This is a genomic window from Plantactinospora mayteni (assembly GCF_016862935.1).
In the GTDB taxonomy this organism is placed as follows: domain Bacteria; phylum Actinomycetota; class Actinomycetes; order Mycobacteriales; family Micromonosporaceae; genus Plantactinospora; species Plantactinospora mayteni.
Genome location: NZ_BONX01000023.1, coordinates 229,634 through 344,976, shown reverse-complemented (window position 1 = coordinate 344,976; position 115,343 = coordinate 229,634). Strand labels below are relative to the sequence as shown.

The following is a 115,343-nucleotide window of genomic DNA, read 5'->3' as shown; positions in this document are numbered from 1 at the left end:
AAGTGGCTGCGAAACCTGACGCTCCCTGCCAAACTTCAGTCCTCGGCGGTGCGCAAGGTGCTCAAGACGAAGTGGCTGGACGAGGCTGACTTTACCCGGAGTTACGACCACAGCAACATCGTGCTGATGCGGCTTGAGCTCGTGGCCGACGAGCTCATTGGAGCCGACCTTGACCGCTTGCTGGATTTACCGACAAAAGACTCGTACGGCAACGACCAGTCGGCAGGTATGCGGCAGTTCTTAACGTTTCTTCGGAGAAAGTATCCGGACACGATTTCGCAGAAGGCGAAGGACTGGCTCGCGAAGGAGCAGCCCTGACGAGTGCCGTCCGAGCTTGAACGGATAGGTCTCCGAGTCAAAATTCGGCCCCTGCTCTGCTTGTGCTCTATGACTTACGGTGAAGTCTCAACGTTAGAGCGCGCTGATCGGAGCAGCGACGCCTGAATAAGACGGCCTTATCGCCGTCCCAGTACGACAATCCGCTCCGAAGCGCGGCTGCCGACGCCACGGCCATGGAGTAGCGACCTTCGCGCTTGGACGCTGCGGGCGCCCTTCTCATCTAATAGGTTCTGTCAGCCTGCTGGTGCAGGATGGCTCCGGTAGCGGCTGGTGGGTCAGCACTCTTCTCATCTGACCCTTGCGAGGTCTTGCGGCAGACCGTGCGCCCGCTGGTCGTGAGGAGACGTGACAGCTGATGGGATGACGTGCCCCGGCTCGTGGCGGTGAGCACTTGACTATTAGATCGCTGGTGTCTCCTCCGCGCTGCTGACCGCTAATGTCCACAGGGGAGCCGAGGATGATCTGGGTAGGAGATGACTGGGCCGAGGACCATCACGACATCGAGATCCTGGGCGAGGACGGCCGGCGGCTGGCCAAGGCGAGGCTGCCGGAGGGTCTGGAAGGCATGCAGCGGCTTCACACGCTGATCGCCGAGCACATGCCGGCCGGGTGGGCGGACCTCGACCCGGGCGAGGCTGCCGGCAGGGTGTGGTTCGGGATCGAGACCGATCGCGGCACGTGGGTACAGGCGCTGCTCGCGGCGGGATACCGGGTCTATGCGATCAACCCGATGTCAGTTGCCCGCTACCGTGAACGCCATTCGACGTCCGGAGCGAAGTCCGACGCCGGTGACGCGCACGTCCTGGCGGAGATCGTGCGGCTGGATCACGCTCATCACCGGCGAGCCGCCGCTGACAGTCCGGCTGCGGAGGCGGTGAAGCTGATCGCCCGCGCGCACCAGAGCCTGATCTGGGACCGGACCCGTCAGGTGCTGCGGCTGCGGTCCGCGCTGCGGGAGTTCTTCCCGGCCGCGCTGGACGCGTTCGACGATCTGACCTCCGGTGAGGCCCTGGAACTGCTGGATAAGGCACCTGACCCGGTCAAAGCCGCGCGGCTGACCCGCACCGCGATCATCGCGGCGCTGCGCCGGGCCGGACGACGGGACCTTGAGGGCAGAGCGGCCGCGATCGGGCAGGCTCTACGCACTGACCAGTTGCGTCAGCCCGGCCCGGTCCAGAACGCCTACGCGGCGATCGTCTCCACCCAGGTCCAACTGATCAACATCCTCAACATTGAGATCGCGGAGTTGGGTGAGGTGATGGCCGAACATTTTGGCCGGCACCGGGACGCGCACCGCTACCTCAGCCTGCCCGGTCTCGGTCCCGTCCTCAGCGCCCGCCTGCTCGGTGAGTTCGGCGACGCTCGCGACCGCTACACGGACGCTCGAGCTCGCCGCAACTACGCCGGGACCTCACCGATCACCCGCGCGTCCGGAAGCCGCCGGGTCGTCCTCGCCCGCTATGCCCGCAACCGTCGCCTCGGCGACGCCGTCCACCAATGGGCATTCTGTGCCATGCGCGCCTCACCCGGAGCCCGCGCCTACTACCAGCAACTACGCGACCGCGGCACCGGCCACCAAGCCGCCCTCCGCCAACTGTCCAACAGACTCGTCGGCATCCTCCACGGTTGCCTCAAGACCGCCACCAACTACGACGAGACCACCGCATGGCCCGAAACCCAACCCACCACTTGACAACAAACATCATGGGATGTCTGCCGCGATCTGCGGGTAACCGTAAACTTGTATATCGTGAGCCAGTCATAATCACGTTGAGTAACTGGTTGGCGACGGGATCATCGTTTTATGGGCCAGTTGTGCCGACCTGGCTGATCGGCTACTTCTATCGCAATCGAACGTACCTTTCCTGGCCGGCAAGTTGCTGCTCCGACAGATCTTCGTTTGCGATGAGTTTGAACAGGCTTTGGGCATTCGCTGCTGACACGGCTCGTGATCTCCCTGCTGGCCGTGCCAGCCCTGAATCACGCTTTGCTGCCGTACGTGCTGCCTGTGGCTGGGGCAGTGGGCCGGCGTGGCCTTAATTCGGGGGAGCGCGCCGGTGATTCGTACCGGGGCCGCCCGTCCACATGTAGTGGTCGAGAGATGGTGAGACCGTCTGCGAGTTGCTGGTATCCGGCTGCGGACGTGAACCAGTGCGGAACGGATCACGCTAGCATTACGCCAACGTGGTCGGTGGACCACTGTTCGAAGAAGTCGAGGCCGGCGGCACTGCTGCCGCTTTTCGGCACCGTTGCGCTGCTGACTACTTGCGTTCGGCCACGAATACGCCGACGCCCTCAAGCGTCTCGGTTAGTCCGGTCGCCCGAAGGATCATCATGGCCTTGCCGACCACGGTGTCCGAGACGCCGTACTCCTTGCAGAGCTGTGACCGGCTGGGCAGCTTCGTGCCCGGCGGCCACTCTCCTGACTCGATCTTCTGACGTAGCTCGTCTGCGAGCACCTGGTACTGCTGCTTGGGCATACACACTCCCCGGATGGCATGCCCATTCGATCACGGATCCACCTCCAACCTCAACCGGTTGTACCTAATCCTTGACCTACAACCGCTACCGATTGTAGGTTCGTCGCGACGCCTCCGGATGGCACTTGGGGTGTCACCTCCCGGCCGGACGGTCAGCTTGTACGGGTTGTCCGTCCCGGCTGCTGAGTCACGCCCTGCTGCCGTACGTGTTGCTCGTGCGTGCGGCGGTGGGGCGGGGTGGCCCCGGTCTGGGGTAGGGCAAGCCGAAGGTTCCGGCCGGGGCCACCTGTCCACGTCCTGTTCTCCGAGAGGCTGGTGAAAGGTTGTGCGTGCTCTGCTCCGGCGGGAGGGGCGAGAGGGGCAGTCGCTGCGGCGGCTCGGCTCGGCGTACCGGTCGGCGACGTACCGGCCGTTGTTGCCGTCGCAGGTGCGGCTGCGCCGGTTCACCCCGGTCGGCTTCGGTCGGCGGGGAGTCGATCCGGACGAGGTGACCGAGTTCCTGGAGCAGGTCGCCGGTGACCTGGCCAGGGCGTACGCCGAATTGGCCGGCGTCCGGGAGCAGAACGCCCGGATCAAGGACGCGTTGCGGCGGTGGCAGGCCCGGCAGGCGCCGACGGCGCACGAGTTGGCGAGGCGCTGATGGCCGGCCCTCCGATAGTGCAGTGCCGATCGTGTGACGGCCTCTCCTTCACCCTCGACCCGTGCCGCTGCACCTATGGCGGCAACCGCCTACTGATCGACGAAAGCATCGGCGACAGCGACGCGGATCGGCGGCCAGCGGGGGAGGCGTACCAGGACTGCCTGGAGTGTCAGGGGGTCGGCACGGTCGGTCGGCCCTGCCACGACTGCGGGCAGACCGGGCGGCGCCGCGCCCAACTCGTACTCACCATGGCGAATCTGGACACCGGGGCGGTGGCCTCGGCGAACGTCGTACCCGGGGTGGTGGAACCGGCGCCGTGGCCGGACGACGGCGGTGGGAGCTGGTATCTGCCGCTCGCCCCGCTGCTCCGCGACCTGGCCGCCGCCGTCGGTGTCGGCGCCGGCTCGTGGACGGATGTTCGCCAGCCCGGTGATCCGGACGGGCCGCTCGTCCTCCTGCCCCGCGCCTGGCGGCCGGAGCACTCGGCGTCGGTCCGGGAGGTGTTGGAGGCCGAGGCCATCGCCGGGGAGAGCAGCGACGCGTGGCGGCTCTATCTCGGCCGGGCCGCGGTCGCGCCGCCCCGGGAGGCGGCGGCCGAGCTGGGCCGGCTCTGCCGGCTGGCCGATCTGCTCTGCCTGGACCTGGTGGTCGAGGCCCGCCGCCTGATCGCCACCGACGGGCTGACCTGGGCGATCCGCTTCGAGGTGCCGGGCGGCCCGGTGCCGTCCGAGGCCCGGGGCTACGCCGACGACCTGACCACCGCGATCAGCACCACGACAACCCTCGACGCCTGCGACGGCCTGGAGGAGCGCGGCCTGACCGTCCCCGCCCACCACCTCACCATCGGGCAGCCACCACCCGACCCACCCACGATCGACCTGGACCAGCTCGAACGGCGGATCCTCGCCGACTGTCTCGACCTCGCCACCGGCGACCCGACCGCCGGGGCGCAGGCGATCTGGCGGGACGGCCGCTGGTGGCACACCAGCCTGCGTACCGCCGGGACCACGGAAACCCTCACCGAGTGGTCGACCGGGCAGATCTACAGCCGGCGTGCGACGAAGCTGCGCCGGGGATGGCAGCCGCCGGCACCGTCGTGGCAGGACTCGCCCATCCCGTACGTCGACTGCCCCGACTGCGACCCGCACAGCCGACTCCGACGCTGCGACTGTCGACTCGGCACCGACCGCGCCGACCCCGACTGCCCGAAGTGTGCCGGCTCCGGCCGTAGCCCGTCACTGCTGCGCTGCTACACCTGCCGGGGCAGCCGCCGACTCCACTCCGAGGCGGCCATCACGATCACCGACCTCGCCGGCCGGGTCGTACACCTCCGCTGGCACGGCGACGCGTCCGGCTGGCGTACCGGTGAATTCGCCTGGCAGGACGACCCCGCCGGCCACCAGGCCGATCGTGCCGGAGCCGGCGACGGCCGGGCCGGGCCGGCGGGGGATGAGACCTGGCGGACCGGCAATCAGGTGCGGGCACCGCACGTGGCAACCCACCCCGGCGGCAAGCCGCTGCACCAGCTTCCCGACCAGTTCCGGCTCGCCGGCTGGGCCGACCACTTCGGGGTACGCCCGGAGGACCTGGTCGAACTCGACGGCGGCGGCGACCTCGACCACAGTCTCCGGGACGGCACCGTAACCCTGCACCGGCCCGACGCCGACCCGCTGACCGAGTACCTGCGTTGGGCCGCCCGGGGCCGACCCGGCGGCCGGCTCTTCGTGCTGGCCCGCCGACCCGACGTGCCACCCCTGGCCGACCTGGTCCGGCTCGTCCTCGGGCTGCGCCTGACGGTCACGATCACCCTCGTCGACCACATCCGCAATGCCGGCGACCTCCGCCTTCTCCAGGGCGAGAGCAGGGACGTCACCGTCAACACACCCCGCCAGCTCCCCGCCCCGGCCGACCCGCCCACCCGATCCACTCCGGAAGCCGCGATCACGCACTGCCTCGAATATCTCGAACTCGCCATCGCCGGCAACGTCCCCGCCAACCCCGACAAGCAGATCCCGGTACCGCAGACCCCGACCCCGATCGCGGTCGACGACCCCGTATCCCTACTCCGCCGGCTCGCCCGCCACCACCCCGGGCAACCCGTCGCCGTCCATTACGACGGCGTCACCTGCCGGGTGTGGCTCCGCGAGCGTTCCGACGTACGCCAGCTCGCCACCGCACCCACCCTTCCCGCCGCCATCGGCGCCCTCGGCCTCTGACCGAACGCCTCCGCCGCCATCCGGATGCAACATCGCCGTACGCGCGGCGCTAGACGGGTGGCGGCCCCGGGGCCTGTAACGCCTACCGGGGTGGTCTGGGCGCCGCTTTGGGTCAGGTTCTCCGACGTCATGCAGGCTGAGGAGCGTGGCCAGACCTGATCAATAAATTGACTGCTATCGTTTGGCTCGGCATGGCGGGAGGGATCGGGGATGCTGAGTCCCGATGGAATCCATGGCTGACGATCGGATCGTCCGGAGCGCGCCGAGCATTCCGGACGAGGGACAGCCGTTCGTCCTACGTCGCAGGGCGCTCGTGTGGGTGCTGGCGCTTCAACCCGTCGTGTGGCTGGGTGTCCTGTCGCCACTGTGCATCGCCGCCATCAACCCCTCGGGGGTGCCGTGGACGCTGCTGGTGCTGGTCCTGCCCTTTCTGATCGTGGTGCTCTTCGCGATGGTCCGCGTCGTGTCCAGGGTGACCGGGGTCTGGCTCGCCGCCGACCCGGGCGGGGTCTGGGTGCGGGCCCGCAGTCGCAGCGGTACGGATGCCTTCGCGCTCCGGGTGCCGTGGAACCACATCGAGTCGATCTTCGCGATCCAGACCAGTCGTGTGGGTATCTCCGGCGGCCCCTGGACCCTGGTGGTCCGGGTCAAGGACCTGCCGGCCACGCTGCGCCCGCCCGATGGGCGGGAGGTCAGGCGCTGGACGTTCACGGTGAGCATGTGGCTGTCGAACTACTCGGCCCGCGAAGCAGTCGACGTGCTCGCCCGGCTCGCCTCGGAGCGGGCCCCGATCGGATGAGCAGGCGCCCGGGGGCGTCGCCCGGTCAGGTGTTGAAGGTGCGGATCAGGTCCAGAAAGTACCGGAGCCGATGCACGTCGGTTGGCTTGACCGGGTCCGGATTGAAGTGCATCACCTTGTTGCGGATGTGCCGTATTTGGTCGAGTCGCTTGATGAAGACGATCCGGTCGAGGGGCCACCCGAGGATCTGCCAGCACTCAGGGTCGCTTATGACGGACTGGTACTGGCCCATGGTCATGTGGTCGAATGATTTCAGGTTCTTACCCGCACAGGCCTGCTGGGCTGTCTCCAGGTCGAAGGTGTTCTGGATCAGGCGGCGCAACTCCTGGTCGATCTCGCCGATCAACAGGAACGGTGCGGCTGTCTCGTCGTACTTCTGTACAACATCCGCTGCCGTGATGATCCCGGTGATCTTGCCATCAAAATCCCGGACGAAGACGAACTCCTCCCGCCGCAGGTCGGCTATCGCATCGAGCAGGCGCACGTCGTAGTCGAACACCTTGGCGGGCGTGATCATCGTGCTCAGGGATGCATCCCGGTCGGCATGCTGGGCCTGTGCGATCGACTTCCAGCTCACCGCGCCGTACAGCTCGTCCGGTGCCGCGAGCACGGCGAGCTGGGAGAAGTCGTTCAGCAGCATGATGGTGATGACCTCCTGCAAGGAGGCCGAGGGTGAGACGGAGACCAGCGGTTCGTCATTGGAAAGGAGGTTGCCTAGGGTCACTCCGATGTCGGCCGAAGCCTCGTCGGTCAGCTCTGCCTGGAGCGTGCTTGAGTCATGACCGACGGGCACACCGCTGCGGCTCTCGTCACCCGGAGCCGGCAGGGGCACCAGCGTGACAGTGCGGTCGAGAGTGACCGCGCGGAAGTCCGGCACGGTGACAAGACCATGATTGGCCAGGTCAGCATCGATCTGCTGGCTCGTGTCGCGGTCCCGCTCCTCGAAGCCCCAGAGCCGGATGAGTTCCCGTACGGTCAGGCTCATCGGATCGCCGACCTCGGCCCGCCGGGAAGCCTCGTTCAGCATGTCGAACCGCCGGCGTACAGCCTCCCGAACGACCGCATCTTCAGGTTCGTCCGTGCCTGATGGCTCGTCGGCGACGGCTTGCAGCAGTAACCGCCGTAGCTCGTGCAGGAACGGCCCGTCCGTATCGAGGCGCCAGGCGTACCACCCGTGAACGTTTCGGCCGGAGTTGACTGCTTTGGCGGCTCCGGACGGCGTATTGAACTCACGACCGTCGGCGAGCTTGATCCGTCCCCGCTTGGTGATCACGGCCTCGTGCGCGAGGTCTGAATATGGAGGTCGATAGGATATGACCTGCTCCGGATCCAGCATGCCGGCGTCGAGCAGGTCCCAGACCCGGACCCTCCGGCCGTTGATCAAGGGGTGCCTGCGGCGGGGCGGCTCATGTGTCACTTCAGTCTGCTCCAGGGGTGAGCGTCCGACCGAGGTCGATGGGCGGAAGTGCGAGCGTTGATCGAAACGCACGGTGATCCTGGTGAGCGAGCCCATCCAATGTCTAGGCTTCGGTCACCTTTTTGACGAAGGCCAACCAACTGGCGCTCTTGGCGAACCAGGGCGGTGCCAGCAGTTTGAGGGCTACGATCTTCTCCGCGATCAGGGCGCTGTCGGCCTCAGCGTACGTCCTGAGGGTGGCGGGCTTCGACCCGGCCGGGAGCAGCGCCTTCTTCAGTTCCTCCTTGGAGTTGCGAATCCTGCCGAGATCACGCCCGGCGTACTCCGTCGGCATCCGCCACGAGGGGCGTACCGCCTTGAGGGCCTTGGGAAAGAGGAACCACCAGGTCTCGGTCTCCCAGGCCGGCACGACGGCGTGGACCGGCCAGGGGAGATCCGAATAGCACTCCTCGATCTTCGTGATCAGGCGCTCGTGCGCGGGCTCGACGGCGTCGGCGTCCTCGTGCATGAAGACGCATCGGATCGGTTTCCGCGCATGGACGGCGCGAAGCAGAGCGCCGTCGCGTTGGGCCTTGCTCGGCAGCCGCTCTGGAGGAACGTTCTTGACCAATGCCATTGGTTTGCGGAGGGTTTGGATGCCGGTCCCGAGGTCGGGGCGGAGCGCCGCAACGAGGATCTTGATTGCTTGACGGTCGTTGTCGTCTTCACCCAGGATCACCACTGCGCGCGGAGGGGCGCCGCGTTTGCCCGTCATTCAGGGCAGCCCCCCAACGCGCCGGTGAACCAGAGCTCGCCGAGCCCGATCTCCCCGTGCAGTTCCGCTTCCATCCGTCGGACGACCTCGGGCTCGATCGCCGGTATCCGGGAAGCAGCCTCCTCGTCACGCTCGCAGACGATCAACTCGCTAGATCTCAGCCGGTTGACCAGGGCCGGCGAGTGGGTGGCGATCAGGAACTGCGTACGCTCCGAGGCCTCCCGCAGCAGCTCCACCAGCCGGTCCAGGACGTGCGGATGTAATCCGTGATCGATTTCCTCGATGCAGGTCAGGCGTGGCGGCGCTGGGTCGTACAGCAGGGCGAGCAGGGCCAGCGCGCGAATCGATCCGTACGAGGCCTCCTGAAGAGTTGTCGATCCAGGTAGACCTTCCTCGAGCAGGTTGAGTACGGTACCTTCGCCCGCGCCGCCGATCGTCTCGAAACCCAGATCTGCGAGCCCTGGAATGAACCGCCGGGCGTCCCGGACCAGGGCCCTGAAGCGTTCGGGGTGAGCATCCGCCATGTAGGCCAGGAAGGACGCCAGATTCGTCCCGTCGTTGTCCAGGCGTTGGCTCAACCGCTGGGTGGCCGGTCGACGGGCCGCGGCAACGTCGACATCGAAGACCCGGAAACTGGCGAACAGGTCCGCCAGTGCCTCCACCTGCTCGCCGCCATCCTCCGGACTCAGCTTCGGGAGTGTCGCCAACCCGAGGGACCCTTCACGCAGACTCGCGGTGCTCTCCTTGCCGCCGACATTGAAGGTGATCTCGCTTCCCTTGACCTCGATTCTTCGTCCCGGGCCGGCAGTGCGCTTGAACATGAACGCCTCCGAGCGGCGGAGGTAGAATCTGTCCCGTAGGGGCTCTCGTAAGCCTGGGTTCCGAGGGTTCCGCTTGGTGCGGAGCTTGCCCAGCGAGAATTCCAGCGAGTAGTTATCCGTCGTGCGTGTATTGCTGTTCTTGGTGACTGCTGCCTCGACCTCAACAGATATGGCGTTCCCAGGCTTCGTCCCCCGGAACAGGATTCGCTCGAAGCCGCCGCGACGGTCGAGTGCCGGACCGAGATCATCCCTGATCGCGTCCCCCAGGAACGCGATCACGTCCAGGAGGTTGGACTTCCCGGCGCCGTTCGGACCCACCAGTACGTTTAGCGCGGCGAGGCGTACTTCCACGGCGCGGAGGCTCCGAAAGTTGCTTACCTTGAGCCTGAGCAGGTACGGCGGACGCTTGACAGCCACGACGGGAGCCTACTGGGTCAGTCGTTCCCGTGGCGGCAGGTCCGCTGCGAAGGTATCGAGTGCCTGCCCGGAGTCTGGATTGCGTCACACCTTCGGCAGCCCGCATCCCACCGTTCGGCCGTCCACCGTAGACGGAATCATGACAGAATGATCTAGAGATAGACGAGTAGCATGCCTGCGGTGAGTTGCTCATGAAGCCGACGATCGCCGCCGACACCCTTCGCAGGACGCTCACCCAGTACCTCACCACCACCTTCGGACTGACCGACGAGCCGGTCAGGCAGGGGCTGGAGGCGTTCCTCACCCACCCCGAGCAGGGCATCTTCCGAGGGCCGTACCTGCGGATCCGCACCCCGTTCCGGCCGGCCACCGCCAACTGGCGGTCCGCACTGGAGTGGGCGCCGGCCGGCTTCACGCCGTACCTGCACCAGGCGAGGGCGTTCCGTCGACTGTCCACACTGGGCAAGGACGCCGAGCCGACCCTGATCACCACCGGCACCGGTTCCGGCAAGACCGAGGCGTTCCTGATCCCGTTGCTCGACCACTGCCAGCGGGTCCGGCGGCAGCGCGGCCCCGGCATCAAGGCGATCCTGCTCTATCCGATGAACGCGCTCGCCACCGACCAGACCAAGCGGCTCAACGACCTGCTGGTCGAGCATGCCGAGCTGCACCAGGTCACCGCCGGCCTCTACATCGGCGACGTCGCCGCCGTCGAGTACCCCCGGGTGCTCACCAAGCGCTCCGAGATGCGGCGTACTCCGCCGGACATCCTGATCACCAACTACAAGATGCTCGACCTGCTGCTGCAACGCGCCGACGACCTGCCGCTCTGGGAGGGCGCCGAGCCGGCGTACGTCGTACTGGACGAGTTCCACACCTACGACGGTGCCCAGGGCACGGACGTCGCGATCCTGCTGCGGCGGCTCGCCGCCGCGCTCGGCCGGTCGACCCCGGAGCGTCCGCTCGGGCCGATCTGCCCGGTGGCCACCTCCGCGACCCTCGGCTCCGGCGGCGCCCGGGACGGCCGGGCGGCGATCCGGGAGGTCGCCGAACAGGTCTTCGGAGTGCCCTTCGCACCGGAGTCGCTGATCGGTGAGGACCGCTACGAGCCGGCCGAGTTCCTCGCCGAGCAGGATTTCGACCTGCCACTGCCCGACCCCGAGGAGATCGCCGCGCTCGACGAGCGCGCCTCCGACCGGCTCACCGACCGGGTGGCCGAACTCCTGCTGGGGAAGGCGCCGGCCGATCGGGCGCAGCTCGGCGCGCTGCTGCGCCGGCACCCGCTGACCAAGGCGGTGCTCGACTCGCTCGGCACCGAGCCGCGTACCTTCGCCGAGGTCATCGAGGTGCTGCCGCGCAAGAATGCCACCGGTTGGGGCAGCGCGATGAAGACCCGGCCCGAGGTCACCGCGCAGGCGCTCGCCCGGTTCGTCGGGCTGTTGGCCCGGGCCGAGAATCCGGACGCCCCGGGCCGCCCGCTGCTCAACATCGAGACCCACCTCTGGGTACGCGCGGTCTCCCGGCTGCTGCGCGGCGTCGGCCCGGAAACCACCTTCGGCTGGTACGGGGAGCCGGAGCGCGACGCCGATCCGTTCGCCCCGGAGGTCGACCAGGTGGTGGCGGACACCCGCTACCGGCGACTTCCCGCAATCTACTGCCGGCACTGCGGGCGCTCCGGCTGGGCAGCGTTCTCACCTGAGAAGGACCCGCAGGAGCTGGAGGTCGATCCGGACCGTATCTACCGGGGCTCGGTCGGTCGGGACAAGCGCCGGGTCCGGGCGTTCATCGCCGCCACCGCCGACGAGATCCAGCACCGCGACCGGGGCCTGCTGGTGCTGGAGTACGGCCGCCGGGTCCGGCCGTTCGACCCGGCCCAGGACCGCGCCGGACGGCTCGGCGACGAGTCGGTCGTCGTCCTCGGCGACCTGCTCGGGCTGGACGCCGCCGAGAAGGACCGCTGCCCCTCCTGCGAACTCGACCACGGGATCCGCTACCTCGGCGCCGGCCTGGCCACCCTCGCCTCCGTGGCGATCACCCAACTCTTCACCGGCGGAGAACTGGCCGGCGCCGAACGCAAGACGTTGCTCTTCAACGACTCGGTGCAGGACGCCGCGCACCGGGCCGGGTTCGTCGCCAACCGGTCGTACGCGTTCTCACTGCGCTCGCTGCTGGCCAGCCAACTCCGTCCCGGCCAGCCCGTCGGGCTGGACGAGTTGATCGTGGACATGGTCGGCGCGGCCGTCGAGCCGGAGATCCTCTGCACCGTTGTCCCGCCCGACCTGCACGACCAGCCGGGCGTCGACGGCCTGCTGGCCGGGGACAACCTCCGGGACCGGAAGGCGTGGACGCTGGTCGCCGAGCGGCTCGCCTTCGCCGCCGTCCTGGAGACCGGGCTGCGCGCCCGGCAGGGCCGAACCCTGGAGTTGACCCGTACCGTCGCGGTCGAGGTGCTGCTCGACGACCCGGCCGGGGCGGCGGCGGTGTGCCGGGACGTACACCTGACCGGGCCTGCCGTGGACGGCGGCCCGCTGCCGGACGACGCCCGCTACCTCGCCTTCCTGCGGGGTCTGCTGGAGCGGCTGCGCATCCGGGGGGCGGTCTATCACGAGTGGCTGGTGCCCTACCTGCGGCGTGGCGGCACCCGCTGGCAGATCTGGGGTGGTCGCCCGGAGGGGATGCCGGCGTTTCCGCGCGGGCTCTCCGGACCCGCGTTCCTGCTCGCCACCCCGAAATCCCGCTCGGAGTTCGACGCGGTCACCGCCAAGGGGAACTGGTACCAGGACTGGACCAGCCGGTGCCTCGGCCTGGATCCGGCGGTCGCCACCGGATATCTTGCCCGGCTGCTGCCGGCGCTGGCCGCCGCCGGCATCGTCGCGGCGCGGGACACCGAGGACGGCAACCGGGTGTACGGGCTGCTGCCCGGCCACCTCCGGGTGACGCTCCTGGACGACACCTCTGCGGTGCTGGCCGGGGTCGGCTGCGACACCTGCCACTGGCAGCAGACCGAGCATCCGGACCGGGTGGCCGACTGGGTCGGGCAGCCGTGCCGGCAGTACCGCTGCGGCGGGCGGCTGCGGCCCGCGCCGGACGACACCGCGCCGGACGACTACTACCGGCGGCTCTACCTGGAGAGTCCGGTGTTCCGGGTCGTCACGGGCGAACACACCGGCATGCTCACCCGAGGACAGCGGGAGACCGTCGAGGAGCACTTCCGGACCGGTGACCGGTACACCGACCCGAACGTGCTCTCCTGCACCCCGACGCTGGAAATGGGGATTGACATCGGGGCGCTGTCCGCAGTGGTGCTGGCGTCGCTGCCGACCGGGCCGGCGAACTACGTCCAGCGGGCCGGCCGGGCCGGCCGGAAGAGTGGCAACGCACTGGTGCTGACCCTGGTCGGGCGCTCAGACCGCGACCGCTACTACCTCACCGAGCCGCGCAACATGATCGCCGGCCAGATCGTGCCGCCCGGCTGCTTCCTCTCCGCCGTGGAGATCCTGCGCCGGCAGTACCTGGCACACCTGATCGACCTGGCCGCCCGGGGGCGGCTGCCCGGCGTACTGCCGTTGCCCCGACGCGCGCACCTGCTCTTCGGCGCCACCGGCTGGCTGGCCACGCTGGCCGAGGCCGGGCAGCGCGACGGCGCCCGGCTGGTCGAGGGATTCCTCCGACTGTTCGGCGACAAGGTCTCGGACGTCGCCGCCGAGCAGCTCCGGCACTTCGCCGACGCCGGGCTGACCGACCGGGTGAAGCGGGCTGACGCGGCCTGGGAGGACCGGCGGGGCGACCTGCAACGGCGGCTGGCCGGCATCGACGCCGTCGCCGGCACTTTGGTGAAGAGCGACCCGGACCACGCCCGCGAGCTGAAGATGCTCAAGTCGGAGGCGCGCGAGGTGCGCAAGCTGCTGCACCGGATCGCCGGCGCCGCCGCGCACGGCACGCTGGTCGAGTTCGGTCTGCTGCCGAACTACGCCCTGATCGACAACCGGACGCTGCTGGACGCCACCCTCACCTGGGAAGAGAAGATGCCGGACGGCAGCCGGCGGTTCCACACCGAGCTGCGCGAGTACGACCGCCCGGCCCGGCAGGCACTGGTCGAGATCGCCCCCGGCAACACGTACTACGTGCGCGGCTACAAGCACGAGATCTCCGGTCTGGACCTCGGCCCGGCGAACCGGCCGGCGTACGAGCGCTGGCGGATCTGTGCCCGGTGCGGCTACACCCGTACCCACCTCGCCCAGGAGGACACCAGCCCCTGTCCGCGCTGCGGCGACGAGGGCCTCGCCGACCAGAGCCGGCTGTTCAACGTGCTGCAACCGACCCGGGTGCTCACCCGGGACCGCCGCGATGATGCCCGGATCCGGGACGACAGCGATGACCGGGACCGCCGCTTCTACGTCACGCCCATCACCGTCGATGTCGACCCTGGGCTTATCGACTCGTCGTGGCGGCACACCGGGGACACCTTCGGGGTCGACTACACCCGCCATGCGTCCATTCGCCACTACAACCTGGGCGCCCAGCGCTACGACCGGGCCAGTGAATCCTTCGCCGGGGACGAGGTGCGGGTCAACCCGTTCCACACCTGCGACTCCTGTGGCGGCACGACCGTCGACGGGCAGCCGACGGTGAGTCAGGAGATCGCCGCGCACCTCGCCGGCTCGGCGGTGGCGAAGGAGGCCGAGCACCACCGGCCCTGGTGTCCGCACCGCCGGTCGCCGGGGACGGCGAACCACGTACCGCTGGTCCTGGCCCACGAACTGCGGACCGAGGCGCTGCGCATCCTGATCCCGGCGGTCACCGCGTTGGTGGAGGAGCGTGTCGTCTCGTTCGCCGCCGCTGTGCGACTCGGCATCGCGGCGGAGTACGGCGGGGACCCGGCCCATCTGCGGGTGCTCCGCGGGACCATGCCCGACGCGCAGAGTGGCGCGACCCGCAACTACGTGGTCGTGTACGACACGCAGCCGCAGGGCACCGGCTACCTGCATCGGCTCGCCGACCCGGAGCAGTTCCGGCAGATCCTCGTCCGGGCCCGCCAGATCATCGGCAACTGTGTCTGCCGGCACGAGGGGAGGGCCGCCTGCCACCGTTGCCTGCTCCGGTACGCGCGGGACAGCGAGTTCAACCTGATGAGCCGGGACGAGGCGCTGGGGATGCTGAGCCGGTTGCTGGACACCTGGGCGGTGCGGTCGGGCACCCGCAGCACCGACGAGATCTCGCTGATCCACCAGGTGGAGAGCGAGCTGGAGATGCGGTTCCTCAACAAGCTGCTGGCCTGGGCTGGCGAGCGGGGCTCCGGGGTACGCGTCGAGCGGCGGACCGACCACGACGGCGCGCGGATCGCAGACCTCCGGTTCACCGCCCCGAACGGTGTGGACGTCACACACTGGCAGATGAAGCTCCAGAACACGATTCGGGGCACCCGCCCCGACGTGCACTTCCGCCGGCTCGACGCGCCCTCGCCGGAGATCGCGGTCTACCTCGACGGGTTCAAGTACCACGCGTCGCCGCAGTACAACCGGCTCGCCGACGACGCCGAGAAGCGCAACCGGTTGCGGGCACACGACTTCCACGTCTTCGGCATCACCTGGGACGATGTCGACGGTTGGCGGGGCGGGACGGGCGGGGCGGAGGCGGCCTGGGAGCCGTACGGCGGGCTGGCCAAGCAACGCGCCCGTGACCTGTACCGGCAGTCCGTACCGGACGCCGACCCCGCCGATCTGGAACGGTACCTCTGGACCAACCCGGTCGAGTTGTTGCTGCGGTTCCTGGCCGAGCCCGACCCGCAGCGGTGGCGACGCCGTGCCGAGGCGGCCCTGGCCGGCCTGCTGGTCCAGGCGACGGAGAAGCCGAGCATTGCCGACTCGGCCGGTATCGGAGAGCGGATCATGGCTTCGCTGCGGGGCGAGGCCCTGCCGCCGGCCCGGCCGGGCCGGATCACCCTGGTCCGGTCGGCCGACGCCGCGGACTGCCCGGTGACCATCGTGGTGGACGGTCGAGGCGCGGAGCGGATCTGGTCGGCGTTGACGGTGGTGGACGACCGGCCGGAGACGGTCAACGCCGCTACCGACGACGGGCGCGAGCAGCACCGGCGTCGCTGGATGGGCTGGCTGGCCTGGGCCAACATCATCCAGTTCCTGAGCAGCGGTGGTGGCGACGGCGCTCAGCTCGCCTGGACCGCGCTGGACGACTTCGACCCTGCCTCGATGGCGGTGACCGAGGGAACCGGTCTGCGGCTCACCCAGCGGCCGATACCGGTCGACGCCGAGACCGCCGCGTGGCTCGGGCTCTCGCCGGAGACGACGCCGCCGGACGACGACGTCACCAGTACCGATTCGCCCTGGGGGGAGGTGCTGCACTACCTCAATCGGGACGAGTCCGGCCTGGAATCGCTGGTGCAGGCGCTGATCCGCCGCGACCTGCCGGTGCCGGTCGTCGGCTACGAACTCGGGGACCAGGGCTGGCAGGCCGAGCTGGCCTGGCCGGAGGAACGGGTCGCGGTCGTGCTCTCCGGTGCCGCCGAGGACCCGGAGGTGCAGGACCGGGACGGTGCGTATGCCGGTGCGGGTTGGCACGTCCGGACCGCGCGGGAGTGGTCGGCGGACGAGTTGATCGACCGGCTCGGCACGAGAAGTGGGGGAGGGCGTCAGTGATGGCCAAGGCCGCGACGTTGCGGATGCTGGACCGGGCCGACAAGGAGGTCATGAAGCTCTCCCGGGCGGAGATCGGAGCCGTCTACGAGTTCATGCACAAGTTCCGGCACAACCCGAGCAATCCGGGACTGCGGCTGAAGCAGCTTTCCGGCAGTTCCCGGCTCTGGTCCGCGCGGATTAACCAGGACCACCGGGCACTACTGCTGCACATCGCCGAGCAGGACTACCTGCTCGTCGCGATCCGGCACCGCAAGGACGTCTACGAGAACCTGGACCGGTACTCGTACCGGATCAACCGGGTGACCGGCGGCATCGAGGTGATCAACCTGGAGCCGGTGGGGGACAGCATCGTCGGTCGGGTGGTCTCGCCGGACTCGTCGGTGGCCGTGCCGGAGGTCGCTCCGGCGGTCGACCTGCCCGCCCCCGGCCGGGAGGGCGAAGCCTCGTATGACGGTGAACCCGGCGACTCGGCGGCGGTGGCGGCACCGCTGTTCGAGAGATTCACGGACACGCAACTGGTCGAGCTGGGAGTCGCCGAACCGCTACTGCCGCAGATCCGCGACCTGACGAGCGAGACCGGGCTGCTGGAGTTGGCCGAGCGGGCTCCCCAGCTCACCACCGACGTGTTGCTGTCGCTGTACGACGGCAGGTCGTACGACCACGTGCGCACCCACATCACCGAGCCGGTACGGGCGGAGGAGGTGGTCGACCCCGACGACTACCGGCGGGCGGTGGAGCGGCCGGCCACGCAGGTCTCGTCCGACGACGAGGCGTTGCAGGCGATGCTCGCCGAGTCGTTCGACCGCTGGCAGATCTTCCTTCATCCGACCCAACGCCGACTGGTCGAGAAGCGGTACAAGGGGCCCACGCGGGTGGGTGGTGGTCCGGGGACCGGCAAGACGATCGTGGCGTTGCACCGGGTCGCCTACCTGGTCCGGAAGCTACCGCCTGGGGTGGACAAGCCAGTCCTGCTGACCACCTTCAATCGAAATCTCGCGGCGGACCTACGGACGCGACTGATCGCCCTCGGCGGGCAGGATCTGGTGTCTCGGGTGGACATCGTGAACATCGACCGGCTGGCCAGCCGGGTCGTCGCCGAGGCGAAGGCGGGAACGGACAAGCGGATCGTCGACGACAACGCGGTTCCCGATCTCTGGCAGCAGTACCTGCTGGAAACTGGGGAATCCGGTTGGCACGCGGAGTTCCTGGCCGCCGAGTGGACCCAGGTGATCCTCGGCCAGGTGCTCGGCTCCCGGACCGACTACTTCAACGCGCGGCGTCCTGGTCGAGGTCGCTCGCTCAGCCGGGCCGAACGTGACCAGATCTGGCGGCTCACCGAGCGATTCACCAAGTGGCTCGACGACCAGGGCAGATGGACCTGGCGGCAGGTGGCTGAACGGGCGGCCCGGTTGGAGATGGACCGGGCCGAGCGCAGTGCGGGCCTGCCGCCGGAGGACTCGGGCGGCTTCCTGCGGCACCGATACCGGCACATCGTCGTGGACGAGGCGCAGGACCTTAGCGCCGCGCACTGGAAGATGCTGCGTGCGATGGTTGCCGCCGGCCCGGATGATCTGTTCCTGACGGGTGACACGCACCAGCGGATCTACGACAACCATGTGACATTGAGCAGCCTGGGCATCAACATCCGGGGCCGGTCCGCCCGGTTGACCCTGAGTTATCGGACTACCCGCCAGATCCTCGCCGCAGCCTTGGAGATTATGAGCGGCGAGACGTATGACGACCTCGACGGCGGTGCGGAGGATCTCGCCGGCTACCGGTCACTGCTGCGTGGTGGCTTGCCGACCTTCCAGAGCGCGGCATCCTGGCACCAGGAACGTGAGCTGATCATTGCTCAGTTGACGGCCTGGGGAAGGCCGGCAAACGGTTCGGTGGCCGTTGCCGTACCAACGCGGGAGTTGGCGGCGGAGGTCGCGGACCGGCTGGAAGCCGACGGCATCCCGGCAGTCGAGATCGGTCCGGACGGGCCGAAGCGTCCGGACGGTGTGCATGTTGGCACCATGCATCGGTTCAAGGGGCTCGAATACCAGCGAGTCATCATCGCCGGCGCCAGCGACGGACTTGTTCCCCGGCAGGTGATCGGACGCCACCGTGAAACCGATCCCCGGCGCTACCAGAGGGAACGGCAGCGGGACCGTTCCTTGCTCTTCGTCGCAGCCACCCGAGCCCGAGACGAGCTGGCTGTCACCTGGCATGGCACGCCCAGCCCATTCCTCACTAGTCGGTTGGTGCAGCCACATCTGATCGAATAGCGGTTCACCCTGTTCGTCTTCAGGCAAAGTCCTTGCCGAGTAAAAGTGATAAATCGTCACTATAGGGAATTCCAATGACCTAGCGCTACAATTCTGACGGACAGCGACGTTCCCCCTCCACAGCCCGACCAGCGCACCCGGAATCGGACGCGAGCCGGCCCGGCAACCAATCCCTCTGCCGTCATCGCGGCCGGCGGAGCCGGAGGAGACACCATGTCGCCCACCTCGATCGGCCTGGCCGGCACACCGACCCGACTCCGCTCCTGGATACACGGAAGCCTGCGCTACGACCTACCGGCCTCGCTCGTCGTCTTCCTGGTCGCGGTCCCGCTGTCGCTGGGCATCGCCGCCGCCTCCAACGCCCCGGTGGCCGCCGGACTGATCGCGGCCGTGGTCGGCGGGGTCGTCGCCGGCCTGCTCGGCGGGTCACCGCTCCAGGTCACCGGCCCGGCGGCCGGGCTGACCGTGGTCGTCGCCGAGTTGGTGAGCCGGTACGGCTGGGCGGCCACCTGTGCGATCACCGTCGCGGCCGGGCTGTTGCAGGTCGGCTTCGGGTTGTGCCGGATCGCCCGTACCGCGCTCGCCCTCTCGCCCGCGATCGTGCACGGGATGCTCGCCGGGATCGGGGTCACGATCGTGCTCGGGCAACTGCACGTGCTGCTCGGTGGCGAACCCGGCAGCACACCGATGCGCAATCTTCTCGACCTGCCCGCCCAACTGGCGACCCGGCACGACCACGCCGCGCTGATCGGACTCACCGTGATCGGGCTGCTGGTCCTCTGGCCCCGGCTACCGAGACCGGTCCGCCGGATACCCGGCCCGCTCGTCGCCGTCACCCTGGCCACCCTCGCCGCCGTGGTCTGGAACGACGTCGACCTGGCCCGGGTGGAGATGCCGGGATCACTGCTGGCCGCCGTACACCTGCCGGTGCTGCCCGACCGGGACTGGTTGGCGGTCGCCGCAGCGGTACTGACCGTGGCCGTGATCGCCAGCGTCGAGAGCCTGCTCTCGGCCACCGCCGTCGACCGGCTGGCCGCCGACCGGGCCAGCCCGGACGTGCCCGGCCAGGGTGGGCCACCCGGTCAACCCGGACCCCATGGGTACGGCCCGAGCAGGCCGAGCAACCTGGACCGGGAGATGATCGGCCAGGGAGTGGCGAACAGCGTCTCCGGGCTGCTCGGCGGGCTGCCCGTCACCGGCGTCATCGTGCGCAGCTCCACCAACGTCAACGCGGGGGCCCGGACCCGGGGCTCCGCCGTGCTGCACGGGGTGTGGGTACTGCTCTTCGCGGTCCTGCTGGTCGTACTCGTCGAGCGGATCCCGATGGCCGCGCTGGCCGGGCTCCTCGTCGTGGTGGGCCTGCAACTGGTGAAGATCTCCGACATCCGGCGGGTACGCCGGCACCGCGAACTGACCGTCTACGTCGTCACCGCCCTCGGCGTGGTGGTCTTCAACCTGCTGGAGGGGGTACTGATCGGGCTCGTCCTGGCGGTCGTGCTGATCCTCCGCCGGGTGGTCTGGGCCAAGGTGCACGCCGAGCGGGTACGCGCCGGTCCGACGGGCCGCGAGCACTGGTCCGTACACGTCGAGGGAACGCTCAGCTTTCTCGCCGTCCCACGGCTCTCCGTCGTCCTCGGGCGGGTGCCGCCGGGCAGCACCGTCGACCTGGAACTCGTCACCGACTTCCTGGACCACGCGGCCTTCGACCACCTCGACGGGTGGGTACGCCAGCACGAGACCACCGGCGGGCGGGTACACCTCGACGAGGTCGGCCCGGCGGCGCTGCGCGGCGATCATCCCCGGCCGCCCCGGCGGATCCACGCCCTGGTGCCGCCGCGCTGGTTCTCGCCGTGGTCGAGTTGGCAGGCCCGGCACCCGGGGCACCCCGACGGGGCCGGTGACCCGAACCGCGCCGACCAGTCCGAGGCGGTGCATGCCGCGCTCCGACCACTGCACGTCGGGGTACGCGAATACCATCGCCGCTCGGCCGCCCGGCTGCGGCCGTTCCTCACCGGACTCGATGGCCGGCACGAGCCGTACAGCTTCTTCCTGACCTGTGCCGATGCGCGGATCGTGCCGAACGTGATCACCAGCAGCGGGCCGGGTGACCTCTTCACGGTGCGCAACATCGGCAACCTCATCCCCACCGACCATGTCGCGGAGTCCTCGGTCGCGGCTGCCCTCTCGTACGCCGTCGAGGTGCTCTGTGTGCCCGCGCTGCTGGTCTGCGGGCACTCCGGATGCGGGGCGATGCAGGGGCTGCTCGGCGGGCGCGGCGAGGAGGAGAGCCACGTCGGCCGGTGGCTGCGCTGGGGACGGCCGAGCCTGGATACGTGGCGGGCCGGGCACCCGGTCGGGCTGGCCGCTGCCGGGGACGGTCGTACCGAGGTCGACCAGTTGGCGATGGTCAACGTCGCCCGGCAGGTCGGGGTACTCCGGGAGTTCCTCGCCGCCCGGGACGTCGACGCGGCGAAGGTGTCGGTGCAGGGCATGTTCTTCGACATCCAGACCGGCCTGCTGCTGGTCCTCGACGAGCGGCGTCAGCGGTTCACCTCCCCACCGGACCAGGAACTGGAAATCACCGGCGCCGGATTCGTACGCCCGTAGTTCGGACGTAGTTCGGAGGTCCGTCGGAAGGACCGGATCGACGCTCCCTCCAGGCTGGAGGCGCGGCAATGTAACCCTTCGGCCACGACACGGCAAGGAGTTCCCGTCCGACCGTTCACCGGGCACCGTGGAGTGTGCCGGATAGTGGCGCAGGCAACTCCCAGCCGTCATTCAGGTTCATTCCCGCGCGGCGTACCTTCACGATTTGTGAAGAACATTCAACGACAGTCGACCATCTCCCGACGCTCGCTCCTGGCCGCCGGTGGACTGACCGCCGTCGGTGCCGTCGGCCTCGCCGGCCCGGCCGCCGCGCAGCCGTCCGGCGACGCACCCGCCGACAATCCGCGGGCAGCACTCGCCCGCCTGCTCGACGGCAACCGGCGCTTCGTCCAGGGCCGGGGCCGGCATCCGCACCAGTCTCCCCGGTACATCCACGACCTCGCCGCCGGGCAGGACCCGTTCGCGATCGTCGTCGGCTGCGCCGACTCGCGGGTACCTCCGGAGGTGCTCTTCGACCAGGGCCTCGGTGACCTGTTCGACAACCGGGTCGCCGGCAACATCGTCGACACCATCATGCTGGGCAGCATCGAGTACGCCGTGGAGCACTTCGCCCCGCCGGTGCTGGTGGTCCTCGGCCACGAGCGCTGCGGTGCGGTCTCCGCCGCCGTGGAGACGATCGAGAGCGGCGGACACGCCCCCGGCGCGATCAACGCCATCGTCGAGGCGCTGCGCCCGGTGGTGGAGCCGCTGCTCGGTACCCCCGGTGACGTGGTGGAGGCGGCGGTCCGGGCCAACGTACTGGCCCAGGCGCGGCACCTCGCCGAGGCCAGCGAAATCATCGCCGAGAAGGTGCACGCCGGTGAGCTGGCGATCGTCGGCGCCCGCTACGACCTGGACAACGGCCGGGTCACGCTGGTCGACTAAAACGTGTACCGGTCGACGGATCGGGGCTGCGATCCTGACGACGTGGCTCCGATCCGTACCGCCCTTCTCGTGGGGCTCTTCTCGGCCAAGGTCCGCGACCACCAGGACCAGTTCGACGCCCTCGAAGCCCGGCTCGGCGTGCTCGGCGTCCGGGTCTGTGGGCGCTTCGTCCAGCGCCGGGGAGTCTCCGACGGCGGGGTACGGCTGCTGACGGCGCCACTGTCCCGTCGGTTCCTGATCCGGGCCGGAAAGCTGGCGCAGGTCGCCGAGGCGTGTGAGACCGACGACGTCGACGCGGTGGTGTTCGTCAACGACCTGACCGGATACCAGCGCGGTTGCCTGTCGGTCCGGCTCGGGCGCCCGGTGCTCACCCGGGTCGATGTGACGCGGTCGGGGTCGTCCCTGGTCGTGCCCGCCCGCCGGCACCGTCGCCCGCGCCGCCGCCGCTAGCGCTGGCGACGGCAGCGAGGCCGACTAGCGATCCGGGCCGTTGGCCCGGGACCAGAGCGGGACCCAGCCGCCGTCGGCCAGCCAGGACGAGGGCAGCACCAGCCCGTGCGTGGCGACCCGGTCCCAGAACCCGTCGGGTACGGCACCCAGCTCGATCGCGTCGGGCCAGCCGGACTGCCAGTTCTCGTCCCGGAGCGACGACTGTGGAAAGCCCGGCACCCGCACCCGGCGACGTGGCGCCACAGCGGTGACGTCCGCAGTGGACGGTCGGGCGTCGGGGCGACCGGTGGGCAGGCCACCCCAGGAGGTCACCGCCAGCGCGGCACTCCGGAGCAGCCCGGGGTGCGGCCGAGCCCGTACCGCCTCGGCCAGTTCGGCGGCGTCCTGCCGGAGCAGCGTACCCAGGGCGGCGCGCAGCCGCAGCGCGACCAGGTCGGCGGTACGGGCGACGGCGACCTGCCCGACCCGGGCCAGCGGCCGGAGCGAGCCGGGCAGCGGCGCGTCCACCAGTAGTGGAGCCAGCCGGTCCACTGTGGGCGGTGCCGGGGTGCCGGGGCGGGACGGCGGCAGGGTGCCCACCGCACGGGCCAGTGGGCGGTACCCGCTCGCCTGCCACAGCGCGACCAGACCGGGCCCGGCCGGGTCGGCCAGGGTGAGCCGGCAGGCCCGGGCGACGGCGGCGGGGGTGGCGCGGCGCAGTGCGGTGAGTGCGTCGTGCGGGTCGGACGCCGGTGTCGCCGGTGCGCCGGCCAACCGGGTCGCGAGGACTGCCAGCAGCTCGGCCGCCCGTACGGCTTCCGGCTCGGCGACCGTCGCCGCCGCCAGCTCGTCGAGGCGGTGGCCGAGGTCACGCAGCACCCGTACGGCGGGTCGGGGCCGGGTGGCCCGGGCTGGCTGGCCGGGTCCGGTCTCGTCGTACGGGGCCGCCCGGCGCGGCTCCGGGATTGCCGGCTCGGGCAGGGCGAGGGCACGCAGCCACCTGCCGGTCTGGCGCAGCAGCGTCGGATCGGGATCCTCGTTGAACCGGGCCCGGATCTCTTCGAGCCGCCAGCCGCGCGCGCTCGGCCGCAGCTCGGCGTTGACCAGGATGCGGCCGTCCGGTGCGCGGAGGGCGATCAGCGCACTCCGGCCCGGGGTCGCGTCCTCGACGTAGTGCGGGCTGGCGATGCAGTTGCCCATGTAGTGCGACCAGTCCGCCAACTGCCGGGCCGTCCGGGCCAGTTCGATCCGGGCGTCGGTGCCGGGCAGCACCGTACCGTCGAAGTGCTCGACCGGGGTCGGCACGGCGAAGGCACCGGTCAGCGCGGAAGCGATGGCGGCGTTGTCGACCAGCCCGGCGACGAGTTCCGGCCAGCTCCAGCAGCGGGGCGGGACCGTGGCACCGAGGTTCACCAACTGCGCGGCGCCGGCCACGGCGAGCGGGATCGACTGCGATCGGGGCACCAGGGGCTCGTCCGGCGGCGCCGGATCGGTGTCGGCGGTCGGGCCCTCCAGGTGCGGGGAGAGTACCGCCTGCGGGTGGCCGTTGAGCTGGGCGAGCGCGTCGGCGAGTTCGGCGTACCAGAGCAGGTCGCCGATCGTCTCGACCTCGGCCACCGGGCGCTGCGGTGCGGCGCGCAGCCGCTCGGCCAGCGGCGGGAGGGGTGGCTCCGTGCTCAGGATCGGCTGGTGGTCCCAGCGCTCCGTGCGGTCCGGCGACAGGTAGCCCACCCGGTCCCGCCAGTCGGACAGCGGCCTGCCGGCCCAACCGGCGAGCTGCTCCCGCAGTGAGAGAGAGTCCTCGGGGAAGAACGAATCGACGAGTTTTTCGGCGGCGTCCAGCACCATCCGGCCGTAGTCGCGGGCCCGGGCCAACCGCTGTCGGAGGTAGCTCGCCGCCCGGGAGTCGAGCGGCTCGCCGGGCCGGCTGCGGGCGAGGATGTCCCGCAGGTACGAGCCGGGGCGGGCCGGCAGCCCAGTGAGGCCGGCCGTCCGGCGGGCCGACAGCGACGCCTCGGGCCGGGGCCATCCGTCGACGGCCGCCTCGATCTCGTGCCGGTGCTTGGCCAGGGCGGCGTCGAGGCCACGGTCGACGGCGGTGGCCGCGAGCCGGGCCAGCACCGTCGCCGCCAGCGCGTCCCGGAGCACCCGGTCCGCCCTGGTCAGCCAGTATCCGGCCGACGGCCGCCACAGGGCGGCTTGCAGCACCGTCGGCTCGGGGCCCAACTCCCGGCGCAGCCGCAGCGTCAGCTCGTCCTCCTCGTACCGCCGGTAGCGCGCGGTCAGGTCGGCGGTGCGGTCCTGTCGCCCCTGCGAGGCGCGCAGCCGCTCCCGCCGCAGTCGGGTCGCGCCGTCGGCGCAGACCTGCTGCCACAGGTCGGTCAGCAGGGCGAGGCGGCGCGGCCGGGGCACCTCCCGGAGTACTCGGGTGAGCTGCCCGCCCACCACTGACGGCAGCCTGCCCGGGAACGGGTCGATCCCGTCCGGCGCCCGCAGCTCCAACACCCGGACGAGCTGTTCCGGCCCGAGTACGTCGCTCGCGGCGACCGCGAAGCGCAGCACCGGCCACCGACCGTCGTCGAGTACGGCCTGCGCGGCGGCGCCGAGCGGCTTCGTCGCGTCCGGGCCGAACAGCGCGACGAGTACCGCCCGGCGGTCGCCGAGCCGTCCGGCCAGCCCCGGCACCATCAGGGCGGCGAGCACGGCGTCCCGTCGGTCACCGGCGGCACCCTCGACCCTGGCAGAGCGAAATCCGTACCCGAGGTCGACGCCGGCTCCGGCGGCCAGCGGACCACCGGAGGCGACCAGCCGGGCGAGTTCCGCGATCGCCTGCTCGGCGGCCTCCGGGCTGGCCGGGCGGGGGCCGAGCACGACCGGGCTGCCCGGGACCAGTTCCGCGCCCGGCTCGACGGCCCGGCCTCGTGGGCCGGGGGCCCAGATCCGTCGCTCCGGTCCGGGCACCACCCCGCCCGACAGCCGCAACGTCACGCATCCATGATGCTGCCGCTGTCCAACGCATTTGCCAGGCCGGATTCCGAGGTGCCGATGCCGACCTGACGGCTGCCCGGCGCTCCACCTGCCGGCCCGGCCGACAGCCGCCCCCGCCGAGCCGCCGGCCGGCCCGACGGCTGCCCGGCGTCCAGGTCGACTGGCGGCTCGTCCCGGCTCGCCCCGGAGGCGACCGGGCGGGCGGGGCGGTGTCGGGCATAACATGCGGTGGTGCCGCTGATCATGTCGTACTTCCCGCAGGTCGGGCCCACTCCGGTCGGCCACAGGCCCGGCGGTGCCGGATGCTGAGCGGGGGCGTCGTCACCGCGTACGCGGGCGGGGCCCTGGACCGTGCGGGTGGGCTGCGGCGGGATCCCGACGGGTTGCGCCGGCTGTTCGCCAGTGACCGGGCCGAGGTGGTACCGCTCTGGCGGGACCGCTGCCTGGTGAGGCGGGACGCGGTGTCACGGTTGACCGATGGCGGTCAGCACCGGCTACCGACCGACCTCGGTGACCCGGTCTTCCTCGGCCTCGACGGCGACCGGCCGATCTTCGCCGTCGACCTGAGCGGCGTACCGGAGCACGAGGCGCTCAGCGCGGTCGGTGCCGACCGGGCCGTGGACGTACGCCGGCTGGTGCAGCGGCTCGACCCGGCCGAGGCGGCGGTGCTGGCGTACGCCCGGGGGCTCTGCTATTGGCACCGTAACCAGCGCTTCTGCGGCGCGTGTGGCGAGCCTGCCCGGTCGGTCGAGGGCGGTGCGGCCCGCAGGTGCACCGGGTGCGAGCAGCTCCTCTTCCCCCGGATCAGCCCGGCGGTGATCATGTTGGTGGAGTTGCCCGGCCCGCCGGCCCGCTGCCTGCTGGCCCGGCACGCCGGTGCGGGCGAGGACTCGTTCGCGCTGCTGGCCGGCTTCCTGGAGGTCGGCGAGAGTCTGGAGGACGCGGTACGGCGGGAGGTGGCCGAGGAGGCCGGTATCGCCGTCGACTCGGTGCACTACTTCGCCTCCCAGCCGTGGCCGTTCCCGGCCGGCCTGATGGTGGGCTTCTTCGCCACGGCCGGGGACGAGGTGACCACTGTGGACGGCGAGGAGCTGCTGGAGACCCGGTGGTTCAGCCGGGCGGACCTGCGGGACCGACGGGCGGTACGCGGCCGGCTCGGCAACCCGGACTCGATCGACCGGCTGCTGCTGGAAGCCTGGCTCGACGCCGACCCGGATCACCCGTAGCCCCGGATCACTCGTAGCCCCGGTGCCGGGGGTGTCCCCGCCCCGCGGGGTCGCGCGGGGCGGGGACGACGAGCAGGGTCAGCCCAGCCGTGCCGGTGCGGAGTCCAGCCCGCCCCGGACGCTGACCGCCCGTACCGTGACCGACTCGGCCCCGGCCTTGGTGACCCGCAGCGTCACCCGCTGCTTCTTCCCGCCGTCCAGGAAGAACTGCGGAGCCTCGCCGACCAGCCGCGCGCCCTGCACCTCGACGGTGTCCGGAGCCACGATCTTGACTTCCTTCGCCTGCTCCAGCGCGGTGGGAATCCGGCCGGTGTTGGTGACGGTGGCGGTGATCTCGTGCGTCGCGCCGTCGCTCTGCCCGTCCCGGAGCTTGCGTACGCCGACCTGCGAGAGCGCCACCTGCGGCAGCGACTCGGTCAGATAGATGTTGAACCGGGCCTGGTTCGCCGCCCACTGCCCGATCAGGTCCGGCGACGGGTTCTGCGCCCAGAACTTCGGGTTGATCCCGCCGACCTCGACCTCGCCGTGCTTCGGGTGCTGGATCTTCGTCCACGGCAGGAAGCAGTTGGTCCGCCGGTTCTCGACGCACCACCGCGACCGCTCCCAGTCGGCGAACCGCTCGTCCTTGTCGTAGTCGACGAAGTCGCCGCCGTTCCAGATCTCGTCGCCGTACCAGACCGCGCCGTACTGGAAGTAGCCGAAGTCCGGGCCGTGCCCGAAGAGCGCCTCCGGGTCGCCGCCGTTGCGGGTGGCGTAGTCGATGTAGACGCTGCCGGAGTACCGGTAGCCGGTGAAGCCGACGCCGGCCCGGTCGAAGTGCTCGTAGAGCTTGCGGTCGCCGGTGTACATGCACTCGACCGGGTCGCAGGTCGACGGGCCGCGCAGGTGCATCGGCACCCGGGTGTCCATGCTGTTCACCGCGCCGATGTTGGTGTGCGACATCAGCCAGGTGTAGACGTGCCGGGTCTCCGGCTCCGACAGCGGGTACTCGCCGGCTCCGGTCTGGGTGAGGTTCCGGCCGGTCTCGTCGTAGCCGGGCATGACGTGCCAGTTGTACGGGTAGTTCCGGTGCAGGTCGAGGCCGCCGACGCCGTCCTCGTTGTCCCGGCCGTCGCCGTCGTTGTCGATGCCCTCGGAGTACATCAGGTAGTCGCCGTTGCCGGCCCCGACGCTGCGCATCACCACCCTGGCCGGATCGCGGTCGTCGACCACGTGGGTGCCCTTGCCGGCGCCCACGTACTGCCGCATCTGGCTCAGGTAGCCGTCGCCGTTGAGGTCCTCGCCGGGGTCCTCGTCGAGCCTGCCGTCCCCGTCGTTGTCGGTCGGCCGGACCGACGACCGGTTGGTCTGCGCGGTGTAGAGGTAGAGGTTGTGCCCGTCCGGGTTGTTCACCGGCCGGATGTAGACGGTCTTCTCGGCGAGGATCCGGTCCACCTGCCGGTCCTTGCCGGCCCGGCTGATCAGGTGGTGTGCCAGCCAGAGCGAACTCTCGGCCGAGGAGATCTCGCCGGAGTGCCGGTTGCCCTCGAAGTACGCGGCCGGCTTGTCGGTGTCGGCACCTGTCGACTTGTCGGTGATGGTGAGCTGGTAGATCGGCTCACCGCCGAAGCTCTCGCCGACGATGTAGAGGTCGACGATGTCCGGCCGCTCGTGCGCCCACTTCTTCAACCACCACTGGATCTCGATCCCGGTGTGGAAGTGGTCGAAGTCAAGCTGGCCCGGCTGCTTCGGCTGCACCTGCGGATACCGTACGACGTCGAAGGTGCTCTCCCCGTCCCGCTCCCCGGCGATGGTGATGGTCGGGGTGGTCGGGGTGACGCTGCCGGGGAACGGCCCCGGGTCCGCGGCCGGCTGCAACCCGATCGTGTACGTCGGTGCCGCCGAGAGTTCGGCGTCGTCGAGCGCGACCGGATCGCCGGTCCCCCACAGGGGCGTACTGGCCAGCACGAGGGCGCCCGCCAGCAGGGTCACCAGCTTCGAGGTCGGCCGGCGGAAGGTTCGGGGTACGGGCGGCGGGGTCGGCTCGCCGGCAGCGGAGTGGTCGGGGGAGGGTCGGGTGATCTCGGAGCCCACGGTAGTTCTCCTGTCGTCACTTCGGTGACGGCCCTGCCGGGTCGGCAGGGATAGTCACTTCCCGTGTCGGGGGCGCCACCCAACGTGTACTCACTGGTGATCATGCTAATCGAGACGTCTGCCGGTGTAAATATCCCGTGCTGGTGGTGGGCTCGACGGCCCCGGGCCGCGTCGCACCGTACGACCGTGGAACTGCTCGGCCGGCTCCGGCGTCGGCCCGCTGGGCGGGTCGGCGGGCGGAGGGTCGGCGCTCGGTCGGGGTCAGCGGGCATGATGGGCGGATGTGTCGCGCCGGCCGATCCGGAGCCGGCGACGTACGACCCAGGAGACAGGAAGACATGGCCACTACTGCCGACACGACCATCGCCGCCCTCCGCTCGGGCCACGACGAACTCGCGGCGCTGGTCCGCGACCTCGGCCCGACCGACCTGACCCGGCCGTCCGGGGCCAGCGAGTGGCAGGTGTCGCAGGTGCTCAGCCATCTCGGCAGCGGCGCCGAGATCAACGAGGCCACCCTCGACGTGGCGCTGCGCGAGGGCCCCGCGCTGGACGCGGACTTCAACAAGCAGGTCTGGGCGCGGTGGGACGCGATGACCCCGATCGAACACGCCGAGGGCTTCCTCGACGCCAACCGGCGGCTCGTCGAGCGGTACGAGTCGCTGGACGCGACCACCCGGGAGAGCGTACGGATCGACCTCGGTTTCCTGCCCGAGCCGGTCGACCTCGGGACCGCCGCCGGGATGCGGCTCAGCGAGTTCGCCCTGCACGAGTGGGACGTGGAGGTCGCCTTCAACCGGTACGCGACGGTGGCGCCGGAGGCGGTGCCGCTGCTGCTCGACCGGCTCGACGGCCTGCTCGGCTGGATCGGCCGGCCGGACGCGGTCGCCGACCGGCCGGTGGAACTGGCGCTGCGGCTGAGTGACCCGGACCGGTCCCTGGGGCTGCGGCTGGCCGACCGGGTCGAGCTGGCGGAGCTGCCGGAGCAGCCCGCCGGCGAGATCACCGGGCCGGCCGAGGCGTTCCTGCGGTTGGCCGCCGGCCGGCTGGCGCCCGAAAACACGCCCGAGACGATGACCGTGACCGGCCCGCTCAGCCTCGACGACCTGCGCCAGGTCTTCCCCGGCTACTGACCGGCCCGGCCCGGCCCGTCGGCCCGGTCGATCGGATCGGCTCGGCACGGCCCGGTCAGCCTGGTCAGCCCGGCTCGCCCGGTCGGCTGGGTCAGCCCGGCTCGGCCCGGTCGGCCTGGTCGATCGGGTCGGTCCGGGTGGGCGACCGGCCGGCGTGCATCTGGAGCTGGTCTGCGGCAGCAGGGTCCTCAGTCGAGGCCCCGCCGCCCGGGTGCCCAGAACGGCTTGACCACGATCTGGCGCCGGGACCAGCCCCGGTCCCGGACCAGATGGTCCCGGACGGCCTGGCAGGTGCGGGCCTCGCCGGCCAGGTAGCCGCTGCCCGGCTCGCCGGGCAGGTCGAGGGCGCGTACCGCCTGGAGCAGGGTCCTGCCGTCGGCCGGGTCGGCGTCGCCCCGATACACCCAGGGCAGTTGCCGGTCGGCGGGCAGTGGCACCTCTCCGCCGGGGCGGTCGGTGACCAGCACCCCGTACGCCGGAATCCGCGTGGGCAGCGCCCGCAGCATGGCGGCGAAGGCGACGGCGGCGGTCTCGTCACCGACGAACAGGTGGTACGCCGACTCGCGCAGGGTCAGCCGGCCCTCGGGACGGGACAGGCTGATCGACTGGCCCGGCCGGGCGGTACGCGACCAGGCCGCGCCCGGCCCGTCGCCGTGGTCGAGTACGCCTAGGTCGAGGCTGCCCCGGTCACGGTCCAGTCCCCAGACCGAGTAGCTGCGCCGGGCGTCTCCGGGGCGGCGCAGCCAGTCGCGCGGCGGCGTGACGTTCACGCGTACATGCTGGCCGGGGAGCCAGGGGATGGTCCGGAGCCGGTCGCCGGTGACGCGCAGCCGGCGCATCCGGTGGGTCACCGCCTCGATCTCCTCGACGGTGCCGGACAGGAAGAGCAGATCCGCGGGGCTTCTCATCTCGATCCTCTCGGGGCGACCCGGGAGCGGGACGGTGGTGGCGTCGGGACGGATGGCGTGGGTGAAGCGTTGCCCACGACCTATGGTCCGACCGACCGTCGGTCGGTAAGTGTGGTCCAAACCTACCGACCGCTGGTCGGTTGTCAAGGCCGGCACTAGGCTCCGGCGCTATGAGCGGTACCAGAGCGACAGCACGGCGGCCCCGCGCGGCCCGGGCGCCGGCCGAACGACCAGCCCAGATCCTGGACGCGGCGGCCCGGGTACTGCTCCGGGACGGGGTCGACGCGACCATCGACGGTATCGCCGCCGAGGCCGGCCTCGGCAAGGGCACCGTCTACGAGTACTTCGGTTCCAAGGCCCAGGTCTTCACCGCGTTGCGGAACCGCTGCAACGAGCAGATCCTGGCCGCCGGTGCCGCAGCGGTCTCGGTCGGGCCGGACGCGTCGACCCTCGATCGGGTACGCCGGTTCGTGGCCGGGATGTTCGAGTTCGGGGTGGCCAACGCCGCGCTGGTCGCGTTGCTGTTCCACGAGGCCGGCATCGAGGAGCGCGACGAACTCGGGCCGATCCGGGCCAGCCTGCTGGACCTGGTCGAGCAGGGTGTGCGCGGCGGTGAACTGGCGGTCGAGGATCCCGCCTTCACGGTCGAGTTCCTGCTGCACGGGCTGCACGGGGTGATGGAGAGCGCCCTCGCGGACGGCGCGTCGGCCGGCCCGCTGCTCGACCGGGTGGACGGGGTGCTCGTCGCGCTGCTCAACCCGGTCCGCGTGCGGAACTGACCGTCGCCCCGTCCGCGGCCCCAGGTCCGCCGGCGACCCCGGACCGTCGACCCGACAGGTGCTTGACAGTGGCCGTCAAGTACTTGACACTAAACGTCAAGTGAGGAGGGTGCCATGCCGCCGACCCATGACGAACTCGTCGCGCAACTGCTCCGGACGATGGATGTCCGGCTGCTCGATCCACTGGAGATCCTGCTCGACGGGGACGACGTGGTCGACGCGCTGCGTACGGTGGTGCGGATTCGAGCCGAGACCTGGGCGTCCCGGCTGATCGACGGTGACGACCGGGAGGCGGTCGGCACCGCGGTGCGGATCGTCTCGACGCTCTATCCCGGGGACGGCCCGTTCGAGCCCCCGCTCGACTGGTGGCGCAGCCCGCTGGGCCAGGTCATCGCGCACCGGGTCGGGCACCCCACCGCCGAGTCGGTGACGTACGCGGTGGCCGGGGCGATGCTCGGGATCACCCGGCAGGGGGTTCACGACCTGGTCAACCGGGGCAAGCTGGTCCGTCATCCGGAAGGTGGTGTGCTGCCCTCCTCCGTCCGTGACCGACTACTGGAGGAAGGACGGCCCCGCCGTGCCTGACGTACCCCACTGCTCCGAGATATCTGTCGACTCCGGCACCCTGCCGATCGTCGCCCGGGACTTCGGCGGCTCCGGCGCCCCGATCCGGAGTTGACCGAGGAGTTGCGGCTGGCCATGGAGTCGCTGGACCTGACGCCGGTCTACCGGGAGGTCCGCTGCCCGCTGCTGCTGGTGCTAGCCACAGTGGACATGCCCGAGCAGCGCCCCTTCCACGACCTGTACGCCGCACACCGGCGTCGGGTCCTGGAGCGGCTGGCGACCGTTCGGGACAACCCGTGGCTGGAGGTACGCGAACTCGACGGCGCCAGCCACGCCATGGTGGCCGAGGGCCCGCGCCAACTGGCCGACCTGATCACGGAGTTCCTGTCCGAGTAGGACCCACACCTCTGACGGGCGAGCGCGGGTCACCCGTCGACGGGTGACCCGCGCCCGCCGTCGCGCTCACTCGGGGACGCGCCGGTAGGCGCCGTCGCTGGCCGAGGTCGCCATCGAGGCGTACGCGCGCAGCGCGGCGGAGACCGGCCGCTCCCGGTCCACCGGCGTGTACGGCCGCTCCCGCTTCTCCTGCGCGATCCGGCGCGCCTCCAGCACCTCGGGAGCCACCGCCAGCTCGATCTTCCGGGCCGGGATGTCGATGACGATCTCGTCGCCGGACTCGACCAGCGCGATCAGCCCACCGCCGGCCGCCTCCGGGGAGACGTGCCCGATGGAGAGCCCGGAGGTGCCGCCGGAGAACCGGCCGTCGGTGATCAGCGCGCACTCCCGGCCCAGGCCGCGTCCCTTGAGGAACGAGGTGGGATAGAGCATCTCCTGCATCCCCGGCCCGCCCTTCGGGCCCTCGTAGCGGATCACCACCACGTCACCGGCGACGACCCGCTTGCCGAGGATCGCGTCGACCGCGGCCTCCTGCGACTCGTAGACCTTGGCCGGGCCCCGGAAGGTGAGGCACTCGGCCGGTACGCCGGCGGTCTTCACCACCGCGCCGTCCGGGGCGAGGTTGCCGTGCAGGATCGCCAGCCCACCGTCGGCGCTGTAGGCGTGTGCCCGGTCCCGGATGCAGCCCTCGGCCGCATCGGTGTCCAGTTTGGACCAGCGGTTGGCGGTGGAGAACGGCTCGGTGGTGCGTACCCCGCCGGGGGCGGCGTGGAACAGCTCGATCGCCTCCTGGCTGGCCTTGCCGCTCCGGATGTCCCAGTCGGCCAGCCACCCGTCCAGGTCGGCCGAGTGCACCGCGTGTACGTCCCGACGCAGCAGCCCGGCCCGGTCCAGCTCGCCGAGGATCGCCGGGATGCCACCGGCCCGGTGCACGTCCTCCATGTGGTATTTCGGCGAGTTCGGGGCGACCTTGGCCAGGCAGGGCACCTGGCGGGAGATCTCGTCGATGTCGGCGACGCCGAAGTCCAGCTCCGCCTCGCGGGCGGCGGCCAGCAGGTGCAGCACGGTGTTGGTGGAGCCGCCCATCGCCACGTCCAGGGCGACCGCGTTCTCGAACGCGGCCCGGGAGGCGATGGCCCGGGGCAGCACCGAGGCGTCGTCGTCGGCGTACCAGCGGTTGGCGATCTCCACGACGAGCCGGCCGGCCCGCTCGAAGAGGTCCTTGCGGGCGGCGTGGGTGGCCAGCACCGACCCGTTGCCGGGCAGCGCGAGGCCGATCGCCTCGGTGAGGCAGTTCATCGAGTTGGCGGTGAACATGCCGGAGCAGGAGCCGCAGGTCGGGCAGGCGGAGCGCTCGATCGCGCCGAGCTGCTCGTCGGTGACGGCGTCGTTGGACGAGGCGATCATCGCGTCGATCAGGTCGATCTTGTCGTGCACGATGCCCTCGATCGCCACCGTCTTGCCGGCCTCCATCGGGCCGCCGGAGACGAAGACGGTCGGGATGTTCAGCCGGAGCGCGGCGAGCAGCATCCCGGGGGTGATCTTGTCGCAGTTCGAGATGCAGACCAGCGCGTCCGCGCAGTGCGCCTGCACCATGTATTCGACCGCGTCGGCGATCAGCTCCCGGCTGGGCAGCGAGTAGAGCATCCCACCGTGCCCCATCGCGATGCCGTCGTCGACCGCGATGGTGTTGAACTCCCGGCCGACGCCGCCCGCCTCGGCCACCGCCTCGGCGACCAGGCCGCCGAGGTCCTTGAGGTGGACGTGCCCGGGTACGAACTGGGTGAAGCTGTTCGCGATGGCGACGATCGGCTTGCCGAAGTCGTCGTCGGTCATCCCGGTGGCCCGCCACAGCGCGCGGGCGCCGGCCATCGTCCGGCCGTGCGTGGAGGTCTTCGACCGCAGGTCAGGCATTCGACCAGTGTGGCACTCCCGGCGGCGGTCCGCCGCGCTCGCGGTCCGCCGGGTCCAGCCAGCGGGATGCCGGCCGGGCCGACCCGGGCCCACCAGCACAGCAGCGAGAACGCCGGAGAACGCGGGGTGAACGCCGGCTCTCCGACCTGGTGATCCCGGCGATGCCCGAATGGGCGGTCTGTGCCTCTGATCGAGGAACCGGCGCGGGCTCCCCCATGGAGTGCGGTCGATCCGGCAGAGTGAACCCGTGCAACTCGCCTCCGGTGTGCCGGCCCTCGCGGTGACCACCGGCCTCGCCTCCTGCTGCGGGCCGGTCATGTTGGCGCTGTCGGCGCAGCGGCACGTCGGCGCGCGCCGGTTCGGGCACTGGCTGCTCGCGATCGGTGGCGGGCTGGCCGCGGCCAGCGCCGGCCTGGGCCTGGTCGCGCTCGTTACGATGGCCGCCCAATGGGACCACGAGCAGGCCCAGCGGACCGGGCTCGCCACCCTGATCGCGGCCGGGATGGCGGTCGGCGGGGCGCTGCTCTGCGCCGGACTGCTCCGGTTGCCCGGCGCCGCCGAGACCCCCGCCGCCGCGCTCCGGCTGGTGCTGGACGGGCTGGTGATCGGGGCGGCGCTCTGGTTCGTCGGCTGGGTGCTGCTCGCCGAGCCGACCCGGCTGCTCGGTGACCTCACCCCGAGCGGCTGCCTGGCCATCCTGCTGGCCAGCGGCACGGCGGCGGTGGCGGTCGGGCTGACCTTCATCGTCGGCGCCCGGTCCCGGGCGCCCCGGCGCGGGGTGCTGCTGGCCGGCACCGGCGTGAACGTGGTGACCGGGGCCGGGCTGGCCATCTCCGCCGGGATCTGCCAGGACGGCCCGGTGGTCGCGCTGGTCGGGGCGGTGCTGCTGCCGTTCGGCCTGCTGATGGTCGCGCTGGCCGGCCGGGCACCCGACCCGGCCGGCGGGCCGGACGGCGACGTCATCCGGCGCGGCACCTACGCCGTGCTGCCGATGGTGGCGATGGCCGTCTCCGCCGTCTACCACATGCTGGTCGGTGGCAACTTCACGATCTTCGCGGTGGTGGCCGGCATCGTCGAGGGGTTCGGCCTGGTCGCCCGGCAATACCTGGCGCTGGCCGACGTACGGGCCTATGCCGGGCGGCTCGCCGAGCGGGAGGCGCACTTCCGGGAACTGGCGCACACCGATCCGCTGACCGGGCTGGCCAACCGCCGAGGGCTGCTCCGGGCGGTGCAGCAGCAGGCCGACTCGGAGACGCCCTGGGTGCTGCTCGGGCTCGACCTGGACGGCTTCAAGAACGTCAACGACATGCGGGGGCACGACGTCGGCGACGCGGTGCTGATCGAGGTGGGCCGGCGGCTGAAGACCAACCTGCGCCCCGGCGACCTGGCCGCGCGGCTCGGCGGTGACGAGTTCGCCGTACTCATGCGGGCCCGGCCCGCCGAGGCGCAGCGGATCGCCGAGCGGCTGCTCGGGGTGGTCGGCTCGGCGTACCAGCACGAGGCCGGGGCGGTCTTCCTGTCGGTCAGCATCGGGGTGGCGGACAGCGCCGACGCCACCGACGTGGAGACCCTGCTGCGCAACGCCGACCTGGCCCTGCGGTACGCCAAGCAGCGCGGCAAGAACCGCGTCGAGCGGTACGACGTGGCCTACGACAACCTGCTGCGCCGGCGTACCACGCTGGAGCACGAGCTGCGCGGGGCGATCGAGCGGGACGAGCTGCACCTCGCCTTCCAGCCGGTGGTGGCGGTCCCGTCGGTCCGGCCGGTCGGCGCGGAGGCGCTGCTCCGCTGGCACCACCCCGAGCTGGGCAACGTCGGCCCGGACGAGTTCATCCCGCTCGCCGAGGAGTGCGGGATGATCGCCAAGCTCGGCGCCTGGGTGCTGCACCGGGCCTGCCACCAGCTCTCCCTCTGGCTCGCCGCCGGGCACGACGTCTGGGTCTCGGTCAACGTCTCGCCCCGGGAACTGCACGCCCCGGAGTACGTCCTCCAGGTCACCGAGGCGCTGCGCGCGCACCGGGTACCACCGCAGCGGCTGGTGCTGGAGGTGACCGAGCACGCCGTGGCGACCGACCTGGACGAGCTGATCCGCCGACTCCGGGCGCTCCGGCTGACCGGGGTACGCATCGCGCTGGACGACTTCGGCGCCGGATACTCCTCACTCGGCCAGCTCCGCCGGCTGCCGATCGACATCCTCAAGATCGATCACAGCCTGGTCGCCGGCCCGGAGCCGATCCGGCCACCGGACGGCCGGGCCTTCGCCCCGATGGTCGACGTGGTGATGCGGCTCGGCCACCAGCTCGGGCTGGAGGTGATCGCCGAGGGGGTGACCAACCCGACGGAACTCGCCGCCGTGGTCGAGGCCGGCTGCCGGTTCGGGCAGGGCCAGCTCTTCGGCTGGGGGGTGCCGGCCGAGCACCTGGAGGCGATGCTGGAGGCGGCCAGCCCGCCCGAGGGGAGCGGGTCGGAGTCCCGCCCGCAGGGTGACCGGGGCAGGTCCACCTCCCGGACGGCCGGCAACAGTCGGAGCGCTCCCCGGCAGCGCAGGCCCAGCGACGGGCCGGCGGACCCGAAAACCGACGGTGCCCAAAATGCGGGATCAGTTGACTCATCGCGTGAGATGCGTCAGGCTTAGCCACATGTCTGCGACCAGGTCTTTCCGAGTACTTATCTGAGCGCACTCTCGACTCCCGAGAGTGCGCAGGCCCCGTGCATCAGCACGAGGGCCGTTTTTATTGGCCACGTAACCCGCGTTGGCAGGGCGGTCACCCCGTTGGCGTACCGGTCCCTGCCGGTTCGTGCGGATCGGCCCCCGCCCGAGGGGACTGCCCCGGCCGAGGCGGGCCGCCCGCACCGCCCCGTACACCTCGAAAAGATCACTGCTCCGAGCCGAAGGCCTGAATAGCCATGACGAGACCCACACCCGAGACCCTGGCCAACAGCGCGCGTCGCCACCGGTCCGCCGCTGCCGAGGGGAGCAACGACCCCTCCGACCAGTTCCCCCGCCGGCTCCGCCCGGGTGCCCAGCCGGCCGGTGACCAGTCCGGTCCGCTCGCCGAGTCGGGCCGGGGGGCCGGGACAGCGCAGGTGGTAGCACCGGTCCAGGTCTCCGGGGCCGGTTCGCTGGTGAAGTCGCTGGAGGCGCTCGGGGTCGAGGTCGCGTTCGGCATCCCGGGCGGGGCGATCCTGCCGGCGTACGACCCGCTCTACGACTCGTCGGTACGGCACATCCTGGTCCGGCACGAGCAGGGCGCCGGGCACGCCGCCACCGGGTACGCCCAGGCCACCGGCCGGGTCGGGGTCTGCGTCGCCACCTCCGGGCCGGGGGCGACGAACCTGGTCACGCCGATCGCGGACGCGTACATGGACTCGGTGCCGATGGTGGCGATCACCGGTCAGGTGGCCCGGCCGGCGATCGGCACGGACGCCTTCCAGGAGGCGGACATCCAGGGCATCACCCTGCCGATCACCAAGCACAACTACCTGATCCAGACCGCCGAGGAGATCCCGCGGATCCTGGCCGAGGCGTTCCACCTGGCCGCCACCGGCCGGCCCGGCCCGGTGCTGGTCGACATCCCCAAGGACGTCCTCCAGGCGCAGACCACCTTCTCCTGGCCACCCACCCTGGACCTGCCGGGCTACCGGCCCACCCTGCACCCGCACGGCAAGCAGATCCGCGAGGCGGCCCGGCTGATGACCACGGCCCGCCGCCCGGTGCTCTACGTCGGCGGCGGTGTGCTGAAGGCCGGCGCCACGGAGGGGCTGCGCAAGCTGGCCGAAATGACCGGCATCCCGGTGGTGACCACGCTGATGGCCCGGGGCGCCTTCCCGGACTCGCACCGGCAGCACCTGGGCATGCCGGGCATGCACGGTACGGTCGCCGCCGTCTACGGGTTGCAGAAGTCCGACCTGATCGTGGCGCTGGGGGCCAGGTTCGACGACCGGGTGACCGGCAAGCTGGACTCGTTCGCCCCGGGCGCCGCGATCGTGCACGCCGACATCGACCCGGCGGAGATCGGCAAGAACCGGGCCGCCGACGTGCCGATCGTCGGCGACGCGAAATACGTGATCGACGAGCTGATCGAGGCGGTCCGGGCCGCCACGGCCGGCCAGACCGCGCCGGTGGACCGGACCGACTGGTGGGCGCAGCTCGACGACCTGCGCGACCGCTACCCGCTCGGCTACGACGAGCCGACCGACGGCACCCTGGCCCCGCAGTACGTGATCGAGCGGCTGGGCGCGATCGCCGGCCCGGAGGCGATCTACGTGGCCGGGGTCGGCCAGCACCAGATGTGGGCGGCGCAGTTCGTCTCGTACGAGAAGCCGTACACCTGGCTCAACTCCGGTGGCCTGGGCACGATGGGCTACGCGGTGCCGGCGGCGATGGGCGCCAAGGTCGGCAAGCCGGACAGCACGGTCTGGGGCATCGACGGCGACGGCTGTTTCCAGATGACCAACCAGGAGCTGGCGACCTGCGCCCTGGAGGGGATCCCGGTCAAGATCGCGGTGATCAACAACGGCAATCTGGGCATGGTCCGGCAGTGGCAGACGCTCTTCTACGGCGAGCGCTACTCCAACACCGAGCTGGGTACCCACAAGCACCGCATCCCGGATTTCGTCAAGCTGGCCGAGGCGCTGGGCTGCGTCGGGCTGCGCTGCGAGAGCAAGGCCGACGTGGACAAGACCATCAAGGCCGCGATGGAGATCAACGACGCGCCGGTGGTGGTCGACTTCGTGGTCGGCAAGGACGCCATGGTCTGGCCGATGGTGGCCGCTGGCACCAGCAACGACGAGATCATGTTCGCCCGTGGGGTCCGCCCCGCCTTCGACGACGACGAGCTGTGAGGCCGGAAGATGAGCAAGCACACGCTGTCCGTGCTGGTGGAGAACAAGCCCGGTGTCCTGGCCCGGGTGAGCGGGCTCTTCTCCCGCCGGAGCTTCAACATCGACTCGCTGGCGGTCGGTGAGACGGAGAACCCGGACGTCTCCCGGATCACCATCGTGGTCAACGCCGAGACCTCGCCGCTGGAGCAGGTCACCAAGCAGCTCAACAAGCTGGTCAACGTACTCAAGATCGTCGAGCTGGATCCGGGCGTCTCGGTGGCCCGGGAGCTGGTCCTGGTCAAGGTCCGGGCCGACCGCTCGCAGCGGGCCCAGGTGCTGGAGACGGTGAACCTGTTCCGGGCCAGGGTGGTGGACGTCGCGCCGGACACCCTCACGATCGAGGCGACCGGCACCGCTGACAAGCTGGACGCGCTGCTGCGCGATCTCGAACCGTTCGGAATCAAGGAAATGGTGCAGTCGGGCCTGGTGGCGATCGGGCGGGGCTCCCGGTCGATCACCACCGGTTCGGCGCTGCGGGCCGCCTGAGCACGGCGGATCCGCATAACGATTGGCAACGGCGGGCCCGGCCGGGTCGCGCCGCAGGAGAGGAAAGTCATGACCGCTGAGGTGTTCTACGACGACGACGCCGACCTGGGGCTCATCCAGAGCAAGAAGGTCGCGGTGCTCGGGTACGGCAGCCAGGGCCACGCCCACGCGCTGTCGCTGCGCGACTCGGGCGTCGACGTGGTGATCGGTCTGCCGGAGGGCTCGAAGAGCCGGGCCAAGGCACAGGAGCAGGGCCTTCGGGTGCTGACCCCGGCCGAGGCGTCGGCCGAGGCCGACGTGATCATGGTGTTGGCGCCGGACACCGCGCAGCGGTCGCTCTACGCCGAGGCCATCGCGCCGCACCTGACCGCGGGCAAGGCGCTGTTCTTCGGTCACGGCCTGAACATCCGGTACGGCTTCGTCACCCCGCCGGCCGACGTCGACGTGGCGATGGTCGCCCCGAAGGGCCCGGGTCACCTGGTCCGCCGGCAGTACGTCGACGGCAAGGGCGTGCCCTGCCTGGTCGCGGTGGAGCAGGACGCCACCGGTACCGCCTTCCCGCTCGCGCTGGCGTACACCAAGGCGATCGGCGGCACCCGGGCCGGTGCGATCCGCACCACGTTCAAGGAGGAGACCGAGACCGACCTCTTCGGCGAGCAGGCGGTGCTCTGCGGCGGCGCCTCCGCGCTGGTGCAGACCGGTTTCGAGGTGCTCACCGAGGCCGGGTACGCGCCCGAGGTGGCCTACTTCGAGTGCCTGCACGAGCTGAAGCTGATCGTCGACCTGATGTACGAGGGCGGCATCGCCCGGATGCGCTACAGCGTCTCCGACACCGCCGAGTACGGCGACTACTCCCGGGGCCCGCGGGTGGTCGACGCCCGGGTCAAGGACGAGATGCGGAAGATCCTCTCCGAGATCCAGTCCGGCGAGTTCGCCCGGGAGTGGATCGCCGAGGACGACGCGGGTCGGCCGAACTTCACCAAGTGGCGGGCCGAGGGCGCGGCGCACCCGATCGAGGAGACCGGCAAGAAGCTGCGCGGGATGATGAGCTGGGTCGACCGACCGATCACCGAGACCGCCTGACGCGGTGCCTCCCCGGGCCGGGAGCATGCCGGTCCGGGGCGGCCCCGGCAGAGGGCTGGAGATCCGTCTCGTTACCGGATCTTCCCCCGATGAGTTACCGGATGATTGCCATTCGACGTCCAATCGCCACCTCGACCGTTGTCGTCAGGAAATGGTCGGCGGTTACGCGCGGTGAATGCGTCCGCTCGGGTACTGTCGCCGCATGCGTCTGGAGCAATCGCACCGCACCGAGCGTTTCGGCGCCGTCCGTATCCACGAACTCCAGCGTGTCATACAGCTGGACTCGGGAGACGCCACGGGAACCACCGGCGAGGGGATCGTCTCGCAGGCGGCGATGCGCGCCATCGAACGGCAGATGGTCATCGTCATTCCCTGTATGAACGAGACACGCAGAGTAATCGAAGGCGTGCTCTCGGGGATTCCGCACGATTGTTTGATCGTGCTGGTCTCGAACAGCGCCCGACAGCCGGTCGATCGCTACGAGATGGAAGCGCAGACCCTGGAGCAGTACTGCCGGGCGACCGAACGGCCGGCGATCATGGTGCACCAGCGGGACCCGGGGCTGGCCGCCGCCGTCAAGGCCGCCGGCATGCCCGAGTTGATCGACGACGACGGGCTGGTCCGGGCCGGCAAGGGCGAGGCGATGCTGATCGGCATGGCGGTCGCCGCGCTGACCGGCCGGAAGTACCTCGGCTATATCGACGCTGACAACTACGTGCCGGGTGCCGTGCACGAGTACGTCAAGGTGTACGCCGCCGGCCTGCACCTGGCGGCCAATCCGTACGCCATGGTCCGGATCTCCTGGCACTCGAAGCCGAAACTGCGGGACGGCCGGCTCTTCTTCAGCCGGCGCGGCCGGAGTTCCGAGATCACCAACGAGTTCCTGAACCGGCTGGTGGCCGAGTATTCCGGGTTCGGCACCGAGGTGATCGCCACCGGCAATGCCGGCGAACACGCGCTCAGCCTCGACCTCGGGCTGCGGATGCGGCTGGCCGGTGGCTTCGCGGTGGAGCCGTTCGAGTTCGTGGAGCTGTTCGAACAGTTCGGCGGGCTGCTCGACACCGCGCACCCCGAGGTGATGGCGAGTTCCGTTCCGGTACTCCAGATCGAGACCCGTAACCCGCACTTCCACGACAACAAGGGCGAGGACCACGTGCAGGGCATGCGGATGCAGGCGCTGAACGTGCTCTACCACTCGCCGGTCGCGCTGCCCCCGGTCCGGCAGGCGATCCTCGACTTCATGGTCGCCCAGCAGGCGCTCGCGCCCGGCGAGGAGCCGCCCCGGGAGCGGATCTACCCGCCGGTCGGTTCGCTCGACCTGGACCTGCTGCGCGACGTACTGGAGAGCGAGGCGGGGACCTTCCGCCAGCTCGGTACCCGGTCGCTGGTGACCCCGCTCCGGCCCCGCCCCGCAGCACTGCCCGAACCCGAGGTCTTCACCTCGGCCTGAGCCGTCGACGCGCCGGTCCGACCCCGGGCCGCCCGGCCGTGACCAGCGGGCCGCGCGGTCGTGGCCGCGATTCCGTCGACCAGCGGTTCCGGGCTGGCCGCGCGGTCGTGACCAGCGATTCCGCCGAATGATCCACGGGCCGGCCGCCCGGGCCGGCGACCCGGCGGAACGCGCCCGGCGGTGCGCCTTGTGAGGGCACTCACGCGGTTCTGCCCCGCACCGTGTGCAGCAGGGCGCCTACGATCGGCAGACAGGTGCGTCCGCACCGTAGGGAAGCACCCGAATGGCGGAAGCGCGGGACGCAGTGCGGCGCCCACGTGGCCGCTGACCTCGCCCGGACGACATATACGAGGACCAATGACTCCCGTCGTACTGATCGCTGAAGAGCTCGCTCCCGCCGCAATCGACGTGCTCGCGCACGACTTCGACGTACGCCACGTCGACGGCACCGACCGCCCGGCCCTGCTGGCCGCGCTCGCCGAGGCCGATGCGGTCATCGTACGCAGCGCCACCCAGGTCGACGCCGAGGCGATCGCCGCGGCGCCCCGGCTCAAGGTGGTGGCCCGGGCGGGCGTCGGGCTGGACAACGTCGAGGTGCCGGCCGCGACGGCCCGGGGCGTGATGGTGGTCAACGCGCCGACCTCCAACATCGTCTCCGCCGCCGAGCAGGCGGTCGCGCTGCTGCTGGCCGTCGCCCGGAACACCGCGAGCGCCAGCGCCGCGCTGAAGGCGGGGGAGTGGAAGCGGTCCAAGTACACCGGCGTGGAGATCCAGGGCAAGACCGTCGGCGTGGTCGGGCTCGGCCGGATCGGGGTGCTCTTCGCGCAGCGCATCGCGGCCTTCGGCACCCGGCTGATCGCGTACGACCCCTACGTCCAGCCGGCCCGGGCGGCGCAGCTCGGCGTACGCCTGGTCGGGCTGGAGGAGCTGCTCCGGGAGAGCGACTTCATCTCGATCCACCTGCCGAAGACCCCGGAGACGGTCGGCCTGATCGGTGAGAAGGAACTCACCCTGGTCAAGCCGGGTGTCCGGATCGTCAACGCGGCCCGGGGCGGCCTGATCGACGAGCAGGCGCTGGCCGACGCGATCGCCGAGGGCCGGGTCGGTGGCGCCGGCATCGACGTGTACTCGAAGGAGCCCTGCACCGCCTCGCCGCTGTTCGCCTTCGACAACGTGGTCGCCACCCCGCACCTGGGCGCCTCCACTGCCGAGGCGCAGGACAAGGCGGGCCTCGCGGTGGCCCGCAGCGTCAAGCTCGCCCTCCAGGGCGAGTTCGTGCCGGACGCGGTGAACGTGCAGGCCGGCGGCGTCGTCGCCGAGGACGTCCGGCCGCTGCTGCCGCTGGCCGAGAAGCTGGGCAAGGTCTTCACCGCGGTGGCCGGCGGGGTCGCCGCCAGCGTCACCGTCGAGGTACGCGGCGAGATCGTCGCCAACGACGTCTCGGTGCTGAAGCTGGCCGCCACCAAGGGCCTGTTCACCTCGGTCGTCGAGGAGCAGGTGAGCTACGTCAACGCGCCGCTGCTCGCCGCCGACCGGGGCGTGACGATGGCCCTGACCACGCACGCGGAGACCATCGACCACCCGAACCTGGTCACCGTACGCGGCGCGCTGCCGGACGGCCGGACCGTGTCGGTCTCCGGCACCGCCGTGCACACCGGCACCAGGGACGTGCTCAAGCTGACCGAAGTGGACGGCTTCGACCTGGAGCTCGGCGCGGACGGCATCCTGCTCTTCTTCCGCTACGTCGACCGGCCCGGCGTGGTCGGCAGCATCGGGTCGATCCTCGGCGAGGCGGGCGTCAACATCGCGGCGATGCAGGTGGCCCGGCGGGAGGCCGGTGGCGAGGCGCTGATGACCCTGACGGTGGACTCGGCGACCGCGGCGGAGCTGCTCAGCTCGGCGGCCGACTCGATCGGCGCGGTCGCGGCGAGCGCCGCCGACCTGCGCGACGAGGAGGCGTGACCGGGGCCTGACCCGGGGCCCGGTCGGGGCGAGTCGGTACCGGCCGCCCCGCCCGGGTCAGCCGCTCACCGGGGTCGGCGGCGGATAGACCGAGCCGTCCTGCGGGTCGAGCAGCATCAGGCCGTGCTGCGCGGCCAACCGTTCGATGTCGAGCAGCACCTGGTCCGGACAGGACTCGTCGAGGTTCATCTCGACGTGGTCCACGGAGACGTGCAGCGGGGTCACCGCCCACGGCGTGCCCGGCCCCGGCCGATCCGGATAGCCGGCGGTGATGGCCCGGTAGAACGCCGAGATCCGCGGTTCCGGACGCCCACCGACATGCACACCCTGCCGGCACCGGCGGTGCGCCGCGCGTACGTCCTCGGCGGCGGCGCCGGGCCCGAGCGCCCAAACGATCAGATCGAAGCTCACACCGGGCTCCCGTACCCCAAGAGTGTTGACAGATCAGAACTCACGGGGGTACAGGGTGCCACTGAGTTGGTGACCTTTTCTCGGATAGCCCGCCGACACGCGGAACGGGCAACTCTTGCGGGGACTCGCGTCAGGTCGATAGCGTATTGACGCGGATACCCGGCGAGTTCCTAGGCGTGGACTCGTCTTCGGGTGATGAGGCGTCGCGCCGGCCGGGTAGCCAGCACCCCCGTGTGCGCGAGCCACGCGCACTCGTCGCTGATCGGCCCCCGCGATCGTTGCCGAGATCGCGGGGGCCGATCGCGTGCCCGGCCGTTCCACCGTCGCTCCACAAGGGCACTCGCGACTCCACGAACTGCTCGCGGCGGTCAGCGGGCGGTGGCGAAGAGGGCCCGGTAGCCGTCCCGGGTGGGGAACCAGTCCAGACCGGAGCGGCCGGCGGCGTACAGGGCGGTGGCGTACCCGTCGGCGACCGCGAGGTCCGGGCCGGTGACGGTCGCCGCGACCAATTTGTCGGCCGGCTGCCCGGTGTGCGGGTCGATCACGTGGCCGCGCCGGCCGGCGACGCCGGAGGTGCCGATCGCGCCGGAGGTCATCTCCAGCATCGTCGGCTGCCGGTCGCCCTGGGTCGGGTGGTGTACCGCGACCCGCCAGGGGCCGCCGTGCGGCGCGTGGCCGCGTACCACCAGGTCGGCGCCGCTGACCACGGCGTAGTCCTCGATGCCGGCGGCGCGCAGCCGGGCGGCGGCCCGCTCCACCGCCCAGCCGACCAGCAGGCCGCCCGGGTCGAAGCCGCCGGGCACCGCCCAGGCGTCGAACCAGCCGTCCGTGGCGGCCCGCATCGCGGCGCACCGGGCGACGATGTCGGCCAGCGGCGGGTACGCGTCCGCGGAGATCTCGCCCCGGCGCAGCCGGGAGACCAGGCTGGCCGGCCGGGCCGGGCTGTAGGTGAGGTCGATCGCCCGCAGTTCGGCGACGGCGTCCCGCAGCGCGTCGCCGACCCCGCGCCAGCCGACCGCGCCCATCCCGTTCAGCACCAGGGTGTATTCGGCGATCGAGGTCTGCACCGTGTGCCGGGCGACCACCCGGTCGGTCAGGGTCGCGCCCGGCCGGACGTTGCGCCAGCCGGCGCCCAACCGCAGGTCCGGCCGTCCCCGGCCTACGGCGGGCGCCGGCGGCAGGCTCCGGCTACGCTGTCCCCGACCCCGGCCGCCTCCCGGGATTCGCATGTTCGCCCCCTGGATCCGCACGTTCGCCCCCTGGATCCGCGTCGTGCCCGCCAGCCCGGCGGGCTGTGCTCCAGCCCTGAGCCGTTCCTCGCGCTAGCCCTCTGAGCCGTTCTTCGCGCTCACCATAGGAAGCGAAGATGGCTAGAGCATGAGTGCTGGCTGAGAAGCTCCTGTGCAGTTGACTTTCCAGATATTGGGAGTGCCGTACCGGGACCCGGGACGGTCCCTTAACGTTCCCTAGACACGACGGAGGCAGAGGAGCTGGGACGTGGCGGTGGCGCGGATCGCGGTGGTGGCTGGCGACGGCATCGGGCCGGAGGTTGTCGGGCAGGCCCGCAAGGTGCTCGACGCCGTACTGCCCGGGGTCGAGGCCACCGAATATGATCTTGGAGCCGCCCGCTACCACCGGACCGGCGAGGTGCTGCCCGACTCCGTACTCGCCGAGCTGGCCGAACACGACGCGATCCTGCTCGGCGCGGTCGGCGACCCCACCGTGCCGCCCGGCGTGCTGGAGCGCGGCCTGCTGCTCAAGCTCCGCTTCGACTTCGACCAGTACGTCAACCTCCGGCCGTCCCGGCTCTGGCCGGGTACCACCGGCCCGCTGGCCAGCGTCAAGCCGAACGAGATCGACCTGGTGGTCGTCCGGGAGGGCACCGAGGGCCTCTACGCCGGGGCCGGCGGTGCGCTGCACCGGGACACCCCGGCCGAGGTCGCCACCGAGGAGAGCCTGAACACCCGGCACGGTGTCGAGCGGGTGATCCGGGACGCGTTCGCCCGGGCGGGGCGCCGCGAGCGCCGCAAGGTCACCCTGGTGCACAAGACCAACGTGCTGACCCACGCCGGCTCGCTCTGGGCCCGGGCCTTCGCCGCGGTGGCCGCCGAGCATCCGGACATCGAGACCGAATACCAGCACGTCGACGCCGCCGCGATGTTCCTGGTCACCCAGCCGCAGCGCTATGACGTGGTGGTCACCGACAACCTCTTCGGGGACATCCTGACCGATATCGCCGCCGCGGTCACCGGCGGGATCGGGCTGGCCGCCAGCGGCAGCATCAACCCCGAGCGGGCGTACCCGTCGATGTTCGAGCCGGTGCACGGCTCGGCGCCGGACATCGCCGGCCAGGGTGTCGCCGACCCGGCCGCCGCGGTGCTCTCCACCGCGCTGCTCCTCGACCACCTGGGCCACCCCGACGCGGCCCGCCGAGTAACCGAGGCGGTCGCCGCCGAGCTCTCCTCCCGGGGCGCGGGCTCGCCGCGGCGTACCGCCGACATCGGGGACCGGCTCGCCGCCCACGCGGCCTCCTGAGCTGCCCGTCCCGCCCGACCCTTCCCGTCCGGGAGCCCGGCCAGGCCGCCGGATCTGGGCGAAGGCGCGGGTGGTGCGGCTCGCCGGTCGCCCGCAGGGTCGAGGTTGAACGACCGTTCGGGTAAGTTTCAGGCACAACTCCCATGTTCCGGTCCGCCCGTGCCCGGGCACCGGTCCACTCTCTGGAGGTCAGCATCATGAGCGGTGGTGACAAGCTCGACTTCGAGATCCGTCCGAATCCTCGGCCGGTAGCCGCCGCCGAGCGCGCGGCGCTGATGGCCAACCCGGGGTTCGGTCGGGTCTTCACCGACCACATGGTCACGATCCGGTACGCCGAGACCAAGGGCTGGTACGACGCCCGGGTGGAGGCCCGGGCGCCGATCCCGATGGACCCGGCCAGCGCGGTGCTGCACTACGCCCAGGAGATCTTCGAGGGGCTGAAGGCGTACTCGGCGGCGGACGGCTCGGTGACGATGTTCCGGCCGGACGCCAACGCCGCCCGGTTCGCCGAGTCGGCCCGCCGGATGGCGATGCCCGAACTGCCCGAGGCGGCGTTCCTGGACTCGCTGCGGCACCTGGTCCAGATCGACCGGGAGTGGTTGCCGACCTCCGACGAGGGCAGCCTCTACCTGCGGCCGTTCATGTTCGCCAACGAGGTCTTCCTCGGGGTGCGCCCGTCCAACGAATACCTCTACATGGTGATCGCCTCGCCGGTCGGCTCGTACTTCGCCCGGGGCGTGCAGCCGGTGAACGTCTGGGTCTCGCCCACCTACACCCGGGCCGCGCCCGGCGGCACCGGCGAGGCGAAGTTCGGCGGCAACTACGCCGCCTCGCTGGTCGCCCAGGCCGAGGCGATCGAGCACGGCTGTGACCAGGTGGTCTTCCTCGACGCCGTGCAGCGCCGGTACGTCGACGAACTCGGCGGCATGAACATCTTCTTCGTCTACGACGACGGCACCCTGGTCACCCCGCCGCTCGGCGGCACGATCCTGCGCGGCATCACCCGGGACGCGTTGATCACGCTGGTCCGGCAGTCCGGTGGCACCGTGCAGGAGCGCCCGGTGGCGTTCGACGAGTGGCGGGCCGACGCGGCCAGCGGCCGGCTGCGCGAGGTCTTCGCCTGCGGCACGGCGGCGGTGATCACCCCGATCGGCCAGGTGCGCTACCCCGACGGCGAGTTCCCGATCGCCGACGGCAACCCCGGCGAGGTCACCACGCGACTACGCCAGACCCTGGTCGACCTCCAGCGAGCCCGCACCGAGGACCGCAACAACTGGATCCACCGAATCGACTGACGCCCCGCCGGGAGTCCCGATCGACTGACGCCCCGCCGGGAGTCCGCCGGGACAAGATCGTGCTGTTTCCTCGAAGGAGTGGCTCCGTCGGGCGCCGGAAGGCACTACTTCGGGGAAACAGCAGCGGATGGCGCGGCTCAGCCCAGCAGGTGGGTGCGGAGGGCGTCGATGTGGGACGGGGTCAGGCCGGCGTTGGCGAGGTAGTTCGGGATCGAGCCGTGTCGGGCGCGTAGTTCGGCCAGGAAGAGGGTCATCGCCTCGGCCGGCGAGGCCAGGAACGGCGCCGGCAGTGGTGGCTCGTCCGGCATGGTGCTGGCCAGCCACGCGCTGAACCGGGCCGAGGCGGCGGTGCTCCGGGCGTAGTCGTCGGCGATGTCGGAGTCGGCGACACCGAGCAGCGACAGGGTCAGCGCGCAGACCACGCCGGTCCGGTCCTTGCCGGCAACGCAGTGCACCAGCACCGGAGCCGCCTCGGCGTCGGCGATCACCTCGATCGCCGCCACCAGACCGGCCGAGCCGGTGGTGGCGAGGTCGTGGTAGCGGTCGGCCAGCCAGCGGGGCAGCCCGAGTTCCTCGGAGTACGCCGACTCCTCCCAGAGGGGGTGCTCGGGATGGATGTGCTGGTAGACCAGGCCGTCGTAGGCGGGTACCCGGCCGTGCCGGTGTACTTCGGCGGGCCGGCGCAGGTCGACCACGGTGCGGATGCCGAGCGCCGCGAACGCCTCCCGGTCGATGCCGTCGACCCGGTGCGGTGAGTCCGACCGGTACAGCCGCTCCCGGCGGACCGGCCGGCCGTCGAGCCCCGGGACGCCGCCGACGTCCCGGAAGTTGAAGAGGGTTTCGAAGGCCGCTGTACCCGTCGAGGTTCCGTCCACCTGACCACCGTAGTGCCTGGGTCGGACCGCCCCGCACGTGGTTTTCCGGTGCGCGAAGCCGGTGACGCCGAGCGGGTCGAGCCCCGGACACGCCGCTGGCCGACGGGGCGAAAGCCCCACCGGCCAGTCGACTGCGGGTCGCGCGTCACATGGCGCGGCCCGGCGGAATCGTCCAGCCCGACGAGCCGAGCCGTACGTCCCGCCGTATTGACATCCTCCGCCGGCATGAATAGCGGGGATTCCCTCCGCGCTGCGCGCGGAACGCGCAACGCCCGGGTGGGTTCCTGCTTCACTGCGGTCCGCCGGAGGTTGCCCCGGTCTTACGTCCGCTCCACAGGCGTTTTACGTCTCCGCAAGCCCTGCGGCGACGGTGGCGCGTCGGGCTCCGGCTTGGCTATCGCCGGAGCCCGACGCGGCGTTACCAGGACACCTACCCAGGGCGGTCGATGCGTACACCCGGGAAGCTGCTGGTCGAGCCGTTCGGTCCCGCGATGTGGATTTTTCCTCCCACATCCTTGGCGGCGTGGCAGAGTACGGTCCGTGACCTGCTCCGCACTCATTATTGGCAACTAGCGCGCCGGCATCCTCCCCGCCGAGCGCGCAGACCTCCCGCATCCGCGGGGGGTCATTTTGTTTGTCGGGCCAGGAAGGTATCGGAGCAGGGGCTGCGCCCTTCTCGAAGGAGATCAGATCAGATGACGTACCAGGTGTTCGACACGACGCTGCGCGATGGTGCGCAGCGCGAGGGGATCAGCTACTCGGTCGTCGACAAGCTGGCCGTGGCCCGGCTGCTCGACGAACTCGGCGTCGGATTCATCGAGGGCGGCTGGCCGGGGGCGATGCCGAAGGACACCGAGTTCTTCCGCCGGGCCCGGACGGAACTGGACCTGAAGCACGCCGTACTGGTCGCCTTCGGCGCCACCCGCAAGGCCGGGGTGGCCGTCGACGCCGACCCACAGTTGCGCGCGCTGCTGGACGCCGAGACCCCGGCGGTCTGCCTGGTCGCGAAGTCGGACATCCGGCACGTGGAGCGGGCGCTGCGTACCACCGCCGCCGAGAACCTGGCGATGGTCCGGGACAGCGTGGCCCACCTCGTCGCGCAGGGGCGGCGGGCCTTCCTGGACTGCGAGCACTTCTTCGACGGCTTCCGGCACGACCCGGCGTACACCTCTTCGGTGGTGCAGACCGCGCTCGAAGCCGGCGCCGAGGTCGTGGTGATGTGCGACACCAACGGCGGGATGCTGCCCTCCCAGGTGACCGCGGCGATCGGCGAGCTGACCGAGCGGCTCGGGATCTCGCCGGCCCGGCTCGGTATCCACACCCAGAACGACACCGGCTGCGCGGTGGCGAACACCATCGCCGCCGTCGAGGCCGGGGTACGCCATTTCCAGGGCACCGCCAACGGCTACGGCGAACGGCCGGGCAACGCCGACCTCTTCGCGGTGGTCGGCAACCTGCAACTCAAACTCGGGCTACCGGTCCTACCGGACGGGTGCCTGGAGCAGATGGTGCGCGTCTCGCACGCCATCGCGGAGATCGCCAACATCGCCCCCGACACCCACCAGGCATACGTCGGGGCCGCCGCCTTCGCCCACAAGGCGGGGCTGCACGCGAGTGCGATCAAGGTGGATCCGCTGCTCTACAACCACGTGGACCCCACCGTGGTGGGGAACGACATGCGGATCCTGGTGACGGAGATGGCCGGCCGGGCCAGCATCGAGCTGAAGAGCCGTGAACTCGGTCTGGACCTGGCCGACCATCCCGACGCCGCGGCGCGGGTCACCAAGCGGGTCAAGGAACTGGAGGCCGGCGGCTGGTCGTTCGAGGCCGCCGACGCCTCGTTCGAGCTGCTGGTCCGCGCCGAGTTGCCCGGGATGAGCGCGCCCCGGCCGTTCTCGCTGGAGTCGTACCGGGTGCAGGTCGAGCACCGCGAGGACGGCGCGGTGGTCTCCGAGGCGACGGTGAAGCTCCGGGTACGCGGCGAGCGGGTGATCGCCACCGCCGAGGGGAACGGGCCGATCAACGCCCTCGACGAGGCGCTGCGGGTGGCGCTGCTGCGGCACTATCCGGAGCTGCGCGGGTTCGAGCTGGCCGACTACAAGGTACGGATCCTGGAGGGCAGTCACGGCACCGGTGCGATCACCCGGGTACTGGTGGAGACGGCCGACAGCGACGGCCGGGACTGGACCACTGTGGGCGTACACCCGAACGTGGTGGAGGCGAGCTGGCACGCGCTGGTCGACGCGCTGACGTATGGAGTGGCGCGTACCGCCGCCGAGGTCTGAGCGCACTGGGCGACATGAGTGCCGGGCGGATCGCCAGATCGGCGGCGACCTGAACATCGCCTGCCGTTCTGGAATCCGTCGGGGGACTTCCCGCCGGTCAGACGACCGGCTGGCCGTTGTCGAAATAGACGTTGGTGGGGCGGCTCCAGAGGACCCCGGGATGGGTCCAGCCGGAGACGACGCCGTACCGGTAGTCGCGGCCGTACTTGTTGTTGCGGAACACGAGGTTGGAGCCGACCAGGTTCGGGCTGATTCCGATCGAATAGTTTCCGCCGTCGCAGTAGTTGTCCTGGTAGGTGAGGTTGGTCAGCGACGGGGCGGTTTCCGAACCGATGGTGAGACAGGAGTTGAACGGATCCTTGGTGACGGGATTGTAGGGCTGGAGGGTGTTGTGCTGGACGAGGATGTTGTTGCCGCCGGTGCTCTGTAGGGTGTCGTTGTGCGACGCGCCGACCCGGGCCAGGTCGTGTATGTAGGAGTTGAGAATCCGGGTGTTGGTGCTCAACCGCGGGCCGTCGATCGTGTTGTAGACATTCCCCCGGTTGAGGGTGTAGTCGCTACAGCAGATCGAGGCCGAATTCATCCCCATGCCGTTGATCTCGACATCCTGGATCAGCAGTTTGCTGGTGCCGGGCAGCGTTCGGATCGAATAGGTGGTGCTGTTGCAGGTGATCCTGGATCGGAGGATCTGCACGTTGGCCGCGGCCACGGTGACGCAGCCGACGATGTTGAGCCCGCTGACCACCTGCCCGGCGGTACGGAGGTTGAGTGAGCCGGAGTCGCGCAGGGTGGTGCCGGCCGGCACGCCGGTGGTCGCCGCGCTCGGCCAGTAGGTGATCGGGGTGGGCGGGGCGGCGGGGGCGTGCTGCTCGTCGACTCGTCCCCGGCCAGCGGGGTCGGGGGCGAGCCCCACGGCCAGTACCAGGTAGCCGCTCGCGGCGAAGACGGTCAAGGCGAGGCCGACGACCCCGAGGAGCAGGACCTGTCGGTGTGGATGGTGCCCCGGCCGGCCGGGGTCCGGTGGTTCGACCGAGTGTGCGGTGCTGGTATCGATCACGGCTCCCCCACGGGCGTGTCACACACCGGGATGGGTCGGTACTCGCGCGTACCGAGGGCCCAGCGCTGGTCTTCGTTTCGTATGCCTGGTCGTCTGTTCCCAACGCCCGCCGTCACCTGACGATGACGAGGGTGACCGGAGCATCGCTGGTCCGGCCGTCCTGGCTGATCCGGTAGACGAACCGGTCGGTCGCGTTGGACGAGCCATCCGGGGTGTAGGTGATGCTCCGGTCAGGGTTGACCTCGACCGCGCCCGCGGCGGGCGGGCTCACGATGTCCACCGTCGCCCGCGTGCTGATCTGGTCGTTGGCCAGCGCCGCGATCCGGGTGGACCCCTGAACACTGACCGTCATCTGATCCGGTACCGCCAGCGGCGAGGCGGCGAACGTACCGTCGCCGAGGGACAGGAAGGTGGTGATCGGGGTGGTCCGTTGGTAGTAGGCGATCACGTCCGGCATGCCGTCGGTGTTGGCGTCCAGGACGTGGACGGTCCGGCTCTGCGAGCCGTCGTCCCCGCCGAGTAGCTGGACGACGGTGCCGTCGTCGAGCACGACGGCCACCCCCTGGGAAGGCTGGCCGGTGCAGCCGTCGCGGTAGGCGATGGCCAGGTCCGTCGCGCCGTTTCGGTCGAAGTCGGCCAAGCCGTACTGGAGTGAGCGGGCGCAGTAGCGCACCGGGCCGGGGACGAGGGTGCCGGTGCCGGTGTTGAGATAGCTGGCGAAGCCTTGCCCCTGATCGGTCCACCCGTAGACGTCGAGCAGCCCGTCGGCGTTGAAGTCCGCCCGCCCCAGCGCGTTCGGCTTGGCGAGTCCGTCGAGTTGGACCGACATCCGAAAGTCCCGGAGTACGACCAGGTCGGGCGCGTTCCGGCCGTTGAGGCCGCCGTACCGGCCCACCACCAGTTCGGCCCGGCCGTCCCGGTCGAGGTCGACCGCCACGCCCAGGTCCGGGCAGCCGCCACCGTTGGGAAGGGCGTACTCGTGTGGCACCGCCGCCCCGTAGCCGCTGCCGGCCCGGCCCGACTCCACCAGCACCACGCATCGATCCGAGGGGTCGGTACGCAGCCTCGCCCGGTCGAGCAGTCCGTCGCCGTCCAGGTCCCCGAGGATCGGATCGCCCGGTCCTCCCGCGTAGGCCGGACGGGCCAGCCCGCCGACCGAGGCCATCAGCAGCGCCACGATCGCGGCGGCGAGGCGACTGTTCCGCATGGCGTTCTCCCGGTGTCGGGTCGGCTGGTCAGCCGACGAGTGTCAGGCTGACGGCAGCGTTGCTGGTCCGGCCCTCGTCGGTGATCCGGTAGACGAATCGGTCGGTGTGACCGTGCACGGGGTTGGGCGTGTAGTTGATGACGCCGTTGGTGGTTACCTTGACGGTGCCGTATCGCGGCGGGGTCCAGATGGTGACTTTTGCCCGGGTGGTGGCGTAGTCGTTGGCCAGCACCCGCAGGCCGGTGGTCTTCACGCCGCTCACCGGGTAGGTGTCCCGAATGGCGACCGGTGCGCGGACGAAGGTGCCGTTGCCGACGCCGATGAAGGTGGTGACCTGACCGCCGATCTGCGCATATGTGGTCACGTCCGGTATGCCGTCGCCGTTGGCATCGATGACCTCGAGGTTCCAGCTCTCGACGCCCGCCACGTCACCCTGGAGGTCGACCTGGGTGCCGTCGTCGAGTACCACCACGACGCCGCTGAAGTACGTGCCGCAACCCTCGATGTAGGCGATGGCGACATCCATCGCACCGTTGCGGTTGAAGTCGGCGAGTCTGTATTGAAGTGGGCCGGAGCAGTACTTCACCGGGCCGGGCACCAGCTTGCCGGTGCCGGTGTTGAGGTAGGTGGCGAAGCCCTCCCCCTGGTCGGTCCACTCGTAGACATCCGGTCGTCCGTCTCCGTTGAAGTCCGCCCGGCCGATGAAGCTCGGCTGGAAGATGGCCTCGAACCCGTCCGTCACCGTGTAGTTCCGCAGCAGCAGCAGGTCGAAGTCGACGCCGGGTGGACGGCCGGCGAACCACCCCACCACCAGGTCGGTTTCCGGCGCATCGAACATGTCGACCGCGACGCCCAGGTCCGGGCAGGGCGAATCAGACGGCAGCACCAGATAGGTGTGACGGGTCGGCGGCAGGAGACCGCCGCCGGGCGCACCCAGCCGGACCAGGACGACGCAGTCGGTCGATCCGCCCTGGCTCGCGTCGAGTTCGGCCATGTCCGGCCGGCCGTCGAGGTTGAGGTCGGCGACGATCGGTTCGTTCGGTCCACCGGCGACGGCCGGCGCCGGGTCACTCCCCACGATGGCGCCCACGGCGAGCGATCCGGTCATGACGACGATCGCCAAACGGCTGCTCCGCATGCTGCTCACTCCCTCGATCGGGCTAGTCGGTCCAATGCAGATAGACGACCGCGCTGCTTCGTTTGGGGCCCTCGGCGACCTGGTAGGTGAACCGGTCGGTCGTGCCGTGGCTGGCACGTGGCCGGTAGACCACCTGGCGACCGGTGGTGACCTGTGTGGTGCCGTACCGGGGAGGGGTGGTGACGGTGACGGCGGCCTGGCTGGTGACGTAGTCGTTGCCCAGTACGGTGATCGACACCGCCTTGGTGCCGGTGAGGGGGACGCTGTCGCTGTTTGCCCGGGGCGACTCGACGAACCGGCCGGTGCCGGTGTTGATGAAGAAGTCCACCTCGCCGGTCAGGCGCGACACGGTCCGGATGTCGTCGAACCGGTCGCCGTTGGCGTTGACCACAGCCGTGGTCCAGGTCTCCAGCCCGACCGGGTCGGCCTGGAGATCCTGTCGGGCGCCCCCGTCCAGCACCACGTTCACGCCACTGGCGTCGGTGGCCGACAGACACCGCTGGATGTAGGAACTCACCAGGTCGGACGCGCCGTTGCGGTCGAGATCCGGGAGCTGGAAGGTGAGCGGCCCGGCGCACCAGGCGACCGGACCCGGGGTGAGGGTGCCGTTGCCCAGGTTCAGGTACGTCTCGATGCCCTGACCCTGGTCGGTGACCGAGTAGACGTCCTGCCGCCCGTCGCCGTTGAAGTCGGCGGTACCCAGGAAGTACGGGGCGAAGACCGCCTCGGACAGACCGAACGCCGGCTGGAACTGGTTGTTCAGCACCATCAAGTTGAAACCGCTCACCGGCGGTGGGCCCGGATACCAGGCCACCACGAGTTCCTGCCGCCGGTCTGAGTCGAGGTCGACGGCGACTCCGAGATCCGGGCAGCGGGCGCCGATGCCGGTGCCGCCGGGACGGAGGTAGACCGATGCCACCGGCGGTCGGAATCCTCCCGACGCCATGCCGTACTCGACGATCACCGCGCACAGGCCCGGCTGCACCACTCCGAGGGTGATCCGGTCGGTGCGGCCGTCGCCGTTCACGTCGCCGGAGATCTGCTCGTCCCGGCCGGCGGCCCAGGCCAGGGTGGGAACCAGTACTCCCACCCCGATGATCGCTACCACCAACGTCAGCACCGCCAGGACGGCGGTTCCTCTACGCCACATCTCGCCTCCCGGCACGTCCCGGTGCGTCGGCTCGCCCGGCTCAACCGGGGAACCGGATGTTGACCCGGGCGCTGCTTCGCTTGCCCTCTTCGGTGAGTTGGTAGGTGAACTGGTCGGTCCGGCCGTGGTGTGGGTTGGGCCGGTAGACGATCCGCCGGTCGGAGAGCACCTGGACGGTGCCGTACCGGGGCTGGCCGGTGACGGTGACGGTGGCGTACCGGCTGGCGAGGTCGTTGGCCAGTACCTCGATCGCCAGCGCCTTGGTGCTGGTCAGCTGGACGAGGTCGGTGTTCGCGTCGGGCGCTCGGGTCAGGAAGAACTCTCCGCCCTCGCCCGTGTTGATGAAGTAGCTGACCTCGGCGGTGCTCTGGTTGACGGTCCGTACGTCGGGAAACCGGTCGCCGTCGGCGTTGACCACCCGGGCGGTCCAGGCGGTCCGCCCGGTCGGGTCGAGTTCGAGTTGCGCGGTGCTGCCGTCCGCACGGATCCGGACCACCCCGCTGCTGCCGTCGGCACAGGCGTCGGTGTACGCCACCAGGGCACCTTCGACGCCGTCGCGTTCCCAGTCGGTGACCTGCACGTTCGGGACGTCGACCGTGCAGAACCGGATCGGCCCGGCCACCACGACGCCGTTCTGGACGATGTAGCTGACGAGCCCGCCGGGTCCGACCGAGTAGGGCGTGGGCGGCTGACCGGGGGCGAACACCGCCGCGCCGATGAAGGTGGGATGGAGGATCGGCGACGCGTAGGTGGCGATGGGCTGGAAGGCCGGCGGATCCAGCACGATCCGGTTGTAGGAGAGCGTGGGCGGGGCACCCTGGCTCCAGGCGACCCACAGCTCGTCGAGACCGTCGAGGTTGACGTCGACGGCCACCCCGAGGTCCGGGCAGACTCCGACGTCGCCGTCCGGCCGGAGATAGACGAAGGCGAGCGGGGGCTCGAAGACACCGGGCGACCGGGCAAACTCGACGATCGTGGAGCAGCGGTCGGGGGCGACGCCGCCGAGGGTGGCTCGGTCGGTGAGCCCGTCCCCGTTGTAGTCGCCGAGGACCGTCTCCCCGGGCGTGCCGGCTTCGGCGGGTACGCCCGTGCCGAGCGCGGCGACGGTGATGATCGCGACGATCGTGGCGAGACGCTTGGTCCACATAGCACACCTTGCTCCGGTTTCGGCTAGCGCGTCCGGGCCAGCACCTGATTGCTGACGCTAGACCCGATTAGTGGGGATCAATTCCACAATGACCGTGATCCGACACCCGAGCTGCACCGCTGTTACCGCAGGTCAGGGCACATGCGCCGCTACCCGCCACCCGGTCGGTCGGCCAGCCGACTGCCGCCGTCGACGGGTCCACCGAGCCTGCTTATGTCGGCCATGTCCGGTAGATGGTCATCGAGGCGGAAAGTCAGGAGGTAGCCATGTCCAGATCGATACGTCGTGGAGTGATCTACCTGCTGGCGGGGGTACTCGCCGTCGCCGGGGTGGGAGGGATCGCCCCGGCGCGGGCGGCCCTGCCGCCGGGCTTCACCGACCAGGTGGTCTTCGCCGGCCTGACCGAGCCGACCAAGGTGGCCTTCTCCCCGGACGGTCGCGTGTTCGTCGCCGAGAAGAGCGGCTTCGTGAAGGTGTTCGACAGTCTCGCCGACTCCACCCCGACCGTCTTCGCCGACCTGCGTCGGCAGGTGTTCGACTACTCCGACCTGGGTCTGGTCGGGCTGGCGTTGCCGCCCGGCTTCCCGACCCGCAATCCCTGGGTGTACGTCAGCTACACCTACGACGCCCCGATCGGCGGTACGGCCCCGACGTACGACGATCGCTGCTCGACATCGGACCGTTGTCTGGTCAGCGCTCGGGTGTCCCGGCTCGTGATCAGCAACCGGCAGCTCGTGGAGCGGGTGCTGCTGAACGACTGGTGCCAGCAGAGCGACACCCATTCCATCGGCGACATCGCGTTCGCCTCGGACGGCGCGCTGTTGGTGGCCGGCGGGGACGGCGCATCCGGCGACGTCGTCGACTACGGCCAGCTCGGCAACCCGACCAACCCGTGTGGTGACCCACCCGCCCCGGTCGGCGGAGCGATGACCCCGCCGACGGCCGAGGGCGGAGCGTTGCGTGCCCAGGACGTCCGCACCCCCGCCGACCCGACCGGCCTGTCCGGCACCCTGGTCCGGGTGCACGAGACCACCGGCAAAGCGCCCGCGGACAACCCCCTGGTCGCCAGCCCCGACCTCAACACCCGGCGGATCGTCGCGTACGGGCTGCGCAACCCCTTCCGGTTCGTCTTCCGGCCCGGTACCGGCGAGGTCTGGCTCGGCGACGTCGGCTTCCGTACCTGGGAGGAGATCGACCGGTTGGTCAACCCGCTCGCCTCGCCGGTGCCCAACTACGGCTGGCCGTGCTACGAGGGCGCCGGCCAGCAGCCCAACTACCGGGCCGCCCGGCTCGACCTCTGCCAGACCCTGTACGCCGCGCCCGCCGGCTCCGTCACCGCCCCGTACTACGCCTACCAGCACAGTCAGGCCGTAATACCCGGGGACGGCTGCCACATCCCGGACGGAGCGACAACCGGTCTGGCCTTCTACCCGGCCGCCGGCGGCTACCCGGCCAGGTACCGGCGCGCGCTGTTCTTCGCCGACTACGAACGAGGATGCGTCTGGGCGATGCGAGCCGGCGCCAACGGCTTACCGAACCCGGCGACGATCGACCTGATCACCGCCGACGCGGGCGGGCCGGTCGATCTCGCCCTCGGCCCGGGAAACGAGATCTACTACGTGAACCTGGCCGGCGGCACGGTACGCCGACTGCACTTCGGCTGACACCCGCCTGCCCCGAAGGAGGCAAATGTGAGAGGCGAATGGAGAACGCATTTCTAGTTCGCGTTCCCGTCTGCTTGCCGGGGCAGTTTTGTGGACGTGTGGGTAGGCCGGGACAGGGGTGAAACCGCTATTGACCTGCCGCTTTGCCGAATGCTATGTTCGCTCGTGGTTGTTGAGTGGACACTCTGAGTAGCATCGGCTGGTGAATGCGGGGCGACGATCGGCGCCGGTCGGGCGTTCAACCAGCGAATCATGCGTGCGTCAAGGACTGACGCAGCCCTCGTTCGTCCGGTGACTCGCCGTCGGAGGTGCCCGTGGTAATTGTCGGGCGGCCAATTTCGGTCACGAATCGGGACGAGCGGAATCGGGACGGTGCGGGGGCGTACCCGGAACAGCAGGTCGACAGTTCGGACCATCTCCATCGTCGGAGAGACCATCACCATCCTGGGTAGAAAGAAAGAGATGACGTCATGGCCAGAATTCTTGGACGTAAGGCGATCCTGCTAGTCGTCGGAGCACTCGCGTTGACCCTCGTCGGTGGCGGTATCGCCGTCGCTGGCCCGAGCCACCGCACCGACCCCGACGCGGTCCAGATCAACGGCAAGGTGGTCCAGCAGCCGCCGGTCACCCAGGCCGACATCGACCTGGCCAAGGCCGCGCTGCTGAAGGGCGACGCGAGCGTCCAGGCGTCGAGCGCGCAACTCTTCGCCGTGGTCAGCGCCAACGGCGGCCTGATCCGGGGTAGCCAGGCGGTCTCGGCGACCTCGCTGGGCCTCGGCCTCTACCAGGTGGTCTTCAGCGTGCCGGTGGCCACGGGGGCGTTCGTCGGCGCGATCGGGTTGACCGGCAGCGTCGGCACCTCGCCGTCCGGCCTCATCTCGGTGGTCGGCCGGACCAACCTGGCCCAGGGCGTCTTCGTGCAGACCTGGAACGCGGCCAATGTGCCGGCCAACCGGAGCTTCCACCTGTCGGTGTTCCTGCCCTGACCCCCCGGTGCCCGCCGGCCTCCGTGTCCCCCCGAACGGACACGGAGGCCGGCGGCGACCTGGTGGGGTGCCGGCCGGACGGCCACCAACCGGCGCCGTGCCACCGGGCGATGTAGCGGAGCGACGGTCGGCGCCGGTGAACCAGGCAACCGGCGAGGAGCGGCCCCGGCGCGATATCGCCGACGGAGTCGAACCCCCCGGCGCCGCCGTCCCGGTCAGCGCGCCGGCAGGGTCAGTTCGGCGAGTACCGGGCGGTGGTCGGAGCCGGGCAGCCGGAACACCGCCACCCGGTCGACCGCGATCCGCCGGTCCACCAGCACGTGGTCGATGGTCACCGGCGGGATCGGGTCGCCGTCGTACGGGCCCCAGGTGCCGGTGAGCCCCGCCCCGACCGAGTCGGCGGCGTCGGCGTACCCGGTGTCGAGCAGGTCGCGCAGCGGGGCGTGGTCGAGGGTGGCGTTGAAGTCCCCGGCCAGGATCCGCAGCGGCCCGTCCGGAGTGGCCGGTGGCTGGGCCCGCAGGTCCGCGCGCCAGGCCGCCAGCCAGGAGAGCGTGGCGGGCGCCATCGGATGCGCCGACTCCAGCAGCACCGCCGGACCGTCCGGGGGCTGGACCGTGGCGTACGCCTGGGAGAAGCCGCCGCCGTTGCGCCGGGTACCGGTCTCCCGGAGCGGATGACGGGAGTACAGCGCCGAGCCGGTCGTGCCGACCTCGGGATTGACCTGCCGGTACGGCAGCAGCCCGGCCAGGCCCAGCCGGTCCAGCGCCGCCTCGGCCGCCGGGGTGAACTCCTGCGCGGCGAGCACGTCGACCCGCTCGGTCCGGACCAGCGCGACGAGCGCTTCCGGCTCGGCAGCCCCGGCGAGCAGATTGGCGGTGAGTACCCGCAGCGACGTCCCGTCGGCGGACGGCTGACCGTCCGGCAGCGCCCGGGGCGCGACCAGCGCGACCAGCACGAGCACGGCGACGGCCGCGGCGCCCGCCGGCCACCAGCGCCGGGCGGCCAGGGCCAGCCCGAGCGGGAGCAGCACCCAGGCCAGCAGGTACGGCGTGAACGCCACAAGTTGCACCAGCGGGCCCCGCTCCAGCCCGGCGACCCGTACCGCCAGCAGGGCGAGCACGGGCAGAACCAGGAGCCAGCAGAGTCCGGTCAGCAGCGGCCGGCGCGTCCGGGTCGGGGCGGCCGGTGGCTCGGCTGACGGCTCCGGGTCGAGATCGACATCCACATCCACACCGGCACGCTATCCGTCGGGTGTGCGCAGCCGGTGAAGAACGTGTGCGGGGGTGCCGGATCTAGTGCGGGCCGGGCCAGGTGTTGGTCAGCACCCCGGTCAGCGCGTCGTACTGGTAGACGGTGGTCCGGTGCGGCCGGGTCGACTGCTGGTCCTTCACCTGGGCGACCAGTACGCCGATCTTGACATGGTCCCGGCTGACCACCGAGCGCCACGGTACGCCGTCCCGGGCGACGTCGACCTGGTGCGAGAAGTTCCCGTCCGGGGCGGTGATCGAGTAGCGCGGCCCGGCCGGCGGGTCGATGTCCAGCCCGCCGTCGGCCCGGATGGTGAGGGTGACGACCAGGTTGTTGTCGAGGTCGTGGATCTGTGCCGGGTCACCGGCGTAGAAGCGGCTGCGGCCCTGACCCTGGATGTCCATCCCGTTGTAGAAGGTCTTGCCCTCGGCGTCGACCCAGAAGTGCGGCACGTGCGCCCGGGGCGCACCGTAGGTGAGGCCGGGGTAGTAGGCGAGGTGCCAGTGCGGCGGGTTGTCCGGGTGCAGCGCGTTGTTGGTCTCGAAGCCCATCAGCGAGAAGAAGTGGCCCTTGCGCTTCGCCTCGGTGACCAGCCCGGAGTCCTGGAGCACCGCCTCGCTGGCGACCAGATAGTTGATCACCGAGGCGGCCTGCGTCGCCGGCCAGGCGACGCTGGTCCACGGCCCGGCGACCCGGTCCGGGTCGTTGTGCTCGATCCGCCAGTGCAGCCCGCTGGAGGTGGATGGGCTGAGCATGCTCCAGACCTGCACGGTCGCCTGGTTGGCGTCCACCGACGACCAGGTCACCGGCAGGGTGAAGCTGATCCGGTAGGGCGCACCGGCGTGCCGGCCGATCGCCAGCCGGGTGTCGGAGGCGACCACCGAGCCGACCCAGGTACCCGGCCAGTCGACGGTGACCGTCACCGCCTCGCTGCGCGGCCCTCGGACGAAGGAGTAGTACTCGGCCCGGCTGGCCACCTGGGTCGCGGCGCCGGGGACGAGTTCGTAGCCGACGGGCAGGGTGATCTGCGGTGTGCCCGGTTCGCCGGGGATCGCCTTGACCAGCCGGAATCCCGCAAAGCTCGGCGGGGGAACCGGATCGGGTGCCGCCGCCGCGGGTGCCGCGAAGGCCAGCACCGAGGCCGCCGCCAGCAGTATCGCTCCGCACCGTCGCAACACCACAGTGCCTCCCCGTTTCGTCCCGTCCCGGCTCCGCTGACGGGTTTGTGTGCCGTCGATTTTATTGGTACGTCGAAGGTTTCGAGCGCCCCGAGTGGTGCGTGTGACGGAACTTGTCGTGACACTGCGGTGACCGGGGGTTTGCCGCCGGTGAGGTCGGGAAGCCCGCACCGTGACGGACATGTCAGACACCGTGGCCACCCGCCCCAGGCCGGTCGAGACGGCTTCCGCCGGCCCCGAGCTGGAGCAGGCCCTCTTCGAGGTCAAGCGGGTGATCGTCGGGCAGGACAGGTTGGTGGAGCGGCTCTTCACCGCGTTGCTGGCCGACGGGCACTGCCTGTTGGAGGGCGTACCGGGGGTGGCGAAGACGCTCGCCGCGCAGACCCTGGCCACCACGGTCGGTGGGGCGTTCTCGCGGATCCAGTTCACTCCGGACCTGGTGCCGTCGGACATCGTGGGTACCCGGATCTACCGGGCGTCGGCGGAGAGTTTCGACGTGGAGCTGGGTCCGGTGATGGCGAACCTGGTGTTGGCCGACGAGATCAACCGGGCGCCGGCGAAGGTGCAGTCGGCGTTGCTGGAGGCGATGGCCGAGCGGCAGGTGTCGATCGGTGGCCGGAGTTATCCGGTGCCGGAGCCGTTCCTGGTGCTGGCGACCCAGAACCCGATCGAGTCGGAGGGGGTCTACCAGCTACCGGAGGCGCAACGGGACCGCTTCCTGCTGAAGATCCTCGTCGACTATCCCACCGACGTCGACGAACTGGCCATCCTCTACCGGATGAGCGCGGAGCGGCCGACCGCGCGGGCGGTACTCGATCCGGAGCGGTTGCGCGTACTCCAGGACCGGGCCTCCCGGGTCTTCGTGCACCACGCGCTCGCCGAGTACGTCGTACGGCTGATCCTGGCCACCCGGGATCCGGCCCGGTTCGGGGTACCGGAGGTGGCACCGCTGCTCACGTACGGGGCGAGTCCGCGGGCCACCCTGGGGCTGGTCGCCGCCGCCCGGGCCCAGGCCCTGTTGCGCGGCCGGGACTACGTGCTCCCCGACGACGTACGCGAACTCGCCGCCGACGTGATCGCGCACCGGCTGGTGCTGTCCTTCGACGCGATCGCCGACGGGGTACCGGCCGAATCGGTGGTACGCCGGCTCGTCGAGGCGGTCCCGCCGCCCCGGATCGCGCCGACCCGTGAGGAACAGCGGCGCGGCCTGGCGGTCGCGTGAACCGGGTCAGCCGGATCGGTCGGGCCGGCCGCACGGGCCGGGACGGTCGCACGGGGCGGGACGCCCGGACCGGCCCGGACGACATGCGGCGGGACAGTGCCGATCCCACCCTGGGTCAGCTCGCCCCCGAGCACCGGCTGCGCCGGTTGGAACTTCTGGTCACCCGCCGGCTCGACGGGCTGCTGCATGGCCAGCACCTCGGCCTGCTCCCCGGGCCCGGCAGCGAGTTCAGCGGCGCCCGGGAATACCGGCCCGGGGAGGACGAGGTACGCCGGATGGACTGGGCGGTGACCGCCCGGACCACCCTGCCGCACGTCCGGGAGGTCGACGCCGACCGGGAACTGACCACCTGGCTGCTGGTCGACTCCACCCCCAGCATGCACTTCGGCACCGCCGAGCTGGACAAGCGGGAACTCGCGGTGGCCGCCACGGCGGCGGTCGGCTTCCTCACCGCCGGGGTCGGCAACCGGCTCGGCGTACACCTGCTCGACAGCGCCGGGATCCGCCGCTTTCCGGCCCGGACCGGTCGGACCCACCTGTTGGGCCTGCTCAACATGCTGCTCGCGGCGCCCCGGCGGGACACCTCCGGCAGCGCCCCGTCGCTCGCCGACGCGGTGACCACGCTGCACCGGGCCGCTGCCGGCCGGGGCCTGGCGGTGCTGGTCTCCGACTTCCTCGACGGGCTGCCCGAGACCGAGGACGGCACGCCGGCCTGGGAGCAGGCGGTCCGCCGGCTCGGCGTACGCCACCAGGTGCTGGCGGTCGAGGTGGTCGACCCGCGTGAACTGGAGCTGCCGGACGTCGGACTGGTCACGCTGGTGGACCCGGAGACGGGCCGGCGGCGCGAGGTGTCCACAGCGGACCGCCGGCTCCGGGAGCGGTACGCCGCCGCAGCGGCCGGCCAGCGTGAACTGGTCCGGCAGGCGCTGCGCCGGGCGGGTGCCGCGCACCTGTCGCTGCGTACCGACCGGGACTGGGTCGCGGACATCGTCCGACACGTACACACCCAGCGGCGGCTGGCCGGGGCGACCCGGCCGCCCGTCTCGGCGGTACGGGGAGGCGCGGCATGACCTGGCAGTCACCGGAGCGGCTGTTGCTGCTGCTCGGCGTACTCGGGCTCGGCATCTGGTACGTCTTTCTGCAACGCCGCCGCAGCCGGTACGCCGTCCGGTTCACCAACCTGCGGCTGCTGGACCGGGTCGCGCCGGACCGGCCGACCTGGCGCCGGCACGTGCCGGCCGGGTTGTTCCTGGCCATGCTGGCGCTGCTGGTCGTCGGCTTCGCCCGGCCCGAGGCGGAGGTCAGGGTGCCCCGGGAGCGGGCCACCGTGATGCTCGCGGTGGACGTCTCGACCTCGATGCTGGCCACCGACGTCGAACCGGACCGGCTGGCGGCGGCGAAGTCGGCGGCGCACCGGTTCGCCGAGACGCTCCCCGACGAGTTCAACGTCGGGCTGGTCGCCTTCGCCGGCAGCGCGGCGGTACTCGTGCCACCCGGCACCGACCGGTCGGCGCTGCACTCCGGAATCCGGCGGCTCGCCGAGGGCAGTACCGGGGTGCAGGGCACCGCCATCGGGGAGGCGATCGGCACCTCGCTGGAGGCGATCAAGACCTTCGACGCCCAGGCCGCGAAGAACCCGCCGCCGGCCCGGATCGTGCTGCTCTCCGACGGGGCGAACACCTCCGGCCGCGATCCGATGGCCGCCGCCGACGAGGCGGTGCAGGTGGGGGTACCGGTGCACACCATCTCGTTCGGCACCGCCGCCGGCTACGTCGCCCGGGGCGGCCGGCCGATAAGGGTACCGGTGGACGGGCAGACCCTGCGGGCGGTCGCCGAGCAGACCAAGGGCGGCTACCACGAGGCGGGTACCAGTGCCGAGCTGCGTGCCGTGTACGAGGACATCGGGACATCGGTCGGCTACCGCACGGAGAAGCAGGACATCTCGGCCCGGTTCATCGGCATCGGGCTGCTGTTCGCCCTGGCGGCGGCGGGGGGCTCGATGGCCTGGTTCTCCCGGCTGCCGTAGGTCCGTGCCGGACCGGCTCGCCCAGCCGTGCCGGCCCGGTACACCCGCTGCCCTGATCGGACGATGGACTGACGAGGAGTGAGCTATGGCAACGCAGACCGGGCTCGGCGAACCCCGCGGCCCATGGTTCATCTCACCCGACCTCGAACCGGACGGGCGCGGGGTTCCGGGCGTACCCGGTGAGGTGCTGGCGGCCGACCGGGCGACCCGGCGGCGTCGGGCGCTGCTCGCCGCGCTGGCGGTGGTCGCGCTCTCCATCGGCTCCGGCGGCCTGGCCGGCGGCTACGTGGCCAGCCAGGAGACCTCGACCGAGCGGGGCAAGGCGGCGCAGGCCGCGGTCCCGGCCGACCTGGTGGCCGCCGCCGCGCAGGTGGTGCCCGGCGTCGTCTCGGTGATGGTGGCCGGGGGCGGCAAGTCGGCCAGCGGCTCCGGGTTCGCCATCGACGACCTCCAGCACATCGTCACCAACGACCACATCGTGGCCCGGGGCGGCGGCGGGGAGCCCGGCGGCGCGGTGATGGTGGAGACCTCGGACGGCCGGCAGTTCCCGGCCCGGCTCGTCGGCCGGGACTCCAGCAGCGACATCGCGGTGCTCCGGGTGCCGCCGTCGGCCGGGCTGACGGCGCTGCCGCTGGCCAAGCCCGGCGCCACCCGGGTCGGTGAGCCGGTGCTCGCGGTCGGCTCGCCGCTGGGGCTCGCCGGCACGGTGACCGCCGGCATCGTCAGCGCGCTGGACCGCCAGGTGAAGCTGGGCGACAACCGGCACAGCGCGGTGCAGACCGACGCCTCCATCAACCCCGGCAACTCGGGCGGTCCGCTGGTCAACGCCCGGGGTGAGGTGGTCGGGGTGAACACCGCGATCGCCACCATCGACGGGAGCGGGTCGATCGGGATCGGGTTCGCCATCCCGATCGAGCAGGTGCAGCAGACGGCGGACACCATCATCGGCAAGGGCGGCTGAGCCGTACGGTTGACGACATGGCACCCCTGACCATCCGACCGGGCCTCGTCATCCCGGAGGCGGAACTCAACTGGCGGTTCTCCCGGTCCAGCGGCCCGGGCGGCCAGGGCGTGAACACCACCGACTCCCGGGCCGAACTCTCCTTCGACGTGGCGAACTCGACGGCGCTGCCGGAGCGGCTCAAGGCCCGGGCGCTGGACCGGCTCGACGGCCGGCTCACCGACGGGGTACTGACGGTCTCGGCGTCGGAGCACCGGGCCCAGCTCCGCAACCGGGAGGCCGCGCAGGCCCGGCTCACCGCGCTGCTGGCCGACGCGATCGCGCCACCACCGCCGCCGAGGCGACCCACCAAGCCGAGTCGGGGCGCCAAGGAGCGCCGGCTCGCCGAGAAGAAGCGCCGTGGCCAGCTCAAACAGTCCCGCCGACCCGACGTGGAGTGACGCGGCGGTTGTCGGGTCAGGCGGCGGTTGTCGGGTCAGGACGGTTACGGGTACGAGGCGCAGATGCCGTCAGGACGTCAGGGCGGTGAGGGCCAGGTCGACGTCGTGCTCGGTGGAGTAGAGATGGAACGAGGCGCGTACCCGACCGGCCCGGACCGCCGCCCGTACCCCGGCCGCCGCCAGTTTCTCCGCCGCACCGGGTACGTCGACGGTGACGATCGCGCTGTCCCGGTGCGGCTGGCCGAGACCGGTCAGGAACCGGTTGGCCAGCCTGACGTTGTGCTGCCGGATCGCCGGTACTCCCACCTCGACGAGGAGTTCCAGGGCCGGAGCCGCCCCGACGAAGCAGAACCAGGCCGGGGAGAGGTCGAACCGGCGGGCGTCGTCGGCCAGCCGTAGCGGCGGTCCGTAGTAGGAGGCGTGCGGGTCGGAGCCCGCGTACCAGTTGGCGGCCAGCGGGGTGATCCGGTCCCGGATCCGGGGGCTGAGACAGCCGAACGCCGCACCACGCGGCGCCATCAGCCACTTGTACGCGCCGACCGCGACCACGTCCGCCCGGCCGGCGTCGAACGGCAGCCAGCCACAGCCCTGGGTCGCGTCGACCACCGTCAGCGCGTCGTACGCCTCTGCGGCGGCCAGGATCTCGTCGTACCGGGCGACGCTGCCGTCCGCCGACTGGACCAGGCTGAACGCGACGAGGTCGGTGTCGGCGTCGATCGCCTCGGCGAGCCGGTCCGCCGGTACGGTGCGGACCCGCACCCCGCGCTCGGCGTGCACCAGCCAGGGAAAGAGGTTGGAGGTGAACTCCACCTCCGGGACGAGCACGGTCGCTCCGGCGGGCAGCGCGGCGCCGACCGGGGCGAGCAGTTGGGAGACGGTCGCCCCGACGGTCACGTCCGAGACCGGTACCCCGACCAGCCGGGCGAAGGCGGCCCGGGACCGCGCCGTCGAGTCGTCCCAGCCCTCCCACGAGGTACGCCCGACGCGCCAGTCGGCGAGGACGGCCTGGAGCGCCTCCCAGGCCGGCTCCGGCGGCAGCCCGTAGCTGGCGGTGTTCAGCCAACCCGGCTCCGGTTTCCACAACTGCCGCGCCTCAGCTAGATCCACTAGGCCAGCGTAGTGCGGCCGTCCGGAGACGGGGTGTGACGACGGTTACCGGCGCTCGGTCGCGTTGTCGGGCTCGGTCGCGTTGTCGGGCTCGGTCGTGCTGCCGGGCTCGGTCGCGTTACCGGCGCTCGGCCGCGTTGTCGGGCTCGGTCGTGTTGCTCGGCTCGGTTGCCGCCAGCGCGGCGAGCAGCCGGGTCCGGAGCGGGGCGGCCCGCTCGGCGAAACCGCGCTGCGCGGCGGCGTATTCGGCCCGGCCCTCGGGGGTCTCCACCCGGACCGGCGGATAGCCGAGCGCGGCGAGGTCGTACGGGCTGGCCCGCATGTCCAGCGCGCGGATCTCCCGGGCCAGCGCGAACGCGTCGCCGACCAGCTCGCTCGGCACCAGCGGGGAGAGCTTGTACGCCCACTTGTAGAGGTCCATGTTCGCGTGCAAACAGCCCGGCTGCTCGTTGTCGTGCTGCGCCTCGCGGCTCGGGGCGAGCAGGTTCAGCGGTCGGGCCGGCGCGGTGAAGAACCGGTACGCGTCGAAGTGGCTGCACCGGATCCGGTTGTCCTCCACCACCCGGGCGGTCTGCTCGGGCGAGAGCCGCAGCGGCCAGGCGTTGTGCCGTACCTCCGCCTGGGTCTGCCGGTAGACCATGGCCCACTCGTGCATCCCGAAGCAGCCGAACTGGCCGGGCCGGCCGGCGGTACGGGTCAGCAGGGTGCGGATCCAGTCGACCGAGTCGCCCCGGCGCCCGAGTACCGCCTCGGTGTCGAGGGTGCGGCCGGCGGCCTCGGCACGGTAGTCCCGGCCGAACTCGGCCGGATCGGCGTCCCGGAGCAGCACGCCCGCGCCCGGATGCCAGCGGCGCAACTGCGCCGGCCGGTGCGAGTAGTAGGTGAAGAGGAAGTCCTGCACCGGATGCCGGGTGCCGCTGCCCCGCCGCGCGAGGTGCGGCACCAGCCACTCGTCCACCCGCCGCTCGTGGGCCGCCCGCCGGGAGCGCCACTCCGCCGCGTCCAGCACGACGGTACGGGCGAGGGCGGCGGTCACCGCTCCAGGGTACGGCGCCCACCGGTCCGCCCTGCCCAGCGCCGCCGGGCCGCCCTGCCCAGTGCGTGCCCAGTGCCGCCGGGCCGCCCTGGCCAGAATGCTTGACTAGTGCGGCACGTCGACGCTGACCCCGGCGGAGAAGACGGCGCTGCGCAGCTCGATCCGGGTCGGTTCGACCGCACCGGTCGAGGTGAACACCAGCGGCATGATCAGGCGCTGACCGGCCGGTACCGGTTCGCCGAACGGGTCCTTGCCGGCGTTGGCGATCTGCGTCGCCGGTACGTCGGCACCGACCCAGTCCCCGCTGGGCAGGTACGCCCGTTGCAGGGTGCCGTGCCACTGCTGGCTCTTGTCGGTCAGGTTGCGTACCCCGAGGATCGCCTGACAGCCGCCGGGTGCCGGCGGGCAGACCAGCCGGTAGACGGTGAACTCGAAGGCGCTCTCCCGCAGGGTCGTACCGACCGGCCCGGCCACGGTCTTGCCCACCCACGCCCCGCTGGACGGTTCCCGGTTGGCGTTGATCGCGCTCACCTGGCTCGACCCGGTCCACGCGGTGAGCGCGGCCAGGGCCACCGCCAGCACGGCGGCGGAGCCGACCACCACCCAGGCCGGCGGCTTGGGACGCCGTCGGGGCGGCCGGTAGGTGGCGGCCGGATGCGGGGCGGGACGGGCCCGGCCGACCACCGGGGCGAGTTCCTCGTCGGTCGGCTCCGGCGGCTCCGGTACGGGCTCCTCGGCCGGCTCCTCGCTGTCGGTCGGCGCGGATGCGCGGGGCGGTATCGGCGCCCTGCCCACGTACCGGGCGCCGCCGGCGATGCCGACCAGGCCAGCCGGTTCCCCGTCACCCGGTGCGGCCGGTTCGTCGGCTCCGGCCAGTCCGCCGTCCCGGAGCAGACCGCCCCCGTCGGCCAGTACGTCGTCCTCGGCCGGCCGGCGCTGTTCCACCGGACCGCCGCCGTCAGGCCCTGGCTCCTCGCCCCCGGCCCGGTGACCGGCCGTACCGAGATCCCCGGCCATCGGGCGTCCTGCCGGGCCGGCCTGCTCCGCCAGGGCGGCCTGCTCCGCCGCGCCGCCGATCCGGGGGTGGCCGGTGGCCCGCCGTACGCTCTCCGGCACCGGGATCTTGTGGTCGCCGCGTACCCGGGCCCGGGCTCGGGCGATCGGGTTGCCGGACCTGCGGACCCGCCGGGCCGCCGCGGCGGCCTGCTTCTCGGCGGCGCGCTGCTCCGCCGCCCGTCGCTTCGCCTCGCGTTTGGCGGCCCGCCGGTCCGTACCGTCGCCAGGCATGGTGTTGACCTGGTCGGCGGCGCGCCGTCGACGCCGTCGCCGCCACGAGAGCGCACCGCCGGCCGCGGCGAGCAGCAGCAGCGCCGCGAGGGCGGAACCCAGCAGGGCGCCCCGGCGCCACCAGGGCGGGGAGGCGGCTGCCTGCGCCTGTGCCGAGTCGTCCGAGCCGGAGCCGGCGGCGGCTGCCCGAGCCCGGTTCCAGGTCGCGGTCGCGCAGTCGTACGGCATGTTCCCGCCCGCGACGAAGGCGCAGGCCGGGGCGGTGACGTCGACCCCGGCGGCCGGTGGCACCAGGGTGGTGGTGAGCAGCGCGGCGCTGCGGGCGCCGAGCTGGACCTGCCAGACCACCTCGGAACCGAGCTGTCCCGGCATGGTGCCGGGCGCGCTGGCCGCCCCGCCCTGGCTGATCATCGCCGGTGTGGCGCCCGGCGGCAGCTCCTGCCGGACGGTCGTCTTCACCATGCCGTCGGTACCGTTGCGCACCCGGATCTCGTAGCGGGGCGCCGGATGGCCGGACGTGGTCATCGCGACGGTGATCAGCGGGCTGGTCGGCCGCACCGGCGCACCGGCGGTGGTGGCCGCTTGGGTGGTGGCGCCGGGCGCGGTGGCGGCCAGCAGGCAACCCGCGATCACCGCCCCCACCGCACGTAGTCGGATCGATGCAGGTATCACGAAGTCTCCTCCCGACCAGACGCTAAGCCGGACGGGTGGCCGGCCGGCGGGGAAGGATCGAACCCCGCTCGGTGACCGGACCGCTGCGGTAGGGTGCCGCCTCGCCGTACGCGCCACCGGCGGCGACTCCCGGTGGGGATAGATTGGCGGCGTGCGTATCGCTCGTTTCGCTCATGCAAAGGGAATGTCGTTCGGCGTGGTCGAGGGTGACCCGGCGGCCGGCCCCGAGGGGTTGACGGTGGCCGAGATCGAGGGCCACCCGTTCGGCGAGATCCGGTTCACCACCGCCCGCTGGGCGCTCGCGGACGTCCGGCTGCTCTCGCCGATCCTGCCGAGCAAGGTGGTGTGCGTCGGCCGCAACTACGCCGAGCACGCCGCCGAACTCGGCAACGACGTACCGGCCGAGCCGCTGCTCTTCCTCAAGCCGTCGACCTCGGTGATCGGCCCCCGGGACGCGATCCGGCTGCCGGCCCAGTCCAAGCAGGTCGAGCACGAGGCCGAGCTGGCCGTGGTGATCGGGCCGCCGGGTGCGCGCCGGGCCGACCGGGCCGCCGCCGCGCAGGCCATCTTCGGCTACACCTGTGCCAACGACGTGACCGCGCGGGACCTGCAACGCTCGGACGGCCAGTGGACCCGGGCCAAGGGCTTCGACTCGTTCTGCCCGCTCGGCCCGTGGATTTCGACCGGCCTGGACGTCGGCGACGTCGAGGTCCGCTGCGAGGTGGGCCGGGGCGCGGACGAGCCGGAGGTACGCCAGCTCGGCCGGACCAGCGACATGGTCTTCGACGTTCCGACCCTGGTGTCCTATATCTCACACGTGATGACGCTGCTCCCGGGTGACGTAGTGCTGACCGGCACTCCGGCGGGGGTTAGTCCGATCGTCGACGGGGATACCGTCACGGTCCGCGTCGGCGGGATCGGCGAGCTGTCGAACCCGGTGGTGACCCTCGACTGAGGTCCGGCAGGCGGCGGCGGTACGGCGTCGCCCGGTACCGACCCGATTTGGTCTCCACCACGGGGTCCGGTAAAGTTCGCTTTCGGTGCGGGAGCACCGATGGGGTATGGGGTAATTGGCAGCCCGACTGATTCTGGTTCAGTTAGTCTAGGTTCGAGTCCTGGTACCCCAGCAGCCGAAGCTCGAAAGGGCGACGGAAGCTGGTCTCTGGTAGAGTTCAGCAGCGTTGATCGCAAGGTCAACAACGGAAAGTCCTGGCCCCGTCGTCTAGCGGCCTAGGACGCCGCCCTCTCAAGGCGGTAGCGCCGGTTCGAATCCGGTCGGGGCTACGACCGACGGTCCGCGTCACTCCGGTGGCGCGGGCCGTTTCCGTTCGTACGCCACCCAGGAACGCGCGCCTGCGCGCCTGCGCCGGTCCGTCTGTCGTCGACATGCCGTCGGCTGCGACCTGCCCTCGGCGTCGAGATCTCGGCGTCGAGATCTCCTCGGCCGGCTGGGTCGCTGGGTCAGTTCCCGATGTCGAGCATCGCACACCGGGCCTGACCTGGCACCCGAAACGAATCACTTGCGCTGCTGGCCTGGGTGCCGATCGGTCGGGCGCCCTGCCGCGCGTGGGTCGGCCCGGTGGATCGGCCACGTGGATCGGCCCCGCGCGGCAGCGGTCGTTGCCGGCGCGGGGCGGGTTACAGGCCGCTCAGGCGTTGGCCGGCCCGGACCACGGCCATCGCGTGCCGGTCGCCGGGGCGTCGGCCGAGCCGCTCGATCGGCCCGGAGATGCTGATCGCGGCGATCACCCGACCGGTCCGGTCCCGGATCGGCGACGAGACGCTCGCCACCCCGGCCTCGCGTTCGGCGACGCTCTGCGCCCAGCCCCGGCGGCGTACCTCGGCGAGGGTGCGGCCGGTGAACTTGCACCGGGGGAGCAGTGGCATGACCGCCTCCGGCGGCTCCCAGGCCAGCAGGATCTGCGCGGCGGAACCGGCGGTCATCGGCAGCACCGAGCCGACCGGCACGGTGTCGCGCAACCCGCTGGCCCGCTCGGCGGCGGCCACGCAGATCCGCTCGTCGGCCCGGCGCAGATAGAGTTGCGCACTCTCGCCGGTCGCGTCCCGGAGCGCCGAGAGCAGCGGCTCGGCCGCGGTCAGCAGTACGTCGGGGGCGGCGTTCGCCAACTCGCCCAGGCGCGGACCGGGGCGCCAGCGTCCCGCCGTGTCCCGGACCAGCATCCGATGGATCTCCAGGGCCTGGGCCAGGCGGTGGGCCGTGGCCCGGGGCAGCTTGGTGCGATCGACGAGTTCGGCCAGGCTGGCGCCGTCGACGCAGGCGGCCAGGATGACCACCGCCTTGTCGAGAACGCCGACACCGCTCATACTGTGTCCCACAAGCCGAAACCTACCTCCCAGAATTTAGGATGTCCAGATGGTGGGAGTCACTCCAGAGCCGTCCTCGCCCAGGACCCTGGCCGAGAAGGTCTGGGATGCTCACGTGGTGCGATCCGCTGACGGTGAGCCGGATCTGCTCTATATCGACCTGCACCTGCTGCACGAGGTGACCAGCCCGCAGGCGTTCGACGGGCTGCGGATGGCGAACCGCAAGGTCCGCCGACCCGACCTCACGCTCGCGACCGAGGACCACAACACCCCGACCGGCTATGACGATCCGTCGTTCCGGTCCCGGCGCGGTGACCTGCTCACCATCGCCGACCCGACCTCGCGGACCCAGATCGAGACGCTGCGCCGCAACTGTGCCGAGTTCGGCCTCCGGCTGCACCCGCTCGGCGACGACAACCAGGGCATCGTGCACGTGATCGGGCCGCAGCTCGGGCTGACCCAGCCGGGCCTGACCATCGTGTGCGGCGACTCACACACGGCCACCCACGGCGCGTTCGGTGCGCTGGCCTTCGGGATCGGGACCAGCGAGGTCGAGCACGTACTGGCGACCCAGACCCTGCCGCAGAGCCGCCCGAAGACGTTGGCGGTGACCGTGATCGGCGAGCTGGCCCCCGGGGTCACCGCCAAGGACCTGGTGCTGGCGCTGATCGCCCAGGTCGGCACCGGCGGCGGGCGCGGCCACATCGTGGAGTACCGGGGCGAGGCGATCAGCGGGCTCTCCATGGAGGGCCGGATGACCATCGCCAACATGTCCATCGAGTGGGGCGCCAAGGCCGGGATGATCGCGCCGGACGAGACCACCTTCGTCTACCTGAAGGGGCGGCCGAACGCCCCGCAGGGCGCGGACTGGGATACCGCCGTCGAATACTGGCGGACCCTGCCGACCGACCCGGGCGCCACCTTCGACAGCGAGGTGGTGCTGGACGCGAGCCGGATCAGCCCGTTCGTCACCTGGGGCACCAACCCGGGCCAGGGCACCGCGCTGAACGCGGCCGTGCCGGACCCGGAGGACTTCGTCACCGACGCCGAGCAGACCGCCGCGCGGCGGGCCCTCGAATACATGGCCCTCAAGCCCGGCACCCGGCTCCGGGACGTACCGGTGGACGTGGTCTTCGTCGGCTCCTGCACCAACGGCCGGCTGGAGGACCTCCGGGCCGCCGCCGACGTGCTGCGCGGGCACCGGGTGGCCGACGGGGTACGGATGCTCGTCGTACCCGGGTCGGCAGCGGTCCGCGAGGCGGCCGAGCAGGAGGGGCTGGACCAGGTCTTCACCGAGGCGGGCGCCGAGTGGCGGTTCGCCGGCTGCTCGATGTGCCTCGGCATGAACCCGGACACCCTCAAGCCGGGCCAGCGCTCGGCCTCGACCTCCAACCGTAACTTCGAGGGCCGGCAGGGCCGGGGTGGGCGTACCCACCTGGTCTCGCCACCGGTCGCCGCCGCCACCGCCGTGGTCGGTCGGCTGGCCGCGCCGGCCGACCTGTGAAGGGGCTGACCTGAGATGGAAAAGTTCACCGCGCACACCGGTACGGCGATCCCGCTGCGCCGGTCCAACGTGGATACCGATCAGATCATCCCCGCCGTGTACCTCAAGCGGGTGACCCGGACGGGCTTCGCCGATGGGCTCTTCAGCGCCTGGCGGGAGGATCCGGCATTCGTACTCAACGATTCCTCATATTCCGGGGCGTCGATTCTGCTCGCCGGCCCCGAGTTCGGTACGGGTTCCTCCCGCGAGCACGCCGTGTGGGCGCTGCGCGACTGGGGGTTCCGGTCCGTCATCGCCCCCCGCTTCGGGGACATCTTCCGGGGGAACGCGCTCAAGGAAGGGCTCCTGCCGGTCGAGCTTGAATTGAAGGCCATCGAGGTCTTGTGGGAGTTGGTGGAGTCCGACCCGACGGCCCGGATCACGGTCGACCTGACCGCTCGGGAGGTCCGGGCCGGGGACGACACCTGGTCCTTCCCGATGGACGACTTCAGCCGCTGGCGGCTGATGGAGGGCTTGGACGACATTGGACTGACCCTCCGGCATGAGGCGGACATCACCGCGTACGAGGGGCGGCGATCCCCCTTCCGGCCCGTGGTGGCATAGGCCGAACCGCCGACCGTACAGTCGTTTTCGCCCCCGCCGGTTCGCCCGGTGGGGGCGAATCCGTTGCGACACAAAGGGTTTTTTCGAGCAGATGTTTGTGTCCCGGTGGCACAGGGCATACCGTGCGCGCAGAATGGCTCGCGTTGAGTCCAGTTGCACATTGGGAGGGAAGTCGTGAACAAGGCCGAGCTCATCGAGGCTCTCGCCGCTCGTCTGGGGGACCGGAAGTCGGCGACGTCGGCGCTCGACGCGGTCCTCGCGGAGGTCCAGGCGGCGGTCACCAAGGGCGACCGGGTTGCCATCACCGGGTTCGGGGTGTTCGAAAAGCGCGTGCGCGGTGCTCGAACAGCCCGCAACCCCCGTACCGGTGAATCGGTGAAGGTGAAGAAGACATCGGTTCCGGCCTTCCGGCCGGGCGCCGGTTTCAAGGAGATGGTGGCCAGCGGCAAGGCCCCGAAGAACACCGTGGCGGCCAAGAAGGCCGCTGCGGCGTCGACGGCCAAGTCGACCGTTGCCAAGAAGACGACGACCAAGAAGGCGGCACCCGCCAAGACGACCGCCACCAAGGCGGCGGCGAAGAAGACGGCTCCGGCGAAGAAGGCCACCGGCGTCAAGAAGGCCACCACGGCCAAGAAGACGACGACGGCGAAGAAGACGACGGCAGCCAAGAGCACGTCCACCCGCGCCACGGCGACCAAGAAGGCCACCACGGCCAAGAAGGCCAGCACGGCCAAGAAGGCTCCGGCCAAGAAGGCCGCCAAGCGCTGATCCGGGTACCGTCAGGGCGCCTCCGGCTCGTCCGGGGGCGCCCTTTCCCGTTGTCCGGCGCGGAAATCCGGGGTCGGGTGGTGCCATCCCCGCAGGTCGACGGGGCGTTAACGCCGCTCAGCGGCTCCTGGACGGCACGAAACCCCGGGCTCGACCTCGGGGGTACCCACGGACCTTCAGCCCCGGCAGAGCCCGCGCTGTCCCGGTCAGGGCGCGACGGCGGCGAGCCGGTCCGCCCCGTCCAGCCGGCTGGCGCCGACCAGCCGGTCGCCACTGAAGGCGAGCAGCCAGCCGGTGCCCTTCCTGGTCCGGAAATCCTGCCCGGAACCGGGAAGCGCGACGGGACCGGCCGAGCCGAGAGAACCGGTCGAGCCGACGGAGTCACCGGCCGAGCCGACGGAGTCACCGGTCGAGCCGACGGAGTCACCGGTCGAGCCGAGAGAACCGGCCGAGTCGATGGGACCACCGGTCGAGCCGACGGGGCCGGTTGGGGCGGCCGGGTCGGTCCAGGCGGCCGAAGCGGCGGCCAGCCGGACCAACGCCTGCGGAATCACCTTGCCCTGACTACAGACCGCCGCCGGTTCGCCGCCCCGGGCCAGTTCGAGCAGGGCTCCGGCGGCGGCCAGGGCGTTCTCCTCGGGGTCCTGCCCCGGCTTCGGCTCGTCGTACCCGGAGTCCACCTCGATCGGCAGGTCGAGCAGTTCGGCGAGCGGACGCAGCGTCTGTACGCAGCGCAGGGCCGCCGCCGAGCGGAGGCGTACCGGGTGGAGTAGTGCGAGCAGTCCGGCCAACTCCCGGGACTGGGCCAGGCCGGCGGTGTCGAGCGGGCGGGCGGTGTCCGGCCCGGACCAGGTGCCCCGTTTGCCGGCCGGGGCGTGCCGGACCAGCCCCACTACCACGCTCACCGGCGGCAGGGCGGCGAAGTCCTCCAGCACCCGGACGTCGTGCGGATAGCTGACCAGCCGGGCGGCCTCCGGCAGTGGCAGCCAGCGTACGGTGTCGACCTCGGTCTCCGGCTGGAAACCGCCGCTGCCGGCGGCCCGCATGGACCAGAACTCGACCGTCTTCGGGGTACCGTCCCGCATCCGGTAGTGCACCGGGGGCAGCCGTACCTCCGGGACCCCGCGTACGTCGGCCTCCTCGGCGACCTCGCGCACCGCGGCGGTCAGCGGATGTTCCCCCGGATCCAGCTTGCCCTTCGGCAGCGACCAGTCGTCGTAGCGGGGGCGGTGCACCAGGCACACGAGTATGCCGTCGGGGGAGTGGCGCCAGACCACGCCACCCGCCGCCCGGATCGGGGTCACCCCAGCCATGCCGTCCGGCGTCCCCGGTTCGCCTGTTGCCACGCGTCAGGGAAGGCGGCCCGGACGGCCCGGACGGCGGCCCGTTCCCGTTCCACCAACCGGCCGGCGGTGACCGCGACGGCGTGGTCGCCCGGGTCCTGCTCGGCGATCGACAGCCAGGTCTCGGCGGCGACCGCCGCGTCCTGGTGCTCGCCGAGCAGGTCCTGCACCTTCGCCAGCGCCCTGGCCAGCTTCGCCGCGTCGCCGCCGAGCACTCCGGCGACGGCGTCGACCGCGTAGCGGGCCCGCTTGCCGTTGATGCGTACCGCGTGCCAGCGCTCGTCCGGGGCGGCCGGGTCGAGGTCGGCGGCGCCGTCGGTCTCGTCGTCGCCGTCGGTCAGCCGGTGCCAGGGGCGGGCGACCAGTCGGGGGAGTACCTCGTCGGCGGGCCCGTCGGCCCGGGCGGTCAACTGCGGCGTCCGGGCGGCGTCGACCAGCGCCTCGACCAGGGCGTGGTAGCGCGCCGAGCCCAGCGCCTCGTCGACGGCGGCGAGGGCGGCCTCGTGCCGGGCCACGAGGACCCGGTCCATCCGCTCCACCGCCGCCGGGTCGAGCGGGCTCAGCGGGTCGGCGGCGGCCGTCCGGGACAGCCGGGCGCGCAGCACCTCGGCGTCCCGGGCCTGCCCCAGTACTCCGGCCAGCCACTTCAGCTCGTCCCGCAGCGGTGCGGCCCACGCCTTGCGGACCAGCGGCCCGAACGTCCGCAGGTCGCTGCGGAGCCGTCGACAGCCGACCCGCATCTGGTGTACGGCGGTGTCGTCGTCGCCGACCGGTGCCCGCAACCGGACCAGCGGATCGTGTGCGAGCAGCCGGCCGACGCTGCGCCGGACCGCCACCGAGACCACGTCACCGGCGCTGGGCAGCTCGGGCAGCTCGCCCGGCGGCACCAGGTCGGGGGCTGCCTCGGCCACCGAACCGAGTGCCCGGACGTGCTTGGGAGTGAAGGCACCGGCCCGGGCGCCGGACCCGGTCAGCGCCGACTCCACCGCGTCGAGCAGTTCCCGCCCGCCGTCCTTGCGCTCCAGCTCGATCTCCCGGAACGTCGACCGGACCTGCTTGCCGTCCAGCACCTGCACCGCGTCGTCGGCGAGTTCCGCCAGCACCCGGTCGGTGTCGTCGCGCAGCTCGTACGCCCGGCGTACGGTGCGGACCGTGGCGGCCGGCCCGAGTTCCGCGCCCCGGGAGTATGCGGTGACCAGCGCGACCAGGTCGGCCGGGGTGCTCTTCGGCCGGCCGGTACGGGAGATCTCGTGCCGTACGCCGGGGCTGTCGGCCGGAAGTTTGACCGTCCAGGGCAGTTCGTCACCCTTGCGGTGCCGCAGCGACACCCCGGCCCGGGCCAGCCGCAGGTCGGTGGTGTCGAGGTAGGTCGCGGTGAGCGTCACCGGGGGCAGCTCCACCACCCGTACGCCGTCCGGCACGACTCCGGAGAGGTCGGGCAGGGTGAACTCCGGGTCGACGTCGTACTTCCGCTCCTCCTCCAGCATCGGCCAAGCCTAGTCCGGAATGTCGGCTCCGCCGACCGTCTGCCGCTCGGGGGCCGCCCAACGGCTCACCTGGCGGCCCGCGCGAATCACTCGGCGGCCCCGCCCAATCACTCGGCGGCCCCGGCGAATCACTTGGCGGCTCCGGCGAAGCGGCGTAGCAGTGCCTCCTGGAGGTTCACCAGCGGCGCCTCCGGGCTGCCCTTGCGCCGGGTCCAGCAGCCGTCCCCGGTCAGGTCGAACGCCTCGACCTCCGGGCTCATCGCGGCGGTCAGCAACTCGTCCAGCTCGGCCCGGGCGGTCGGGTCGGTGACCTGCACCAGCGCCTCCACCCGGCGGTCCAGGTTGCGGTGCATCAGGTCGGCGGAGCCGATCCAGAACTCGACACCGCCGTCCGAGCCGCCGGCACCGCCGGTCGCGGTGACTCCGCTGCCGAACCGGAACACCCGGGAGTGTTCGAGGAAGCGGCCGAGGATCGACCGTACCCGGATGTTCTCCGACATCCCCGGTACGCCCGGCCGGAGCGTGCACATGCCCCGGATCAGCAGGTCGACGTGCACTCCGGCCCGGGAGGCCCGGTAGAGCGCGTCCACGATCGCCTCGTCGACCAGCGAGTTGACCTTGAACTGGACCAGACCCGGCAGGCCGGCACGGGCCCGGTCGATCTCGCCCTCGATCCGCTCGATCAGGCCGCGCCGGACACCCTGCGGCGCCACCAGCAACCGCCGGTACGACGTCTGCCGGCTGTACCCGGTCAGCACGTTGAACAGGTCGGTCAGGTCGGCCCCGATCTCCGGGTCGGCGGTGAGCATGCCGAAGTCCTCGTAGAGCCGGGCGGTCTTCGGGTGGTAGTTGCCGGTGCCGATGTGGCAGTACCGCCGGATCTGGTTGCCCTCCTGCCGGACCACCAGCGCGGTCTTGCAGTGCGTCTTGAGCCCGACCAGGCCGTAGACCACGTGGCAGCCGGCCCGCTCCAGTACCCGGGCCCAGCCGATGTTGGCCACCTCGTCGAACCGGGCCTTGATCTCCACCAGCACCACCACCTGCTTGCCGGCGGCGGCGGCGTCGATCAGCGCGTCGACGATCGGGGAGTCCCCGCTGGTGCGGTAGAGCGTCTGCTTGATGGCCAGCACGTTCGGGTCGGCGGCGGCCTGCTCGATGAACCGCTGCACGCTGGTCGAGAACGAGCGGTACGGGTGGTGCACCAGGATGTCGCCGTCGCGCAGGGTGGCGAAGACGCTGCGCGGCACCTCACCCTCGGCGAGCCGGGGATGGGTGGCCGGCACGAACGGCGGGTCCTTCAGCTCGGGCCGGTTGGACTCGTTGTAGACCTGCCAGAGCGCGGTCAGGTCGAGCAGCCCCGGCACCCGCAGCACGTCCTGGCTGTCCATGTCGAGTTCCCGGACCAGCAGGTCGAGGACGTGGTCGGAGACGGAGGCGGCCACTTCGAGGCGTACCGGCGGGCCGAAGCGGCGCCGGGCGAGTTCCCGTTCGAGGGCTTGCAGCAGGTCCTCGTCCCGGTCCTCGTCGACCTCCACCTCGGCGTTGCGGGTGACCCGGAACAGGTGGCACTCCATCACCTGCATGCCGGAGAAGAGCTGGTCGAGGTGGGCCGCGATCAGGTCCTCCATCGGCAGGAACCGGTAGCCGGGCGCGTCCCGCTCCACCCGGACGAACCGGGGTACGTTGTTCGGCACCTTCACCCGGGCGAAGAGTTCCGACCCGTGGTCGGAGTCGCGTACCACCACCGCCAGGTTGAGCGACCGACTGGAGATGTACGGGAACGGGTGTGCCGGGTCGACGGCGAGCGGGGTGAGTACCGGGAAGATCTGCTCCCGGAAGTACGTCCGCAGCCGTTGCCGCTCCGGGGTGGGCAACTCGTCCCAGTGCGGCAGCGCGATGTTCTCGGTGGCCAGCTTCGGCATCACCTCGTCGACGAAGCACGCCGAGTGCCGGGCGACCAGCTCGGCGGCGCGCTCGGAGACCAGTTCGAGCTGGGTGGTCAGCGGCATCTGGTCGCCGCCCCGGACCGGCAGTCCGGCCTGCAACCGCCGCTTCAGCCCGGCGACCCGGACCATGTAGAACTCGTCCAGGTTGTTGGCGAAGATGGCGAGGAACTTGGCCCGCTCCAGCAGCGGGGTGTCCGGGTCCTCGGCCAGGGCCAACACCCGGGCGTTGAAATCCAGCCAGGACAGCTCCCGGTTGAGGAACCGGTCCGACGGCAGCGGGCCGGCCGAATCCCCGACCGGTTCGGCGACCGGTTCGGCGACCCTCTCGGCCGTCTCGGAGCGGGCGGCCAGGGCGCTCTCCGGGGTGGCGCTGCCCGGGCCGGTCGCCGGCACACCCCGTCGGCCCCGCTCCGGGTTGTCGCCCAGCCCGGTCGACGGGCTCCGGTCCGGCCCGCCGGCCGCGGCCCGCGCCGAGTCGGCCGCCTGGTCCAGCGCCGCCGACCGGTCCGGCTCGGCGACGGTGTCCGGTTCGACGGTGCCGTCCGGCTCACCGACCGGCTCGCGGTCCGTGTGTCCAACTGCAGGTTCGCGCTCGGTGTGCCCCGCCGACTGGTCACCGGAGCCCGCCGGCCGCTTGCCGCCGCCCCGGCCGGCCCGGGGCGTGCGGGTGGTCCCCGCCGGCTGGTCGTCGCTCGTCCGGCCACTCCGCGAGGTGCGGGGGGTCCGGGGAGTGCGGGCGGCATCGGCCCCCGGCAGGGGTGCCGGCGCGGGGCGGGACCGGCCCGTCTGTCGGGATTCGGCCGTGCCGTCCGGTGCCGGATCCGGCGTCGGCCGTTCGTTGGCGCCGGACCGCGACTGGCGCTGGGAGAGGGGGCGTCGGGACGGCGGGGTACTCACCACCCCATCATTCCCCGGCAGCGGTGAACGGAAAATGAACTTGACCGAGCGGATCAGGGGAAGGTCGGCAGCGTGATCCGGACCAGCGTGCCGGAGTCGTCGTGCTCCAGCCGGACCCGCTGGCCCAACCGGAGCAGGCGCAGGCCGGAGGCGTCGAAGGCGGTCGCCGGAAAGCTGACTCGGGTGCCGTCGTCGAGCAGCAGCGTGCCGGTCCGGCTCTGCGGGTCGTAGTCGGCCACCGTGCCCTGCATGCCCAGCACCGTACACCGATCGGCCGGTCGGCGGGTCGGCCCGACGGGGCCGGTGGCACCGGAACCGCCGGTCGGCGCTCGGCTCGGGCTCGGCCGTTCGGCGCTCGGCCCTCTGGGCTCGACCGATCGGCGCTCGGCTCTCTGCACTCAGCCGTTCGGCTCTCTGCGCTGCGGGCTCGGTGCTCAGCGCTCGGCGCCGGCCGGGGCCGCCCCCCGGGTCACCGCGGCGGTGTGCCGGCCGAGCCCGAGCGCCAGCGCGACCCGCAGGTCCGCCAAGGTGTCGACGTCGCGGCGCAGGGTCGGCCAGCCGCCGGTGAGCGGACGGGCGCCGGAGGCCGCGTGCGCCGCCGCCGAGTGCGGGCCGAACCGGGGGTCCAGGGCCGCGCCGGGGGCAGCGGTGAGCAGTACGGTGCCGGTGCCGGGGGTGTCCGCGACGAACCGGCGTACCCCCGGGGGGCCGGCGGCGGCCCACAGCGCCTCGGCCAGCTCGGCCGGGCGCAGCGCCGGCAGGTCGGCGGTGAGTGCCGCCACCGGGCCGCCGGAAACCGCTGCCGCGCCCCGGGCGAACGCGGGGTTGAGGCCGGCGGTCGGCGGCTCCGGCACGATCCGGGCGCCGAGCCGGCCCAGGGTACGGGCCGCCTCCGGGTCGCCGGTCACCACCAGCACTTCCCGGACGGCCGGGCAGCCGAGTACGGCCTCGACGGTGTCCTCGGCCAGCGCGAGTGCGAGCAGTTCGTGCGGTACGCCGTCGAGCGCGCCGCGCAGCCGGCTCTTCGCCGATCCGAGACGCTTGACCGGCACCACCACGGTCCAGTTCCGCTCTGCCACGCGACAATCCTGCCAGCTCGGAACCGCCGCCCGGCGTGTGGCGTATCCGGCCCGGGGGATACCCCTGGCTGGCCGTACCCGGGGCGAACAGGCATGATTTCGCTGCGGGCGGCGGCACCCCGGGCCCGGGTCGATGGCGGGCCGGACGGGGTGGGCACGGGTGGTGCCACCTCGCCACCCGAGCCAGGACGCGCGGGTGGCGCCCCGGCCGGGCCGCGTCAGGGTGGGCACGACGAGGAGGCACAGTGACACGGCGCAGGCTGGGGTTCTGGCGACGGTTCGCCGTCTCGGTGGTCAAGCCGGTGCTGACCGTCTGGACCCGGCGCGACTGGCGCGGCATGGAGCACATCCCGTCGTCCGGTGGCGTGATCATCGTGCCGAACCACCTCTCCCACTTCGACCCGCTGGTCTCGGCGCACTTCATCTACGACGCCGGCCGCTGGCCCAGCTACCTGGGCAAGGCGAGCGTCTTCAAGGTGCCGGTGATCGGCAAAATCCTGCTGAAGTGCCACCAGATCCCGGTGGAGCGCGGCACCGTCGACGCGGCCAGGTCGTTGGAGGCGCTGGACCGGGCGGTCCGCTCCGGTGCCGCCGTCGTGATCTATCCGGAGGGCACCACCACCCGGGAGCCCGAGCTGTGGCCGATGCGCGGCAAGACCGGCGCCGCCCGGCTCGCCCTGGCCACCGGCGCCCCGGTGGTACCGGTCGTGATGTGGGGGCCGCAGCGGATCTTCGACCCGAGGACGAAGAAGTTCAGCCTCCGGCCGCGTACCCCGGTGACGGTGGTCGCCGGTCCGCCGGTGGACCTGAGCCGGTGGGTCGGTGCGGGGTCGAGCAAGGCCGTACTGGACGAGATGACCGACGCCATCATGCTGCGGCTGCGCGACATGCTCGCCGAGATCCGGGGCGGGACGCCCCCGCCGATCTGGTCGGCCCAGGCGAACCGCCGCACCGAGGACCGGGCATGAACGAGCGAAGCGAGCGAATCAGCCAGCTCAGTGCCGGCATGAGCGGACGAAGCGAGCGAATCAGCCGGCTCAGTGTCGAGGTGCCTCATGGCGGCATGGAGCGAAGCGGAGTGCCGGCATGAGCCACGTTGCCGTGCTCGGCGCCGGCTCCTGGGGTACCGCCTTCGCCAAGGTGCTCGCCGACGCCGGCCGGGACGTGCTGCTCTGGGCCCGCCGGCCGGCGGTGGCCGAAGCGATCAGCACCACCCGGACCAACCCCGACTACCTGCCCCGGCTGCGGCTGCCGGCGGCGGTACGCGCCAGCACCGACGCCGCCGAGGCGATCACCGGCGCCGACCTGGTGGTGTTGGCCGTACCGGCCCAGACGCTGCGCGGCAACCTGGCCGAGTGGGCCCGGCACCTCGAACCCGACTCGACGCTGGTCTCCCTGATGAAGGGCATCGAGCTGGGCACCACCAAGCGGATGAGCGAGGTGATCGTGGAGACCGCCGGGGTGGCCGCGGACCGGGTCGTCGTGGTCTCCGGCCCCAACCTGGCCGCCGAGATCGCCGACGAGCAGCCCGCCGCGACCGTGGTCGCCTGCACCGACACCGACCGGGCGACCCTGGTGCAGGCGTCGGTCAGCACGCCGTACCTCCGGCCGTACACCAACGACGACGTGATCGGCTGCGAGTTGGGCGGTGCGGTCAAGAACGTGATCGCCCTGGCGTACGGCATGACCACCGCGATGGGGCTGGGCGACAACACCCGGGCAACCCTGATCACCCGGGGGCTGGCCGAGACGGCCCGGCTCGGGGTGGCGCTCGGTGCCGACCCGCTCACCTTCGCCGGCCTGGCCGGGCTCGGTGACCTGGTCGCCACCTGCTCGTCGCCGCTGTCCCGGAACCGGACCTTCGGCGAGCACCTGGGCCGGGGCGAGACCCTGGAGCAGGCGCAGACCGCGACCCGGCAGACCGCCGAAGGGGTGAAGAGCTGCCTGGCGATCCGGGACCTGTCCCGGGCGCACGGTGTGGAGATGCCGATCACCGAGCAGGTCGAGCGGGTCTGCCACGAGGGCGCCGACCCGCGTACCGCGATGGCCGTCCTGATGAGCCGCAAGCCGAGACCCGAGTGACCGGGACCGATCCACGGGAGGATGACACGATGCCCGACCGGCCGGACTACGGTGACGGCACCCGGGTCGTACACGCCGGGCTGCCGGAGCCGGTGCCGGGGGAGCCGTTCCTGCCCGGGCCGGTCTTCGCCGCCCCCTACCATCTCGACCCGGCGATCGGCCCGGAGGCGACCCCCAACGGGTACGGCCGGCCGGACAACCCGACCCGGCGCGGGCTGGAGGCGGCCATCGGTGAGCTGGAGGGCGGGGACTGTCTCGCCTTCGCCAGCGGGCAGGCCGCGATCACCGCCGTACTGCTCTCGGTGCTCCGGCCCGGCGACACGGTGTTGCTCCCCACCGACGGATACTTCCCGGTGCGGGCGTTCGCCGCCGAGACGCTGCGCGGGATCGGGGTACGGGTCGACTTCGTGCCGACCGCCGGCCCGTACCCGGCGTTCGACGGCGTACGGCTGGTGCTGGTCGAGACGCCGGCCAACCCGGGTCTGGACGTCTGCGACATCGCCGAGCTGGCGGCCCGGGCACACGCCGCCGGTACGCTGCTCGCGGTCGACAACACCACCGCGACACCGCTCGGCCAGCGGCCGTTGGACCTCGGCGCCGACCTGGTGGTCGCGTCCGGCACCAAGGCGTTGACCGGGCACTCCGACCTGCTGCTCGGTTACGTGGCCAGCCGGACGGCCGGGCTGCTGGAGACGATCCGGGGCTGGCGGGCCACCACCGGCTCGATCCCGGGTGCCTTCGACGCGTGGCTGGCGCACCGCTCACTGGCCACACTGGACCTGCGGCTGGCCAGGCAGAGCGCCAACGCGGCGGAGGTGGCGGCGACACTCCGGGCCCGCCCCGACGTCTCCGGCGTACGCTGGCCGGGGCTCGCCGACGACCCGGCGTACCCGATCGCCAGCCGGCAGCTTCGGCGGGTGCCCGGGATCGTCGCGTTCGACCTCGGCGACGCCGACCGGGTGACCCGGTTCCTGACCGCCAGCCGGCTGGTCTTCGCGGCGACCTCCTTCGGTGGCCTGCACACCAGCGCCGACCGGCGGGCCCAGTGGGGCGACGACGTCTCCGCCGGATTCGTGCGGCTCTCCTGCGGGGTCGAGGACGCCGCCGACCTGGTCGCCGACCTGACCACCGCGCTCGACACGGCCGGCGGCGCGTAGCTGGCGGCTGGCTGGCGACGGCCACCTGACGGCGCCTGGCTGGCGGCTTCCCTCGTCATCGGCGGTTCCGGGTCGCGGGCGGCTCTACGCCGCTGGCGGTGCCTGGCTGGCGGCGCCTGGCTGGCGGCTGCCCCTCGTCATCGGCGGTTCCGGGTCGCGGTCGGCCCTACGCCGCTGACGGTGCCTGGCTGGCGGCTGCCCCTCGTCACCGACGGTTCCGGGTCGCGGGCGGCTCTACGCCGCTGGTGGTGCCTGGCTGGCGGCTGCCCCTCGTCACCGACGGTTCCGGGTCGCGGGCGGGCGGGCCGGCCGGTCCACGTCGCGTGGCCCGCCGGGGCGGTGCCGGTCCAGCCAGGCCACGACCAGGGCATGCGGCAGGGTGAGCGCGGCCAGCACGGCGAACGCCGCGGGCAGCGTCCCCGCCGGACCGGCGTACCAGACCAGCAGGGCGAACGAGACCAGGACGATCCCGGTCGGCAGCGCCGCCTGCCGGGCGAAACGCCACAACGCCGGAGCCAGCCGCCCTTCCCGCAGACACGCCGCGTTCGCGGGATCGGCGGCGAGCAGCCGTGCCACATGCCGCAGCGAGTGCCAGGCCGCGAAGTAGACCCCGAACGCACAGGTGGGCGGGACGACCACGAACACGGCGGTGAGGACGCCGAGCTGGGCGACGTCGCCCCGGCGTCCCCGGGCCAGATCACGCAGCGCGGTGACCGTGATCGCCAGCGCGGTGAGCAGGAGTGCCCCGGCGCGTACCTCGGCGGTGAGCAGCGCCGTGGACCCGGCGGCGACCCGTTCCAGGAGCGGGTCGACCTGCTCCGGCCAGAGCGCGAGCGGCAGGACCACCGGCGGACCGCCGTACGCGAGTACGCCGAAGGGCCGCAGTCGCGGACGGACGCCCTCCCGTTCGGCCCGGAACGCCTCGTCACCGGCGCCGAAGTGGACGACGGAGAGCACCAGGAACCCCAGCAGCGCCGCCGCCGGACGGGCGAGGAACGCGCAGAGCGCGGCACCGGCCGTGCCGGCGTACCCGAGCAGCACGGCCAGCCGTACGGGTAGCCGCCGCGCCGACCCCAGCCAGCCCGGCACCAGGTGGTCCACCGCGCCGTGTGGAAGCCCGAGCAGCAGCCCGAGCAGTGTGGGGAGGGGCGAGGACGACACCGGCTCGGAGAGGGCGAGCGGGTACAGCGTGAGCGGGTACAGCGTGAGCGTGGCGCCCAGGACGAGGCCGGAGGCGGCGCCGGCCCGGCGGAGCAGCCTCGGGCCGTACCCGGGTCCGCCGGCCCGGCGGCTGTCCCGGCCCTCGGCCCGGCGGCTGTCCTGGCCCTCGGCCCGGCGCTGATCTGCCGCCCGGCGGCGGTCCGGTCGGATCGGGTCGTGGCGGGTGTTCAATGAACCTTTTCAACCTCCCCTTGCCGTTCGGCGGAGCGCAACGTCGGACGCGGTGTGTGAGCGCCGCGCGGTTCAGGTTGAAAAAGGTTCAATCGACGTGCAGGAGGCCGCGGTCGGAGAGTCGGCGGAGCCGGCCGATGTCGAGCAGACTCCAGCCGATCTTCATCAGGGCCGACAGCGTGGCGAAGAGCACGGCGCTGGCCTCGGCGTCGACGATCCCGACCCCGGGCGGCCCGAGGATCCACACCAGCGGGAAGCAGAACCACAGTACGGACAGGACCAGCGCGGTCAACCTGAAGTGCGATGCCATCGCCGACGGCTGCGCCTCCGCCGTGGCGCGCAGCGGACCCCAGATCAGCGCGACGACGATGCCCAGGCCGAGCATGCCGACGCCGTAGACCGCGAACCGCGCCACCTCGTCCACCAGCAGGTCGGCGGCGAGGCCGGAGAGGATGATCGGAAAGCTCCCCAGCAGCAGCGTGAGCACCAGGCCGGCCCGCTTCTCGGAGAGCGCGTGCGTGGCGGTGAGCACCAGGGCGACCAGCAGCAACGGCGCGGTCACGATCCAGTCCGCGTAGTGCGCCCAGGAGATCCGCCGATCGTCGGCGCCCGTCTCACCGATCCCGAGCGCCATGACCAGGTGCCAGGCGAGGGACCAGACCAGGATGACGACGACCAGCAGGTACGCGATCCGGGGAATTCCCTTCGTGTTACGGCTCCACCGGAGGAACCACAGCACCGCGACCGCGCTGATTCCGACGTACGACCACAGCCACCACTTCACCACGCGAACTCCCTGCCTGCTGCTGAACGCCTCCGGTGGGCGGCTCCGGCAGGGCTCCGACCCGGGCATGCCGCGTTCGGATGGGCCCACCTGGATGACCCGGAAAGGCGACGTGACAGGCCCGACAACGGGGTGGTTATCAGCGGTTTGTGCGGTTCCAGTCTAGTCGCGTCGAGGTGAGGATAGTCTTTGTTGACCTGGTTGTTTCGCCCTCGGTTCCTGGCCTGCCACACGGTCGGAACCGGGGTGCGGTGTGGAGACTCGTCCCGGCGTGCGGAGAACGCTGCGAATCCTGCCTGCCCTCGTCGTGACCGGCCTGCTGGCCGCCGGATGCACCGGCCCGGAGCCGGACGCCCCCACCGGCGCGGCCACCCCGACCCCGACTCCGACCGCCGGATCCGCCCTGGGCGATCCGGCGGCGACCGGGTCGGGGCCGGACGGTACCGGGGCGGCCCTCTCCTGCGCGCACGTGATCGACCGGATCGATGCGCCACCGGACGGCTGGACGACGATGGTCGCGGCGGTGGCGATGACCCGGGACCGGCTCGAACCGTCCCCGACCGGTGGTACCGACCCGGCGCGGCTCTTCGCCAAGACCGGCCTGGTGGTCCGGGCCGACTCCCGCGTCGAGTTGGCCGTGCCGGCGGGTTCGGCCGGCCGACCCTGGATCGGCTGGGGGAGCCCGGCGCGGCCCGCCCGAGCGCTGTACTTCCCGGGTTGCCCCGACGAGTCCGGCTGGCTCGCCTTCGCCGGCGGCCTCTGGCTCGACGTGCCCGCCTGCGTGCCGGTGACGGTCCGGTCCGCCGGCCGGGAGGAGCGGGTCCGGATGCGGGTCGGCGTCGACTGTCCGGAGTGACCGGGTCGGCCGCCGGCCGTTCCGGAACCGGCGAACGTCCCCCTTGGCCCAGCCGCAGTTCCCAGCGAAGGATCATCGACCTAGCGTTGATCTTGTTTGCACCTTCCGGTGCTGTCTCTCAACCTGTCGCCTGACAGGGAGCGTCTTACCTGCCATGCGAGGAAGAATGCGATGGGCCATGTGGGTGACTCATGCCGGATGAGGATGAGGAGCGGTTCCGCGAGTTCGTGTTGGAGCAGTGGGGGCCGTTGACTCGGATGGCTTATCTGCTGACCGGGGATCGGGGTGCCGCTGAGGACCTGGTGCAGTCGGCGTTGGAGAAGACCCACCGGAGGTGGGACCGGATCCTCCGCAAGGACACGCCGGGGGTCTATGTCCGCCGGGTGATCGTCAACACTGCGGTTTCATGGCGGCGACGCCGCCGAGTAGTAGAGGTACCGCTTCTAGAGGCTGACGCTACGTCGACGCCAGACGCTTATGACCGGGCGGAGACCCGACATCAGCTGTTGGGGGCGCTGCGTCGGCTACCGCCGAGAATGCGAGCGGTGCTCGTTCTTCGGTACTTCGAGGATCTGAGCGAGGCGGACATTGCCCGGGTTCTCGGCTGTTCGGCAGGGACGGTCAAGAGTCAAGCGTCGCGAGGGCTCGCTCGGCTGCGCGCCGACCTGGAGCCGCCGTCTGTGTTGTTTCAGGCGAGTTTGCGAGGAGATTCAGCATGACCAGAGACGTTGAACTCAAGCTACGTGAGACCCTCCTCGCCGAGGCTGACCGGTTGGCCGTCGTGGAGGATCCGTGGCCACGCTTCGCGCAGCGTGAGGGCGCCCACCGCCGCGCACGCCGGATCCGGGTCGGCGTGGTCGCCGGGTTCCTGGCCGCCGCGGTCGGGGTCCAGACGAACCTGATCCCGCTCCCAGGGTGGTTTCCTGGCATTGCTATCGCCTCATCTCCTTCGCCACTGGCGGATGGGCCCACTCGGGGTAGCCTCGCCACCGACCGCGCCTGGTTGGATGGCTTGCGCCAGCAGGTCAAAGACCAGGAAGACCCGGAAGGGTGGTGGAGGATCACCGATCGCGGTGCGATCCGCATCGTGTATGCCGGCGACGTGCCCGGTTACCGTGTCGCGCTGGTCCTCGTTCCCCTGCGCCTGGGCTTTATTACCTCTGCACAGCTGATCTGGTTCAGTGGTCTCCCCGGAGCCGGGCCTGAACAGATGGAACAAGGCGGGAACGAAGGTGCTGACACTGCGGTGACGACGTGGATGGAGGGCGAGTCGAAGGGCGGCGGTGTCGCGGTCGTCGTCGGGCCCGCTGGTTCCACCGTGACGATCAGCAGCTTCGCCGGCTACTCTCCCACAGGCGTTGTGGAGCGCCACCAGATTGATTCGTCGGTTGGCGCCGGCGTCGGTGTCGCGTCAGTGCCTGCCAGTACTGTCGCGCCGGCACTCACCGCTCGGGTCACGAACGGTGCCACTGTCATCCACGACGGCCCCGTCTATGGCGGCTGGTCCGGGCTGTACGACGCGTCCGCCACCCAAACGGTCAACGAGATGCTCACCACCGCCGTCCGCGACGCCCGGGGACCCGTCATAGACCGAGCCATCCTGACACAGTTCGTCGAGTTCGCGTTGGGCAATAGTCATCTGTTGCCCCGGGATACCGCGATTCGTGTCCGCTGGTCCGGAAGCGTGAACGACAAGCCGGCCGTGCTGTTCACGATCCAGCCGAAGGGAGGTGGCGTTCTCGCCTACGCCATGCACGGCGACATCATGGGCTGGAGAACCGATCTTCGGCTGCTGCTGCCCGCTCACGGCGTCGAACAACGGCCCATCGCATGGCGGATGCGCGCCGAGGGCAAGGACGCACAGACCGATCGCGTTCTCGTGGTAGCCCCACCCGGTGCGGCCACCGCCACCGTCTCCGCTGGAGACGGCGCCCCGATCCCGGTCACCCTCGACGCATCTGGCTTCGGCACCACCACCATCGCGCCGAACCAGCCCGCAACGGTCACCGCCCACGCCGCCGACGGAACCACGTTGGCGAGCACACCCATCCCAGCCTTTGAAGGCAACTCCGGCGGACTACCGGGCGACACCCCGAACACCCGAGTCACCAACTAACAGCCCGATACGCAAGCAGCCACATACCGACTCTGCTCCCCAGGATCGGCTCGGCCCTGCTCCACAGGGCCGAGCCCATCCTTAACCGGCCCACCGCCGCTGGCGCGGCCTTAACCGCCTGCGGAGCTTGCGTACGAACGCCTCGTCCACCCCCAGTCGACGTGAAGTGCCGGATCGGCGCCGCCCTTTTGCGCTGGAAACTACGGCCGGGCCCTCCCGGCGGTCCGGCATCCGCAACCGACCGCGACACTCCGGCGGGCGGCCGGGGGGTGCGGGACCGGCCCGGGTACGGCAGGGTGAGCACATCGGTCGGCGGGATCGGTGTCCGGGCCGGCCGGCGTACCGGGGAGGCACACCTTGGCGAACTCGGAAATACCGGTCGTGGTCGGGCTGGACAACGGCGGTAACAGCAACAATGCCACCGTGCTGGACGCGACCGGGCGGTTCCTGGTCGACCAGTTGGTCGAGACTCCGTGCCGGGTGCTGGACGGCCCGGAGGCGGCGGTCGAGGCGCTGGCGGCGGCGATGGCACAGGTGCTGGCGCGTACCGGCACCCGACCGGAGCAGGTCCGGGCCGTCGGGCTGGACACCCCGGGGCCGGCCAGCGCCACCGGAGTCATCTCGTCGAAGGGCTCGACGAACTTCTCCCAGCCGGGCTGGCGGGGCTACGACATCCGGGGCGCCCTCGAACACCGGCTCGGCCTGCCGGTCGTCTACCACAACGACGGCAACGCCGCCGCGCTCTACGCCCACCACTCCTACTTCGGCGCCGACGCGCCGGAGCGGTCGTCGGTCTCCGCCATCGTCGGCACCGGCCTCGGTGGTGGCGTGGTCGTGGGCGGGGAGGTGGTGACCGGTACCGCCGGGATGGCCGGCGAACTCGGGCACGTGCACATCCCGACGTTCGGCCTGCTCGCCGAGGGGCAGCCGGTGCCGGTCTGCAACTGCGGGTTCGTCGGGGACGTGGAGAGCGTCGCCTCGCTGACCGGCATCCGGCGTAACCTGCTGCCGTACTGGCTGGGCCGGTATGCCGGGCACCCGCTCGGCGAACTCGACCCGGTGAGCGCCGCCAAGCGGGTCCGGTCGTACGGGGTGGACGGTGACCCGATGGCGCTGCGGATCTTCGAGCAGCAGGCGATGGCGCTGGGTCGGCTCTTCACCATCGTCGCCAACTTCACCGATCCCGACGGCTACTTCGTCGGCGGTGGCGTGGTGGAGGCGACACCGGAGTTCCGGGACTGGTTCCTGGCCACCGTCCGGGAGCACACCACGCTCCGTACCGAGCAGGCCGAGCGGGCCCGGTTCGCGCTGGTGCCGGATCTCGACATGGCCGGGGCCCGGGGCGCCGCCATCGCCGCACTGAAGCTGCTCGACGGGGCGGCCACCCCGGCTGTCCGAGGCCAGGATCAGCCGGCCAACTGAGGCGCGGCCCGGCGTCAGCCGTGCGACTTCGCCAGGTTGACGAACGCCTGCCAGGCAGCCGGGCCGAAAGCCAGGGTTCCGCCGTCGCGGTCCTTGGTGTCCCGGACGAGGACACGGCCGGGAAGGTTGTCGGCCACCTCAACGCAGTTGCCTTGGTTGCTGCCGCTGCGGCTGCTCTTGTGCCACTTCGGCGCCAGCTCAGTCATGATCTTTGATCGCCTTCTCGATGAAGTCTCTCGACTGGTGGACGGGGAGAGCGAGACCAGTGGCGATCTCCCACGACAACTCTAGACCATCCAGATCCTTCGGATCCGTGACGAGCCTTCCCCGTAGTTGGTCGTCCACGTACCCCACCCGCCCCCTGCCCGGCAGGGTCGCCAACACGAACGCACCCTGAGAGCCAGCATGCACGCCGGCCGCCCACGGCACGACCAAAAGCTGTACGTGCGACAGGTGGGTAGCTTCCACGAGGTGCCGTAGCTGCTCTTTCAGCACCTCACCGGGGCCGCACCTCAGGGCGGTCTCGCCAATGATGGCGGACAACATCGGCGGTTCGTCCGCGCGGCCGATGGTGGCGGCCTGGCGATCCCTCCGAACCTGAACCGTGTTCTCGGTAGCCCGCTTGGACAATCGGCCGCCGCCACAGACCAGGCGGGTGTACGCCTCCGTCTGGAGTAGCCCGGGGATCAGGTTCGGTTCCCAGGTCCGCAGCAAGGTTGCCTGCTGTTCGTGATCCGTCCACGGGCGTAGCCACGGGGGTCGCGCATCGTCCCGAGCGGCCTCGGTCGCGCGCTGGATCTCGTCTTCGGTCCCGAACAGATCATCGAGGGCCTGTGCCGTGTCGTCTTGCGGGATTATGCGACCAGTCTCGATCTGGGCGATCAATGATCCACTCACCTTGATTGCCGCGCCGCACTTCTCCTGACTCATCCGGTGCTTGGCCCGCTGTTCTCTGAGAATTTCGCGCAGGTCGTTCACGTACTACTCCCAACTAAGGACTTGGGACCCCTTTTTCCGTAGGTACTCCTGGCTGTCAATCTTCCGCTACGGGGGGTTGTCCGTCCAGGGTGGAAGGCAGACGGAGGAGCCATCACAACGGCCCGTCGACATGCCGGGAGCGCGGCCCGCAAATCCGCTTCCCGGGGGCCGCTTCCGTCAAGGGGCGGGGATCGATTCAGAGGCACTGGCGGTCCCCGCCTTCCTATCCCCCAAGGCTGAGAGGTGACCCGATGGAATTCCGGAAGGGGCAACGACACCGGCGAGATTGGCGCCGACTCTGGCGGTACTGCCGGTGCGGATACCGCTGGCGCTGCCCCGATTCGATCAAGCTGGTACCGCTGCCGTACGGACCATTCGTCCGGCCGATGACCGACGAGGAGTACCGGGCGGGCTTCCTCGCGTCGTCGCCCGTGCCGAGGGTCGTGAGCTACACCTCGGAAGTGACGCGGGACGCCCGGTCCCCGTCGCCCCGGTCCACGGCGACGAACCGCCGGTCCAGGGCGACGAACCGCAGGGCAGACCCGGCATGGAACGGGAACAGCGGTCACCAGGTAGGCCGGGCCGGTCGGCTGACGCGCCTACCGGGCGCCCGGGTCGACGCTGGTCAGTGATGGGCGTCGTCGTGCTCCGGGACCTGACGAAGCTGACCGACCCGAACCGGCCGCACTCGCCCCGGCGCCCACTGTGGACGTGCCGGCAGTGCGGCGGCCCCTGGCCGTGTGTGTGGGCCAGGTCGTCCCTGCCGGAGGAGTTCCGGCAGGAGCCGCTGTCGCTATTCGTCTTACTCGGCTCGGCCCTGTACGAGGCGGCCGGCGACCTGTATCGACTGTGCCCGAACCCCGGACCCGATCCGATCGAACTGCACGGCAGGTTCCTCGGATGGGTTCGCACAGACAGGATGATCAGGCGAGCACTCGCCCGACGGATTGCCGGTCTCCCGGCGCCTCCGGCCGCCCCTTCCCCCTTGGCGGCCCCGGCGCTGAGGCGGGTGCCATTTGTGCCTCCGTCTGCGAGGCATTATCCCGACTGGCGGGTTGCCGCTGGCGGGCCGTGACGACGGTCCGCGCTGGAGGCGCCCCGGGTCGCTGTTCTCCTCTCCCACGGCGGCCCGGGGCGCGGCGCGCTGGTCATCCGGGCCGGGGTACTTTGCCCTTGCTCACCCTCGGCGCTGCGCCAATGGATGCGACACGACGGTGCCGGCCGGACATATAGAGGTGTGAGGACTCAGATACCGCCGAGCGATACCCAGCTCTGGACGGCCGGCGCCGAGGGCGATGAGACGGCGATCGAACGGCTGTTCGAGCGCCATGCCCGGGCGGTGTACAACCACGCGTACCGGCTGTCCGGCTCGTGGAGCGTCGCCGAGGACGTCACGCAGATCACGTTCGTGACGGCGTGGCGGCGCCGGCGTGAGGCCCGGCTGGTGGACGGCTCGGTGCTGCCGTGGCTGCTGGTCGTGGCCACGAACGCGGCCCGTGCGGAGCACCGGTCCTGGCGGCGCTGGCACGCCCTGCTGCGCCGGGTACCGCCGGAGCCCGAAGCTACGTCGGACCCCGCCGACGAGGTGGCAGACCGGCTGTACGACGAACAGCGCATGCGGGACCTCCTGGCGTTGGTACGCAGGCTACCTCGCGCCGAACGCGAGGCGGTCGCGCTCTGTGTCTGGTCTGGTGTGCCGTATTCCCAAGCCGCCACGATCCTCGGCGTCACCGAGGGCGCCGTCCGTTCCCGGGTCAGCCGAGCACGGTCCCGCTTGGCCCGCATGGTGGCCAATCAAAAACTGGAGGAGCGATGAACGACGTTCTGCAACCCCCCGCCGAGCGGGATCTGCCACCCGACCGCGCCGAACGGCTGCGGGCCGGCGTCCTCGCCGCACTACATGAGCCCGAGCCACGGCACGCAGGCCGGCGGGTAGCGGTCCTCGCCGCCGTGGTGACGACTGTCGTGGCCGGTGTGGGCGGGGCTACGCTGTGGCCGTTTGGCGGGACCGGCGGAGGCTCTCAGGCGCTGGCGATGTCCGCAGCCGAGCTGTCACCGTCCCAGCGCGGGGCGGTGGAGCAGTGCCTGGACTGGAGCCGGGAGCAGCGCGCTCACAACACCGTCGGCCCCACCCCTCCGCCGCTGGAGGTCACGCTGGAGAACCTGGCCGTGGCTGCGCAGCAAGGGCACGACTCGGTCATGCTGTTCCTGACCGATGTCGGCTACTTCGCCTGTACCGTAATCTCCGAGCCGGGCAAGGAGGTCACCGGCGCTAACTCGTCGGACGAGTGGGGAGACCGCCGGAACTGGCTGCCTGGACCCGTCCAGCTGCTCGGCAGGTCCTCCAGTGAGTTCGACGGCGGCGACGTGATGGTTACCGGACGAGCCAGCACCCGGGTGCAACGACTAGTGCTGGAGCACGGGGACGGGCGCACCACCACGGCCCGGCTGAAGGACGGGGCGTTCGGGCTGGTCAGCAGCAACGGAGCGGTCCGCGCGGACGCGCGGCTTGTCAGTTACGACGCGGACGGCAACGAACTCGGCCAGTTGCCGGTGTTCGACAAAGGCGACCAGGACGGCTGCTACGTCGACCCGGCCGGGAAGGTTCTCTACCAACCGCAACACGCCAAGGACGAGCCGTCGTCGGTGGACCCGGCCAGCTGCGCGCCCGCCGAACGTTGGGGACACTGACCACTCTCGACGGTCCGGCCCGACCGTAAGGTCGGGCCGGAGGCCACCGCAACTCGCCGATCGCTGGGCACGCCGCACCGCCCCGGATCTCGATTCCACACCCGGCCTCGCCCCGGTGCGGGCTGCCCCTGGATCCCGGGCGACGCCCGGCCGAACTGGGCCGCCGGAGCGGGCCGGGACGGCCGTGTCGATGGTGCTGGGGGTAGGGCTGGCGGTAGGGGAAACCCGACCCTGACCTGCTCAGGGTCGCGGAACCCCGGGATCGGTCCGGGATCACACCGGATTCGCCGACACGGCGGCGCGACCACGCTGGTCACATGATGTCCAGATCTCTACAACAGCCGTGGACCGCCCAGCCGCTGACCATGGTCGCGGCGCTCGGCATATGCCTGACGGCGACCCTGGGCGTCGCGGCGCACCTCGCCCCCGAACCCGGGATGAGTCCGCTGTCGCTCACGATCAGCGACTACGCGGTGTCGAACAACGGCTGGCCGATGAACCTCGCGATCCTGATCCTCGGCGTGACCTCGCTGGCCGTACCGCTGGCGTTGCGGGACGCCCGGGTCAGGGTGGGATGGCTCGCCGAGGCGCTGCTGCTGGTCTGGTGCCTGGGGCTGATCGCCTCGGCGCTGGTACCGACCGACCCGATCGGGGTGGTCGAGCTGAGTACCCAGGGCTACGTGCACCGGTACGTCTCGGTCGCCGCCTTCGTCGCCCTGCCGCTCGCGACGCTGCTGGCGATCCGCCGGCTTGCCGCCGACGCGCGCTGGCGGGACGCCGTACGCCCGTTGCGGGCGCTGGCGGTGACCAGCGTGTTCGCGCTGCTCGCGCTCTACTACGTCGCGTTTCCCGGCGGTCGGGTGATGATGGGCCTGGTCGAGCGGATCCTGGTACTCGTCGAGCTGGCGCTGCTCGCCGTCCTGGTGGCCCGGCTGCACCGGGTCGCCGGCAACCGCCCCCGTGCGGTCCCGACACCGGAAGTCCCGGCCGGCCACACTCCGGTACTGCGGCGGACGACACCCCGCCGGTCGGTGCAGTCCGGTCAGGACCGAATGGTGGCGATCCGTTCGACCAGCTCACGGTAGTCGGCCTTCATCGGCAGTTCGCGGTCGATCCGGAGCCGGCGGCGGGTGGTGACCACGTCGGTGTCGCGTACCGGGTCGTGGCCGGAGTGCTGGTGGTTCTCCCACCAGAGCCCGACGCCCCGGCGCTGCCAGGCGGGCAGTTCGGCGAAGTTGATGCCGTGCTGGTAGAGCAGCTCGTTCTTCTCCGAGGTACTGGCTCCGTCCAGCGCCTGGCTGGCCTCCCGGGCGGACCGGCCGGCCTGGCGCAGCGTCCAGTAGCACCAGCCGTTGAGCGCGCAGCGCGCCGCGTCGGACTGCCGCCAGGAGAAGTAGTCGAGCACGTCGGCGACGCTCACGCCCAGCCAGATCCGGGAGTCGAAGTGCGCCGAACGGCCGGCGGCCCGGCTGAACTCGGCGCTGGCGATCCCGGCCGAGATCGACACCAGCTTCTCCACCCCGCCGCCGAACAGGCCGTGGTCGGGGGCGAGCAGCACGGAGATCTCGTCGCTCTCGGTGTACGCGTACCGCGCGCCCAGCTCGGTCAGGAGCGCCTGGGCGGTGTCGACCATCAGCTCACCGAACCGGGGGTCGAACGGCTTGTCGAAGTGTTCCTCGGTGAACCGGGTGAAGCCCCGGCCGTCCAGCCGGAGCACCGTCCAGGCGCCGGGCAGCACCCGCAGGGCGTGGAAGTATTCCCGGGCCCGCTGCCGCGACTCGAACTCGTCGTCCCGCATCGTCGCCCCGTCAGTCGACGGGGTAGCGGGACTGGAAGTCGAGCCGCGCGTCGGCCTCCTCGGCGATCCGGGCCAGTACGTCGTCCAGGGCCAGGAACGCCGCCCAGCGCTGCTGCCCACTGACCGTGGCCAGCCGATCCACGACCCGGTTTTCCAGCTCGGCTTCGCGTCGGCCCTTCCAGACCTTGTCGGCGAGGCTGACCAGCAACTCCTCGATCGTCACGTCCGGGGAGTCCCAGCGGGCATGGCTGGCGGCGAACCGGGCCAGGGCCGGCGGGACTCCGTACCCGATCAGCAGCTCGCGGCCGGCGGGCTCGTGCCGCGAGCCGGGCCCGGAGAGTTCTTCGGGATGGCGGGTCTTGCCGATGTCGTGGGTGGCCGCGCCGAAGCGCACCGCCCGGTCGTCGACGACGAGGTCGGGATAGTCCTGGCCGAGCCAGTCGAGCAGTTGGGCCGCGACGTCGTGCACCGCGCGCAGGTGTGCGGCCAGCCGGGCCGGGGCGTTCGACCTGAGCAGCAGCTCGGCGGCCTCCGGCGGGAGCGGGCGCAGCGGTGGCGTGCCGGGATCGGCGAGGGCGCGGTGCAGCGCGGTGGCGGTCACGACGATCAAGGGTAGCCACGAGACGGGGCCGCCGTCGGCGAGTTTCCGGCGGAGCCGCCCGGCCGCCGCCCGGCATACCCCCGCTGACCGCCACGCCCGCTGACACCGCCACGCCCCCTGCCCGCCGACCCGGACCGGCGGAACAGGGGGCGTGGGGCACCGGAGCTGGGCGGGCCGAGCCTTGCCGGGGGGACGCAGCTCGGTGACCGCCGACCTCCCCCCAGGTCAGGGGAGAACGGGGGAGGTGGGCAGCGCGGTGGTGAATGCGGTCCAGGCGGCCGGGGCGAAGGTCAGCACCGGGCCGGCGGTGTCCTTGGAGTCGCGGACGGCCACGACGTCGTCGGCGGCCCCGGCGAGCAGGGCGTACTCGACGCAGGCGCCCTGGTCTCCGCTGTGGCTGCTCTTGCGCCAGGGGGCTCGGCCGAGCAGGTCGGTCGTCTCCGGTGACATGTCACAGTCCTTTCAGGAGGCGGTTGATGGTGTCGCGGCTTTCCGCGGGACTCAGCGCGACGGCCCGCAGGTGTTCCATGATCTTCGCGCAGGTGCGCAGGTCGTGCGGCCGGTCGAGGATCAGTTGACCGGCGACGGTCTCCACCGAGGCGAGGGTCGGGTCCTCCGGGTCGGCGAATTCGAGGATGTGCAGGGAACCACGGGTACCGCGGTGGTAGCCCGCCTTGAGCGGGATGACCTGGATGGTCACGTTCGGCAGTTCGGACATCTTGAGCAGGCTCTTGAGCTGTGCCGCCATCACGGCCTCGCCGCCGACCGGGCGGAGCAGGGCGCCCTCGTCCACGATGGCGTCGAAGATCGGCGGGTCGGTCTCCTTCAGCCGCTCCTGCCGGCCGATCCGGATCTGCACCCGCTGCTCCACCTCCTCGTCGCCGAGGGTGTGCGGACCGCCCCGCATGATCGCCCGGATGTACTCCGTGGTCTGGAGCAGACCCGGCACGACCGACGGCTCGAAGTTCGCGATCGCGGTGGCCTCCGCCTCGACCGCGATGAAGTCGATGGTGCGGCGGTCCAGGATGTAGGAGTAGGAGACCCACCAGCCCGGCTTCCGGGCCTCCTTGGCGAGCTGCACCATGTCCGTCAGCTCGCTCTCCGGCCGCTTGTAGAGGGTGAGCAGGGCGCGTACCGAGGCCGGGCTGACCATCGTCTGCGCGTTCTCGTACCGGGAGAGCGTGCTGCGGGTGCTGTTGATCTCGTCAGCGGCCTGTTCGAGGGTGAACCCGGCCGCCTCGCGGGCATGGCGCAGGGCGATACCGAGGCGGCGAGCGCCAAACGACTTCGGAGCCATGCATCGATCCTGTCACATGGAACTGGGAATGCGTGCGTGAGAGAAGGTACGTGAGAGTTGCATTCACGCGCTCGCAGCGGCAATCTGTCATCACGTCCTCACCGCCGGTGGTCGTGTCGACGGTGGCTGTGGGTGACCGAAGGGGAATGAGGCGCACGGCGATCGGACCTTCCCGTACCCGATCGCCGTGTCCCTCCCGCCAGCAAGCGGACCTGGAGGTGACAGATGACCGCGACCCCGTGCTGGCCTCGGGTTTCCCGATGCCGCTGGTGTGCGCGACCCGTGTTGCGGGACAACGAGGGCGCGTGGATCCACGCCGACCTGGCCCACGTGTGCCGGGACCGGTGGGGCGGGTGAGCCGGAGGCGGCTCGCCGTGCCCTCTGACCGGCACGGACTTCGGAGTGATCGCGGGCGGGGAAGCCACCCGCGATGGTGGCCGGGGCGGTCACGGTGACCCGGTTCCTCGTGGTGCTCACCGACGTACGGCCGCTGACCAGGGATGGCCGGGACGAGCGGATCGAGCCGGAACGCCGCCGCCAGGTCGTCGGCGCCACCAGCCGGGAGGCCGCCGACCGGATCGCCGCCGCCTTCGCGGCGCTGGGCATGGTGCGGGCGGGACGACAGCGGGTCAAGGTACTCGCGGTCGGCCGACGACGATCCCTGGTCGGCTGAGCCGCCGACCGCCGGTCGGGTTGCTGGCCAGCCGCCCGGAGGCGAGCGGCCAGCCGCGCCGAGCTGAGGGTGCCTGAGTTGGGCGGCCAGGCGCGCCGAGCTGAGGTGCCTGAGCTGAGCGGTCAGGTGCCCGGGGTGAGGCGGTGGAGCCGGAACCAGCAGCGGCGGACCAGCAGGCCGACCTCGGCGGCGGCCCGGCTGCGCCACCTGATGATCAGGGTCAGCAGCGGCACGATCGTCGCCGTCGTGCCGATCACCACGACCGCGACCGGCGGATACGGGCCGAGCGTGAAGAGCAGCATGCCGAGCAGCAGCGCGGCGAGCCGCAGCGGTGCGGTGACGAAGGAGAACCGGTAGCGGTTGGCCAGGACCAGCGCGCGGATCGGCGCGGAGAGCCGGTCGAACCGCCAGCGCAGCAGCGCGAGGACGGCCGCCGCGCCGGCCAGCGCCACCAGTACCCCGCTGGCCGCCGCGAGCGTTCGGGACCCGATCGCCTCCTGCAACGTCCCCACCAGGAAGGCGACGAGCAGGAGTACGACGCAGCCGAGATCGGTCAGCAGCCAGAGCGCCCGTCGGGCGTTGAGCGTGGCGGCCCGGATCGCGACCGGATCGGTGGGTACCGTCCGGAGCATCCCGGCCATCGCCGGCGAGGCGCGTACGGCCCGGCCCCGGTCGCTGTCCAGGGTGGCCAGGCCGTGCAGCGCCTGCGGGTCGTCGGGAGCGAGCCGCAACGCCTCCAGGTACGCCGTCCGGGCCCGACGGAACTCGGCCATCCGGCGCTGCACCTTGCCCTCGGCGACGTGCGCCCCGACACTCTCCGGGTCGAGTTCCCTGGCCCGCCTGGTCGCGGCCAGCGCGGCGAGCACCGTCCGGGTACCCCGGCCGCGCAGCAGCGCCTCGGCTCGGGCGATCTCGCTGCGGGCGTCGTCCGGAGCGAGGGACCGGGCCAGCTCGGCGGCGGCGAGTGCCTCGGGGATCCGGCCCAGTTGGCGGAGCGCCAGGGAGCGGTTGCGCTGCAGTTGCGGGTTGTCCGGGGTACGCCGGGCCGCGATGTCGAGCACGGTCAGCATGTCCGCCCAGCGGCTCTCCCGCTGGTAGCAGTAGCCGAGCACCTGGAGGGCGTGACTGTCGCCCGGGTCGGCCCGGAGCACCTCCGTGACCAGCGGGTACGCCGCCTTGACCCGACCGACCTGGGCGAGTTGCAGCGCCCGCTCCAGCAGCGAGTTCCTGCCGTCCGTGCCCATGCCGGTGCTCGTGCCCGTGCCCGTGCCGGTACCCGTGCCGGTACCCGTGCCGGCGCCGGCCTCGGTGGCACCGGCGGTCATCAGAGCAGCTTCCGTCGCTTCAGATAGCTGACCAGGTCGTCGTAGACGCCGCCCTCGTTGGCGAACATCGCCACGTTCCGGGCGGTGGCGAACCACGGCTTGGTGGAGGGACGCACGTCCTTCAACGCCCGGTCGAAGTCGCGCTGCTCGATCATCCGTACCTCGCCGCGCCGGATCGAGTCGGCCATCGCGTACTCGGCGGCCGACTCGCAGAGGTGTGCCAGGTCGGCGCCGGAGAAGTCGTCGGTGGCGGCGACGACCCGGCGTACGTCGATGTTGGCGATCGGCCGGTCCCGCAGGTGGTATTCCAGGATCGAGGTCCGGGCCGGAGCGTCGGGTGGGAGTACCAGGACCACCCGGTCGAGGCGGCCGGGCCGGCGCAGTGCGGGGTCCACGTCCCAGGGCGTGTTGGTGGCGGCCAGCACGAAGACGCCCTCGTTGTTGCCCTCCACGCCGTCGAGTTCGGCGAGCAGTTGGTTGCCGATGGTCCGCATCCCGCTGGAGGTGACCTTGGAGCGCTTGTGCCCGAGCGCGTCGACCTCGTCCAGGAAGAGTACGCACGGCGCGCTGCGCCGGGCGGTCTGGAACAGCTCGTGCAGGTTGCGCTCGGAGTTGCCGATCCACATGTCGAGGACGTCCACGATGGAGAGCGAGATGAACTTGGCCCCCATCTCGCCGGCGATCGCCTTGGCCAGGAACGTCTTGCCGCAGCCGGGCGGGCCGTAGAGCATCAGGCCGCCGCGCAGGCTCTTGCCGTACAACTTGCGCAGTTCGGGGTTGCGCAGCGGGCCGAGGAAGGCCAGCTCCAGTCGCTCCTTGACCTCGGTCATCCCGCCGACGTCGCCGAGCCGGATGGTGGAGACCTCGACGTCGAACATCCGGTCGGCGTCCTTGGTCACCGGCTCGGGCTGGTCTCCGGCGGGCGAGAAGCGCGGCGGTACGACGTCGGCGAGTTCCTGCTCGTAGGCGGCGAGCGGATCGTCGCCCGGCTGGCCCGGTCCGGGCGGCGGGGCCGGTCTCGGTGCTTCCGCTGCCGCTCCGGTGCCGCCGGCCGCTCCGGTGCCGCCGGCCGGTTTGGCGGTGGCCGGGCCCGGCGCGGGGGTACCGGAGCCGGGCGTGGCCGCGCCGCCGCCCAGGGCTCGCTGCATCAGGGCCTGTGCCTGCGGGTCGGCCGGGTTCCTGGCGAGCGCCTGCCCGACGTGCGCGATCGCCTCGGCGGGACGTCCGGCGTCGAGGAGCAGCCCGGCGAGGTGCACCCGCAGCGGAACATCCTCCGGGCTGGCGTTCACCGCGGCGGTCAGGCTGTCGATAACCGAATCGGAACTCACAAGACGAGCAGCCTAGACGGCGGCGGTCACGGGGGCGACACACCGGTAACTCCGGTACCGACGGCCTCTTGAGCGCCGCCACGTCACCGGTTACCGGTTGTGCTCGGCACGTTTACTCCGGTGGAGGTTTCCCGGCGCTGAAAAGGGGTGTGAACCCGTGAGTTCGCCACGCAGAGTAGGGTCACCCGGTGAGCGCACGAGGAGCGACGGCAGCACCGCTGGGCCTCCCGCCGGGCGGGTGTCCGTCGGTGACGCGAACGGCCAACGACGATGCCGACCAGTGATGACGCCGACCAGCGGTGACGCTGACGACCAGTGGTGACGCGAGCGAAAGGTGACCGGAGTGACCACCCCAGGCAAGACCCGCGTGGCCGTCGTCTTCGGCGGTCGCAGTACGGAGCATGCGATCTCCTGCGTCAGCGCCGGCAGCATCCTCGCCGCTCTCGACCCGGACGAATACGACGTGGTCCCGGTCGGCATCACCCGGGCGGGTCAGTGGGTGCTGACCGACGGTGACCCGGCCCGGTTCGCGATCACCGACCGGCGGCTGCCGGAGATCACCGCCGCCGCCGGATCCACCGTGGTGTTGCCGGCCGACCCGACCGGCGACGGTCTGATGGTGCTGGACCCGGCCGAGGGGCCCCAGGCACTCGCCGGAGTCGACGTGGTCTTTCCGGCGCTGCACGGCGCGTACGGCGAGGACGGCACCATCCAGGGGCTGCTGGAGATGGCCGGCATCCCGTACGTCGGTGCGAACGTCTTCGCCTCTGCGGCGGCGATGGACAAGGAGTTCAGCAAGAAGCTGGCGGTCGCCGAGGGCATCCCGGTCGGGCCGTACGTGGTGCTGCGCAGCGGGGTCAGCCTGACCGAGGAGGACAAGGAGCGGCTCGGGCTGCCGGTCTTCGTCAAGCCGTCCCGGGCGGGTTCGTCGGTCGGGATCAGCAAGGTCTCCGACTGGGCGAATCTCGACGACGCCGTCGCGCTGGCCCGGCAGGTCGACCCGAAGGTGCTGGTCGAGGCCGCGATCGTCGGCCGGGAGATCGAGTGCGGGGTGCTGGAGGCCGAGGCCGGTGGTGGCCCGGAGGCGTCCCTGCTGGCCGAGATCCGGGTGGCCGAGCACGACTTCTACGACTTCGACGCGAAGTATCTCGACGCCAGCGACTACGACATCCCGGCCGAGCTGCCCGACCGGGTGACCCGGCAGGTGCAGGAGTACGCCTGCCGTACGTTCACCGCGCTGGACTGCGCCGGTCTGGCCCGGGTCGACTTCTTCGTCACGCCGGAACTGGACGTCTATCTCAACGAGATCAACACCATGCCGGGGTTCACCCCCACCTCGATGTTTCCGCAGATGTGGGCGGCGACCGGGCTGGAGTATCCCAAGCTGGTGAACCGGCTGATCCGGACGGCGCTGCGCCGAGGCACCGGTCTGCATTGACAAACGCCTGTTCGCCGCCCGTCCGGGGACGGTCGGCCGGATCGGAGACGTGGCCTCGGTGTGGTGGCGGTCAGCCATCGGCGTGTGGTGGCGGTCAGCCCTCGGCACAGCCGGTCGGCACGTCCGGCACCGACGGTACCGAGGCGACCAGGGTCTCCGAGACCGGCGCCGCCCACTGCACCGACTGCTCCTGCCCGGCCGGCACGCTGAGCCGGACCGGCACCTCACGGTCCACAGTGGTCAACACCAGACCGCCGTCGCGGTGTTCGGTGAGCCAGCAGACCTTGTTGACCATCCAGAGGTCGGCGACCGCCGGAACGGCCGGCCGGTCCACTCCGCAGGCGAGGGTGACGGCCGGGTCGCCGTACGCGGCGTTCTGCTCGGGGCCGGCGGTGACCGGCCGCTGGCCGAGGTCGCGGAGGGTGGCCGGCATCCGGGACAGCAGGGCCCGGCAGACCGTGGCCGGCCGTTCGGCCAGCTCCCGGGCGGCCATCTGCACCGGCGTGGTCACCTGGGGCGCGGCCGAGGTCGGCGTCGCGGCGGGCTTCTCGACCGGGTCCGGGCTGAGCTGGCCGAAGACGAGTATCGCGACGAGGGCGGTCAGCGGCAGGGCGACCACCGTCGCCCAGATCGCCGCCTGTCGGGTGGTCCGGTCCGGCCCGGCCCCGCTCGGCCGGTCCGCCGGCCCGATCGCCCCCGCCTCCGGCGGTGAGTCGGCCGCCTCCGACGGTGAGTCGGCCGCCTCCGACGGTGAGTCGGCCGCCTCCGACGGTGAGTCGGCCGAGTCGGCCGCCTTCGGCGGTGAGTCGGCCCCTTCCGGTTGTGCACCAACCACGTCCGGTGTCCGCACCACTTACAACCGGACCACGGAGCAGGTCAGCGTGCGGGTGATGCCGGGCACCAACTGCACCTTGCTGACGATCATCTTGCCCAGCTCGTCGACGGTGTGTGCCTCGGTGAGCACGACCACGTCGTACGGGCCGGTGACGGCGTCGACGCGGACGACTCCGGGAATATCCGAGATGTGCGCGGCCACGTCACGTGCCCTTCCGACCTCTGTCTGGATGAGGATGTACGCCTGGACCACGACCCGCCTCCCGTCCGCCGCCGAGCGGCTAGACCGTGAAAATACCGTACGGAGCAGGTCGTATCCCGATCGGTGGTCGGAGGAGACACGATGAGCGATCGAATCGGCCGGGCCGGTGCGGGGGCGGTGCCGGATCCGGAGGTACCCGGAATCCGGTGGCCGAGACCGGCGACGAGCCCGGCCGGGCCGGCGGCCGAGCGCCGTGCCGCCCCGCCCCCGGGGAGCCCAAGTGCCCGGAGGTCGGTGTGAGCGTCGCGCGGGCCGGCGAGTTCGGCCTGATCGCCCGGGTCACCGCCCGGCTCGCCACCGGACACGCCACGCTGCTCGGGCCCGGCGACGACGCGGCGGTGGTGCACGCCCCCGACGGCCGGGTGGTCGCCTCCACCGACGTACTGGTCGAAGGGCGGCACTTCCGCCGGGACTGGGCGTCCGCGGTGGACATCGGACATCGGGCCGCGGCGGCGAACCTGGCCGACGTGGCGGCGATGGGCGCGGCGCCGACCGCGCTGCTCGTCGCGCTCTGCATGCCGCCCGACCTGGAGGCGCAGTGGGCGGAGGAGCTGGCCGACGGCCTGGCCGCGGAGGCGGCCCGGGTCGGGGCGGGTGTGGTCGGCGGGGACATGTCGGCCAGTCCCACCCTGACCATCGCGGTGACCGCCCTCGGCGACCTGGGCGGGCAGCCCCCGGTGACGCGCAGCGGGGCGCGGGCCGGTGACGTGGTCGCGCTCGCCGGCCGGCTCGGGTACGCCGCGGCCGGCTACACCGTGCTGTCGCGCGGGTTCCGCACCCCGAAGATACTGGTCGAGGCGTACCGGCGGCCCGAGGTGCCGTACGGGGCGGGGCCGTCGGCGGCCCGGTTCGGCGCCACCGCCATGATCGACGTCTCGGACGGGCTGCTCGCCGACCTCGGTCACGTGGCGACGGCCAGCCGGGTCGGCATCGACCTGCTCGGCAACGCGTTCGAGGTGCCGGAGCAGATGCGGGACGCCGCGCACGCGCTCGGGGTGGATCCGCTGGCCTGGGTACTCGGCGGTGGCGACGACCACGCGCTGGTGGCGACGTTCCCGGAGGACCTGCCGCTGCCGGGCGGCTTCCGGCTGATCGGTCACGTGGTGCACGGCGCCGGGGTGACCGTGGACGGCCGGGCCTACAAGGGGTCGGGCGGCTGGGAACACTTCCGCTGACCGCTGACCGCTGACCGGTCGGTGGAGGTGCGGGCGAGGGTCGTACCCTTCACCGGGTGAGTGAGCTGGACATCCGCGTCGTCCCCTACGACTCCCCGGTCGCCCGGGAGCTGGTCGGCGCCGCACTGGCAGACCTGGCGCAGCGGTACGGCGGCAGCGAGGGCGACGAGACACCCGTGGCGGCGAACGAGTTCGAGCCGCCGGTCGGGGCGTTCCTGGTGGCGTACCTGGACGACGCGCCGATCGGCTGCGCCGGGTGGCGTACCCACGGCGACAGCGGCGACGTCGCCGAACTCAAGCGGATGTACGTCTCCCCGACGGCCCGTGGTCGAGGCGTCGCCCGGCGGGTGCTGTCGGCGGTCGAGGGCTCCGCCCGGGAGTACGGTCGGCGCCGGCTGATCCTGGAGTGCGGCGATCGACAGCCCGAGGCGATCGCCCTCTACCAGGGCAACGGCTACGAGCGGATCGCGGACTTCGGCTACTACCGCGACGCGCCGGGAGTCCTCTCGTTCGGCCGCTCGCTCTGACCCCGTCCCGATTCCTTCGAGCCTGTCGGCAGCCGTTATCGGGGCGTGGCCGGGTGGCGGGATCTGGTGCGGACAGCAACAGCCGCCGAAGCACTGCTCCGGCGGCTGTTCGTGCTTACGGGGTGCCCAGGCTCAGGCGCGGGCGACCTTGCCGGCCTTGATGCACGAGGTGCAGACCTTGAGCTTGCGGGTCGTGCCGCCACCCGCCGGGGTACGCACCGACTGGATGTTCGGGTTCCAGCGGCGGTTGGTCCGCCGGTGCGAGTGGGACACGTTGTGGCCGAAGCCGGGCCCCTTGCCACAGATGTCGCACACGCTAGCCACGGGATACTCCTGGATGTGATCGTCGTCAGGTTGCCGGCGGGGTGCTGGCCGGGCAACCTGGCCAGGGTACCCGATGCCCCGGTCGCCGGGCGAATCGGCTCCGCCGCTCCCGGCTTGCGGGCGGCGACGCGGTGGCCGGAGTCGTCCGGCAGTGCCAGCGGGGCGTCAGGGTACGCCAGTAGGCTTCTCGCCGTGCTGGAGACCCTCGACGCCGCGGCCCTGCACCGGTGGTGTGCCGGCGGGTTGGCCGCGCTCAAGCGGCACCAGGACGAGATCAACCAGCTCAACGTCTATCCGGTTCCCGACGGCGACACCGGCACCAACCTGGTGCTCACGATGACCTCCGCCGAGCAGGCGCTCCGGCTCGAACGGGACGATCCAGGCGTCGACGGACAGCCGGCACCCGCCCGGGTGTTGCGGCTGCTGGCCCGGGGCGCGCTGCTCGGTGCCCGGGGCAACTCGGGCGTGATCGTCTCGCAGATCCTGCGCGGCCTGGCCGACGCGCTCGGCGACACTCCCGAGGTGCGGGGGCGGGCGCTCGCGGCGGCGCTGCGGGCGGCCGGCACGGCGGCGTACTCGGCGGTGGCCGAGCCGGTGGAGGGGACCGTACTCAGCGTCCTCACCGCCGCGGCGACCGCCGCCGTACGGGCCGACACCGACGATCTCGCGGCGGTGACCCGGGCCGCCGCGACCGCCGCCGACGAGGCGCTGGCGCGTACCCCGGAGCAGTTGCCGGCGCTGGCCCGGGCCGGCGTGGTGGACGCGGGCGGACGTGGCCTCTGCGTCCTGCTCGACGCGCTGGTCGAGGTGGTCACCGGTGCCGCTCCGGACCGGCCCGAGGCCACCCCGGCACCACCCCGCCGGCCGTTGGAGGCCGCCCGGGAGACCGGCTCGACCGAGTACGCCTACGAGGTGCAGTTCCTGCTCGACGCCGACCTCCCGGCGGTACGCCGACTCCGGGCCGAACTCGCCCGGCTGGGCGACTCGCTGGTGGTGGTCGGGGACGAGGCGGACCCCACCGGCACGTCGACCTGGAACGTGCACGTACACGTCAACGACGTCGGGGCGGCGATCGAGGCCGGCGTGGTGGCCGGCCGGCCGTACCAGATCTCCGTCACCCGCTTCGCGGACCAGCTTCCGGATGTGGCCCCGCCAGCGACGGTGCTGGCGGGCGTGCCCGAGCGGGCGGCGGTGGTGGTCGCGTCCGGTCCCGGGCTCGCCGCGATCTTCGCCGGCGAGGGTGCGACCGTGGTGGACGGCAAGCCGTCCGCCGGGGAGCTGCTCGCGGCGGTCCGGTCGACCGGCGCGTCCCGGGCGGTGGTGCTGCCGAACGACCCGAACACCCAGGCGGTGGCACGGGTGGCGGCCGAGGAGGCACAGCCGTTCGGGATATCGGTGAGCGTGGTGCCGACCCGCTCCCCGGTGCAGGCGCTGGCCGCGCTCGCGGTCCGGGATCCGGCCCGGCGCTTCGCCGACGACGTGATCGCGATGGCCGAGGCGGCCGGCGCCTGCCGGTACGCCGAGGTCTGCCACGCCTCCCGGGAGGCGCTGACGGTTGCCGGCCGCTGCCAGCCGGGCGACGTGCTCGGGCTGGTGGACGGCGAGGTGCACCTGATCGGCGGCGACCTGGTGCAGACCTGCGCCGCGCTGCTCGACCGGATGCTCGGCGGCGGCGGTGAACTGGTCACCCTGCTGCTCGGCGCCGACGCCCCCGACGACCTGGCCGAGGTCCTCCGGACCCACCTGGCCCGGCGCTGGCCCTTCGTCGAGGTGCACCACTACTCCGGTGGCCAACCGTTCTACCCCTTGCTGGTGGGAGTCGAATGACGCTGCCGGGGAAGCCGGACGAGAAGTCGTGCCGGGGCACCCGGACGACGGCGCCGGGGAGACCGACCGGGGGCGCCGGGGAGACCGACCGGGGGCGCCGGGGAGCCGACCGAGGGCGCCGGGGGAGTAGTCGGATGACGGTGCGGGTGGAGGGCCGGATGAGAGCGCTCGTGGGGGGCCGATGACAGCCAACGGATCGACCTCGACTGGGACGGATCAGACCTCGGCCGACGTGGAGACGCCGCTGCGCAAGCTGGTCGGCGAGAAGACGGCGAAGGCGCTCGCCAGCCATCTCGACCTGCACACCGCCGGTGACCTGCTCTACCACTTCCCGCGCCGCTACGACGAGCGGGGCGAGCACACCGACATCCGCTCCCTGGAGGTCGGAGAGCAGGTGACGGTACTCGGCCAGGTGCAGCGTACGGCGGTCCGGCCGATGCGGCAGCGCCGGGGAAACCTGCTGGAGGTGACCGTCGGGGACGGGTCCGGCGGCGTACTGACGCTCACCTTCTTCGGCAACCAGGCGTGGCGGGAGCGGGACCTCAAGCCCGGTCGCTGGGGCATGTTCGCCGGCAAGGTCACCGAGTTCCGGGGCAAGCGGCAGCTCAACGGCCCGGAGTACGTCCTGCTCGGCGACGGCAGCGGCGACGGTGAGCCCGGCAGCGGCGGTGGCGAGGCGAGCGAGGAGATCGAGGAGTTCGCCGGAGCGCTGATCCCGGTCTATCCGGCCGCGGCGGCGGTGCCGACCTGGGTGATCGCCCGGTGCGTCCGGGTGGTAGTGGACACTGTCACCCCGCCGGAGGACCCGCTGCCGGCGACGCTGCGGGCCACCCGCAACCTGGTCGGGCTGGCCACCGCGCTGCGCGAGATCCACCGGCCGGCGAGCAAGGAGGAGCTGTACCGGGCCCGGCACCGGTTGAAGTGGGACGAGGCGTTCGCCCTGCAACTGACCCTGGTGCAGCGCAAGCACCGGGCATCCGCCTGGCCGGCGCAGCCCCGGCCGCGCCGCGAGGACGGCCTGCTGACCGCGTTCGACGCGCGGCTGCCGTACGAGCTGACCGCCGGGCAGCGCGCCGTCGGCGAGGAGGTCGCGGCGGATCTGGGTACCGCGCATCCGATGCACCGGCTGCTCCAGGGTGAGGTCGGTTCCGGCAAGACGGTCTGCGCACTGCGCGCGATGCTCCAGGTGGTCGACGCGGGCGGCCAGGCCGCACTGCTGGCCCCGACCGAGGTACTCGCCGCACAGCACTACCGGGGCATGCTCGACCTGCTCGGCCCGCTCGGCCGGGCCGGCGAGCTGGACGGCGACCCGGACGGTACCCGGCTGGCCCTGGTCACCGGCTCGCTCGGCGCGGCGGCCCGACGGCGGGCCCTGGAGACCGTCGCGGCCGGGGAGGCCGGGATCGTGGTCGGCACACATGCGCTGCTCTACGAGGGCGTCGACTTCGCCGACCTGGGGCTGGTGGTGGTGGACGAGCAGCACCGGTTCGGGGTCGAGCAGCGGGACGCGCTGCGGGCAAAGGCCGAGCAGCCGCCGCACGTGCTGGTGATGACCGCGACCCCGATCCCGCGCACCGTGGCGATGACCGTCTACGGGGACCTGGAGATCTCCACCCTCTCCCAGTTGCCGCGCGGGCGGTCGCCGATCGCCTCGCACGTCGTACCGGCGGCGGAGAAGCCGGCGTACCTGGACCGGGCCTGGCGCCGGCTCCGCGAGGAGGTCGCCGCCGGCCACCAGGCGTACGTGGTCTGCCCGCGCATCGGTGACCAGTCGGCGACCGCCGAGGAGGTCGGCGCGATCGGCGAGGACGGTCGACGTCCCCCACTGGCCGTGGCCGAGGTGGCACCGCTGCTCGCCGACGGCCCGCTGCACGGGCTGCGGATCGGCGTACTGCACGGCCGACTGCCGGCCGACGAGAAGGACTCGGTGATGCGGACCTTCGCGGCCGGCGAACTGGACGTGCTGGTGGCGACCACGGTGATCGAGGTCGGCGTCGACGTGCCGAACGCGACGGTGATGATCGTGCTCGACGCGGACCGGTTCGGCGTCTCCCAACTGCACCAGTTGCGGGGTCGGGTCGGCCGGGGTTCGGCCGCCGGGCTCTGCCTGCTGGTCACCGAGGCCGTGGAGGAGACGCCGGCCCGCGAGCGGCTCGACGCGGTCGCCTCCACCACGGACGGTTTCCGGCTGGCCGAACTCGACCTGGAGCAGCGGCGCGAGGGGGACGTACTCGGGGCGACCCAGTCCGGGCGACGCTCGCACCTGCGGCTGCTCTCGCTGCTGCGTGACAGCGAACTGATCCGGGACGCCCGGGTCGAGGCGGTTGCCCTGGTCGAGGAGGATCCGGAACTGGACCGGCATCCGGCGCTGGCAGCCTCGGTAGCCGCCCTGGTCGACGAGGAACGCGCCGAATACCTGGAGAAGGGCTGACGGTCCGCCGCTCCTCACACCGGCATCACGGTGCGGGCATTACAGGACGGCGGCGTACGCCGGAAAGTGCTGAGGGCGCGCCGACCGTTTCCGGTCGACGCGCCCTCAGGCGGTTGGTTCAGTTGGTGCGGTCGCTACCGATCAGGCGGTGAAGGTCACCCGACGGCGGCGGGCCACGATGTAGAGCACCACACCGGCGGCGAGCAGCAGCACCGCGCCGCCCGCGATGCCACCGGCAGCGGCACCGGTCAGCGGCAGGTCGCCACCGCCGCCGCCACCGCACTCCTCGGGCTGCTCGTACCCGATCGGCTCGCCCTCCAGGCCCTCACCACTGGGGGTGACGGTCAGGCCCTCCTTGGCCGGGAACGAGACGCTGCCGGTCTTGCCCGGCGCGACCGTCAGGGTCTTGGCCTCGCCCTCGTTGGGGGTGAGGACGACGCTGATCTCCGCGTCCGTGGTGTTCTCGAGCGTGATGATCAGCTCGTCACAGGTGGACTCGTAGGTGCCCACCGGCTCGACCGGCTCCGGCGTGGTCGACGGGGTCGGCTCCGGGGTCGGGGTGGCCGGCGGGGTCGGCTCCGGGGTCGGCGTGGCCGGCGGGGTCGGCTCCGGGGTCGGGGTGACCGGCGGGGTCGGCTCCGGGGTGGTCGGCGGAGTGGTGGGCGGGGTGGCGCACTTGCCCTTGTCCTTGGCCTCGACCTTGCGGAACTCCTTGACCACACGGTCCGGGCGCTTCCACTTGGCCTCGACGAGCAGGCTCTTGTCGAGCTGGCCCTTCGACGGAGCCGTACGGGTCTCGGTGCCCGTGAGCGGCGCGCCGCCCTTCGGGTTCATCTCGGCGCCGACCTGGATCTCGCCGACCGCACCGGGCTCGACCCGGATGACCTCAGCCTTGATGTTCTCGCTGTTGCCGACCGTCCACTGGAACTCGTAGTTGTTGCTCCCCTGGACCTTGCAGAAGCTGCCGTAGATCTCGGGGTGGTGGGCGCTGGCCGGGGCGGCAATCGCGACTGCGGCGCCGAGGCCGAGGAACGCGGCCCCAAGAACAGCAGCCGAACGCCGGAGCGACAGCTTAGGACGGATCACGCGTACTCCTGAGAGATGAGGGCGTCATGGTACGACGCGGGTGGGAGGCGAGCGGGGGCGCCATGGGGTGGCGCTCGACCCTGCGAGTACCGCCTCTTCGACGTCGTAGGCCGGCAAGCGGCAGCCGGCACAGCGCACGACCTTAGCGATCGACGTGGTACAGAAACAGCCTTCAGGGTCCTCTAACGATGATGTTGTCAATTCGAGATGATTGATAGACGGGCGGTAGTGAACCTATTTCCCTCGGTGTACGCACCGTGCCTGTTTGTCTGTTGCCGTTCATCGGAAGCGTGTTGCCACCCGGGGCGAACCGGCATCACCGACGCGTCGCGTAGCGTCGCTGTCATGCAGGAGACGTCCACGCAGGAGACGTCGATGCCGGAGACGTCCACGCGGGAGGCGTCAGGATGACCCGGATCGTGGCGGGCGTACTCGGCGGGCGCCGGATCGCCGCTCCGCCCGGCGGGCGTACCCGGCCGACCAGCGACCGGGTACGCGAGGCGTTGTTCAGTGCGATCGAGGCGAGTACGGAGCTGGTCGGCGCGCGCTTCGCCGACCTCTACGCCGGCTCCGGCGCGGTGGGCCTGGAGGCGCTGTCCCGGGGCGCCGCCCAGGTGCTGCTGGTCGAGTTCGATCCCCGGGCCGCCCGCACCATCCGGGAGAACCTCGCCGCGCTGCGCTCGACTCCGGCCAGCCCGGTCGCCGGCAGCGCTCGGCTGGTCACCGGCAAGGTCGCCCAGGTGCTCGGCACCCCGCCCGAGGGCGGCCCCTACGACGTCGTCTTCGCCGACCCGCCGTACGCCGTACCGGATTCGGAGCTGGTGGCGGTGCAGGCCGCGCTGCGCGACCAAGGCTGGCTGGCCCCGGACGCCCTGCTGGTGATCGAGCGGTCCAGCCGGACCGGGGAGCTCGACTGGGTGCAAGGGATCACTGCCCAGCGCAGTCGCCGTTACGGCGAGACCACTCTTTGGTACGGTCGCCGATCGTGAGACGTGCGGTCTGTCCCGGCTCCTTCGATCCGGTCACCAACGGTCACCTCGACATCATCGGCCGGGCGAGCCGGCTCTTCGACGAGGTGATCGTCGGCGTGTTGATCAACGAGTCCAAGCGCGGGCTGTTCACCGTCGACGAGCGGATCGACATGCTTCGCGAGGTGACCGGCTCCTACGGCAATGTCCGGGTGGAGTCGTTCCAGGGTCTGTTGGTCGACTTCTGCCGGGCCCAGCAGGCTGGCGTCGTGGTACGCGGGCTGCGCGCGGTCAGCGACTTCGACTACGAGTTGCAGATGGCCCAGATGAACATCGGGCTGGCCGGCGTCGAGACCCTCTTCATGCCCACCAGCCCGCTGCACTCGTTCCTCTCGTCGAGCCTGGTCAAGGACGTGGCGAAGTGGGGCGGCGACGTCTCGCCGCACGTACCGGACGTGGTCCGCGAGCGGCTGCGGGAGCGG

The 115,343-nt window shown here is 71.5% G+C and carries 94 protein-coding genes, 2 tRNA genes and 2 pseudogenes (2 of these 98 running past the window's edge); 56 read left to right on the top strand and 42 right to left on the bottom strand.

The window, feature by feature from the left end:
* Positions 1 to 318 carry the final stretch of a TIGR02391 family protein gene (locus Pma05_RS17695; protein WP_203858506.1) on the top strand. The gene continues 915 nt to the left of window position 1, outside the view, so 318 of the gene's 1,233 nt are visible here — the last part of the coding sequence; its start codon lies off the left edge, out of view; it ends in the stop codon at positions 316 to 318.
* Between the two features lie 478 nt (positions 319 to 796).
* Positions 797 to 2,032 carry an IS110 family RNA-guided transposase gene (locus tag Pma05_RS17690; RefSeq protein WP_203858505.1) on the top strand — a complete coding sequence of 412 codons (1,236 nt, stop codon included), beginning with the start codon at positions 797 to 799 and terminating at the stop codon, positions 2,030 to 2,032.
* Between the two features lie 568 nt (positions 2,033 to 2,600).
* Here the strand turns inward: Pma05_RS17690 and Pma05_RS17685 are convergent.
* Entirely contained in the window at positions 2,601 to 2,819 is a 219-nt protein-coding gene (locus Pma05_RS17685) for a GntR family transcriptional regulator (protein WP_203858504.1), read from the bottom strand.
* Between the two features lie 325 nt (positions 2,820 to 3,144).
* Here Pma05_RS17685 and Pma05_RS17680 point away from each other — a divergent pair, with 325 nt between their 5' ends.
* From Pma05_RS17680 to Pma05_RS17670, 3 genes are all read left to right on the top strand, one after another.
* Positions 3,145 to 3,459 (top strand): DivIVA domain-containing protein, encoded by a 315-nt coding sequence (locus Pma05_RS17680; RefSeq protein WP_203858503.1) that lies wholly within the window; start codon positions 3,145 to 3,147, stop codon positions 3,457 to 3,459.
* Positions 3,459 to 5,675 (top strand): hypothetical protein, encoded by a 2,217-nt coding sequence (locus Pma05_RS17675; RefSeq protein ID WP_203858502.1) that lies wholly within the window; start codon positions 3,459 to 3,461, stop codon positions 5,673 to 5,675. The genes Pma05_RS17680 and Pma05_RS17675 overlap by 1 nt, the downstream gene beginning before the upstream one ends.
* 232 nt (positions 5,676 to 5,907) lie before the next feature.
* Positions 5,908 to 6,474 (top strand): hypothetical protein, encoded by a 567-nt coding sequence (locus tag Pma05_RS17670; RefSeq protein ID WP_203858501.1) that lies wholly within the window; start codon positions 5,908 to 5,910, stop codon positions 6,472 to 6,474.
* Between the two features lie 25 nt (positions 6,475 to 6,499).
* Here Pma05_RS17670 and Pma05_RS17665 read toward each other — a convergent pair whose 3' ends face one another.
* From Pma05_RS17665 to Pma05_RS17655, 3 genes are read right to left on the bottom strand one after another with little or no spacing between them, the layout of a single operon-like run.
* Positions 6,500 to 7,987, bottom strand: a complete 1,488-nt coding sequence (locus tag Pma05_RS17665; RefSeq protein WP_203858500.1) for a CBS domain-containing anti-phage protein — start codon at positions 7,985 to 7,987, stop codon at positions 6,500 to 6,502.
* A gap of 7 nt (positions 7,988 to 7,994) precedes the next feature.
* Positions 7,995 to 8,645, bottom strand: a complete 651-nt coding sequence (locus Pma05_RS17660; RefSeq protein ID WP_203858499.1) for a hypothetical protein — start codon at positions 8,643 to 8,645, stop codon at positions 7,995 to 7,997.
* Positions 8,642 to 9,883, bottom strand: coding sequence for an AAA family ATPase (locus tag Pma05_RS17655; protein ID WP_203858498.1), 1,242 nt, complete (start codon positions 9,881 to 9,883; stop codon positions 8,642 to 8,644). The genes Pma05_RS17660 and Pma05_RS17655 overlap by 4 nt, the downstream gene beginning before the upstream one ends.
* Positions 9,884 to 10,074: 191 nt before the next feature.
* On the opposite strand from Pma05_RS17655, the gene Pma05_RS17650 reads away from it, so the two are divergent.
* The 5 genes from Pma05_RS17650 to Pma05_RS17630 all read left to right on the top strand — a co-directional run bounded on the left by Pma05_RS17650 (position 10,075) and on the right by Pma05_RS17630 (position 22,787).
* Positions 10,075 to 16,536, top strand: coding sequence for a DEAD/DEAH box helicase (locus Pma05_RS17650; RefSeq protein WP_203858497.1), 6,462 nt, complete (start codon positions 10,075 to 10,077; stop codon positions 16,534 to 16,536).
* Positions 16,536 to 18,806 (top strand): UvrD-helicase domain-containing protein, encoded by a 2,271-nt coding sequence (locus Pma05_RS17645; protein WP_203858496.1) that lies wholly within the window; start codon positions 16,536 to 16,538, stop codon positions 18,804 to 18,806. Before Pma05_RS17650 ends, Pma05_RS17645 begins: the two co-directional genes overlap by 1 nt.
* 213 nt (positions 18,807 to 19,019) lie before the next feature.
* Positions 19,020 to 21,413, top strand: coding sequence for a SulP family inorganic anion transporter (locus tag Pma05_RS17640; RefSeq protein WP_203858495.1), 2,394 nt, complete (start codon positions 19,020 to 19,022; stop codon positions 21,411 to 21,413).
* A gap of 207 nt (positions 21,414 to 21,620) precedes the next feature.
* The gene (locus Pma05_RS17635) at positions 21,621 to 22,337 is read left to right on the top strand and encodes a carbonic anhydrase (protein WP_239312528.1); all 717 of its coding nucleotides are present in this window, start codon (positions 21,621 to 21,623) and stop codon (positions 22,335 to 22,337) included.
* A 42-nt stretch (positions 22,338 to 22,379) separates the two neighbouring features.
* Positions 22,380 to 22,787, top strand: a complete 408-nt coding sequence (locus Pma05_RS17630; RefSeq protein WP_203858494.1) for an HflX-like GTP-binding protein — start codon at positions 22,380 to 22,382, stop codon at positions 22,785 to 22,787.
* Positions 22,788 to 22,811: 24 nt separating this feature from the next.
* Here Pma05_RS17630 and Pma05_RS17625 read toward each other — a convergent pair whose 3' ends face one another.
* On the bottom strand, positions 22,812 to 25,754 hold the full coding sequence (locus Pma05_RS17625; protein ID WP_203858493.1) for a hypothetical protein: 2,943 nt from the start codon (positions 25,752 to 25,754) through the stop codon (positions 22,812 to 22,814).
* Entirely contained in the window at positions 25,751 to 25,999 is a 249-nt protein-coding gene (locus tag Pma05_RS17620) for a hypothetical protein (RefSeq protein WP_203858492.1), read from the bottom strand. The genes Pma05_RS17625 and Pma05_RS17620 overlap by 4 nt, the downstream gene beginning before the upstream one ends.
* A gap of 57 nt (positions 26,000 to 26,056) precedes the next feature.
* Here Pma05_RS17620 and nudC point away from each other — a divergent pair, with 57 nt between their 5' ends.
* Positions 26,057 to 26,980: an NAD(+) diphosphatase gene (nudC, locus tag Pma05_RS17615; RefSeq protein WP_203858491.1), complete on the top strand. Its 924-nt coding sequence runs from the start codon at positions 26,057 to 26,059 to the stop codon at positions 26,978 to 26,980.
* A gap of 78 nt (positions 26,981 to 27,058) precedes the next feature.
* On the opposite strand, the gene Pma05_RS17610 is transcribed toward nudC, so the two are convergent.
* Entirely contained in the window at positions 27,059 to 29,053 is a 1,995-nt protein-coding gene (locus Pma05_RS17610; protein WP_203858490.1) for a M14 family metallopeptidase, read from the bottom strand.
* Between the two features lie 338 nt (positions 29,054 to 29,391).
* On the opposite strand from Pma05_RS17610, the gene Pma05_RS17605 reads away from it, so the two are divergent.
* Complete coding sequence (locus Pma05_RS17605; protein WP_203858489.1) at positions 29,392 to 30,183, top strand: maleylpyruvate isomerase family mycothiol-dependent enzyme; 792 nt, start codon at positions 29,392 to 29,394, stop codon at positions 30,181 to 30,183.
* Between the two features lie 188 nt (positions 30,184 to 30,371).
* Here Pma05_RS17605 and Pma05_RS17600 read toward each other — a convergent pair whose 3' ends face one another.
* A complete protein-coding gene (locus tag Pma05_RS17600) occupies positions 30,372 to 31,091 on the bottom strand; it encodes a siderophore-interacting protein (protein ID WP_203858488.1) in 720 nt (239 codons plus the stop codon).
* 170 nt (positions 31,092 to 31,261) lie between these two features.
* On the opposite strand from Pma05_RS17600, the gene Pma05_RS17595 reads away from it, so the two are divergent.
* The 3 genes from Pma05_RS17595 (at position 31,262) to Pma05_RS17585 (ending at position 32,830) form a co-directional block, all read left to right on the top strand.
* On the top strand, positions 31,262 to 31,870 hold the full coding sequence (locus Pma05_RS17595; RefSeq protein WP_203858487.1) for a TetR/AcrR family transcriptional regulator: 609 nt from the start codon (positions 31,262 to 31,264) through the stop codon (positions 31,868 to 31,870).
* 114 nt (positions 31,871 to 31,984) lie between these two features.
* On the top strand, positions 31,985 to 32,455 hold the full coding sequence (locus Pma05_RS17590) for a hypothetical protein (protein ID WP_203858486.1): 471 nt from the start codon (positions 31,985 to 31,987) through the stop codon (positions 32,453 to 32,455).
* Between the two features lie 90 nt (positions 32,456 to 32,545).
* The gene (locus tag Pma05_RS17585; RefSeq protein WP_203858485.1) at positions 32,546 to 32,830 is read left to right on the top strand and encodes an alpha/beta fold hydrolase; all 285 of its coding nucleotides are present in this window, start codon (positions 32,546 to 32,548) and stop codon (positions 32,828 to 32,830) included.
* 66 nt (positions 32,831 to 32,896) lie between these two features.
* On the opposite strand, the gene ilvD is transcribed toward Pma05_RS17585, so the two are convergent.
* Positions 32,897 to 34,744, bottom strand: a complete 1,848-nt coding sequence (gene ilvD, locus Pma05_RS17580) for a dihydroxy-acid dehydratase (RefSeq protein ID WP_203858484.1) — start codon at positions 34,742 to 34,744, stop codon at positions 32,897 to 32,899.
* A 247-nt stretch (positions 34,745 to 34,991) separates the two neighbouring features.
* On the opposite strand from ilvD, the gene Pma05_RS17575 reads away from it, so the two are divergent.
* From Pma05_RS17575 to serA, 6 genes are all read left to right on the top strand, one after another.
* Positions 34,992 to 37,379: a putative bifunctional diguanylate cyclase/phosphodiesterase gene (locus tag Pma05_RS17575; protein ID WP_372441492.1), complete on the top strand. Its 2,388-nt coding sequence runs from the start codon at positions 34,992 to 34,994 to the stop codon at positions 37,377 to 37,379.
* Between the two features lie 272 nt (positions 37,380 to 37,651).
* The gene (locus Pma05_RS17570) at positions 37,652 to 39,589 is read left to right on the top strand and encodes an acetolactate synthase large subunit (RefSeq protein ID WP_203858483.1); all 1,938 of its coding nucleotides are present in this window, start codon (positions 37,652 to 37,654) and stop codon (positions 39,587 to 39,589) included.
* 9 nt (positions 39,590 to 39,598) lie between these two features.
* Positions 39,599 to 40,114 carry an acetolactate synthase small subunit gene (ilvN, locus tag Pma05_RS17565; protein WP_203858482.1) on the top strand — a complete coding sequence of 172 codons (516 nt, stop codon included), beginning with the start codon at positions 39,599 to 39,601 and terminating at the stop codon, positions 40,112 to 40,114.
* 69 nt (positions 40,115 to 40,183) lie between these two features.
* Positions 40,184 to 41,197, top strand: a complete 1,014-nt coding sequence (gene ilvC / locus Pma05_RS17560) for a ketol-acid reductoisomerase (RefSeq protein WP_203858481.1) — start codon at positions 40,184 to 40,186, stop codon at positions 41,195 to 41,197.
* Positions 41,198 to 41,372: 175 nt separating this feature from the next.
* Complete coding sequence (gene mpgS, locus Pma05_RS17555; RefSeq protein WP_307836859.1) at positions 41,373 to 42,647, top strand: mannosyl-3-phosphoglycerate synthase; 1,275 nt, start codon at positions 41,373 to 41,375, stop codon at positions 42,645 to 42,647.
* Between the two features lie 357 nt (positions 42,648 to 43,004).
* The gene (serA, locus tag Pma05_RS17550; RefSeq protein WP_203858479.1) at positions 43,005 to 44,609 is read left to right on the top strand and encodes a phosphoglycerate dehydrogenase; all 1,605 of its coding nucleotides are present in this window, start codon (positions 43,005 to 43,007) and stop codon (positions 44,607 to 44,609) included.
* 57 nt (positions 44,610 to 44,666) lie between these two features.
* Here the strand turns inward: serA and Pma05_RS17545 are convergent, their stop codons facing one another.
* Positions 44,667 to 45,020 carry a hypothetical protein gene (locus Pma05_RS17545; protein ID WP_203858478.1) on the bottom strand — a complete coding sequence of 118 codons (354 nt, stop codon included), beginning with the start codon at positions 45,018 to 45,020 and terminating at the stop codon, positions 44,667 to 44,669.
* A 368-nt stretch (positions 45,021 to 45,388) separates the two neighbouring features.
* Positions 45,389 to 46,249, bottom strand: coding sequence for an FAD:protein FMN transferase (locus tag Pma05_RS17540; RefSeq protein WP_203858477.1), 861 nt, complete (start codon positions 46,247 to 46,249; stop codon positions 45,389 to 45,391).
* A gap of 274 nt (positions 46,250 to 46,523) precedes the next feature.
* Between Pma05_RS17540 and Pma05_RS17535 the strand changes: the two genes are divergently transcribed.
* Both Pma05_RS17535 and Pma05_RS17530 read left to right on the top strand, forming a co-directional pair.
* Complete coding sequence (locus Pma05_RS17535) at positions 46,524 to 47,555, top strand: 3-isopropylmalate dehydrogenase (RefSeq protein ID WP_203858719.1); 1,032 nt, start codon at positions 46,524 to 46,526, stop codon at positions 47,553 to 47,555.
* A 197-nt stretch (positions 47,556 to 47,752) separates the two neighbouring features.
* Positions 47,753 to 48,850, top strand: a complete 1,098-nt coding sequence (locus tag Pma05_RS17530) for a branched-chain amino acid aminotransferase (RefSeq protein ID WP_203858476.1) — start codon at positions 47,753 to 47,755, stop codon at positions 48,848 to 48,850.
* 137 nt (positions 48,851 to 48,987) lie between these two features.
* On the opposite strand, the gene Pma05_RS17525 is transcribed toward Pma05_RS17530, so the two are convergent.
* Positions 48,988 to 49,725 (bottom strand): tyrosine-protein phosphatase, encoded by a 738-nt coding sequence (locus Pma05_RS17525; RefSeq protein WP_203858475.1) that lies wholly within the window; start codon positions 49,723 to 49,725, stop codon positions 48,988 to 48,990.
* Positions 49,726 to 50,420: 695 nt separating this feature from the next.
* On the opposite strand from Pma05_RS17525, the gene cimA reads away from it, so the two are divergent.
* Positions 50,421 to 52,010, top strand: coding sequence for a citramalate synthase (cimA, locus tag Pma05_RS17520; protein WP_203858474.1), 1,590 nt, complete (start codon positions 50,421 to 50,423; stop codon positions 52,008 to 52,010).
* 97 nt (positions 52,011 to 52,107) lie between these two features.
* Here the strand turns inward: cimA and Pma05_RS17515 are convergent, their stop codons facing one another.
* The 5 genes from Pma05_RS17515 to Pma05_RS17495 all read right to left on the bottom strand — a co-directional run bounded on the left by Pma05_RS17515 (position 52,108) and on the right by Pma05_RS17495 (position 57,709).
* Positions 52,108 to 53,067: a hypothetical protein gene (locus Pma05_RS17515; RefSeq protein WP_203858473.1), complete on the bottom strand. Its 960-nt coding sequence runs from the start codon at positions 53,065 to 53,067 to the stop codon at positions 52,108 to 52,110.
* Positions 53,068 to 53,179: 112 nt separating this feature from the next.
* Complete coding sequence (locus Pma05_RS17510) at positions 53,180 to 54,274, bottom strand: Ig-like domain-containing protein (RefSeq protein WP_203858472.1); 1,095 nt, start codon at positions 54,272 to 54,274, stop codon at positions 53,180 to 53,182.
* A gap of 28 nt (positions 54,275 to 54,302) precedes the next feature.
* Positions 54,303 to 55,412: an FG-GAP-like repeat-containing protein gene (locus Pma05_RS17505; RefSeq protein ID WP_203858471.1), complete on the bottom strand. Its 1,110-nt coding sequence runs from the start codon at positions 55,410 to 55,412 to the stop codon at positions 54,303 to 54,305.
* A 22-nt stretch (positions 55,413 to 55,434) separates the two neighbouring features.
* Positions 55,435 to 56,562, bottom strand: a complete 1,128-nt coding sequence (locus Pma05_RS17500; RefSeq protein WP_203858470.1) for an FG-GAP-like repeat-containing protein — start codon at positions 56,560 to 56,562, stop codon at positions 55,435 to 55,437.
* 40 nt (positions 56,563 to 56,602) lie between these two features.
* Entirely contained in the window at positions 56,603 to 57,709 is a 1,107-nt protein-coding gene (locus Pma05_RS17495; protein ID WP_203858469.1) for an Ig-like domain-containing protein, read from the bottom strand.
* Positions 57,710 to 57,975: 266 nt separating this feature from the next.
* Here Pma05_RS17495 and Pma05_RS17490 point away from each other — a divergent pair, with 266 nt between their 5' ends.
* Together Pma05_RS17490 and Pma05_RS17485 are read left to right on the top strand one after the other, a co-directional pair.
* Positions 57,976 to 59,373: a PQQ-dependent sugar dehydrogenase gene (locus Pma05_RS17490; protein ID WP_203858468.1), complete on the top strand. Its 1,398-nt coding sequence runs from the start codon at positions 57,976 to 57,978 to the stop codon at positions 59,371 to 59,373.
* 470 nt (positions 59,374 to 59,843) lie between these two features.
* A complete protein-coding gene (locus tag Pma05_RS17485) occupies positions 59,844 to 60,359 on the top strand; it encodes a hypothetical protein (protein WP_203858467.1) in 516 nt (171 codons plus the stop codon).
* Between the two features lie 215 nt (positions 60,360 to 60,574).
* Here the strand turns inward: Pma05_RS17485 and Pma05_RS17480 are convergent, their stop codons facing one another.
* The gene (locus Pma05_RS17480; RefSeq protein ID WP_239312593.1) at positions 60,575 to 61,516 is read right to left on the bottom strand and encodes an endonuclease/exonuclease/phosphatase family protein; all 942 of its coding nucleotides are present in this window, start codon (positions 61,514 to 61,516) and stop codon (positions 60,575 to 60,577) included.
* A 136-nt stretch (positions 61,517 to 61,652) separates the two neighbouring features.
* Entirely contained in the window at positions 61,653 to 62,789 is a 1,137-nt protein-coding gene (locus Pma05_RS17475; RefSeq protein WP_203858466.1) for a hypothetical protein, read from the bottom strand.
* Positions 62,790 to 62,958: 169 nt separating this feature from the next.
* Here Pma05_RS17475 and Pma05_RS17470 point away from each other — a divergent pair, with 169 nt between their 5' ends.
* From Pma05_RS17470 to arfB, 5 genes are all read left to right on the top strand, one after another.
* A complete protein-coding gene (locus tag Pma05_RS17470) occupies positions 62,959 to 64,008 on the top strand; it encodes an AAA family ATPase (RefSeq protein ID WP_203858465.1) in 1,050 nt (349 codons plus the stop codon).
* An 83-nt stretch (positions 64,009 to 64,091) separates the two neighbouring features.
* The gene (locus Pma05_RS17465; protein WP_203858717.1) at positions 64,092 to 65,078 is read left to right on the top strand and encodes a DUF58 domain-containing protein; all 987 of its coding nucleotides are present in this window, start codon (positions 64,092 to 64,094) and stop codon (positions 65,076 to 65,078) included.
* Positions 65,075 to 66,034 (top strand): VWA domain-containing protein, encoded by a 960-nt coding sequence (locus Pma05_RS17460; RefSeq protein ID WP_203858464.1) that lies wholly within the window; start codon positions 65,075 to 65,077, stop codon positions 66,032 to 66,034. Before Pma05_RS17465 ends, Pma05_RS17460 begins: the two co-directional genes overlap by 4 nt.
* Before the next feature lie 85 nt (positions 66,035 to 66,119).
* Entirely contained in the window at positions 66,120 to 66,995 is an 876-nt protein-coding gene (locus Pma05_RS17455) for a S1C family serine protease (protein WP_203858463.1), read from the top strand.
* 17 nt (positions 66,996 to 67,012) lie between these two features.
* Positions 67,013 to 67,435: an alternative ribosome rescue aminoacyl-tRNA hydrolase ArfB gene (arfB, locus tag Pma05_RS17450; protein WP_203858462.1), complete on the top strand. Its 423-nt coding sequence runs from the start codon at positions 67,013 to 67,015 to the stop codon at positions 67,433 to 67,435.
* Positions 67,436 to 67,504: 69 nt separating this feature from the next.
* Here the strand turns inward: arfB and Pma05_RS17445 are convergent, their stop codons facing one another.
* The 3 genes from Pma05_RS17445 to Pma05_RS17435 all read right to left on the bottom strand — a co-directional run bounded on the left by Pma05_RS17445 (position 67,505) and on the right by Pma05_RS17435 (position 71,537).
* A complete protein-coding gene (locus tag Pma05_RS17445) occupies positions 67,505 to 68,542 on the bottom strand; it encodes an aminotransferase class V-fold PLP-dependent enzyme (protein ID WP_203858461.1) in 1,038 nt (345 codons plus the stop codon).
* Between the two features lie 118 nt (positions 68,543 to 68,660).
* Positions 68,661 to 69,578: a 3-methyladenine DNA glycosylase gene (locus tag Pma05_RS17440; protein WP_203858460.1), complete on the bottom strand. Its 918-nt coding sequence runs from the start codon at positions 69,576 to 69,578 to the stop codon at positions 68,661 to 68,663.
* A 105-nt stretch (positions 69,579 to 69,683) separates the two neighbouring features.
* A complete protein-coding gene (locus Pma05_RS17435) occupies positions 69,684 to 71,537 on the bottom strand; it encodes a hypothetical protein (RefSeq protein ID WP_203858459.1) in 1,854 nt (617 codons plus the stop codon).
* Positions 71,538 to 71,688: 151 nt separating this feature from the next.
* On the opposite strand from Pma05_RS17435, the gene Pma05_RS17430 reads away from it, so the two are divergent.
* The 3 genes from Pma05_RS17430 (at position 71,689) to Pma05_RS17420 (ending at position 72,821) form a co-directional block, all read left to right on the top strand.
* Positions 71,689 to 72,492, top strand: a complete 804-nt coding sequence (locus Pma05_RS17430; protein ID WP_203858458.1) for a fumarylacetoacetate hydrolase family protein — start codon at positions 71,689 to 71,691, stop codon at positions 72,490 to 72,492.
* Positions 72,493 to 72,592: 100 nt separating this feature from the next.
* A tRNA-Gln gene (locus Pma05_RS17425) sits at positions 72,593 to 72,664 on the top strand.
* A gap of 84 nt (positions 72,665 to 72,748) precedes the next feature.
* Positions 72,749 to 72,821, top strand: a tRNA-Glu gene (locus tag Pma05_RS17420).
* 354 nt (positions 72,822 to 73,175) lie between these two features.
* Here the strand turns inward: Pma05_RS17420 and Pma05_RS17415 are convergent.
* A complete protein-coding gene (locus Pma05_RS17415; protein WP_203858457.1) occupies positions 73,176 to 73,862 on the bottom strand; it encodes an IclR family transcriptional regulator in 687 nt (228 codons plus the stop codon).
* A 49-nt stretch (positions 73,863 to 73,911) separates the two neighbouring features.
* Between Pma05_RS17415 and leuC the strand changes: the two genes are divergently transcribed.
* The 3 genes from leuC (at position 73,912) to Pma05_RS17400 (ending at position 76,737) form a co-directional block, all read left to right on the top strand.
* The gene (gene leuC, locus Pma05_RS17410) at positions 73,912 to 75,366 is read left to right on the top strand and encodes a 3-isopropylmalate dehydratase large subunit (protein ID WP_203858456.1); all 1,455 of its coding nucleotides are present in this window, start codon (positions 73,912 to 73,914) and stop codon (positions 75,364 to 75,366) included.
* A gap of 15 nt (positions 75,367 to 75,381) precedes the next feature.
* The gene (gene leuD / locus Pma05_RS17405) at positions 75,382 to 75,969 is read left to right on the top strand and encodes a 3-isopropylmalate dehydratase small subunit (protein ID WP_203858455.1); all 588 of its coding nucleotides are present in this window, start codon (positions 75,382 to 75,384) and stop codon (positions 75,967 to 75,969) included.
* A gap of 174 nt (positions 75,970 to 76,143) precedes the next feature.
* Positions 76,144 to 76,737, top strand: coding sequence for an HU family DNA-binding protein (locus Pma05_RS17400; RefSeq protein ID WP_203858454.1), 594 nt, complete (start codon positions 76,144 to 76,146; stop codon positions 76,735 to 76,737).
* 515 nt (positions 76,738 to 77,252) lie between these two features.
* Here the strand turns inward: Pma05_RS17400 and Pma05_RS17395 are convergent.
* The 5 genes and pseudogenes from Pma05_RS17395 to cofC form a co-directional block, all read right to left on the bottom strand.
* A pseudogene (locus Pma05_RS17395) lies at positions 77,253 to 78,050 on the bottom strand (NUDIX hydrolase); the annotation flags it as partial.
* Positions 78,038 to 79,567 (bottom strand): CYTH and CHAD domain-containing protein, encoded by a 1,530-nt coding sequence (locus Pma05_RS17390; protein WP_203858453.1) that lies wholly within the window; start codon positions 79,565 to 79,567, stop codon positions 78,038 to 78,040. The gene Pma05_RS17390 and the pseudogene Pma05_RS17395, both read right to left, overlap by 13 nt.
* 128 nt (positions 79,568 to 79,695) lie before the next feature.
* On the bottom strand, positions 79,696 to 81,939 hold the full coding sequence (locus tag Pma05_RS17385; protein WP_372441496.1) for an RNA degradosome polyphosphate kinase: 2,244 nt from the start codon (positions 81,937 to 81,939) through the stop codon (positions 79,696 to 79,698).
* 524 nt (positions 81,940 to 82,463) lie between these two features.
* Positions 82,464 to 82,661: a cold-shock protein gene (locus Pma05_RS17380; protein WP_203858452.1), complete on the bottom strand. Its 198-nt coding sequence runs from the start codon at positions 82,659 to 82,661 to the stop codon at positions 82,464 to 82,466.
* A 183-nt stretch (positions 82,662 to 82,844) separates the two neighbouring features.
* The gene (cofC, locus tag Pma05_RS17375; protein WP_203858451.1) at positions 82,845 to 83,489 is read right to left on the bottom strand and encodes a 2-phospho-L-lactate guanylyltransferase; all 645 of its coding nucleotides are present in this window, start codon (positions 83,487 to 83,489) and stop codon (positions 82,845 to 82,847) included.
* Between the two features lie 93 nt (positions 83,490 to 83,582).
* Here cofC and Pma05_RS17370 point away from each other — a divergent pair, with 93 nt between their 5' ends.
* From Pma05_RS17370 to Pma05_RS17355, 4 genes and pseudogenes are all read left to right on the top strand, one after another.
* Complete coding sequence (locus Pma05_RS17370; protein WP_203858450.1) at positions 83,583 to 83,738, top strand: hypothetical protein; 156 nt, start codon at positions 83,583 to 83,585, stop codon at positions 83,736 to 83,738.
* Positions 83,735 to 84,443, top strand: a pseudogene (locus Pma05_RS17365) (lysophospholipid acyltransferase family protein); the annotation flags it as partial. The gene Pma05_RS17370 and the pseudogene Pma05_RS17365, both read left to right, overlap by 4 nt.
* A gap of 132 nt (positions 84,444 to 84,575) precedes the next feature.
* The gene (locus Pma05_RS17360; RefSeq protein ID WP_203858448.1) at positions 84,576 to 85,571 is read left to right on the top strand and encodes an NAD(P)H-dependent glycerol-3-phosphate dehydrogenase; all 996 of its coding nucleotides are present in this window, start codon (positions 84,576 to 84,578) and stop codon (positions 85,569 to 85,571) included.
* Positions 85,572 to 85,600: 29 nt separating this feature from the next.
* Positions 85,601 to 86,728: a cystathionine gamma-lyase gene (locus tag Pma05_RS17355; RefSeq protein ID WP_203858447.1), complete on the top strand. Its 1,128-nt coding sequence runs from the start codon at positions 85,601 to 85,603 to the stop codon at positions 86,726 to 86,728.
* A 273-nt stretch (positions 86,729 to 87,001) separates the two neighbouring features.
* Here the strand turns inward: Pma05_RS17355 and Pma05_RS17350 are convergent, their stop codons facing one another.
* Positions 87,002 to 88,120: a Brp/Blh family beta-carotene 15,15'-dioxygenase gene (locus tag Pma05_RS17350; protein ID WP_203858446.1), complete on the bottom strand. Its 1,119-nt coding sequence runs from the start codon at positions 88,118 to 88,120 to the stop codon at positions 87,002 to 87,004.
* Positions 88,121 to 88,208: 88 nt separating this feature from the next.
* Positions 88,209 to 88,907, bottom strand: coding sequence for a bacteriorhodopsin (locus Pma05_RS17345; protein ID WP_203858445.1), 699 nt, complete (start codon positions 88,905 to 88,907; stop codon positions 88,209 to 88,211).
* Positions 88,908 to 89,175: 268 nt separating this feature from the next.
* On the opposite strand from Pma05_RS17345, the gene Pma05_RS17340 reads away from it, so the two are divergent.
* From Pma05_RS17340 to Pma05_RS17325, 4 genes are all read left to right on the top strand, one after another.
* Positions 89,176 to 89,760 carry a hypothetical protein gene (locus Pma05_RS17340; RefSeq protein ID WP_203858444.1) on the top strand — a complete coding sequence of 195 codons (585 nt, stop codon included), beginning with the start codon at positions 89,176 to 89,178 and terminating at the stop codon, positions 89,758 to 89,760.
* A 191-nt stretch (positions 89,761 to 89,951) separates the two neighbouring features.
* Complete coding sequence (locus tag Pma05_RS17335) at positions 89,952 to 90,479, top strand: SigE family RNA polymerase sigma factor (protein WP_203858443.1); 528 nt, start codon at positions 89,952 to 89,954, stop codon at positions 90,477 to 90,479.
* Positions 90,476 to 91,876, top strand: coding sequence for a hypothetical protein (locus tag Pma05_RS17330; protein ID WP_203858442.1), 1,401 nt, complete (start codon positions 90,476 to 90,478; stop codon positions 91,874 to 91,876). Before Pma05_RS17335 ends, Pma05_RS17330 begins: the two co-directional genes overlap by 4 nt.
* Before the next feature lie 357 nt (positions 91,877 to 92,233).
* Positions 92,234 to 93,298 carry an ROK family protein gene (locus Pma05_RS17325; RefSeq protein ID WP_203858441.1) on the top strand — a complete coding sequence of 355 codons (1,065 nt, stop codon included), beginning with the start codon at positions 92,234 to 92,236 and terminating at the stop codon, positions 93,296 to 93,298.
* Positions 93,299 to 93,312: 14 nt separating this feature from the next.
* On the opposite strand, the gene Pma05_RS17320 is transcribed toward Pma05_RS17325, so the two are convergent.
* Together Pma05_RS17320 and Pma05_RS17315 are read right to left on the bottom strand one after the other, a co-directional pair.
* Positions 93,313 to 93,504, bottom strand: a complete 192-nt coding sequence (locus Pma05_RS17320) for a DUF397 domain-containing protein (protein WP_203858440.1) — start codon at positions 93,502 to 93,504, stop codon at positions 93,313 to 93,315.
* The gene (locus Pma05_RS17315; RefSeq protein WP_203858439.1) at positions 93,497 to 94,276 is read right to left on the bottom strand and encodes a helix-turn-helix domain-containing protein; all 780 of its coding nucleotides are present in this window, start codon (positions 94,274 to 94,276) and stop codon (positions 93,497 to 93,499) included. Before Pma05_RS17315 ends, Pma05_RS17320 begins: the two co-directional genes overlap by 8 nt.
* A gap of 1,237 nt (positions 94,277 to 95,513) precedes the next feature.
* Here Pma05_RS17315 and Pma05_RS17310 point away from each other — a divergent pair.
* From Pma05_RS17310 to Pma05_RS17300, 3 genes are all read left to right on the top strand, one after another.
* Positions 95,514 to 96,092, top strand: coding sequence for an RNA polymerase sigma factor (locus tag Pma05_RS17310; protein ID WP_203858438.1), 579 nt, complete (start codon positions 95,514 to 95,516; stop codon positions 96,090 to 96,092).
* The gene (locus Pma05_RS17305) at positions 96,089 to 96,967 is read left to right on the top strand and encodes a hypothetical protein (RefSeq protein WP_203858437.1); all 879 of its coding nucleotides are present in this window, start codon (positions 96,089 to 96,091) and stop codon (positions 96,965 to 96,967) included. The genes Pma05_RS17310 and Pma05_RS17305 overlap by 4 nt, the downstream gene beginning before the upstream one ends.
* A 317-nt stretch (positions 96,968 to 97,284) precedes the next feature.
* The gene (locus tag Pma05_RS17300) at positions 97,285 to 98,052 is read left to right on the top strand and encodes a DUF998 domain-containing protein (RefSeq protein WP_203858436.1); all 768 of its coding nucleotides are present in this window, start codon (positions 97,285 to 97,287) and stop codon (positions 98,050 to 98,052) included.
* On the opposite strand, the gene Pma05_RS17295 is transcribed toward Pma05_RS17300, so the two are convergent.
* From Pma05_RS17295 to Pma05_RS17280, 4 genes are all read right to left on the bottom strand, one after another.
* Positions 98,010 to 98,765, bottom strand: a complete 756-nt coding sequence (locus Pma05_RS17295; RefSeq protein ID WP_203858435.1) for a tRNA(His) guanylyltransferase Thg1 family protein — start codon at positions 98,763 to 98,765, stop codon at positions 98,010 to 98,012. The genes Pma05_RS17300 and Pma05_RS17295 overlap by 43 nt on opposite strands.
* A 10-nt stretch (positions 98,766 to 98,775) precedes the next feature.
* Entirely contained in the window at positions 98,776 to 99,366 is a 591-nt protein-coding gene (locus Pma05_RS17290) for an HD domain-containing protein (protein WP_203858434.1), read from the bottom strand.
* A 225-nt stretch (positions 99,367 to 99,591) separates the two neighbouring features.
* Positions 99,592 to 99,816, bottom strand: a complete 225-nt coding sequence (locus Pma05_RS17285; protein ID WP_203858433.1) for a DUF397 domain-containing protein — start codon at positions 99,814 to 99,816, stop codon at positions 99,592 to 99,594.
* Between the two features lies 1 nt (position 99,817).
* On the bottom strand, positions 99,818 to 100,663 hold the full coding sequence (locus tag Pma05_RS17280) for a helix-turn-helix domain-containing protein (RefSeq protein WP_203858432.1): 846 nt from the start codon (positions 100,661 to 100,663) through the stop codon (positions 99,818 to 99,820).
* A 430-nt stretch (positions 100,664 to 101,093) separates the two neighbouring features.
* Here Pma05_RS17280 and Pma05_RS17275 point away from each other — a divergent pair, with 430 nt between their 5' ends.
* Entirely contained in the window at positions 101,094 to 101,336 is a 243-nt protein-coding gene (locus tag Pma05_RS17275) for a hypothetical protein (protein ID WP_203858431.1), read from the top strand.
* Between the two features lie 122 nt (positions 101,337 to 101,458).
* Here Pma05_RS17275 and Pma05_RS17270 read toward each other — a convergent pair whose 3' ends face one another.
* Positions 101,459 to 102,661, bottom strand: a complete 1,203-nt coding sequence (locus Pma05_RS17270; RefSeq protein WP_203858430.1) for a tetratricopeptide repeat protein — start codon at positions 102,659 to 102,661, stop codon at positions 101,459 to 101,461.
* Positions 102,661 to 103,989 (bottom strand): ATP-binding protein, encoded by a 1,329-nt coding sequence (locus Pma05_RS17265; protein ID WP_203858429.1) that lies wholly within the window; start codon positions 103,987 to 103,989, stop codon positions 102,661 to 102,663. Before Pma05_RS17265 ends, Pma05_RS17270 begins: the two co-directional genes overlap by 1 nt.
* A gap of 343 nt (positions 103,990 to 104,332) precedes the next feature.
* Between Pma05_RS17265 and Pma05_RS17260 the strand changes: the two genes are divergently transcribed.
* Complete coding sequence (locus Pma05_RS17260; protein ID WP_203858428.1) at positions 104,333 to 105,427, top strand: D-alanine--D-alanine ligase family protein; 1,095 nt, start codon at positions 104,333 to 104,335, stop codon at positions 105,425 to 105,427.
* Positions 105,428 to 105,521: 94 nt separating this feature from the next.
* On the opposite strand, the gene Pma05_RS17255 is transcribed toward Pma05_RS17260, so the two are convergent.
* Together Pma05_RS17255 and Pma05_RS17250 are read right to left on the bottom strand one after the other, a co-directional pair.
* Positions 105,522 to 106,262 (bottom strand): DUF3515 family protein, encoded by a 741-nt coding sequence (locus tag Pma05_RS17255; protein ID WP_203858427.1) that lies wholly within the window; start codon positions 106,260 to 106,262, stop codon positions 105,522 to 105,524.
* Positions 106,263 to 106,280: 18 nt separating this feature from the next.
* Entirely contained in the window at positions 106,281 to 106,514 is a 234-nt protein-coding gene (locus Pma05_RS17250; protein ID WP_101370271.1) for an Lrp/AsnC ligand binding domain-containing protein, read from the bottom strand.
* Positions 106,515 to 106,759: 245 nt separating this feature from the next.
* Here Pma05_RS17250 and Pma05_RS17245 point away from each other — a divergent pair, with 245 nt between their 5' ends.
* Both Pma05_RS17245 and Pma05_RS17240 read left to right on the top strand, forming a co-directional pair.
* Entirely contained in the window at positions 106,760 to 107,698 is a 939-nt protein-coding gene (locus Pma05_RS17245) for a thiamine-phosphate kinase (protein WP_203858426.1), read from the top strand.
* Positions 107,699 to 107,754: 56 nt separating this feature from the next.
* A complete protein-coding gene (locus tag Pma05_RS17240; protein WP_203858425.1) occupies positions 107,755 to 108,225 on the top strand; it encodes a GNAT family N-acetyltransferase in 471 nt (156 codons plus the stop codon).
* A gap of 132 nt (positions 108,226 to 108,357) precedes the next feature.
* Here the strand turns inward: Pma05_RS17240 and rpmB are convergent, their stop codons facing one another.
* Positions 108,358 to 108,549 (bottom strand): 50S ribosomal protein L28, encoded by a 192-nt coding sequence (rpmB, locus tag Pma05_RS17235; protein ID WP_101370273.1) that lies wholly within the window; start codon positions 108,547 to 108,549, stop codon positions 108,358 to 108,360.
* A 192-nt stretch (positions 108,550 to 108,741) separates the two neighbouring features.
* Between rpmB and Pma05_RS17230 the strand changes: the two genes are divergently transcribed.
* Positions 108,742 to 110,376 carry a DAK2 domain-containing protein gene (locus Pma05_RS17230; RefSeq protein WP_203858424.1) on the top strand — a complete coding sequence of 545 codons (1,635 nt, stop codon included), beginning with the start codon at positions 108,742 to 108,744 and terminating at the stop codon, positions 110,374 to 110,376.
* Positions 110,377 to 110,557: 181 nt separating this feature from the next.
* Positions 110,558 to 112,807 carry an ATP-dependent DNA helicase RecG gene (gene recG, locus Pma05_RS17225; RefSeq protein WP_203858423.1) on the top strand — a complete coding sequence of 750 codons (2,250 nt, stop codon included), beginning with the start codon at positions 110,558 to 110,560 and terminating at the stop codon, positions 112,805 to 112,807.
* A gap of 141 nt (positions 112,808 to 112,948) precedes the next feature.
* Here the strand turns inward: recG and Pma05_RS17220 are convergent, their stop codons facing one another.
* On the bottom strand, positions 112,949 to 113,893 hold the full coding sequence (locus tag Pma05_RS17220) for a cell wall anchor protein (protein WP_203858422.1): 945 nt from the start codon (positions 113,891 to 113,893) through the stop codon (positions 112,949 to 112,951).
* Positions 113,894 to 114,300: 407 nt separating this feature from the next.
* Between Pma05_RS17220 and rsmD the strand changes: the two genes are divergently transcribed.
* Both rsmD and coaD read left to right on the top strand, forming a co-directional pair.
* Positions 114,301 to 114,882, top strand: coding sequence for a 16S rRNA (guanine(966)-N(2))-methyltransferase RsmD (gene rsmD / locus Pma05_RS17215; protein WP_203858421.1), 582 nt, complete (start codon positions 114,301 to 114,303; stop codon positions 114,880 to 114,882).
* A protein-coding gene (gene coaD / locus Pma05_RS17210) for a pantetheine-phosphate adenylyltransferase (protein WP_203858420.1) crosses the window boundary here: on the top strand, positions 114,879 to 115,343 show its 5' portion. It continues 21 nt past the right edge of the window; the window shows 465 of its 486 coding nt (coding positions 1-465); it begins with the start codon at positions 114,879 to 114,881; its stop codon lies off the right edge, out of view. Before rsmD ends, coaD begins: the two co-directional genes overlap by 4 nt.

Bases quoted from the DNA above. Each gene is read 5' to 3' on its own strand.
- Pma05_RS17665 (WP_203858500.1), bottom strand. From the start codon at position 7,987: ATGGGCTCGCTCACCAGGATCACCGTGCGTTTCGATCAACGCTCGCAC.
- Pma05_RS17650 (WP_203858497.1), top strand. From the start codon at position 10,075: ATGAAGCCGACGATCGCCGCCGACACCCTTCGCAGGACGCTCACCCAG.
- Pma05_RS17620 (WP_203858492.1), bottom strand. From the start codon at position 25,999: ATGATCAGCGGCACCACCGCATGTTATGCCCGACACCGCCCCGCCCGC.
- recG (WP_203858423.1), top strand. From the start codon at position 110,558: ATGACAGCCAACGGATCGACCTCGACTGGGACGGATCAGACCTCGGCC.
- Pma05_RS17275 (WP_203858431.1), top strand. From the start codon at position 101,094: ATGGTGGCCGGGGCGGTCACGGTGACCCGGTTCCTCGTGGTGCTCACC.
- Pma05_RS17380 (WP_203858452.1), bottom strand. From the start codon at position 82,661: ATGCAGGGCACGGTGGCCGACTACGACCCGCAGAGCCGGACCGGCACG.
- Pma05_RS17500 (WP_203858470.1), bottom strand. From the start codon at position 56,562: ATGTGGCGTAGAGGAACCGCCGTCCTGGCGGTGCTGACGTTGGTGGTA.
- Pma05_RS17305 (WP_203858437.1), top strand. From the start codon at position 96,089: ATGAACGACGTTCTGCAACCCCCCGCCGAGCGGGATCTGCCACCCGAC.
- Pma05_RS17605 (WP_203858489.1), top strand. From the start codon at position 29,392: ATGGCCACTACTGCCGACACGACCATCGCCGCCCTCCGCTCGGGCCAC.
- Pma05_RS17675 (WP_203858502.1), top strand. From the start codon at position 3,459: ATGGCCGGCCCTCCGATAGTGCAGTGCCGATCGTGTGACGGCCTCTCC.
- Pma05_RS17670 (WP_203858501.1), top strand. From the start codon at position 5,908: ATGGCTGACGATCGGATCGTCCGGAGCGCGCCGAGCATTCCGGACGAG.
- Pma05_RS17335 (WP_203858443.1), top strand. From the start codon at position 89,952: ATGCCGGATGAGGATGAGGAGCGGTTCCGCGAGTTCGTGTTGGAGCAG.
- arfB (WP_203858462.1), top strand. From the start codon at position 67,013: ATGGCACCCCTGACCATCCGACCGGGCCTCGTCATCCCGGAGGCGGAA.
- Pma05_RS17505 (WP_203858471.1), bottom strand. From the start codon at position 55,412: ATGCGGAGCAGCCGTTTGGCGATCGTCGTCATGACCGGATCGCTCGCC.
- rsmD (WP_203858421.1), top strand. From the start codon at position 114,301: ATGACCCGGATCGTGGCGGGCGTACTCGGCGGGCGCCGGATCGCCGCT.
- nudC (WP_203858491.1), top strand. From the start codon at position 26,057: ATGCTGAGCGGGGGCGTCGTCACCGCGTACGCGGGCGGGGCCCTGGAC.
- Pma05_RS17510 (WP_203858472.1), bottom strand. From the start codon at position 54,274: ATGCGGAACAGTCGCCTCGCCGCCGCGATCGTGGCGCTGCTGATGGCC.
- Pma05_RS17360 (WP_203858448.1), top strand. From the start codon at position 84,576: ATGAGCCACGTTGCCGTGCTCGGCGCCGGCTCCTGGGGTACCGCCTTC.
- Pma05_RS17455 (WP_203858463.1), top strand. From the start codon at position 66,120: ATGGCAACGCAGACCGGGCTCGGCGAACCCCGCGGCCCATGGTTCATC.
- Pma05_RS17685 (WP_203858504.1), bottom strand. From the start codon at position 2,819: ATGCCCAAGCAGCAGTACCAGGTGCTCGCAGACGAGCTACGTCAGAAG.
- Pma05_RS17295 (WP_203858435.1), bottom strand. From the start codon at position 98,765: ATGCGGGACGACGAGTTCGAGTCGCGGCAGCGGGCCCGGGAATACTTC.
- ilvC (WP_203858481.1), top strand. From the start codon at position 40,184: ATGACCGCTGAGGTGTTCTACGACGACGACGCCGACCTGGGGCTCATC.
- Pma05_RS17355 (WP_203858447.1), top strand. From the start codon at position 85,601: ATGCCCGACCGGCCGGACTACGGTGACGGCACCCGGGTCGTACACGCC.
- Pma05_RS17570 (WP_203858483.1), top strand. From the start codon at position 37,652: ATGACGAGACCCACACCCGAGACCCTGGCCAACAGCGCGCGTCGCCAC.
- ilvN (WP_203858482.1), top strand. From the start codon at position 39,599: ATGAGCAAGCACACGCTGTCCGTGCTGGTGGAGAACAAGCCCGGTGTC.
- Pma05_RS17640 (WP_203858495.1), top strand. From the start codon at position 19,020: ATGTCGCCCACCTCGATCGGCCTGGCCGGCACACCGACCCGACTCCGC.
- Pma05_RS17370 (WP_203858450.1), top strand. From the start codon at position 83,583: ATGATTTCGCTGCGGGCGGCGGCACCCCGGGCCCGGGTCGATGGCGGG.
- Pma05_RS17485 (WP_203858467.1), top strand. From the start codon at position 59,844: ATGGCCAGAATTCTTGGACGTAAGGCGATCCTGCTAGTCGTCGGAGCA.
- Pma05_RS17690 (WP_203858505.1), top strand. From the start codon at position 797: ATGATCTGGGTAGGAGATGACTGGGCCGAGGACCATCACGACATCGAG.
- Pma05_RS17590 (WP_203858486.1), top strand. From the start codon at position 31,985: ATGCCGCCGACCCATGACGAACTCGTCGCGCAACTGCTCCGGACGATG.
- mpgS (WP_307836859.1), top strand. From the start codon at position 41,373: ATGCGTCCGCTCGGGTACTGTCGCCGCATGCGTCTGGAGCAATCGCAC.
- Pma05_RS17540 (WP_203858477.1), bottom strand. From the start codon at position 46,249: ATGCGAATCCCGGGAGGCGGCCGGGGTCGGGGACAGCGTAGCCGGAGC.
- ilvD (WP_203858484.1), bottom strand. From the start codon at position 34,744: ATGCCTGACCTGCGGTCGAAGACCTCCACGCACGGCCGGACGATGGCC.
- Pma05_RS17490 (WP_203858468.1), top strand. From the start codon at position 57,976: ATGTCCAGATCGATACGTCGTGGAGTGATCTACCTGCTGGCGGGGGTA.
- leuC (WP_203858456.1), top strand. From the start codon at position 73,912: ATGGTGGGAGTCACTCCAGAGCCGTCCTCGCCCAGGACCCTGGCCGAG.
- Pma05_RS17595 (WP_203858487.1), top strand. From the start codon at position 31,262: ATGAGCGGTACCAGAGCGACAGCACGGCGGCCCCGCGCGGCCCGGGCG.
- Pma05_RS17460 (WP_203858464.1), top strand. From the start codon at position 65,075: ATGACCTGGCAGTCACCGGAGCGGCTGTTGCTGCTGCTCGGCGTACTC.
- Pma05_RS17330 (WP_203858442.1), top strand. From the start codon at position 90,476: ATGACCAGAGACGTTGAACTCAAGCTACGTGAGACCCTCCTCGCCGAG.
- Pma05_RS17300 (WP_203858436.1), top strand. From the start codon at position 97,285: ATGATGTCCAGATCTCTACAACAGCCGTGGACCGCCCAGCCGCTGACC.
- Pma05_RS17530 (WP_203858476.1), top strand. From the start codon at position 47,753: ATGAGCGGTGGTGACAAGCTCGACTTCGAGATCCGTCCGAATCCTCGG.
- Pma05_RS17600 (WP_203858488.1), bottom strand. From the start codon at position 31,091: ATGAGAAGCCCCGCGGATCTGCTCTTCCTGTCCGGCACCGTCGAGGAG.
- Pma05_RS17320 (WP_203858440.1), bottom strand. From the start codon at position 93,504: ATGACTGAGCTGGCGCCGAAGTGGCACAAGAGCAGCCGCAGCGGCAGC.
- cimA (WP_203858474.1), top strand. From the start codon at position 50,421: ATGACGTACCAGGTGTTCGACACGACGCTGCGCGATGGTGCGCAGCGC.
- leuD (WP_203858455.1), top strand. From the start codon at position 75,382: ATGGAAAAGTTCACCGCGCACACCGGTACGGCGATCCCGCTGCGCCGG.
- Pma05_RS17285 (WP_203858433.1), bottom strand. From the start codon at position 99,816: ATGTCACCGGAGACGACCGACCTGCTCGGCCGAGCCCCCTGGCGCAAG.
- serA (WP_203858479.1), top strand. From the start codon at position 43,005: ATGACTCCCGTCGTACTGATCGCTGAAGAGCTCGCTCCCGCCGCAATC.
- Pma05_RS17270 (WP_203858430.1), bottom strand. From the start codon at position 102,661: ATGACCGCCGGTGCCACCGAGGCCGGCGCCGGCACGGGTACCGGCACG.
- Pma05_RS17495 (WP_203858469.1), bottom strand. From the start codon at position 57,709: ATGTGGACCAAGCGTCTCGCCACGATCGTCGCGATCATCACCGTCGCC.
- Pma05_RS17280 (WP_203858432.1), bottom strand. From the start codon at position 100,663: ATGGCTCCGAAGTCGTTTGGCGCTCGCCGCCTCGGTATCGCCCTGCGC.
- Pma05_RS17660 (WP_203858499.1), bottom strand. From the start codon at position 8,645: ATGACGGGCAAACGCGGCGCCCCTCCGCGCGCAGTGGTGATCCTGGGT.
- Pma05_RS17390 (WP_203858453.1), bottom strand. From the start codon at position 79,567: ATGCTGGAGGAGGAGCGGAAGTACGACGTCGACCCGGAGTTCACCCTG.
- Pma05_RS17415 (WP_203858457.1), bottom strand. From the start codon at position 73,862: ATGAGCGGTGTCGGCGTTCTCGACAAGGCGGTGGTCATCCTGGCCGCC.
- Pma05_RS17465 (WP_203858717.1), top strand. From the start codon at position 64,092: ATGCGGCGGGACAGTGCCGATCCCACCCTGGGTCAGCTCGCCCCCGAG.
- Pma05_RS17645 (WP_203858496.1), top strand. From the start codon at position 16,536: ATGGCCAAGGCCGCGACGTTGCGGATGCTGGACCGGGCCGACAAGGAG.